This is a genomic window from Catenulispora subtropica, assembly GCF_039531675.1.
Classification (GTDB): domain Bacteria; phylum Actinomycetota; class Actinomycetes; order Streptomycetales; family Catenulisporaceae; genus Catenulispora; species Catenulispora subtropica.
This window is the reverse complement of sequence record NZ_BAAAQM010000002.1, coordinates 1-111,257: the sequence shown is the minus strand read 5'-3', so window position 1 is coordinate 111,257 and position 111,257 is coordinate 1. Positions and strand designations below refer to the sequence as shown.

The window sequence follows — 111,257 nt, the reverse complement described above, 5'->3', positions numbered from 1 at the left end:
CGCAGGAGGCCGCACATGTCCGAAGCCGTCATCGTCGAGGCGGTCCGCACCCCGATCGGCAAGCGCAACGGCGCGCTGGCCACCCTGCATCCGGCCTACCTGCTCGGCGAGACCTACCGCGAACTGCTCAAGCGCACCGGGGTGCCGGCCGACGCGGTCGAGCAGATCGTCGGGGGCTGCGTCACCCAGGCCGGCGAGCAGGGCTTCAACGTGGCGCGCACCGCGTGGCTGGCGATGGGCCTGCCCTACTCCACGGCCGCGACCACCGTCGACTGCCAGTGCGGCTCGTCGCAGCAGGCGAACAACCTGGTGTCCTCGATGGTCGCCGGCGGCACCGTGGACGTCGGCATCGGCTGCGGCGTCGAGGCGATGTCCCGGGTGCCGCTGGGCGCGAACGCCAAGTCCGGGTTCGGCCGTCCGCAGCCGGACGAGTGGAGCCTGGACATGCCCAACCAGTTCGAGGCCGCGGAGCGGATAGCCCGCAAGCACGGCATCACGCGCGACGACGTCGACACGCTCGGCGTGCTGTCGCAGGCCCGCGCGAAGCGGGCCTGGGACGAGGGCCGCTTCGACCGCGAGGTGTTCGAGGTCCAGGTGCCCACCACCGAGGAGGAGCGCGACGAGCACGGCCTGTGGCGCGTCGTCACCCGGGACCAGGGCCTGCGCGACACCACCCGCGAGGGCCTGGCCGGGTTGAAACCCGTTCTCCCCGACGGCGTCCACACCGCCGGCACCGCCTCCCAGATCTCCGACGGCGCCGCCGCGGTGCTGTGGGCGTCGCGGAACACGGCGCTCGCCCTCGGCCTGCGCCCCCGGGCCCGGATCGTCGCGCAGGTCATGGTCGGCTCCGATCCCTACTACCACCTCGACGGACCGATCCCGGCCACCACCGCGGTGCTGGCCAAGGCCGGTATGACCGTCGACGACATCGACCTGTTCGAGATCAACGAGGCCTTCGCCTCGGTGGTGCTGTCCTGGGCCCGTGCGCACCGCGTCGACATGGAGAAGGTCAACGTCAACGGCGGCGCGCTGGCCATCGGCCACCCGGTCGGCGCCACCGGCGCGCGGCTGTTCACCACCGCCCTGCACGAGCTGGAGCGCTCCGACAAGGAGTTCGCGCTGCTGACCATGTGCCAGGGCGGCGCACTGGGGATCGCGACGATCATCCAGCGGATCTAGGACGCCCCGGGATACGGGGATCCGGGAGAGGCCCCGGATCCCGGGGGCCACGTCGGACCTCAGTGCCCGTAGCCGCAGGAGAACGGCCGGGCGTAGTGCCGCGCGTACTCCGGCGTCCCGACGCCCTCCAACAGGTCCGGGGCCGGCATCGCCTCGCTCGCCGTCACCGCCAGCGGGATGGTGCCGGCCCAGTGCGGCAGGGCAAGGTCCTCCTCGTCGTCGGCGACGTCGCCCGAGCGCGCCTTCAGCGACACCTCTTCCAGGTCCACGGCCAGGATCATGGTGGCGGCGAGCTCCTTGCGGGTGGGCTCGCGCGACCCGGTCGAGCGGCCGGGGGCGATGTGCTCGATCAGGGCCCGCATGGCTTCGAGCCGTTCGGCCTGGTCGGTGACGACGCGCGCCGTACCGTGCACCACGACGCTGCGGAACGCCACCGAGTGGTGCATCCAGCTGCGGGCCATCACCACGCCGTCCAGCAGCGTGACGGTCACGCCGACGCGCTGCCCGTCCAGCGTCGCCATGCGGCCGCCGGTCGAGCCGTGGACGTAGAGGCGCTCGCCGCGACGGGCGTGCACGGTCGGGAGCACCACCGGGGCGTCGTCCAGGACGAAGGCCAGGTGGCAGACGAGCGCCTCGTCCAGGACGGCGTGCACGGCGGCCCGGTCGTAGCTCATGCGGTTCTGGTAGCGGGTGGCGGTGGTGCGGGGGGTCTGCTCGTAGGCGCCCTCGGCCCGGTGGCCGTGCGGGCAGGCCGCGGTCTCGGCGTCGATCTCGGCGGCCGGGGTCTCAGTCGGGGTGTCGGTCAGGGTCGCGGCAGCTTGCGTCATGGTTTCGTCCTAGTGCAAACTAGATGCTGTGGTAGTTCAATCGACTCCGCGGGCAGCGTACAAAATCTCCGGGCGGGGCGCCAGCCAGATCGCCGCCTCCATCGAGGCCGGCATCGCCGACGGGCACCTGGCCCCGGGACAGGCCCTGCCCCCGATCCGGGACCTGGCCGGCGAGCTCGCGGTCAACCCCAACACCGTCTCGGCCGCCTACCGGCTGCTGCGCGACCGCGGCGCCGTCGAGACCGCCGGCCGCCGCGGCACCCGGGTGCGCGAACAGCCCGCCACCACCCCGCGCAACCTCGGCTTCCCGCTCCCGGCCGACGCCAGGGACCTGGTCAACGGCAACCCGGACCCCCGGCTGCTGCCGGAGCTCGTCTTCCCCCGCGGCATCTCCCAGCGGCTGTACAAGGGCGAGGTGATCCTCCCGGAGCTGCTGGCCGCCGCTCGCGCCCGCTTCGCCGCCGACGGCGTCCCGGCCGAGCACGTTGTGCTGGCCTTCGGCGCCGGCGACGCCATCGACCGGGTGCTGTCCGCACACCTGCGGGCCGGCGACTCGGTCGCGGTGGAGGACCCGGGCTGGGGCGCCGTCTACCACCTGCTGCCGGCCATGGGCCTGACCGCCGTGCCGGTACCGATCGACGCCGAGGGGATGACGCCGGACGGACTGGCGGCCGCGCTGAAACGCGGTGTCCGCGGCGTGATCGTCACCAGCCGCGCCCAGAACCCGACCGGCGCCGCGGTGACGGCCGACCGGGCGGCCGCCCTGCGCGCGCTCCTCGCCGAGCACCCCGGCGTCCTGCTGATCGAGGACGACCACGGCGCCGACATCACCCCGCACTTCGCCCTGAACACCCTCACCGGCGCGACCGCGCACTGGGCCCACATCCGCTCCATCTCCAAGGCCTACGGCCCGGACCTGCGCTGCGCGATCACCGCCGCCGACGGCACCACCGCGTCCCGGGTCGCCGGCCGGCTGCGGCTCGGCGCCGGGTGGGTCAGCCAGCTGATCCAGGCCCAGGTGCACCGGCTGTGGACCGACGAGCAGGTGCAGGCCCGGATCCTCGACGCCGCGCGCAGCTACACCGAGCGGCGCGAGCTGCTGATCGCCGCGCTGGCCACACGCGGGATCCACGCCGAGGGCGTCAGCGGTATCAACGTCTGGATTCCGGTCCCGGAGGAGGCCGTGGTGGTCAGCGGCCTGCTGGCGGCCGGCTGGGCGGTGGCCCCGGGCACCTGGTTCCGGGTGGACACGCCACCGGGCGTGCGCATCACGATCTCCAACCTGGACCCGCAGGACGTCGAACCGCTGGCCGACGCCTTCGCCGCTGTCCTGAACACCACGGGATCCGGCGGCGCGGTCTGACCGTCCCCGCCTGTTCGCCCTCGGCGAACGCCAGTTGCGGGTAAGGGGTTCTCATCCCCGAGCCCCCGACATACCGTGGCCGGGTGGGCGAATGGTGGTCGATCGAGGTCGCGGACGGTGAGTACTCCGCCACCTCGTGGAAGGACACGCACGGCAGGGACCTGATCCGCACCGCGCTGGAGTACGGCGCGGAGGACTGGGCCTGGGTCGAACGTCCCTGGGGCGTGGTGCTCGAACTCTGCTTCCCCGAGGACTCCACAGCGGGCGGCTGGGAGACGTTCCGGGACGCACCGCTGGTGAAGGCGGCGCTGGACGCCGTTCCGGACCCGGTCAACGGCCTGCTGCTCTATCCGGGCCGGGGCGGTTCGTCGGGCGCCCGCGTACCGCGCAAGCCGAAACCGGCACCGGCCGCGGCAGCCGCCGCCCTACCGGAACCGGACGTGCGAGACGAAGTCGTCCGCCTCACCGCGTCCACGGAGCCCCCGGCCACGGAGCCGGAGGGCGTGCCGGTCTTCTACGCGGCCTGACAGCGCACCGCGCCGGCGCTCACCGCGCCGCCCGCCGCCGGATCAACGCCGCCGCCGTGAGCGCGAACCCGGCGGCGGCGACCAGTTCATGCGAGACGAACCGGTTCGGCGCCTCGTTCTGGATCCGGCCGTGCAGGCGATTCACCGCGTCCGGCCACAGCTTGTGCCCCAGAAGCAGGTGAGAGGGCTTGTCCAGATCGGGCATGGCCGCACCCGCCATCCCGGCCAGCACCGCCGCGGTCAACCGCCGGCCGGGCGAACCCGGCTCACCGGCCTTCACCACCGCCCGCGTCACCACAGCCATGGCCGCCAGCCCGGCCAGCCCATCGGCCACCGCCACGCGGAAGAACTCCTTCTCGTCATCCCACTTGCCCCAGTGCGGCAACGTATCGAGCGCGAAGTGCGACGCGATGCCCACCAGAAACGCGGGCAGGGGCCGTTTTGCGGCGGCGCCGATGACCGCCCCTGACAACACATGGTTGGTCACCAGCATGCGACCACCGTAACCGAGCGCCTGCGTCTGGGCCGTCAAGGCGGTACGGAGAACCCCGGATGTTCTGAGCGGGGGACGGGTGGGCGCAGACAGGTTCGAACTGCCGACCGCTCGGGTGTAAACCGAGTGCTCTTCCACTGAGCTATGCGCCCCAGAAGGACGGCCTCCCGTCCTTCAAGAGGGCAAGAGTACCCGACCCGGCCCCGGCGCGCGGCCGGCGATTCCAGTGCGGGCTCCGGGCCCGCTCCGGTGGCCGTGCGCGGCCGCGCTGCCTGCGGTTCTACCCCAGGCCCTTCGGCTGGCCGTCCTGCCAGCGCATGCCCCAGCCGTACATGCGGTCCAGCTCGGACTGGAAGCCGGTCGTGTACTGGACTTCACGCTGGAGGACCAGGTCCGGTCCGTGACGGAGCAGCAGGGCCACCGCGCAGGCCTTCGCCTGGGGGATCGGGTTCTCGAGTTTGATCTCCAGGGGGTTGCCGGTCGCGGGGTGGAAGGTGACCTTCGCGTTCGCGCCGTCGAAGGCGCCCTGGTAGGCGAAGACGAAGACCAGGACGCGGTTCAGCTCGTCGGAGTGGTCCAGGTTGATGAAGAGGTTCTCGCCGATGGCGCTGCCGCTGCGGTCGTCCTGGTCCAGGCGGATGTACGGGGGCCGTTCGAAGTCGCCGCGGCGGTGGCCGAGGGCCTGGACGACGCCGCGCTGGCCGGCGGCGAACTCGTACAGACAGCCCAGGTCGAGGTCGACCAGGCGGCCGTGGCTGATCGGCGGCGGTTCCAGGCGGCGGGAGGAGAGCTTCAGGCCGGCCGTGGGGCGGGGGGTGGGGATCATGGGGAGCTGGTCCCAGATGAGGTTGACGCGGAGCGTCCCGGCGGCCGCGCCCCGGCTGGTCAGTGACTGGACCGGACGGGCGGCCGTCATCTTCTCGACGCGGCTGCCCCCCTCGCCGTCGTCGGACGCCCTGATGATCATGCGGTTCAGGCGCATCGCGGAACCCCCTGCGTGATGAAGTTGTCTGATTTCCCTGTGTGCCGACTCCAGTGTGCTACCCAGAGGGCGCGACGGGGAACGTTCAGTCGTCTCTGTGGCGGAAATGACGCTCGAGGGCGGCGTGCACGTCGTCGGACAGCGAGGTCGCGCCCGCCCGGCTCTCCCGCCCCGCGCCCTCGCCCGCACCTGCGGCAGCGGGCTGCTCGGCGGTCACGCTGTCCTCCGCCCCGCAGTCCTTGCACTGCGTGCTGCCCAGCGTCCGCACCAGCCGCGCCGAACCGCACTCCGAGCAGTGCGCGAGGTCCGCGGTCCAGTCCCGGCCGCGCTGGCAGTCCGGGCAGACCAGCACCTGCTCCCCCGCACGCACACCCCGCCGCCACGGCGAAGCCCCCTTGACCGGGTCGGTCTGGCGGGCGCCGCAGCGGTGGCAGGGCATGACGTGGGTCCTAAATCGGGTTCTGGAAGTCTCGGATGGTCGGGCCGGGGTGCCTTCAGACGCCGGCCGCGGCGAGCGCGGCGCGGTAGTCGTCCAGCGAGCGCGCGTCCGCCAGACCGTTCACCACGGTCCACCGCACGACACCCTCACGGTCGATGAGGAACGTCCCTCGGACGGCGCAACCGCGCCGCTCGTCGAACACCCCGTACGCCCGCGCGGCGGCGCCGTGCGGCCAGTGGTCGGCGAGCAGCGGGAAGCCGAAGCCGGCGTCGTCGGCGTACGCGCGCAGCGAGTACAGCGCGTCGCACGACACCGCCAGCACCTGCACCCGCTCGTTCTGGAAGTCGGCGACGCTCTCATGGATCGCCCCCAGCTCCGAACCGCACACCCGGGAGAAGGCGAAGGGATAGAAGACCAGCAACACCGCCCGCTCCCCGCGGAAGTCCGCGAGGGCGACGGTCTGCCCGTGCTGGTCGGTGAGGGTGAAGTCCGGGGCCCGGTCGCCGACGGCGGGCACCGGCGGCTGTTCGGCCTCGACCTGGGACGCGGGCCGGTCCGGCGGCGCGTGCGCCGTGGACGGCACCGCGGACGCCCCCGCGGACGCGCCGTCCGCGGAAGTGGGGCCGGACGAGGGATGGGGAAGAGGGCCGCCGGCCGGCGGCCCGGAATCGGAGGACATCGGCTACCGCGACGCGCCGTCGGCCTTGACCCGCCCCGCCGACTTCGCCGCCTTGGCGCCGGCCTTCGGCCCGACCAGGCGGGTGCCGTTCCAGTCGGCGCCGGCGCTGATGCTCGAGGCCGCCGACAGGCCCGCGGTCGGGGCCGCCTCGCCGATCTCGCTGGGCTCGACGTGGCCGTCGCGCCCGGCCTTGGGCGTGAACAGCCAGATCCGCCCGCCGTCGGCCAGCGAGGTCAGGGCGTCGACCAGGTTGTCCACCAGGTCGCCGTCGTCCTCGCGGTGCCACAGCACGACGGCGTCCACCACGTCCTCGAAGTCCTCGTCGACCAGGTCCGCGCCGATCGCGTCCATGACGGCCTGACGCAGTTCCTCGTCGCAGTCCTCGTCCCAGCCGAGTTCCTGCACCACTTCGCCCGCCTGGAAGCCCAGACGCGCCGCCAGCGGGTTGGCGACGGCCGGAACCGGGTCCGCGACCGCGCCCACGGAACTGTCCTCCTTCATGTCGTTCTGCATTCCCCTAGTCCATACGCCGGAAGCCCAAGACGCAACTACCCGTTGGGCGGCGAGTCCGGCGCGGTGTCGCGATCGGCCGGGGGTTCGACCACCGCGTCCGGCCCCGGGAACACCAGTCCCCGGTGTCCGTCGTCGAACCGGACCAGGTACGGCGGGGTGCCGCCGGGTCCCTTGACCTCGATGATCTCGCCCCTCCGGTCGGCGTCCCCGACGTGCGTGCCGTGGACGTGCAGCCGGTCTCCCACTGAAGCTCGCATGTCCCCAGTCCACACCCGGACCCGGGGGATCGCCACCCTCCTGCACGCATTTATCCTGGTTACCACCCAGTAGATGTGACGTCCACGGCATGCACGTCGGAAGATGGTGGACGATAAGAACCGAGAAGATCTACAAGATCGATGTCTAGGTTGAAGGACGAACGTGGCACCCGGACAAGAGCGTTTCCCGATCATCAGTGACGGCCTTCCCACTCAGCTGCCCGATGTGGACCCGAACGAGACGGCAGAGTGGATCGAGTCTCTGGACTCCGTCGTCAACGAGCAGGGCCGCCAGCGCGCGCGGTACCTGATGCTGCGCCTGCTCCAGGAAGCCCGCGCGAAACAGGTCGGCGTGCCGAGCCTGCGCTCCACGGACTACATCAACACGATCCCGCCGGAGGCCGAGCCCTGGTTCCCCGGCGACGAGGACATCGAGCGGCGGATCCGCGCGTTCATCCGCTGGAACGCGGCCATCATGGTCTCCCGGGCCAACCGGCCGGGGCTGGGCGTCGGCGGCCACATCGCCACCTACGCCTCGGCGGCGTCGCTGTACGAGGTGGGCTTCAACCACTTCTTCCGCGGCAAGGACCACGGCGAGTCCGGCGACCAGGTCTACATCCAGGGCCACGCCTCGCCGGGCGTCTACGCCCGCGCCTTCCTCGAGGGCCGGCTCACCGAGCAGCACCTGGACGGCTTCCGCCAGGAGGTCTCGCAAGCGCCGTTCGGGCTGCCCTCCTACCCGCACCCGCGGCTGATGCCGGACTTCTGGGAGTTCCCGACCGTGTCGATGGGCCTGGGCCCGATCGGCGCGATCTACCAGGCCCGGTTCAACAAGTACCTGTACTCCCGGGGCATCGCGGACACCTCGCGCAGCCACGTGTGGGCCTTCCTCGGCGACGGCGAGACCGACGAGCCGGAGTCGCTCGGCGCGATCGGCCTGGCCGCCCGCGAGGAGCTGGACAACCTGACCTTCGTGATCAACTGCAACCTGCAGCGCCTGGACGGCCCGGTGCGCGGCAACGGCAAGATCATCCAGGAGCTGGAGTCCACGTTCCGCGGCGCCGGCTGGAACGTCATCAAGGTGATCTGGGGCCGCGACTGGGACCCGCTGCTGGCCCAGGACACCGACGGCGCGCTGGTGAACAAGATGAACACCACGCCGGACGGCCAGTTCCAGACCTACTCGGTGGAGACCGGCTCGTACATCCGCGAGCACTTCTTCGGCGACGACGCCCGGCTGCGCAAGATGGTCGCCGGGATGTCCGACGACGACCTGCGCCTGCTCTCCCGCGGCGGCCACGACTACCGCAAGGTGTACGCGGCGTTCAAGGCGGCGCGCGAGCACACCGGGCAGCCGACGGTGATCCTGGCCCACACCATCAAGGGCTGGACCCTGGGCGAGCACTTCGAGGCGCGCAACGCCACGCACCAGATGAAGAAGCTCACCAAGGCCGAGCTGAAGGCCTTCCGCGACCGGCTGCACCTGCCGATCACGGACGCCCAGCTGGAGGCGGACCTGCCGCCGTACTTCCACCCGGGCGAGAACTCGCCGGAGATCCAGTACATGCAGGAGCGCCGGGCCGCGCTCGGCGGGTACCTGCCGCGCCGGCAGATCCGCTCCAAGCCGCTGATCCTGCCCGGCGACGACGTCTACGGGCAGCTGAAGAAGGGCTCGGGCAAGCAGGAGCTGGCCACCACCATGGCCTTCGTCCGGCTGCTGAAGGACCTGATGCGGGACAAGAACATCGGCGCGCGGTTCGTGCCGATCATTCCGGACGAGGCCCGGACCTTCGGCATGGACTCGCTGTTCCCGACCGCGAAGATCTACTCGCCGCACGGGCAGACCTACGAGGCCGTGGACCGCGACCTGCTGCTGTCGTACAAGGAGTCGACGCAGGGCCAGATCCTGCACGAGGGCATCAGCGAGGCCGGCTCGACCGCGTCCCTGGTGGCCGCCGGCACCTCGTACGCCACGCACGGCGAGGCCACGATCCCGGTCTACATCTTCTACTCGATGTTCGGGTTCCAGCGCACCGGCGACCAGTTCTGGCAGATGGCCGACCAGCTCGGCCGCGGCTTCGTGCTGGGCGCCACGGCCGGCCGGACCACGCTGACCGGCGAGGGCCTGCAGCACGCCGACGGCCACTCGCACCTGATCGCCTCGACGAACCCGGCCGTGGTCGCCTACGACCCGGCGTTCGCCTTCGAGATCAGCCACATCGTGCAGGACGGTCTGCGCCGCATGTACGGGTCCTCGGAGGAGCACCCGCACGGCGAGGACGTGTTCTACTACATGACCGTCTACAACGAGCCGTACCAGCAGCCCGCCGAGCCGGCCGGTGTGGACACCGAGGGCATCCTGAAGGGCCTGTACCGCTACGCGGCGGCCCCCGCGGGCCCGGCGGACCGCCCCAAGGCGCAGATCCTGGCCTCGGGCGTGGGCGTCACCTGGGCGCTGAAGGCGCAGCAGCTGCTGGCCGAGGAGTGGGGTGTGGCCGCCGACGTGTGGTCCGCGACCTCCTGGACCGAGCTGCGCCGCGACGCGCTGGCCGCCGACGAGCGCGCGCTGCTCTACCCCGAGGAGGAGCCGCGGGTCCCGTACGTCACGCGGACGCTGGGCGCCACCGAGGGCCCGGTCGTCGCGGTGTCGGACTGGATGCGCGCGGTGCCGGACCAGATCGCGCAGTGGGTGCCGGGCGACGCGACCGCGCCGCAGCGCTACACCTCGCTGGGCGCCGACGGCTTCGGCTTCGCGGACACCCGCGGCGCCGCGCGCCGGTTCTTCCACATCGACGCCGAGTCGGTGGTGACCGCGGTACTTCAGCAGTTGGCCAAGCGCGGCGAGGTGAAGCGCGAGGCCCCGGCCGAGGCGATCCGCAAGTACCAGCTGCACGACGTCCGGGCCGCGGGCGCCGGGCCCACCGGCGGCGAGGCGTAGCCGAACCGATAGCAGAACGCTGACGCGAACCTCTCGCGCCGGAAGCTACCAGTCAGTACCCTGACCGTCTGTCGACGGTCAGGGTACTTTCTGCGTTTTCTCCAGGCGGGAGTGAAACCGATGGCACGGAAGGCTCGCGGCGCGGCGGTTCTGGCGGTGGTCGTGGTGGCCGTGACGGCCACCGGCTGCGACGGTTCCGGCGGCACGAAGAAGAACGTCCCCCAGCCGGTGGCCGAGTCCACCCTCAACGGCTGGACGCACACGAAGCTCGACGCCGCCCTGATCGACACCGGCGACGTCCCCGGTTACAAGACCCGCTCCGCGCCCCCGGCACGCACGCCGACGACCTCCCGCCAGGTCTCCGACCAGTGCCGCGACTTCACCGACGCGAGCCTGCAGATCGCCTCCGCCCTGGGCTCCACCCCGGTGGCCGACGAGGCGGTGACCGGCACCGGCGCCGAGAAGGAGTACGGGGCCACGATCTTCCTCCGCGCGTACGCCACGCCCTCCGACGCCGCCCGGGCGCTGTCCGCGTACCACGACGGCATGACGAAGTGCGGCCGGGGCGTGGTGGCGCTGCCCGACCCGGCCCTGGGCGACGCGTCCGCGGGCTACGTCGCGGGCAGCATGGAGCCCGGCGGCTTCGGCGGGATGGCGGTGCAGGTCGGCACGCTGACGGTGGGCGTGCAGCTGACCCGCCAGGGCACTTCGAAGGCGGACGCCGACGCGCTGAAGGAGCAGCTGAAGGCGATCACGCAGAAGCAGGTGGAGAAGGTGCAGTCCGCACAGCGTTAACGCGCCTTGCGGAACCCCCCACGAGTTCCGCAAGACGCGACACGACCGAGCGTCACAACCACCCGTTGGACGGAAGCAGTGGAGGCCCGGACTCCGCCCCACGCAGCCGGGTCCCCACCGCCCGTCCGTTGCGACCTTCTCGGTTCGCACCTCCGAGGTTAGGCGTCCGGCGGACGCGGAAGCGAGAATCCCGTACAACTCCGTACACTCGATCCGCAGGCCCCAGACCTGCGAATCTACAGTGATCGGCGTCACGCGGAGGAGTACGGTGGCCGACTCGGCGATCGCGGTCGCGCCGGACCCGTCCGCGGCCGCGGACCTGGCGGAGTTCATCGAACAGCTGCGCCTCCTGCGGGCGTATGCGGGGAACCCGTCGTTCCGCGTCCTCGCCAAGCGGGTCGGCCCCCTGCTGCGTCCGCCGCAGGAGCTCACCCACTCCACGGTCAGCGACGCCTTCGACCCCACCCGCCGCCGCCTGAACCAGGAACTGGTCGCCGCGATCGTCCAGGCGCTCGGCGTGCCCGAGGACCGGGTGGCGGTGTGGCGGGCGGCCTGTGTGCGGGCGCACGCCGCCGGGCGCCCGGCGGGCACGGCGGGCGTGTTCCGGCAGCTGCCGGCCGAGCTGGCGACGTTCACTGGCCGCCAGGAGCAGCTGGCAGCCCTGCTGGCGCTGGCCGACCAGGTCGACGGGGCCGACCAGGCCGACCGGGCCGACCAGGCCGATCAGATCGACGGGGCCGCGGCGGGCGCCGGCCACCCCGCCGGCCCCCGCACCGTCGTCGTCGCCGCGATCGAGGGCATGGCCGGCGTCGGCAAGACCCAGCTCGCCATCCGCACCGCCCACGAACTGGTCCGCGCCGGCCGCTTCGCCGACGTCCAGCTCTACGTGAACCTCCGCGGCTTCGACGCCGACGCCGCCCCCGCCGACCCGGCCGAGGTCCTGGACTCCTTCCTGCGCCAGCTGGAGGTCCCGGCCCGCCAGATCCCGGCCGGCCGCGCCGAGCGGGCCGCGATGTTCCGCGACCGGATCGCCGGCCGGGCCGCCCTGATCGTCCTCGACAACGCCGCCGACGAGGCCCAGATCGCCGACCTCATCCCGGCCGGCCCCCGCTGCCTGGTCCTGGCCACCAGCCGCCGCAGCCTGGCCGGCCTGGACGGCGCCCACCTCTTCCGCCTCGACGTCTTCCCGCCGCACGAAGCGCTGGACCTGCTCGGCCGCGTGGTCGGCGCGCAACGGGTGGCGGCCGAGCCCGAAGCCGCCGAAGAGGTGGTGCGCCGTTGCGGCCTGCTCCCCCTGGCCGTCGCCCTCGCCGCCGCGCGCCTGCGTTCCCGCCCCGCCTGGGGCCTGGCCCGCCTGGCCGCCTACCTCCGCGACAGCGGCCTGGACGCCGTCCGGGCCGGCGGCCGTGAACTCCGCCCGGTGTTCGAGCTCTCCTACCGCGACCTCCCCCCGCGCACCGCCCGCGCCTTCCGCCTGCTGAGCCTGCACCCGGGACGCGGCTTCACCCCCGGCGCGGTGGCGGCCCTGGCCGGCACGTCGGAGGCGGACGCCCGCACCGTCCTGGAGGTGCTGCTCGACGAGAATCTGGTCGAACAGCGCACGGCCGACCGCTACGAGCTCCACGACCTGCTCCACGCCTTCGCCCTGGAGCGCGTCGCCACGGACGAGGACGAGCCGGCCCGCGCCGAAGCCGTGGCCCGCCTCCTGTCCTGGTACCTGCACACGGCCGAGAACGTCTCCCGCGCGGTGGAGACCCGCCGCCTCCTGGAAACCGTCGACCCCCGCCCCGACGAACCCGAGCCGCCCCACTTCGCCACCGCCCTGGACGCCATGGCCTGGTACGACGCCGAACGGGAGAACCTCAGCGGAGTCGTCGCACACGCCGCCGCCACCGGCCACCACGCCATCGCACTACGGCTCCCAGTCGTGCTCCTCGGCTGCTACCAGCTCCGCAAGGACTGGCCGCGCTGGCGCGCCGGCTACGAGGCCGGCCTGGCCAGCGCCCGCGAGGTCGGCGACCGCGCCGCCGAGAGCCGCCTGCTCAACGGCCTCGGACTGGTCCTGTTCGACGTCCGCGCCTACGAGCAGGCGATCGACGTCTACACCGAGGCCCTGGCCCTGGCCGAGGAGCTGGACAACCGCCCCCAGGTGGCCTCCATCCTGGGCAACATCGGCGACTGCCACTGCTGGCTCGGCGACCTCACCACCGCCGAGACGGTGATCAAACAAAGCCTGGAGATCTTCTACGAGCTGGGCAACCCTCAAAACCTCGCCTCGTCCCTGTGCAACTACGGCGTCCTCCTCCACGAGGCCGAGCGCGACGACGAAGCCCACGCCACATACACCGAGGCCCTGGCCGCCTCCCGCGCCGCCGGCAACCGCCGCTACGAAGCGATCATCGCCTTCAACCGCGCCGAGGTCTGCGTGGCCCTGGACCGGCCGGCGGACGCCGAAGAGGACTACCGGCTGGCCCTGAAGGCCGCCCAGGAGGCCGGAGACCGCCCCACAGAGGCCGAGACGCTGCGTTCCCTGGCGAGGCTTCTGGCGGCCCACGACCGGCCCGCAGAGGCGCTGACGGCCCTCACAGAGGCGCTGACGTTGCTCGAGGCACTCGGCTCCCCCGAGGCCGCCGCCGTGCGCGAGGAGCTTGCGGCGCTCACGCCGTCACAGGGCTGAGCGCTCGGGCTCCCGGTCCGGCTCCAACGCCGGACTCCCGATCGGCAGGCACGTCGTGCACTGCGGCTCTTCCACGGCACGTTCCGCCGTCGGCCGCGTCACCGAATCCCGGATCCCGAACCAGGCGATGACCCCTGACACCGCGAACAGCGCCGCCGCCAGCGCCATGGCCTTGCCGAACGCCGGCTCCAACTCCGCCGGAACGGCATACCCCTCGCCCTTGAGGCCGATCACCAGCGGGAACGCCGCCACGGCCAACGCCCCGGCAGCCCGCGCCACCGCGTTGTTCACCCCGCTGGCGATCCCCGCCCGGTCCACCGTCGTGGAGTTCAGGACGGTGACCGTCACCGGCACCGCGATCATCACCAGGCCCAGTGAGAAGACCAGCAGGGCCGGGAAGATGTGGGCCCAGTAGTTCGGATGGCGCCCGGAAGTGGCCAGGATGAGCGTCCCGACCGCGGTCAGCGCCCCACCGGCCGTCATCAGCCGCCGCGGCCCGATCTTCGTCGTCAACGCCCCGACCCGCGAGGACAGCAGCATCATGACGATCGTGGTCGGCAACGAGGCCAGCCCCGCCGCCAACGGCTTGTAACCGCCCACGACCTGCAGATACGTGGCGAAGAAGAAGAACACCGCACCAAGAGCCGCATACGCCGTCAGGGTCAGGGCGTTGGCCGCGCTGAACTCCCGCGACCGGAACAACGACAGCGGCATCATCGGCGCCGGCGACCGCCGCTCCACCAGCACGAACGCCACCAGCGCCACCACACCGCCCAGGCCGGTCAGCACCACACTGGTCGCCCCGAGCCCCTTCGCCCCCGCCTCGACCAGCGCGTAGGTGACACCGGCCAACCCCAGCGCCCCCAGCACGGCCCCCGGCACATCGAAGTGCCCACTCGTCGTCTCCCGCGACTCCGGCACGAACCGCAAAGCGATGGCGACCACCGCCGCCGCCAACGGCAGGTTGATCAGAAAGATCCACCGCCACGACGCGTACTCGATGAGCCACCCGCCCACCAGCGGCCCGGCGGCGCCGGCGATACTCGCCAACCCGGACCAGGCCCCCACAGCCTTCGCCCGATCATCGGGATGGAACACCGACTGGATCAGCGCCAACGCCCCCGGCGTCAGCAACGCGCTCCCGACCCCCTGCACCGCGCGAAACGCGATCAGGAACCCGATACTCGGCGCCAACCCACACGCCAACGAGGCCAGCGCGAACCACACCACCCCGATCAGGAAGACCCGCCGCCGCCCGAACCGGTCCCCCAAAGACCCGCCGACCAGCACAAAAGCGGCCAACGTGAGCGTGTACCCGGTCACCGTCCACTGCAACCCGGCCAGCGTCGTCCCGAACTGCCTGCCGATGGCCGGCAACGCGATGTTGACCACGGTCCCGTCAAGGAACGCCATGGCCGACCCCAGAATCGTGGTGGCCAGGACCCCGCGCCCCACCGGCGTCCCCAACCGCACCGCACCCGCCACGGAGGAGGCCGTCCCAGCCCTCACGGCTCACTCACCATGACAGCCATCGTGACACGCACCACCGACGGCCGCACGCGAGTGCCGGCACGAGCGTGCCAGAAGGCGACGAAGCGAGCCGGCGGCCGGACGGGCGACACGAGCGACATCGGGGGCGGCGGCCGAAGGCCATGTAAGGCCTTTAAGATCACGGACCAACCGATCCCCGCCCGGCAACGCAGCCCAGGCGGCCGGATTCGAACCGGCGTCCTCCACGGTTCCGAAGACCGGGCGCGACTACCTCTGCGCTACACCTGGCATCGATCCCGGGCGGCCGGATTCGAACCGACGTCCTCCGCCTTGAGAGGGCGGCGTGACTGCCACTGCACTACACCCGGGCCGGGGTCCCACCGCTCCACCTCTACCGGGCGGGCGGCTCGAACGACCGGATTCGAACCGGCGTCCTCTCCGGTTTCGGAGACCGGGCGCGACTACCATCTGCGCTACGTCCGAGCCGGGTCGAGCTTGGCCGATCAGCCCTGCGCGGCGCAAGCAGCCACCAGCGCCGGCAACGGCTCATCGGCTCCCGCCATCAGAGCCTTGACAACTGTGCGCCACCGATCGGGCCGCGCATCCAGCGTGCTCCGCACCGCGTCCTCCAACGGCCAGGCCAGCGGATCGTCGAGGACGCTCTCGCACCGGCGCCCAGGCACCGGCCTCGGCCCCTCCGGCAGAATCCCCGGACCCACCGGACCCACCGGACCCACCGCAGCCGCCGCGCCCGCCATACCCCCCGCACCCATCGCATCCGCCGCGCCCAGCAGTGGCCCCACATCCCCCACCACCATCGATGCCCGCACCGCCGGATGCATCCGCTCGATCGCCCCGACCCGATCCAGCTCCAGCGCCCACACCGGCTCCAGCCCCGCCAACTCGGCGAGCCGCACGTAGCACGCCATCAGCCCCGGGCCCTCGATCCGTACCGCCGCCTGCCGCACCGCCTCGTGGACCCACTCCGGGTCCGTCGCGTTCCTCAGCGGTGCGAGCTGCGCAGCCGTCGGGCGCGCCGAAAGCATCGACGCGTACCACTCCGTGTCGAACTCCGGGTACGGCGCCATCCGGAAGATCGCCGTGCACAGCGCCTCGTCCGCGTCCTCGCGCCGGAAGACCCGGCGGCACAGATCCCCCGGGACCGACTCCGGCGCCAACAGCCTCCGCAGGACGCTCTCCGGCGTGTCCGGATTGCTCGCCAGCGCCTCCCGCTGCCGGTCCCGGATGTGCCGATGCGACTCGGCCTTCGGCTCGTCCCCGATCACGAACTCCACCACGGCCCGCGACAACGGCGCGTTGTGGGCGACCGCCACCGCGAACACCGCGTCGTCGTCCCGGTTGATGGTCGCCAGCGGCGGGGGCTGCTCGGCCGACGGCCCGTAGGGGAAGTCGTCCGCCTCCCGCATCAGCTGCGCCACCACCGTCGGCGGCGCCATCGCCAGCAGCGTGTTCGTCACCGTCCACCGGTCCCACAGCCCGCGCCGGCTGACCACGTCCACCCCGCGCAGAAAGACCCGCTCATGGACGAGCCGCCCGAACGAGTGCACCGTCTCCTGCACCCCGGTCAACGTCCGGTGCCACGCCCCCACCTGCGCGCCCAACTCCCCACCGACCAGCCGCCGCAGCTCCCACGCCAGGTCCGCACGTGCCCGCCGCGCCCGGTCCACCCGCCCGTCGGCCGGCACCACGCGATCGTGCGCGGCCAGCTCGACGATCGCCGCACCCGGCTGCCCGTCCCGCACCAGGGTCGCGGCATCGATGCTCCCTCGCTCCAGCCCCCGGATCAGCAACGCCCGATAGCTCGGCACCGCCCTCGCCGCGTCCGGCTGCAACCACGGCTGCGGCAGCAGATAGTCGTGAAACGCACTGCGCGCGGTCGCCAGATCCGGCGCCGGGTGCATCAGGATGTTGCGACCCCGCCCGGTCACCACCGCGGCCCGACGGCCACGCGCCTCCACCCCGAACCGATCCCGGAGCAGCCGCGTCACTCCCCCGCACGCGTCCGGCGCCGGCCCCCGCACGTCCCCTACCGCCAGCCGCTCCGCGACCGCCCGCGCAACGCGCTCATCAGGGTGCCCCGCCAAGTGCTCGGCGACGAGCGGACACAGATCCGAACCCGGATCCATCACGCCGCCGGCGAGATCCGCCGCGTCGACCATCGCCAGGACACGCGGAACGTCATCCGCCCGAGCCGACGCCAGCAAAGTCAGCAGCCGCGCCGCACCCGCGCTCATCTCGGCACCGCCGTTCTCAGCCGGACACCGGCCTCTGCCCCGGAACCGGCACGCCGATCCCACCGCCGGCCACCACCGCGACGGGGGCCACGACCACGACCGTAACGACGATCAGGACGGCGACCACAACCGCGACCACAGCAACCATCAGCCCGAGCCGCCATGCCGCTCATCCGCCGCTCCGTCCCTCGGTCGTGCCCGATGGTCGTGCCCAGTGGTCGCGCCGGTGGTCATTCCGCTGGCCGTCCCAGCGCTAAACCCGTTCCCGCTTAGCCTCTTGCGCTGCCGCGAGCTCCGCCCCTCGCTCGGCCCCCAGCTCCGCTTCCGTTCCCCACCATCCCCGCAACGTCCCCACCGCCCGCACCCGATCCGGACTCCCCTCGACATGCCGGCGAATCAGCTCCGTATACGGCCAAGGCTCGATCACCGGCGCCCCGAGCTCCATCGCCGTCCCAGCCGCCCCGATCGTCAGCGGCACAGCCTCGGCGAAGGCCAGAATCGGCGTCACGTCCCCGGTCGCCATCGACGCCCGCACCGGCTCCGCCATCTTCTCCAACCGCCCGACCCGCTCCTGTTCCAGCGCCCACACCGGCTCCGGACCAGCCGCTCGCGCAAGAGTGGCATACCCAGCCCAGCGCAAGGCAGGCGTCGACAACCGACCGTTGAGCCGCTTCAAAAGCCGGTGCACCAACTGCGGATCGCCGGAAGCCAGCAACGGTTCCATCAGCCCCGAGTCGTGCTCCTCGCGCACCAACCGCGCCGCGAACGCCGGCTGAAACCCCCCGGCGGCCTCAGCCCGCCGCACACACCCGACCCGCAGCGCCCGATCCGCCGACCTGTTCAGATACACGTCCTGGAGCACCTCGACGTTCGCCGGGTCCCGCAGCACCCGCTCACGCAACGCCGCCCCGTCGATGACCGGGTTCCGCAGATACGCGTCGACCATCGCCCGCGTCGCCAGCCCTCCCAACGCGTAGTCCACGAACGACGGCAGCACCGGCCCGCGATCCAGCATCCGCGTCAGGATCCCCCGCGACGGCTCGCTCCCCTGACAACCGTCGAGGAACAGCTCCACCACCCCCGGCGGAGCCATCGACAACAGCACCGCCGAAGCGTCGACACCGCGCGGCCACCGCGGCGCCCGGCCACGCGGCTTCCCGCCGTCCGGCAGCCGGCCTCGATCCTCGAGACCGGCCGCCGACGCGACCAGCTCGGTCACGGTCCCCCGCCAGGCCCCGGCCCGAGCCACAGCCCTCGACCACAGCTCGGGGTCCTCCCCCCACCACCGGTCGAACATCGCCGCGACGACCGCTACCAATTCCCGCCGGCAACCTTCGAAGTCGGACGCGGTCACCCCCAACCCGGCCGGGTCCCGCCCACCGAGGTACCGCTCGGTGAGCCCGTCGATCGGCACCAGCAGGCCGAGCAGCTCCACCGCCGGCCGCGTGGACGACACCGCGTCGGCGGCGTCCAGCGCCCCGCTCATCAGGCCTCTGATCAGCAGCGCCCGCCGCGCGAAATGCGACCGCGCGTCCACGCCGATCGCCCCGATCGCCCCGCGCACCGCAGTCACATCGCGGGCCTCAGGCCGCGTCTTCCTCAGAGCGTGATCCCCGCCGGAGCCGTCCTCACCCATGCCCCCATCATCACCGAACGCGGCAGGGCCCGGCCCGGAGATTCCTCCGGACCGGGCCCCGACGACGGACCTGCGACAACGGACCTGTGTCGACGGCCCCCAGCAGGCTCAGCCCTCGATGTTGCTCATCACATGCTTGACCCGGGTGTAGTCCTCGAACCCGTACATCGAAAGGTCCTTGCCGTACCCCGAGTGCTTGAACCCGCCGTGCGGCATCTCGGCCACCAGCGGAATGTGCGTGTTGATCCACACGCAGCCGAAGTCCAAGACCTTCGCCGCCCGCATGGCCTTCCCGTGGTCCTTCGTCCACACCGACGAGGCCAGCGCGTACTCCACGCCGTTCGCCCACGACAGCGCCTGGTCCTCGCCGGAGAACCGCTGCACCGTGATCACCGGGCCGAACACCTCGTTCTGGATGATCTCGTCGTCCTGCCTCAGTCCCGACACCACCGTCGGCGCGAAGAAGTACCCGGTGTCGCCGACCCGCGCGCCGCCCGCCTCGACCTTGGCGTGCGCCGGCAGCCGGTCGATGAAGCCGGTCACGTGGCGCAGCTGGTTCGCGTTGTTGAGCGGCCCGTACAGCACGTCCTCGTCGTCCGGCTTCCCGGTCCTGGTGTTCTTCGCCGCCTCGGCCAGCTTCGCCACGAACGCGTCGTGCACCGCGTCCTCGACCAGCACGCGCGTGGCCGCCGTGCAGTCCTGGCCGGCGTTGAAGAAGCCCGCCACCGAGATCCCCTCGACCGCGGCGTCCAGGTCCGCGTCCGCGTAGACGATGACCGGCGCCTTGCCGCCGAGCTCCAGGTGCACCCGCTTGACGTCGGCGGCGGCGCTCTTCGCGACCTCCATGCCGGCCCGGACCGAGCCGGTGATCGACGCCATCGCCGGGGTCTTGTGCTCGACCATCGCGCGGCCGGTGTCGCGGTCGCCGCACACCACGTTGAACACGCCGGCCGGCAGGATCTCGCCGATGATCTCCGCCATCAGCAGGGTCGACATCGGCGTGGTGTCCGAGGGCTTGAGCACCACGGTGTTGCCGGCGGCGATCGCCGGGGCGAACTTCCAGACCGCCATCATCGCCGGGTAGTTCCACGGCGCGACCTGGGCGCAGACGCCGACCGGCTCGCGGCGGATCCAGGACGTGTGGCCGGTCATGTACTCGCCGGAGGCGGCGCCCTCCAGCATGCGGGCGGCACCGGCGAAGAAGCGGATCTGGTCGACCATCGGCGGCAGCTCCTCGGAGGCCGTGAGGCCCAGCGGCTTGCCGGTGTTCAGGGACTCGACCGCGACGATCTCCTCGGCCCGGGCCTCGATGGCGTCGGCCACCTTCAGCAGCAGCTTCTGCCGCTCCGAGGGGGTGGTGTCGCGCCAGGCCGGGAAGGCGTCGGCCGCGGCGCGCATCGCGGCGTCGACGTCGGCGGCTTCGGACACCGGGGCGTGCGCGATCACCTGCTCGGTGACCGGGTCGATGATCGGGCTGGTCCGGCCGGAGACGGTGTCGACCGGCTTGCCGCCCACGTAGTTGCGCAGCTGACGGGGTTCCACGGAGTTGCTCCTTCGCGCCGCCGCGACCTCCTCGTCGCAGCATCTGACAGTGTTAGTGCGGTCGTTCCCGAAATCTCGGTCCCGAACTTTCCTTCCCAAAAGGTGTGAACCTTCGGCCCGGCCCAGGTCGAGGCCTTTCGCCGGAGGCGCGCAGCCGCGGCGCCTCGCTGCTTCGACCCTACACGGCAACCTCCCCGGTGACGATGGATTCAGTGCCGAAAATCGCCTTCGCGTACGGATTCCATCGCTGAAGCCTTGCCAAGATACCGTTCCAGTTGCCACAATCCCCTCTGTGACCGACAGGACTGACCGGCCCGACCGGGCCGACCGGACCAGCTCCGGTGCCGCCTTCCATCTGGACCCCCTGTCGAAGGCGATCATCGAGCAGCTGCAGCAGGACGGCCGGCGCGCGTACGCCACGATCGGCCGCGCCGTCGGCCTGAGCGAGGCCGCGGTGCGCCAGCGGGTGCAGAAGCTGATCGACGCCGGCGTGATGCAGATCGTCGCCGTGACCGACCCGCTGACCGTGGGCTTCCACCGCCAGGCGATGATCGGCATCCGCGCCGAGGGCGACCTGGAGCCGGTGGCCGACGCCCTGGCCTCGATGCCCGAGGTGGACTACGTGGTGATGACCGCCGGGTCCTTCGACCTGCTGGTCGAGGTGGTCTGCGCGGACGACGACCACCTCCTGGAGATCATCAACAAGCGGATCCGGAGCCTGCCGCAGGTGCGCTCCACCGAATCTTTCGTCTACCTGAAGCTTCGCAAACAAACTTACACCTGGGGCGCTCTCTAGCGGTAAGAACGGCGCCTCCCCCGGCCCGTCCCCGAACGATCCCTCCAATTGCCGAGGAAACAGCAATGAGCACTGACAGCCTGGACCAGGCGGCCTACGACCACCTCTGGATGCACTTCACCCGCATGTCGGGATACCGGGAGAACCCGGTGCCGACCATCGTCCGCGGCGAGGGCGCGCGCATCTACGACCGCAACGGCAAGAGCTACCTGGACGGCCTGGCCGGCCTGTTCGTGGTACAGGCCGGGCACGGCCGGGTGGAGCTCGCCGAGGCCGCCTACAAGCAGGCGCAGGAGCTGGCCTTCTTCCCGCTCTGGAGCTACGCCCACCCGCAGGCCATCGAGCTGGCCGACCGGCTGGCCGACTACGCCCCGGGCGACCTGAACAAGGTCTTCTTCACCACCGGCGGCGGCGAGGCCGTGGAGACCGCGTGGAAGCTCGCCAAGCAGTACTTCAAGCTGGTCGGCAAGCCGATGAAGCACAAGGTCATCTCGCGGGCCATCGCCTACCACGGCACGCCGCAGGGCGCGCTGTCCATCACCGGCATCCCGGACGCCAAGAAGTACTTCGAGCCGCTGGTGCCGGGCGCGTTCAAGGTCCCGAACACCAACTTCTACCGGGCCGCGGAGATCTCCGGCGTGCCGGCGCTCGGCGAGGACCTGGAGGCCTTCGGCCGCTGGTGCGCCGACCAGGTGGAGGCGATGATCCTGGCCGAGGGCGCGGACACGGTGGCCGCGGTGTTCGTCGAGCCGGTGCAGAACTCCGGCGGCTGCTTCCCGCCGCCGCCCGGCTACTTCCAGCGGCTGCGCGAGATCTGCGACACCCACGACGTGCTGCTCGTCTCGGACGAGGTGATCTGCGCGTTCGGGCGCCTGGGCACCATGTTCGCGTGCGAGAAGTTCGACTACGTGCCGGACATCATCACCTGCGCCAAGGGCCTGACCTCGGGCTACTCGCCGATCGGCGCGGCCATCGTGTCGGACCGGATCGCGGCGCCGTTCTACGAGGGCACCAACTACTTCCCGCACGGCTACACCTTCGGCGGGCACCCGGTGTCCGCGGCGGTGGCGATGGCCAACCTCGACCTGTTCGAGCGCGAGGGCCTGAACCAGCACGTGCTGGACCACGAGGGCGCCTTCCGGGCGACGCTGGAGAAGCTGAAGGACCTGCCGATCGTCGGCGACGTCCGCGGCGACGGGTACTTCTACGGCATCGAGCTCGTCAAGGACAAGGACACCAAGGCGACGTTCGACGACGACGAGTCCGAGCGCCTGCTGCGCGGCTTCCTGTCCAAGGCGCTGTACGACGCGGGCCTGTACTGCCGCGCCGACGACCGCGGCGACCCGGTCGTGCAGCTCGCGCCGCCGCTGATCATCGGCCAGTCCGAGTTCGACGAGATCGAGCAGACGCTGCGGGCCGTCCTCACGGAGGCCTGGACCCGGCTGTAGGGGGAGGACCCCCCGGCGCCTTCGGACTCGGTCCGGAGGCGCCTTTTTCAAAACCTTGATCCGAAGGTCCTGATAACCATGAACCAGCCCGCCGTCGAGCCGCTGGGCTCCACTGAACTCCTGGGGTCGACCCCCCGCACCCGTCTGCGCCGGATCCCGGAGAACGCCGTCACCGACCGCGCCGCTCTGCACGCGGTGCTGGACGCCGGCCTGGTCGCGCACGTCGCGGTCACCGACAACTCCGGCCCGAACGGCTCGGCCCAGCCCTACATCCTGCCGGTGGCGTACGCCCGCGACGGCGAGCGCGTGCTGTTCCACGGCTCCACCGGCTCGCGGCTGTTCCGCGGCCTGGCCGAGGGCGCGCCGACCTGCCTGACCGTGACGCTGCTGGACGGCCTCGTGGTGGCCCGCTCGGCGTTCGAGTCCTCGATGAACTACCGCGGCGCGATGGTGCTGGGGTCGTGCCGGATGGTGCCGGAAGGCGAGAAGGAGGCCGCGCTGGAGATCATCACCGAGCACCTGATGCCCGGCCGCTGGAAAGAGGTGCGCGCGCCCAAGCGCAAGGAGCTGGCCGCGACCGTCGTGCTCTCCCTGCCGCTGACCGAGGCCTCGGTGAAGATCGCCGAAGGCGACCCGACCGACGATCCGGACGATCTGGACGCGCCGGTGTGGGCGGGCGTGGTGCCGCTGCACGAGGCCTACTGCGACCCGATGCCGTCCGCGAATCTGGCGCCGGGGATCGACGTGCCGGACTACATCCGGGACTGGCGCCGATGAGCGCCGTGGACGGAAGCCTCTCGCTGTGGCTGGAGCAGGTCGCGGGCTCCGGTTCGGAGTCCGGTGGCCAGACCGCGGACCGGCGCCCCGCACTGGACCGCGACATCGACGCCGACATCGCGATCATCGGGGCCGGGTACACCGGCCTGTGGACGGCGTACTACCTCGCGAAGGCCGACCCGTCGTTGCGGATCGTCGTGCTGGAGAAGGAGTTCGCGGGGTTCGGCGCGTCGGGGCGCAACGGCGGCTGGTGTTCGGCGCTGTTCCCCTCGTCGCTCGCGAAGGTGGCGAAGGTCGGCGGCGGCCGCGACCGCGCGATCGCCTTGCAGCGCGCGATGAACGCCACGGTCGACGAGGTCGGGCGGGTCGTGGCCGAGGAGGGCGTCGACTGCCACTGGGCCAAGGGCGGCACGGTCGTGCTGGCGCGGACCCCGGTGCAGTATGAGCGCGCCAAGGCCTCGGTCGAGGAGGAGCGGTCGTACGGCTTCGGCGAGGAGGACGTCCGGCTGCTGAGCGCGGCGGAGGCGTCCGAGATGGCCGGCGCGACGAGCGTCCTCGGCGGGACGTACACGCCGCACTGCGCGGCGATCCAGCCGGCGATGCTGGCCCGCGGCCTGGCCGGGGTCGTGGAGAAGCTGGGCGTGACGCTCTACGAGGGCACCGCCGTGGAGGCGATCCGCGACGGCGTGGTGACGACCGCCCGCGGCACCCGTGTCCGGGCCGCCAAGGTGGTGCGCGCGACCGAGGGCTACACGTCGTCGATCGCCGGCTTCAGCCGCGACGTGGCGCCGGTGTACTCGCTGATGGTCGCCACCGAACCGCTGTCCGACGAGATCTGGGAGCAGATCGGGCTGGCGCGGCGGCAGACGTTCTCCGACTTCCGCCACCTGATCGTCTACGGCCAGCGCACGGCCGACGGCCGCCTGGCGTTCGGCGGCCGCGGCGCGCCGTACCACTTCGGCTCGCGCATCGAGCCCGGGTTCGACCGGGACGCCCGCGTGCACGCCGAGATCCGCCGCACGCTGGTCGACCTGTTCCCGGTCCTGAAGGACACCATGTTCACCCACGCCTGGGGCGGCGCGCTCGGCGTTCCGCGCGACTGGTTCGCCTCGGTGGGCTACGACCCGGCGCGGCGCCTGGGCTGGGCCGGCGGCTACGTCGGCGACGGCGTCGGCGCCACGAACCTGGCCGGGCGCACCCTGGCGGACCTGCTGACCGGCCGCGACACCGAGATCACCCGCCTGCCGTGGGTGAACCACCGGTCCCGGCGCTGGGAACCGGAGCCGCTGCGCTGGATCGGCGCCAACATCGGGCTGCGGACGATGGACGCCGCCGACGCCGAGGAGGCCCGGACCGGCAAGCCGTCGGTGCGGGCCAGGGTGTTCGGGCGGTTCCTCGGACACTGAGGGAGCGTCAGGCCCGGCATGCCGGCCGGGCCTGACGCTCCTACCGAGCGCTACTTGGTGCAGTTCACGGTGAGGCTGAAAGCGGTACCGCCGGAGCTCAGCGTGACTTTGAGCTTGTGCTCGGAGACGGTGCCCTTGACGTGGCCGCTCTCCGCCTTGGCGCTGCCGGAACGGGGGGTCACGGTGATGTCGAACGAACCGGTTCCGGACGGCACACCGGTCCCGACGAGGTCGTTGCCGTGCCCCCCCGAATTGGCCAGCGTCACCTTGTCGCCGTCTTGCTTCCAGGTGCCATGCGCGCTGCTGGCGGTCCAGGTGCCGTCGCCGACGGTGAAGGTGAGAGGCCCGTCGCTCTTGGCGCCGTCCGGAGGCTGGCAGGTCCACGTGCCCTTCATCGCGGCCGCCAGCGCGCCACTGCCGTCCCCCGACAACCCGACGCCCAGCCCGATGCCGCCGCCGACCACGACCACAGCGGCGGCGACCAGGACCAGCATCCCGTTGGTGGTCTTGAAGAACGGCGGGCCGGCGGCACCGGTGCCCTGCGCCCCCTGAGCACTCCGCGCACCCTCCGCGGCCTGGCGCAGCTGCTGCTCGAGCCCGGGATTCGCGGCGAGCGCCTGCGCGATCGCCTGCACCAGTCCGGCGCGCGCCGCGGCGTCCCCGCCATTCATGTAAGCGTCGAGCGCCGAACTGTCTCCGAGGCCGGCGGCCACCGCCTGATACAGCGCCTCCCCGCCCGGCAGTCGTCCGGCCCGAAGCTGGTCGAGCCCTGACACGACCCACTCGGCGAATTCCATGTCCCGCCCCTCGTTTCCCCGTCTCAGCGATCGATCACTTGGTGCAGGTGATGCTCGGGCTCACTCCGCCCTCGGACAGCTGCACGGTCAGCGACAGCTTGTGGGCCGACACGCTGCCCTTGATGTGCACGGAGTCCGCCGGGTCCGGGTGCGCGGCCGAGCCGACGGTGACGTCGATCGGACCGGCGCCGGACGGCAGGCCGGTGGCGGCGATGTCGTCGCCGGGATGGGCGCTGTTGGAGACGGTGGCCTTGCTGCCGTCCTGCTTCCAGGTGCCCTTGTCGCTGCCGACGCTCCACGTGTTGTCGCCGATGGTGATCGAGCCGGCGGCGCCTTCGACGCCCTGGCACTTCCAGGTGCCCTTCAGAACGTCGGCCAGACCGCTGCTGCCGTCGCCGGAGAGTCCGACGCCGAGCCCTATGCCGCCGCCGACCACGACCACGGCGGCCGCGACGATCGCCAGCATGCCGTTGGTGGTCTTGAAGAAGGGCGTGCCGGCGGCGCCGGCGCCGGCGGTCTGCCCGCCCTGCTCGTTCTGGAGGATCTGCGCGTTCTGGGCGGCCTCGGTGTTCTGGGCGTTCTGGGCGTTCTGGGCGGCCTCCGCGGCCTGGCGCAGCTGCTGTTCGAGCCCGGGATTCGCGGTGAGCGCCTGGGCGATCGCCTGCACGAGTCCGGCGCGCGCCGCGGCGTCCCCGCCGTTCATGTAGGCGTCGAGCGCGGGACTGCCGTCGAGTCCCGCGGACACCGCTTGGTAGAGCGCGTTCCCGCCTGGCAGCTGTCCGGACCGGAGTTGATCGAGTCCTGATACGACCCATTCCGCGAAATCCATGTGCCCGCCCCTCGTTCACCCTCGGTATCGCCGATGCCCGGGAATGTATATCAAAGCGCGAAAGCTTTTCCAGCCTCGGCGAAGGCGGCGTCGAGGACCACGGCCGGGTCTTCCCGGCCCTCACCTGCGGCCCAGTGCGTGAGAGCGCCGGCGAAAGCCATCAGGCCGAGACCGGCGGCGAACTGCTGCCGCGGCGTGGGCTCGGCGTCGCCGGCCCGGTGCGCCAGGGCCGCGGCGACGTCGTCGCGCAGCAGGTCCTGGGTCTCGGCGAAGCGGGCGCGCAGAGCGGGGACCCCCTGGGTGTGGCGGATCAGCGCCACCGACTTCTCGCGGTTCTCGAGGAAGTGCTCGACGGTGATCGCCTTGACCGCCTCGCGGATCGCGATCGCCGGGGGCTCGTCGGCGGGCCGGGCCTCGACCTCGGCCACGATCTGCTCGCCGACCAGGCTGAGGAAGGAGATGACGACGTCCTCTTTGGAGGCGAAGTAGCGGAAGAAGGTCCGGCGGCTGACGCCCGCGGCGGCCGCGAGCTGGTCGACGGTGGTCTCCTCGAAGCCCTGCTTGGCCAGCAGCCGCAGGGCGGCGTCGCCGAGCTCGTCGCGGACCAGCTGGCGCTTGCGCTCAGCCAAGGTCAGGCCTGGGGATTCCGTTCTGCGCAGCACGGTGCCAGCGTATCAGCGCCTGTGGGCCATTGTTGACACTCAGTGCCAGCTACGGCATCGTGTGCAGTATCCACGGCGGCGGGGAACCGGAGCCGCCGGCCTTTTCGCAGGAGGACGTCATGAGCAAGTGGACCGCCGAGGCGATACCGGATCTGACCGGGCGCACGTTCGTCATCACCGGCGCGAACAGCGGGTTGGGGCTGGAGAGCACGCGCATGCTCGCCGCGCACGGCGCCCACGTCGTGATGACGGCGCGCGACCGGCTCAAGGGCGAGGCCGCGGCCGCGCGGGTCGGGCAGGACGTGCCGGGGGCCTCGCTGGAGTTGAGGATCCTGGACCTGGCCGACCTGGAGTCGGTGCGGGAGTTCGCCGAAGGACTGCGCAACGACGCGGTGCCGGTCGACGTGCTGATCAACAACGCCGGCGTGATGATGACGCCGCAGCGCGACACCAAGCAGGGCTTCGAGATGCAGTTCGGCACCAACCACCTGGGGCACTTCGCGCTCACCGGGCTGCTGCTGGACCGGCTCGCGGCCGGGAACGATCCACGCGTGGTCACCGTGTCCTCGACCCTCCACAAGAAGGGGGAGATCGACTTCGACGACCTGATGCACCGCGGGCGTTACTCCCCCACCGCCGCGTACGCGCGGTCGAAGGTCGCGAACCTGTTGTTCGGGCTCGAACTCCAGCGGCGGCTGACGGCGGCCGGGTCCCCGGTGCGCTCGCTGATGGCGCACCCCGGCTACTCGAACACGAACCTGCAGTTCGCGGGACCCACCGGCTGGCGCAAGGCGATGATGCGCATCGGCAATCCGCTCTTCGCGCAGAAGCCCGCGATCGGGGCCCTGGCGCAGGTGCGCGCCGCGGTGGCGCCAGACGTGGCGGGCGGCCAGTACTACGGCTCCGCGGCGCTTTTCGAGTCGCGCGGGTTCCCCGAGCTCGTGCGGCCCAGCCGCCTGGCCCAGGACCCGCAGGTCGCGGCGCGGTTGTGGGAGGAGTCGGAGAAGCTGACCGGAGTGGTCTACGGGTTGTAGCCGTTCGCACGTCCGGCGCAACCTTGGTTAGTCCGTTGCGCCCTTCAGGGCACACGGGTGCTCGTGAGCATCCCGTCCGACAACCCGATCCTGCTGGCCCGCGACTTCGGGCCCGACGAGGTCTGCCTCGCCGTCGGCGAAGGCGAGATCGTGGCCCTCAGCGCCGCCTGCGACGAAGTGTTCCTGCGCGCGCTGTCCGGTGCCGACCCGGCCTGGCCCGGCGGGCTGTGGCTCAAGGGCGAGCCGCTGCACACCCTGCGCCCGGCCGCCCGCCTGCGGTTCGCCCACGCGCAGTGCGCCGTCGCCCCGCGCGTCGGAAAGCTGCTGCCGGAGCTGACGGTCGCGGAGAACACCGCCCTGCCGCTCCTGCTGACCGGCCTCGGCCGCCAGGAGGCCCGCCGCCGCGCGCTGCGCTGGCTGGAGCGCCTGGACGTGATCGCCTGCGCCGACCTCCGCATCGCCGACCTGACCCTGGCCGAGATGCGGCGCGTGGCCCTGGCCCGGGCCCTGGTGCTGGACCCGGCGATCCTGCTGGCCGAGGACCCGACCGAGGGCCTCAACGCCGCCGAACGCTTCCACCTGCTGCGGATCCTGCGCGCGGCGTGCGGGACGCACGGGCTGACGATCGTGGTGGCGTCGGACGACACGGACGTGGTCGGGTGGGCCGACCGGCGGATCGCGGTGAAGGTGAAGGGGGCGGTCGCGGACGCGGAGGTGGGGGCGCCGGTCGCGGAACCGGCTGCGGATCCGGTCGTTGACCCGATCGTCGAACCTGTCGCGGATCCGATCGTCGAACCGGTCGTGGAACCCGTTCCCCTGTTCGGCCACACCGCGCGCGGCCTCCCGCACCGGATCGGCCGCCACGCGCGGGGCGAGCACCGGTTCACGCCGGTCGGCTCGGGTTCGGAGCGGGGACGATGAGCACCCCCTCGGCGACCCCGATCGCCCGTTTCGACTCCCGCGTCCGCATCGCCGCCGCGCTGCTGCGGTCCGCACCGCGCGGCGAGCACCTGGCCGTCGCCGGCATCGCCCTGACATCGGCGGCGGCCGCGTGGCCGTTCGGCGGCGCGCTGTATCCGCTGATCGCCCTTCCGGCACTGCTGGCGTCGGCCGCGCTGGTCCGGCACCATCTCGACGGCCTCGGCGCCCGCCGTGACGCGTTGGCGGCCGCCGGGGCGAATGCGGCCGACACGCTCGTCATCCAGATCACCGGTCCGCTCGGTGCCGTCGCCGTCGGGGCCCTGGCCGGTATCGCCGCCGCGGTCGCGACCGGCCGCCCCGCGACGCCCGCCCTCGTGCCGCTGGCCGTGGGCACCGCCGCGGCGCTCGTGATCCGCCGGGCCTGGCTCGGCGCACCGGCCCTGGCCGCCGGTTCGCTCGCCGCTCTCACAACGGCCGTCGCGATCCGCGTCATCACCCATCCCGCCGCTGCGGTCCAGCCGCGCTCGCGCTCGTCCGCCACCGGCCACGCCGCCGCCGTCGCCCAGACCGAGACGGCCGCTCACGCAGCGGCCTGGGGCACCGCCTGGCCCTCGGCGCTCGCCGCCCTCCTCGTGCTGGCCGCGACACAGGCCGCCATCGTCCATCGGGACGCGCTCAGACGACTCGCCCGCCGCCTGACCGCGCTGAGCGGTCAGCTCGCCCGCCGCCTCGCCGCGAGGAGCGGCGCATGATCCGGGCCGTCGGACTCACCAAGCGGTTCGGCGACCGGATCGCCGTCGACCACGCCGAGTTCACGGTGGAGGCCGGGACCGTCACCGGGTTCCTCGGGCCCAACGGCGCCGGCAAGTCCACCACCATGCGCATGATCCTCGGGCTGGACCACCCGACCGAGGGCGCGGTGACCGTGGACGGCCGGCAGTACCGGCAGCTGCCGGTGCCGCTGCGCGAGGTGGGGGCGCTGCTGGACGCCAAGGCCGTGCACGGCGGCCGCAGCGCCTACAACCACCTGGCGTGCCTGGCCAAGTCGAACGGCATCCCGCTCAAGCGGGTCGACGACGTCATCGCGCTGGTCGGCCTGGAGGCGGTGGCGAAGAAGCGCTCGAAGAGCTTCTCGCTGGGCATGGGGCAGCGCCTGGGCATCGCCGCGGCGCTGCTCGGCGATCCCGGGACGCTGCTGTTCGACGAGCCGGTCAACGGCCTGGACCCGGAGGGCATCCTGTGGGTCCGGAACCTGATGAAGTCGCTGGCCGCACAGGGGCGCACGGTGTTCGTCTCCAGCCACCTCATGAGCGAGATGGCGCTGACCGCGGACCGGGTGATCGTCATCGGCCGCGGCCAGATCAAGGCCGACACCACGATGCGCGAGTTCATCGCGCAGAACGCCAGCACCCACGTCCGGGTCCGTTCCCCGCACGTCGGCAAGCTGCACGAGCTCATGGTCGGCAACGGCTGGCGGGTCGAGACCGCCCCGGACGACGAGGGCGCGCTGCTCGTCTACGACATCTCCTCGGATGCGGTCGGCGACCTGGCCGGCCAGAACGGGCTGTGGCTGCACGAACTGGCGGTGGTCCAGCCGTCCCTGGAGGAGGCGTTCATGAGCATGACGGCGGACAGCGTCGAGTACCACGCCGGGCTGAACGGCCTGGTGGGTCAGCCGGGGCAGCCCGGCCCCTTCGGCCGGCCCGGACAAGCCGGCCAGCTCGGCCAGCCCGGCACTCCCGGCACTCCCGGCAGTCCCAGCACTCCCGGCGGTCCCAGCACTCCCGGCAGTCCCGGTACTCCCGGCAGTCCCGGCGGGGAGGTCCGCCGATGACCGCCGCCACCACCACCGCCGGCCCCACCGGCCCCACCCCCGAGGCCGGCCGCGCGGGCTTCGACAGCGTCGTCGCCAGCGAGTGGATGAAGCTGCGCACCGTCCGCTCCACGTTCTGGACCCTCATCACCCTGTTCGCCGGCTCAGCCGGGATCAGCTTCCTGATCTGCTTGGCCGCAGCCGACCAGTACGCCAAGGACCTGGCCGCCGGCAAGACGGACGCCAGCCCCGACATCGTCATGCTGGGCCTGGCCTTCGTCGGCCAGATCGCCGCCTACGTGCTCGGCGTCATGAGCATCAGCTCGGAGTACACCACCGGTGGCATCCGCACCACCCTGACCGCGATGCCGCGCCGGACCGAGATCCTGGTGGCCAAGGCGATCCTGCTCGTGGCGCTGGTGTTCGTCGTGGGCCTGGCCGCCGCCTTCGCCTGCTTCTACCTCGGCAACATCCCGCTGCAGGCCAAACACGTCGGCGTGAGCCTGTCCGACCCCGGCGTCGTCCGCGGCATCTTCGGCGGCGGACTGTACGTGGCCGGACTCTCGGTGTTCGGCCTGGCCATGGGCTTCCTGCTGCGGCACACCGCCGGCGCCATCACCATCGGCCTGGCCCTGATCTTCATCATCGGCGGCCTGGTGCAGCTGATCCCGGGCGCGATCGGCCGCTGGCTGTACAAGGTGATGCCGGGCAACGCCGGCAGCCAGATCACGCAGTTCGGCGAACGGAGCCACAACGCGAACAAGTCCTTCGCGCCGTGGACCGGCTTCACGGTGTTCATCTTGGAAGTACTGGTGTTGTTGATCATCGGCGCGATCCTCTTCGAGCGCCGGGACGCCTGAAAACCGATCGCCGCCCTCCGCCCGCCGTGCTGGAATACCCGGCATGCCCGCCGAAGTCCTGCTGCCCGTCCATGTCCGGGAGCTGACTCACGCCGATCTCCCGCACTGCTCGTGGGCCGGATCCGTCACGCACCTGCGCACCGTGGGGAAGGAACTGAACCGAGCCGCGGCGGGCGTCGCGGAATACCTCGCGATCTGCACCGCACGAACCGATCTGCGGCTTGGGCAGGGTGCTGATCCACGCCGCCGAGGATCGCATCCGGCGCCGCGGGCTCTTCCGCGCCGAACTCGGTGTCGAGCTCGACAATCCGCGCACCTTGGCGCTGTATGAGCGGCTCGGCTACGTCGCTTACGACGAACAGCCCGACGCCTGGGACGAGGAGGCCCCGGACGGGACGATCCGCCGGCACGAGACGATCTGCACCTGCCTGGCCAAGGACCCGCGGGTCTAAGGAGCCACGATCTCCACTTCGAACCCCGCGGCGTCGACCATGTAGGCGGCGTAGTGCGCCGGTCCCCCGGCGTGCGGATACGCCGAGGCGAACAGCCGCCGCCAGCCGTGCTCCGGCCCTTCATGGTGCATCCGGTCCACGGTCGCGCGATCCGGGGCGTGCACGGCCAGGTGGTTCAGGCCCGGGCGCATGCGGTCGTACGGAAGTCCGGGCCGCACCGCCGAAGACTGCTCCACCACCAGATACGCGTCGCCGATCCGCCAACTGCGGCCCTCGGGCCAGTCCTGGTACAGCTCCCAGCCGAGCTCGCCGAACAGCCACTTCCAGGACGGCTCGACCAGAGGCAGGTCCGCCACCCAGATCTCGACATGATGGAATCCCGACGGCGGCATGGGGCCTCCCCGTTTAAAGCGGCTTACAGCCTCCTACTTCACCGCCGCGGCGAGCTGACCGCAAGCCCCGTCGATGTCGCGCCCGCGAGTATCGCGCACCGTGACCGGCACGCCCCAGTCTTCCAGCCGCCGCACGAACTCGGCCTCGTCCTGCGGACGCGACGCCGTCCACTTCGAACCGGGGGTCGGGTTCAACGGGATGAGGTTCACGTGCGCCAGCTTGTTGCGCAGCATCCGGCCCAGCCGGTCGGCGCGCCAGGCCTGGTCGTTGATGTCCTTGATGAGCGCGTACTCGATCGAGACGCGGCGCTTGGTCGTGGCGGCGTACCGCCAGGCGGCGTCCAGCACCTCGGCGACCTTCCACCGGGTGTTGACCGGCACCAGCGTGTCGCGCAGCTCGTCGTCCGGAGCGTGCAGGGACACCGCGAGCGTGACCGGAATGCCCTCGGCGGTGAGCTTCTCGATGGCCGGAACCAGCCCGACCGTGGAGACCGTGATGTGCCGCGCGGACAGCCCCAGGCCGTCCGGCACCGGCTCGGTCAGCCGCCGCACCGCGCCGATCACGGCCTTGTAGTTGGCCAGCGGCTCGCCCATCCCCATGAACACCACGTTGGAGACACGGCCCGGGCCACCGGCCACCTGACCGCGAGCCATCGCCCGCGCACCGGCGACGACCTGCTCCACGATCTCGCCGGTGGACATGTTGCGGGTCAGACCGGCCTGGCCGGTGGCGCAGAACGGGCAGTTCATACCGCAGCCGGCCTGCGAGGACACGCACATCGTGGTCCGGTCGCGGTAGCGCATCAGCACCGACTCGACGGTCGCGCCGTCGAACAGCCGCCACAGGGTCTTGACCGTGGTGCCGGCATCGGCGGTCTGCTCCCGGATCGAGGTCAGCAGCTTCGGCGTGAGGATGCCCGCGAGCTCCTCCCGCTTGGCCGCCGGGACGTCGGTCCACGCGGCCGGATCATCCGCGAGATGCCCGAAGTAGTGCTTGGAGATCTGGGCGGCCCGGAACCCCTGGTGGCCCAGCTCGGTCAACGCCGCCTTGCGCTCAGCCGAGGTGAGGTCGGCGAGATGGCGCGGCGGCTTGGCCCGGCGCGGGACGCTGAACGTCAGCTCACCGGGGCGCGGCGGCTTCGGCGCGATCTCGACGTCGACCAACGGGGTTTCAGGGGCTTCCGCAGACATAGTCTTACTAGTTTCGCACGGTTTCGCGCCCGGCCTGCGCCTCCAGCTCCGCGATGGTCGCCTTCAGCCACGCCAGTTCGGCCCGACTGGTCGCCCGCGCCACCTGCAGCACCCCCCGCCGGAACGGATCATCGACATCCTCGGCACGCAGCGGCTTGTCCCCGTCGTAGAAGAAGCTCGCGGGAGTCTCCAGGAACACCAGCCGCCGCCGCAGCACAGCCGCCTGCGCGGCCGGATCCTCGAGGTGACGCAGGAACGCCAGCAGGCAGTACCAGTGGTTCTCATCGGTGATGAAGACCTCGGCGGGCTCGCGCAGCATGTGCAGCAACTTGGCCTCACCCGCGGGACTGATCTCCAGCATGTGCCGCGGCGCGGCGATCGACCCCGCCTCGATGTTCTTCAGCACCAGATCGGCGTCGGCCAGGCGCTTGATCGTCGGATAGAGCGTCCCGTCGGCGATCGGGCGCACGTGGCCGGTGAGCGCCGCGATGCGGGTGCGGAGCTCCCAGCCGTGGAGCCGGGAGTCGAAGAGGAAGCCGAGGATCGCGAACTCCAACATGGGTTGAGGGTACCTCGGGACCGAGGTACCACGGGGGCGAAGTCGGGGGCGGTTGGGGCTTCGGTCGCGAGCCCCAGCTTCGACTCCGATATACCTCCGCTCCGAGGTACCTCGGAACCAGAAGCCCGAGGCTGGCGACGCGTCGGCTCCGAGACACCACGAGCCCTCGCCGCCCCGAAGTGTCGCGAGCTCCACCGTCGCCAATACCTCGCCTCCGAGGTACCTCCAGCTCCAACGCCGACTGCCGAGACCTCGGCCCCGCGCCGCGACGGACTCCGGCGATACCGAAGCGCGACGCACTCCGGCGCCGACTGCCGGAGCGTCGAACCCGAGCGGCAGCACCAGCTGCCCCACCACCTCGGCCCGAGCCGCCGCGCACGCCAACGCGATTGCCTATACCTCGGCTCCGAGGTATCTTCCTCACGCCGATACCTCGGAGGCGAGGTATCTCGACGGGAGGGTATATCGATGTCGTTGCATGCCGCCGCAGTCAGTCCCGGCTCGTCGATCCGCTGGCTCGAACTGCCGGGCGCCGAACCGGCCCGCGTCTACCTCCACGGCCTCGGATCGAGTTCAGCCCACTACTTCGCCGAGGTCGCCGGAAGCGACGGGCTGCGGGGGCGGCGCTCGCTGCTGCTCGACCTGCTCGGCCACGGAATCAGCGACCGGCCCACCTCCGCCGGCTACACCATGTCGGAGCACGCGGACTGGGTCGCCCGGGCCCTGCGGAGCGCCGGAGTTTCCGGCGCGCAGGTCATCGCCCACAGCATGGGCGGGGCCGTCGCCACCCTGCTCGCGGTGCGGCACCCCGACCTCGTGGCGAGCCTCGTGCTCGTCGACTCGAACCTCGATCCGGCGCCGGAGATCCCGGCTCAGGGCTCGTCGCAGATCGCCCGCTACGGCGAGACGGTGTTCCTCCGGGGCGGCGGCTATGAGGAGACCCTGGAGCGGGTCGGGCCGGAGTGGGCCGCGACCATGCGACTGGCCGGTCCGGAGGCGCTCTACCGCAGCGCGGCGAGCCTGGCAAAGTTCACGGGCCGCGAGATCCTGAAAAGCCTCGCGATCCCCCGGACCTACCTGTACCCGGCCGCCGACGGTCCGCTGGAGGGTGCGGACGCGCTGATCACCGCCGGCGTGCGGATCATCGCCATGCCGGACTGCGGGCACAACATCATGCTGGACGATCCGGCCGGGTTCGTGGCGGAGGTGCTGGCCGCCGAAGCGTCGGCGGCTCCGGCCCCGGCTCCGGCCCCGGCTGCGGCCCCGGCTGCGGCCCTGACCTCCACGGCTCCGACCCCGGCCCCGGCTTCGCCTCCGGCCTCAGAGCCCCGTATCACCGCCTGAACCTGGCTACTTCCACCCCAGGAAAGCACTCAGCAGCAGCCACGCCACCGGCGCCGTCGCCAGCATCGAGTCCAACCGGTCCATGATCCCGCCGTGCCCGGGGATCAGGTTGCTCATGTCCTTGATCCCGAGATCCCGCTTGATCACCGACTCGACCAGGTCCCCCAGCGTCGCCGAGGCCACCGCCGCGGCGCCCAGCGCCACTCCCTGCCAGGCCTTGCCGTCCAGCATCGTGGTGATCCCGACCGCTGCGACCACGGCGGTCACGATCAGTGAGCCGACCAGGCCCTCCCAGGTCTTCCCGGGCGAGATCTTCGGCGCCAGCTTGTGCTTGCCGAAGAACACTCCGGTGGCGTAGCCGCCGGTGTCGTTGGCGATCGGGAGCGTCAGGAACAGGATGACCCGCTTGTAACCGGCGTCCTGGGCCAGCATCAGGACCGCGAAGGAGGCCAGCATCGGCAGGTAGACCAGGGTGAACAGGCCCGCGGTGGCGTCCCGTACGAAGCCGTCCGCGCCCTCGGCCATCCGCCAGACCAGGGTGGCCAGTGTGGTCATCGCCAGCACCGCCACCATCGCGGTCGGGCCGCCGAACCAGGAGGCGGCGATCATGCCCAGGCCGCCGACCGCGATCGGGGGCCACGGTACGCGTACGTCCCTGTGGGCCATCGCCTGGGCCAGTTCGCGGACGCCCAGCACCACGGCGACGGCCACCACGACCGCGAAGGCGCCGCGCACGAAGAGGGTGCCGAGCAGGACCGCGCCCAGGACGACGCCGACGCCGATGGCGGCCGGGAGGTTCCGTCCCGCGCGGCCCTTGGGCTTGCCGTTCGTGCCCGGTCCGCTCGGTCCGTTCGGCCCGCCGCCGGGACCGCCGCGGCCACCGGGGCCGCCGGGGCCGCCGGGGCCGTCTCCGGGCCCGTCGGGCGTCCGCGGCGCCTCGCCGCGCCTGGTCTGCGTGGATGCCATGGCCCGCACCGTTCCCCTAGTCGACCCCTCGTGGATAGCCGTCCACCACGCATGAGGCATGAAAAAACGCGACGGACCGGCAGCGATCATAGCCGCCGCCGGCCCGTGAAAGCCGTCTCGCCGTCGCCCGGCGCAGCCGCTCAGACCTCGAGCAGCTCCGACTCCTTGTGCTTGAGCAGCTCGTCGATCTTCGCGGTGTGCTTCTGCGTCAGCTCGTCGAGGTGCTTCTCCGCGCGGCGCACGTCGTCCTCGCCGGCCTCGCCGTCCTTGGCCAGCTTGTCCAGGGTCTCCTTGGCGTGCCGGCGGATGTTGCGGATGGAGATCTTGGCGTCCTCGCCCTTGCCGCGCGCCACCTTGATGTACTCCTTGCGGCGCTCCTCGGTCAGCTGCGGGAACACCACGCGGATCACGACGCCGTCCGAGCTCGGGTTCACGCCCAGGTCGGAGTCGCGGATCGAGCGCTCGATGGCGCCCAGGGCCGACTTGTCATACGGGGAGATGACCACCATCCGCGCGTCCTGGACCTGGAAGGAGGCCATCTGGCTCAGCGGCGTCGCGGTGCCGTAGTACTCCGCGGTCAGCTTGTTGAACATCGCCGGGTTGGCGCGGCCGGTGCGGACCCCCGACAGATCCTCCTTGGCGACCTCGACGGCCTTGTCCATCTTCTCCTCGGCTTCGAGGAGGGTCTCATCGATCACTTGGGGGCTCCCTAGAAGTCTTCGCGCTCTGCCGTGTTCAGTACAAAGCTCAAGCGCAGCTTAGTGCGTTTCGGCGGCCACGGCCCCTACGCATACCCCGGGTCGCCGACTCCGCAGGAGGTGGAACCGGGTGACGGGTGGGGGGTGGGGACCCGTTCGATGCCGTCGGATCTAATGCGTCGGGCCGATGACCGTGCCCAGCTTCTCGCCGCGGATGGCCCGTGCGATGTTGCCCGGCTGCAGGCCGAACACCACGATCGGCATCCCGTTGTCCCGGCACAGCGACACCGATGTGGCGTCCGCGATCTTCAGGTTGCGCGCCAGGAACTCATCGTAGGAAAGCGTGTCGTACTTGACCGCGTCGGGGTTCTTGTTCGGGTCGGAGTCGTACACGCCGTCCGTGCCTTGCTTCGCCATGAGGATGCTCTCGGCGTGGATCTCCAGCGCGCGCTGGGCGGCGGTGGTGTCCGTGGAGAAGTACGGCATGCCGGCCCCGGCGCCGAAGATGACGACGCGGCCCTTCTCCAGGTGCCGGATCGCGCGGCGCGGGATGTAGGGCTCGGCGACCTGGCTCATCGTGATCGCGCTCTGCACCCGGGTCGGGATGCCGACCTTCTCCAGGAAGTCCTGCAGGGCCAGGCAGTTCATGACGGTGCCGAGCATGCCCATGTAGTCGGCGCGGGAGCGCTCCATCCCGTGCTGCGAGAGCTCGGCGCCGCGGAAGAAGTTGCCGCCGCCGACCACCACCGCGACCTCGACGCCGCCTTCGGCGACGACGTCCGCGATCTCCTTGGCGATGCTCTTCACGACCTCCGGGTCGACGCCGATCTGGCCGCCGCCGAACACCTCGCCGGAGAGCTTGAGGAGGACTCTGCGGTTCTTTTCGTCACGCGAAGGAACCGCCGCCGTGTCGGTTTCCTTATTGGTTTCCTTCACAGCAGCGGCTCCTTCGTGCGTAGCTATTTGGTGCTCTTTAGTTTTTCAGGTCCGGGTCAGCCACCGACGCGGAACCGCGCGAAACGCTTCAGGGAAACGCCCGCCTCGTCCAGGACCTTCGCGACCGTCTTCTTCGGGTCCTTGGCGAACGCCTGCTCCAGGACGACGTTCTCCTTGAAGAAGCCGTTGACGCGGCCCTCGATGATCTTCGGCAGCGCGGCCTCCGGCTTGCCCTCCTCGCGGGAGGTCTCCTCGGCCAGGCGCTTCTCGGTCTCGACGATCTCCGCCGGGACCTCGTCGCGGGTCAGGTAGGACGGCGAGAACGCGGCGATGTGCTGCGCGACGTCCTTGGCGACCTCGGCGTTCTCCTTGTCCAGCTCGACCAGGACGCCGATCTGGGCCGGGATGTCCGGGGAGGTCTTGTGCAGGTAGGAGGCGACGAAGCCCTCGTGGTACTGCGCGAAGCGGCGCAGCTCGATCTTCTCGCCCAGGGTGGCGTTGGCCTCGTCCAGGAAGCTCTGGACGGTCTTGCCGGGCTCGAGCTCCGAGGCCAGCAGCGCGTTCACGTCGGCCGGCTTGGAGTTCACGACGTGCGCGAGCACGGTGGCCGCGACGGTCTGGAACGCCTCGCCCTTGGCGACGAAGTCGGTCTCGCAGTTCAGCTCGATCAGGGTGCCGGACACGCCGTCGACCGCGGCGGTGACCAGGCCGTTGGAGGCCGAGCGGCCCTCACGCTTGGTGACGCCCTTGAGGCCCTTGACGCGCAGGAACTCGACGGCCTTCTCGATGTCGCCGTCGGTCTCCTCGAGCGCCTTCTTGCAGTCCATCATGCCGGCGGCGGTGAGCTCGCGGAGCTTCTTGACGTCGGCGGCGGTGTAGTTCGCCATTGTTAGTCCTTAAGGAGTGGATCGGCGGGGATGCCGGGCGGGGTGGCCGCCCGGCGTCCCACGGCGGAGTTCAACCTCGGTTGCCCTCGGGAGAGCGGGACTAGGCCTGCTCGCCCTCGGCCGGAGCCTCGGCGGCCGGCTCGGCCGGAGCCTCGGCGGCCGGAGCCTCGGCAGCAGCCGGAGCTTCGGTCGCGGCCGGAGCCTCGGCCGGGGCCTCGGCAGAGGTCGCCTCGGCGGCCTTGGCGTCGTCCACGGCCAGCAGGTCGCGCTCCCAGTCCGCCAGCGGCTCGTCAGCGGCCACGGTGCCGGCCTCGACCGGGGCGTCCTTGCTGCCGGCGCGGGCCATCAGGCCCTCGGCGACGGCGTCGGCGACCACGCGGGTCAGCAGGGCGACGGAGCGGATCGCGTCGTCGTTGCCCGGGATCTTGTAGTCGACCTCGTCCGGGTCGCAGTTGGTGTCGAGGATCGCCACGACCGGGATGCGCAGCTTGCGCGCCTCGCCGACGGCGATGTGCTCCTTCTTGGTGTCCACGATCCACACCGCCGACGGGACGCGGGACATGTCCCGGATGCCGCCGAGGGTGCGCTCCAGCTTCTCCTTCTCGCGGCGCATGACCAGCAGTTCCTTCTTGGTCATCCCGGAGGCCGCGACGTCGTCGAAGTCGATCTCCTCCAGCTCCCGCAGGCGCTGGATCCGCTTGTAGACGGTGCTGAAGTTGGTCAGCATGCCGCCCAGCCAGCGGTGGTTCACGTAGGGCATGCCCACCCGGGTCGCCTGCTCGGCGATGGCCTCCTGGGCCTGCTTCTTGGTGCCGATGAACATCACCGTGCCGCCGTGCGCGACGGTCTGCTTGATGAACTCGTAGGCGCGGTCGATGTACGACAGCGACTGCTGCAGGTCGATGATGTAGATGCTGTTGCGCTCGGTGAGGATGAAACGCTTCATCTTCGGGTTCCAGCGCCGGGTCTGGTGCCCGAAGTGCACGCCGCTCTCCAGGAGCTGACGCATCGTGACGACGGCCATGCCGTGTCCTCCTTGGTCGGTTCTCGGTTCGTCCTGGTGACCGGCTCCCCGACCGCGGGAGGACCCGCCGACGGGAAGGCCCGGGGCGCTGTACCGCTCTGCCGGGCTTGCGCTGGGAGGGCGGACCGAGGCGCCTCGGGGTCGTTCGGCCTTGCGGCTGGACGACTGCCGGACACGCGAAGTCAGCCGAAGAGGTCTCCGGCTGCTGAGGAAAGTCTACCTGGCCGCGGGGATGAGTTTCCCCACGCGGCCAGGAACCGAGTGGACACGGCGAGTGAGCGGGCCCTGGCGGCCTACGCCGGCTCGGCGATGGTGATCGCCGGACTGTAGACGGTCAGCGGGTCGTCGTTGGAGATGCTGATGGCGTAATCGGAGCCGGCGGGCACCTCCGGCACTTGTATGGTGACCTTCTTCTTGGCCGGGTCGACCCCCGAGGCCAGCATGAAGAAGGCCAGCTGTCCGAAGTTCGCACCCGACTGGTCCCCGGTCTGCCGCACCAGCGAGACCTCCAGCCGCCCACTGACGTCGCCGAGCAGGTCCCAGGTGACGTCGATCTCCTCGGCGGGCGTCCACACCGCGTCGTCACCGGGGTAGGTGATCTCCAGCCGGTCCGCGTTCGGGTACGCGGGAGAGGTCGGATGCATGAGCACCTCGTCGACCTTCGCGTCCAACTGCTCCAGCTTCTTGCCCAGGCCCATCGACAGCCTCGTTTCTCGCGCTCAGCGCTTCGGGGGATCCGGACCGGTTCTCCGGCCCTGCCACCGACGCTAAGTGGGGCGATTGCTCACCGCGCGTCCGAATTAAGCCTTGTGTGTCTGCGGCTACCTCATGCCCCACACCGGCAACAACCGCACCGGCCCACGCTCCAGCAGTGCGGACGGGTCGAGGTAGCGCTCGGCGTGACCGAAGCCCCGGACGAGACCCCAGTGCAGGCAGGTGCGGGGCGCACAGTGACTGGCTGCGGAGTCGACAAGATGACCGATGAGCTCCCCGACATGGACCTTGTCGCCGACTTTGACGCTCGGGTCGACGGGCTCGTAAGTGGTGCGGAGCGTGTCCCGGCCGGGCGCCGTGTGGTCGACGGCGACGACGGGACGGCCGAAGAGCACGCCGGCATAGCTGACGGTGCCGGCACCGGCGGCGAGCACCTCCTGCCCGGAAGCACCGAGCAGGTCCACCCCGCGATGCCCGGACTGCCAGCGCTTGGCGGGCGGCTCGAAGCGCCGGACGACAGTCGGCTTGGCCGCCCCGGGCGGCGGAACAAGGGGCCAGGTCCACGTCTGGTGGCGACCTGGCTTCCCGGCGGCGGCGACGGGAACCGCCGCGGGGAGACGCGGGCCGGAGTGCGCCAGCGCCGGAATGGCGAGGGACAGCCCGGCGGTGACGGCGGCGAGCGCCAGGATCTTGATAAGGCGCATCGGGCCAGGATGGCGGCGGGGCGGGGGCGGTGTCACCGGTTCGGGGGAGGATGCCACGCTATCGGCGGATATGCAGGATTATCTGAGGTCTTGCATGCGTTGGGCAGCGCACCGCGCCCTTATGAGACCGGGACCGGCTTCGCCGCGCTTTTACGAGACCGGCTTCGCCCGCTGGCGCGTCGTCCCGCCGGGCTGCGGACGCAGCTGGCCGGCCTGGGCGTTCATGGCCTGGGTGTGGCGCCGGGCAGAACCGAGGCCGCCGAACAGGACCATGGAGACCGCGGTCTCCGTCACCTCGACGGGGTCGGCGCCGAGGGATATCCGCTTGGCGGCGGCGTCGACCGTGCCCTGGACCAGGGAGGCTGCCAGGCGAGGTTCGGGGTGGCCGAGGGCGCGCAGGACACCGATGCCGAGGTCGAGGAGCCAGCCGTGGGCGGCACGGATGCGGTCGCGGGCGTCGCCGTCGAGTTCCTGGCCGGACAGGGCCAGCAGGGCCCGGTGGCCGGGCTCGGAGACCAGGCCCAGCTGGCGGCGGACGTACGCGGCGAGCTGGCGCTCGGCGGTGGTCTCGGCGGCCATCGCGGCCCGCACCTCCCCGATCCACGCCGGGAACTCGTGCGCCACCAACGCCTCGATCACGTCGGCCCGCGACTTGAAGTACTCGTACACGCTCGACCGGGCCAATCCCGTCGCCTTGGCCAGCGCCGGGAACGTCAACGCGGCCACACCCCCGCCCGCCACCAGATCCCGCGCCGCCTCCAGCAGAGCGCGGCGCTGCATCTCCCGGTGCTCGACGACGGTGGCGGCACGGATCCTCGGCATGCGCACTAAGGTGCCGCCTCGGAGCCCCGCTCCACAAGCCGGGCCTGAGGAACCGTCCGGTGAAGGTCCTACTCCTTCGCGGACAACTTCCCGCGCAACGTCAGCACCGCCTTGGTGTGGATCTGGCACACCCGGCTCTCACTGACCCCCAGCACCTCACCGATCTGCGCCAGCGTCATGCCCTCGAAGTAGTAGAGCGTCACGACCGTCTTGTCCCGCTCCGGCAGCGAATTCACCGCCCGCGCCAACAACGCCCGCGTCTCCTTCCCCTCGAACAACGCCACCGGATCGGGCGCGTCCCCGTCCTCCAACGTCTCCATCAGCGGAATCCGGTCCCCCGACTGCGTCGGCAACGCGAGCAGCTCATCCAGCGCGGCGACGTTCACCAACGAGAGCTTGCTGAAAATGCCCCGCAACTCGCCGAGCCCGATCCCCAGCTCCTTGGCGATCTCCGCCTCACTGGGCGTCCGCCCGAACTCCTGCTCCAACCGCACCGAAGCCTGCTCGATCTCCCGCGCCTTCTGCCGCAACGACCGCGGAATCCAGTCCAGCGCCCGCAACTCGTCGATGATCGCCCCGCGAATACGCGCGATCGCGTAGGTCTCGAACTTGACGTGCCGATGCGGCTCGAACCGCTCGATCGCGTCGATGAGCCCGAAGATCCCGGACGAGACGAAGTCCGCCGAGTCCAACGCCCCGGGCAGACCCACGCGCACCCGCCCGGCGACGTACTTGACGAGCGGGGAGTAGTGAAGGATCAGGCGCTCGCGGAGGGCGGGGTCGGCGGTGCGTTTGAAGTCGTCCCAGAGGGTGTCGAGGGCGGTGTCGAGGGGGGTGGTTGTCGGGCGGGGGTCGGGCGCCGGGCGGGAGTCGGTCGCCGGGCGGGAGTCGGTCGCTGCTCCCGCATCGGTCGCCGACGCGGGAGCCGACGCGGCAGCAGCGGGCGCCGGGTCGGGTTGCGCGGCGGGGGCGGCGGTCGGTTCGGCGGATTGCGCGTCGGCGGCGGGTGAGGCAGTGGCCGATGCGGAAGCGCTCAGGTTGGCGGTCGGTGATGCGGCAGGTGCTGATGCGGAGCCGCGCAGGTCGGTGGTCGGCGCGGTGGGGTGCGGCGAGGCGTCGGCGGCCAGCGGAACGGCGTGCGGCGATCCGGCGGCGCTTGCGTCGGCGGCCAGCGGGACAGCGTGCGGCGATCCGGCGGCGGTGGCGTCGGCGGCCAGCGGAACAGCGTGCGGCGAGCCGGCGGCGGTGGCGTCGGCGACCGAAGGGGCAGCACTCGCGTCGGCGACCGAAGGGGTGGCGGGGATTTCGGCGGGCGGCGTGCTGGGGGCTGAGCGCGTGCGGTCCTTCGGGATGCCGGCTGCGGGCCCGGGGCCGGTGCTCTCCCCCGGGGCCGCGGAGCGGGGCCTCGGGGCAGCCGCGACCGGTGGCGCCGCTTCGGCGACGCCGGGGGCCGCTGCGGGTGCCTGGTCGAGGACGCTGTCCTCACGCCCGCGGGTGGGACTGGGCATACCGTGCCTTGATCCGCTCTGCCGTCACATGGGTGTAGATCTGGGTTGTTGCGAGCGTAGCGTGACCGAGGAGCTCTTGAACGTCACGAAGATCCGCGCCCCCCTCGATCAGGTGAGTCGCGGCGGTGTGGCGGAAGCCGTGGGGGCCGGTGTCCGGCGCGTTGGGGGTGGCGCGCAGGCGGCGGTGGACGAGGCGGCGGACCACCGCGGGGTCGATGCGGGAGCCGCGGGCGCCGAGGAAGAGGGCGGCGGGGGTGGGCGCGCCGGGGTGGGCGCCGCTTGTGGCGGCGTTTGTGACAGTCTTCTGGTTTCCCCCTCCCCCACCCACCCGCCCGGCAAGCACAACTCCGCGCGCGTTCTCACCCAGCCACGCCCGCAACGCCCGCTCGGCGGGCACCCCGAACGGCACCACCCGCTCGCGTCCGCCCTTGCCGGCCAAGCGCACGGTGCGGCGTTCGAAGTCCACGTCCCCCACGTCCAGGGCGCAGAGCTCCGAGACGCGGGCCGCTGTCGCGTAGAGGAACTCCAGGATGGCCAGGTCTCGTAGTGCCAGGGGGTCGGCGGTGGCCGCGTCGGCGGCTGCTGATGTCAGGGTGTCCGACATCTGACGTTGGGACAGGACCGCCGGCAGGGGTGAGCGTGGCTTCGGCGTCGCCAGGCGGGCCAACCCGGGGACTGACGCCTGGCGGCCCCAGGCCCGGACGGCCGCGGTGCGGCGGGCGAGCGTGGCGCGCGCCGTGCCCGCACCCGCCGACTCGGCGAGCCAGGACCTTGCGACGTCCAGTCCGACGCCCTCCGGACCGTGGACCTCCGCGCGCTCGGCGAAGGCGAACAGATCCGCGACGTCGGCCAAGTAGCCACGCACCGTGTGTGGGGACAACCTGCGCGCGCGCAGCTCGTCCTCGAAACGGTGCAGGGCCGCCTGGTACGCGTCGTCCACGTCACCAGCCTACGTCGGATGACGCTCGCTAAGCAGGTCGGCGAGCCGGGGAAACCCCGCCGGGGCCCGGGCCGCGCCAGGTCACGGAAACGACGTACGGAATCCGTACCGGGCGCGGCGCGGTCAGCGCCTGGCTGGAGCGGAAGGGTCGGAGCCGGGGACCGGTGAGCATCGCCTCCTTGATCGGTCGTCGAGGACGGTTGGTCGAATGCTGAGTCGTTCAGGGACGTCTGCGGGCCGACCACCCCCTCTCGTCGCGGATGACCCAGCCGGCCGCGGCGAGGCGGCTGAGCGCGGCATGGACGACGCGGGGTTCGAGCCCTGCGGCCAGCGCCGCTTCGACGGTGTCGAGGGCGTCGCGTCCCTCCGCGGGCAAGGCGTCCAGGACCCGGGCGGCGACCGGATCCAATGCGTCCCGGGGGCGTCGCGAGGCGGGACGGTTCCAGGCGGGCTCGGCCAGGTCGGCGCCGAGGTCGCCGAGGTGTTCGACCACTTCGGCGGCGCTGGTGACGAGCAGGGCGCCGTCGCGGATCAGCTGGTGCGTGCCCTCGGAGGCCTCGGACGTCACCGGGCCGGGCACCGCCAGCACCGGACGTCCCAGTTCGTCGGCGAGGCGAGCGGTGACCAGCGACCCGCTGCGCGCCGCCGCCTCGACGACGACAGTGCCGCAGCCGAGGGCCGCGATGACGCGGTTGCGGTCGAGGAAGCGGAACCGGCTGACGGTGGTGCTGGGCGGCAGCTCGGAGACCACCAGACCGTCGGCCGCGATCGCCCCGATCAGGGCCTCGTGGCCGCGGGGGTAGACCAGGTCGATGCCGCAGGCCAGAACGGCGACGGTGACACCGCGGGCCGCGAGGGTTCCGCGATGCGCGGCACCGTCGATCCCCCGGGCCGCGCCGGAGATGACGGCCCAGCCGCGCTCGGCGAGTCCGGCGGCCATCTCGCCGGCGACGTGCATGCCGTAACCGGTGGCGATCCGCGCGCCGACGATGGACACGCCGCGAACCGAGGCGGCCGTGAGGTCGGCGTCGCCGAGGAGCCAGAGGCCGAGAGGCTTGGCGTCGCCGAGGTCGTCGAGCGCCGGAGGCCAGTCGGGGTCGGCGGGGATGAGGTAGCGAGCGCCGCTTTTCCCCGCGACGGCGAGGTCGGATTCGGGGTCGGCGCGGTAGCAGCGGGTCTGGAGGGTGTGGGCGCGGTCGACCAGGCTCTCGCGGTCCGCGGCGGAGGTCTCGTCGTCGGCGGGAAGAAGGTCCGCGGCGTTGCCGGCGAGGATCGCCGACGCGACAGTGGGGGCCCCGAAGCGCTCGACGAGGCGGCAGAGCAGGGCGTCTCCGGGTTCGGCGGCGTGGTGGAGGATCAGGCGTGCGTTGCGGTCCGCCGCGGTGGGATCGCGCGGGGCGTCTGTGGCCAGCACTGGTTCCGGTACGCGGCTCACAGCGGCGGGCTTGAGGTGGTGAGCCGATGCGGGATCGAGGAGTTGGCCGGACTCCGGGTCGGTGGGGGCGACCTGGTCTTGCGGCGAAGGCGGTGGAGCAGAGTCGGTCTCCAGGTCGGTGCGGGCGACCTGGTCTTGCGGCGAAGGCGGTGGAGCAGAGTCGGTCTCCAGGTCGGGGGCGGAGGCAGAGGCGGAGGCGGAGGCGTTATCAAGGTCAGTGCGGGGGTCGGCGTCGTCGGCGGCCGCTGCGTGACGTGCGACGTGCTGCGCGGCTGGAGCAGGCTCTGCTGGAGAACCGCATAACGGCAGCGCTGCGAACGCCGTGGAGGCGGCGCGCGTCGCATACGGCCTGGTGATCGACGACGTGCCGAGGTCCTGCAGGGCATCAGGGGTCGGCTCGGCGGCAGGTGTCTCCTCGGGTGGGTCGCTGTGGCTCGGGGGCAGGGTGGCGAGGGCGTTCATGGTGGGCTCCAGGGTCGGGGTCAGGCCGCCAGTTGGCCGGGCAGGCCTTGGCGGAAGGCGAGGGCGATTCCCACCTCCTCGGGACCGGGACGAGGGCGTGCGGTGAGATCCGCCAAGGTCCAGGCGACGCGTAGCAGGCGGTCGTAGCCCCGGGCGGTGAGCGTGCCGTTCTGATAGCGGTGCTCGATGTCGGTGATGCTGTCGGCGGCGGGCGCGAAATCGGAGCGGAGGGCGCTGCCGGGAATCTGCGCGTTGGTGCTCCACGGCTGGTCGGCGAAGCGATGGGCGGCCCGGTCCCGGGCCTCCAGGACCCGGTCGCGGACCGAGGCGCTCGACTCGCCGGGCTCGGCGCCGAACAACTCGGCGCGGCCGACGGGGTGGATGGCCAGGCGCAGGTCCATACGGTCGAGGAAGGGGCCGGAGAGCTTCTGGGTGTAGCGGCGTCGGGCGTCGGGGGTGCAGGTGCACTGGCCGCCCGCCGTGCCGGCGCGGCCGCACGGGCACGGGTTCATGGCCGCGACCAGCAGGAATCGGGCCGGGAAGACGACGGTCCCGCTGGCGCGGGCGATGACGATCTCACCCGCTTCCAAGGGTTCCCGCAGTGCTTCGAGGACGGCACGCTGCATCTCGGCGATCTCGTCGGCGAACAGCACGCCGCGGTGGGCACGGCTGATGGCGCCGGGCACGACGCGCGTGCTGCCGCCGCCCACCATGCCGGCGACCGTGCAGGTGTGATGCACGCTCTGGTAGGGCGGATCGGTGATCAGAGGGCGGTCACGGGGCAGGGTGCCCGCGATGGAATGGAGTGCCGACACCTCCAGCGCAGCTTGCTCGTCGAGCGGCGGGAGGATCGAGGGGAGGCGTTCAGCCAGCAGGGTCTTGCCTGCGCCGGGAGCTCCTGCGAGCAGCAGGTGGTGGCCGTTCCCCCGGGAATTGCATCGAATGCATGATTAACCGAGGCCTGACCTGCTGGCCTGCGGCGACAGCTCCGGCGTCAGCGATCGACCGTAAGCCCCTGACGAGCCGCTTTGCCAACCGCCTCGCATCTGATGCACGATTCTAGCGTCTAGCGAAGGCGGGTGGGGATGGTTCGGGTCGACGACAGCGAAGCCTCAGCACGCATGGTGCTGCACTCCGGCGTGACCTTCCTGCATCCCGAGGACGCCGTGTTCGAGGCGATGCTGACCGGCTGGGAACGGCAGCAGCGCGGCGGTCGGCGGCTCCAGAAGAAGACGATCGACAATCGAACTTCGGTGATCCGCCGGTTCATGGACTACACGAACGAGTACCCGTGGCGCTGGTCGGCACAGGACATGGACGAGTGGATGTCCGAGCTGGTCGCGATCAGCGGCCGCGCCGAGTCCACGATCCGCAACTTCCAGGGGGCGATCAGGCAGTTCTGCGACTTCATCACGTCGCCCTACTACGGCTGGGCCGCCGAGTGCGAGACGCGGTTCGGTACGCACCCGGTGCAGATCGCGCATGAGTGGAACACCGTCGCCCACCTCGTGGATTACGAGGGCAGCCCGAACCGCCGGCCGTTGACCAAGAAGGAGTGTCAACGCCTGTTCGACTACGCCGACGAGCAGGTCACCAAGGCAATCCGGCTGAAGCGCAAGGGAGCGCTGGCCCGCTACCGCGACGCGACCCTCCTCAAGCTCATCTACGCATGGGGGCTGCGCTGCAACGAGGCGTCGCACCTGGAGGTCACCGACTTCTTCCGCAACCCCAAGTCTCCTGAGCTGGGAGGCTTCGGGACGTTGCAGGTCCGCTGGGGCAAGCGGACCAAGGGCTCGCCGCCGCGGCGCCGACCCGTTCTGACGGTGTTCCCCTGGGCGGCGGTCGCCGTCGAGGACTACCTGGAGAACGTCAGACCCCTCTACAAGACAGCGGAGGACAAGCCGCACCTGTGGTTGACCGAGCGCGGCGGCCGCCTCCAGAACGACAGCATCCAGACCCGGTTCGCCGAATACCGCGACGCGCTGAAGATGGACAAGTCCCTGACCCCCCACTGTCTGCGACACGCTTATGTCACGCATCTGATTGAGGACGGCACCGATCCGAAGTTCGTACAGGAGCAGGTCGGGCACCTCTACGCCTCCACGACGGCGATCTACACCGGCGTGAGCGGCGACTTCATGAACACGATGATGCGCAACGTCCTGGACCGTGAGCTGGCCAAGAGCTTGGAGACGAGATGACCGCGAAGCTGGACTACCGATGGCGTCTGCGCGAGGTGATGGCGCAACGCGGGATGTTCTCGACCACCGACCTGCGTCCGCTACTGGCCGACCGCGGCATCGAGCTGTCGGCCAGCCAGACCTACCGCCTGGTCGCCGAGAAGCCCGAGCGGTTGAGCCTGAAGACCCTGATGGCGCTGCTGGACATCCTCGGCTGCTCGATGGAGGAGCTGATCGAGCCGGTCGCGGAGGCACGTCGCAGCCGGCGCACCGCTTCCGGGGAGACCGCCGAGACGCCCACAGGCCTGGGCTCCCTGCGTCCGAAGCGGGCGCAGATCTTCTTAGAAGATCAGTAGCTGCATGCCGGACCAGCACCAGGATGCACCGTGGTTCGCCACCCACCCGGTCGAAGCGATCGCCGACGCGGTGCTCGGCGTCGACGGCTCGCTCACCGCGAAGCACGTCGAGACGCTCATCGTCGAGACGGTACAGCTGAAGGCCGATCAGCGCAGAGTCGCCAAGGCGCTGGCCGAGGACCCGAGCCTGTTGACCTCCGGCCGGCCCGCGGGCCCGCGGTCCCTCCAGCGCCTGATCAACGCCCTGCGGGCTGCCGGAGCCGAAGCGGTCGCCCCGCAGCGCTGCGCGCGATGCGACAAGGTCAAACCGCTGCTCAACGGCCTGGACGAGAACGGCCTGAGGATCTGCCCCTACTGCGAGATGCTGCGCGCCGCCGCCGCCGAGCCATGCGTGATCTGCGGCTCGACCAGGCAGATCGCCAGCCGCGACCGGCACGGCGGGGCTCGCTGCTCCAAGTGCCCCGACGACCTCGGCGGGCAGGACCCGGTGGTGCTGATCTGCGACCTGCTGGAGCGGATCGACCTCGGCCTAGACCGCGACGACGTCGCGGCCGCGGCCCGCAAGGTCGCCAGCAGGCCCGCCTACCAGCGCGAACTGTATTGGGCGCTGGACGCGGACCTGTCGTTGCTGACCGGGAATGCGGACAAGGCACCCCCGAAGGTCATCGCCTTGATCGAAGAGCTTCGAGCCCGCGGCACCGAAGCCGTCTGGGTCCCGCCCTGCCCGACCTGCGGCCGGCACAACAAGCTGTCCCACCGCCACACGAGCGGCCTGCGGATATGCCGGGTCTGCTACAACCACAACCTGCTCGCGGAATGCTCGCGCTGCGGACAGCTCAAGCAGGTCTGCGCCCGCACCCTCGATGAGGAACCTCTCTGCCACGGATGCCACCGCGCCGACCCGCTCAGCCACGAGCAGTGCAGCGGTTGCGGCAAGACCGCCTTGATCGTCCGGCGGGAGGGCGATCGTCGCTACTGCGGCACGTGTTTCCGCGCTCCTGAGGACACGTGCACGATCTGCGGACGCGTCCGACAGTGCTACTTCGCTGGCACCGACCAGGCCCGATGTGAGAGTTGCAGCGGCCAGTTGAATCCCGAGGAGTGCTCCGGCTGCGGCCGAATGCGGCGCGTCAGCCGCCGCCTACCGGACGGGGGCGGACTCTGCGGACGTTGCGCTCTTCCTGAGGGGGTCTGCGAGGTCTGCAACCGGACCGCGAAGCTCAAGGGCTACTCGCCGGAGGGCAGGCGCTGGTGCTCCAGTTGCAGCTCCAAGGAGCGTCGCGGACGCGAGGGCGACTGCGCCGAGTGCGGACGCCACGGCCGGATCCACCGATTCAGCCTCTGTCACTCGTGTTCTTATGCCGCCGGACTGCGCGAACTGCTCAGCGGCTCTGACGGCACGCTGCGCCCTGACCTGGAGCCGATCCTGCGCGCACTGCACCGCGGCGACCCCGTCTCCGGCCTGAACTGGCTGACGAACCGCGCCCCCAAGACGCTGCTCCCCCAGCTCGCAGCCGCCACCGGCCCCGTCACGCATGAACTGCTTGACAGCCTCGGCCTGAGCCGAGCCGTCGCCCACATCCGAGCGGTCCTGGTTACCTCTGGTGTCCTGCCGCAGCGGGATGAGCACCTGGCCCGCCTGGAGCGGTGGCTCGGCGAAGCTCTGCGCCAGGTCGCCGACCCCGCTGAACGGCGCGTCGTCAAGAGCTTCGCGACCTGGCACCACTTTCGACGTCTGAGACGAGTCGCTGAAGCCGGGCCCGTGACCTACTCGCAGGTCAGCGTTGCTCGCCGGGATATCCAGGCCGGCATCGCGCTCCTGCGCTTCCTCCGCGCCCGCGGCACCAGCCTCGCCGCAGCCACCCAGACCGAGATCGACATCTGGCTCGACGGAACCAGCTGGATACGCCACCTGGCACGGAACTTCGTGGTCTGGGCAGTCCGGAACCGTCACGCCTCCGGAATCGACATCCCGCCCACGCTAAGCGACCTGACGACGGTCGTCATCGAGAACGACCGGCGCTGGAAGCTCGTCCGCCGCCTGTTGGATGACGATCAGATCGACCTGGGCACCCGCGTCGCCGGCCTGCTGCTGCTGTTGTTCGCACAGCCGCTCTCGCGGATCTCCCAGCTCCGCATCGAGCAGGTCGGCCACCACGACAACGGCGTCACCCTGGCCATCGGCGAGGTTCCCTTGCGACTCCCGCCGCCGCTCGACCAGCTCGTCGAGGAACTGGTTCTACACCGACGCGGCTACACGACCAAGGGCGGCGACTACTCGAACCCGTGGCTGTTCCCCGGCGCACTCCCCGGCCAGCCGCTGACCGCCAAGCGGCTCATGCACAGGCTCCAACCCCTTGGGATCCACGCGCGGCCCGCCCGCAACACGACCCTGTTCGAGCTGTCCGCCGAGCTCCCGGCCGTCGTCGTCAGCCGGCTGCTCGGGCTGAACATCGACACGGCCGCCAAGTGGAACCGCCGCGCCGGCGCTACGGGGGCCGCCTACGCCGCCGAACTCGTCAGACGGACCAGCCAGGGAGACATCCCGATGGGCCGCCGCAGCCCGGACCAGCAGTGACGGGTCCAAGACCGCCAACAGCGAGCCTCAGAGACCCTTCGGGCATGGCGGGTTCAGATCGACATGGCAGAACCTTCAGCAGTTTTCACGAACACCCGACGATGTCACCAGAACTCGATATCCTGTGAGTCACCCGACTCTCAGGAGATTTGCTCATGGCAGGAACGCCTCGCGTCCTAACGATCACATTCAAGATCCACGTCAATCGGGACCTGAAGGCGAACATCCGGTTCGCCCGGATCGAGTCGGCCGCCGAGTCATTGGTCAACGGGATGATCACCCTGCTGCCAAGAGTCTTTCCGTGGGCAGATCGGGTCGCGGTTGATCGCAGCTGGTCCTACGACTGGTGGTCACCGGACACCGAGACCATCCAGCTGCCGCCCACGGAAGACAACACCCCAGACGAACTGACTGACCCGGCGGCGGATGCGACCGCCCCGCCCGAGGACCTGTGACGGACCCACTATGGCGAACCACATCCCGACCTCTATTGCGTTCCTGTCCGCGGCGAGACCTGCCCGGGTCAGCAGGGCCTCCGTCGACCGCTCACGCTCCCGCTGGCCTGACGAGGAGGCCGGCTCGCGCCTGGTCCGCATGAACCCGCCTGCCCAGTATCCGATCGAGTTGGCGCAGCTGGCCGACGGCCGCGCCCTGGTCCGCGCGGGCACCTCGATTGATGTCGGCTACGAGGTCTACCTACCGAATCCAGCCGAACCCGGATTCCTCAGGGACCCGCGCACCGTCGCCGCGATCGACCGCAGCACGCGATCCGGCGCTCAGGAGTGGCTGCTCACCTGGGCCGGCGAACAGCCGGTGGAACCGGCAGATGCTGAGATATCGGTGGACCTGGATCCGGCTTGGTTCGCCGAGCCGCTGGTGCGCTGGATCCACGAGACTTCCGGCGGCAATGCGGTCGATCTTGCCGGGTTCGCACCCGGCGATGTGACCCTGGAGTCGGTGACCACGCTCGCTGAGCACCTGTCTGAGCAGGGATTACTCACCATCGCGGCCACCGCCACCGGGGTCACCGCCACCCTGACCGAGAATGGTCGGGCGGAGGCCGAGCAGGCCGCCATCGCCCGGGCTGACCGACACCAGCGGGAAGAGGCCCTGCGCCAAGGCATGATCACCTTTTTGGCGGAGTACGAGCGCTCCTCACGGACCCCGGACGACTGGAAGCCGTTTCTGCTCGACCCGCGTTCGATGTTTCACGGCGACTTCTTCACCGTCGACGAGCTGGCCAGGGAGGCGCAATACCTGGCCGAGATGGGACTGATCCGCAGCTTCTCCCAGACGAACGGGATGGATCGGGGCTGGACCATGCCGCAGCTCACCGCTCGGGGACGCAACTGCAACGACTACCACGGAGGAAACGTGGCCGACTCCCTCAAGCCGGAACCCCAACCGGGCCCGACGATCAACGTCACCGGCAGCCCGGGCGCCCAGGTCAACACGGGCAACAACAGCCAGCAGAACAGCACGGCCCCCGCCGCGCACGCGCCCGAGTCGCTCAGTCGAAGGCGCAAAGTCTGGGAGTTCTTCAGCAGCCTGGTCGGCGTCATCACCGGCATCGGCATCCTCGTCCTGACCGCCGTGTTGGTCTACATGACCGAGGTGCTCATCAAGCAGAAGTGATGGGGACGTACTCCCTGGGCATCTCCGACCGACAAGCACCTCACCGCCGGTGACCAACCTGTCGAAGACCACGTTCCCCAGGAGGCAACCGACTTCGGCACGCCGCAGCCGCCGAAGCACCTCTGCATCGCACACCGCCGCGAGCTGGTCAGCATCGGCACCGCTAGGGCGGTCCTGAACCGGGCTGCGGCCACCGCAGCCCGGCAGGCCGACGGAGCACAACCGCCACACACTGGCTCCATGAACGACACCGATCTCTTCGGCCGAGTAGTCGCCTTGGCGACTGCCGCCTACCACGACCTGAAGGACCGCGGCACATTCCACGGCTCGGACTTCAGAGCCAACCTCGAAGCTCTTTCTCACGAGCTCGGCAGGTATCAGATCGACGTCGACATCACGGAACCCCTCAACAACGACAACGTCGGCGAAGCCGTCAGATCCGCTGCTGACTCCGCCGCCCGTCAGGTTGGCACCGAACTCCTTCAGGTCATCGGGGCACTGGCGGCTCTCTTCGCCAACTTCGCGGTCGCGGCTGAATCGTCCCCCGAGCCGATCAACGTCACCGCCTACCTCCAGGCGACCGGCCTCAAGAACCTCATCGTCGGCGACGACAGCTGACCCCATTCGGGGAGTTCCAATAGCCGGACCTACCAATACCCGCCGCAGCGACCTCCAGCGCCTGGCGCGCCTCGTGTTGGCCGAGGACGTCCGAGAGGTCGGGCAGAGGGCGTACCGGTCGGGCGAGGCCGGTGCGGGGTCCGGTGTCGGCCGGCAGCGGCTCGGCGTCGGGGATCTCGGTGCCTTGGAGGAAGGCCACGACCTGGGCCAGGGAGCGCATGCCGTGGACTTCGAGCCCGGGTATCTGGGCCGCTTCGAGCGAGTTGGGCTCGGCGACGACCGCGCGCGTCAGGCCGAGGTTCTTCGCCGCCAGCGCTGCGGGCAGGACGCCGCGCACCGGTCGCAGTCGCCCGTCGAGGCAGAGCTCCGCGAAGAACAAGGTGTCCTGCAGGGCGATCTGGCTGATGCTGCCCTCGGCGGTGAGGGCGGCGACGGCGACAGCGAGGTCGAACGCCGAGCCTTCCTTGCGCACCCACGCCGGAGACAATCCGACGATGACATTGCCGTCGGGCCACCGGTGGTGGGAGTTGTAGGTCGCGGCGCGGGCACGGTCGCGGCACTCGGACAGGACGGTGTCGCGCAGGCCGAGGATCTGGGTACGCGACGCGCCGCGCGTCACGTTGACCTCGACCTCGACGACGACGCCCTGCGTGCCGTTGAGGGCCACGGAATGGGTGCGGGCGACGCTCATCGCCGCTCCCCGGGGGTCTTCGTCGCGGCGGCGCCGAGGCGGAGGGCGGCTGCGACGAACGCTTGCGCGACCCGGTTGCAGTCGGGCTCGATGGCGGCGGTGCTGAACGTGCAACCGTCGCCGGGGCCGTCCGCCCGGAACGCAAGTGCTCGTCGGCGGGAGGCGGGACGGGGTCGGCTGACGGGCCAGGAAGTTGGCGTTCGGCGCTTGGAGGCAGACTCAGGTCGAGCAATGCCGGAAATAGCAGAGCACGAAGCTGGCGCTCGCCGCTCGGAGAAAGAGCCAGGTCGAGCGATGCCGGAAATGGCAGAGCAGGAAGCTGGCGCTCGGCGCTCGGAGAAAGAGCCGGATCGAGCGATGTCCGAACCAGAGCAGGAAACAAGCGTTCGCCAGCTGGGGGTCGAGCCGGATCGGCTGAAGCCGCAGGTCGGTGCGCAGGTCCAGGCGGTCGGTGCCGCCGCGTCGGGCGCTGGCCGGGAGCGCTGCTGCGTCGTGCGCATCTCACACCGCCTGCAAGTGGTCGATGGCGGGCTCGGTGCGGCCGTCGGCGGGGAAGAGGAGGCCGATGACGTCGAGGCGGATGCCGCGGACGCCGCGGGGGAGGTGGTGGCGGAGGGCGGGGTCGAGGCGGTGTTCGGCGAGCCAGCGGTTGGCGAGTTTCCAGAGGCGGGTGCGTTTGGCGTCGGTGACGGCGTCGAGGGGGCGGGCGCCGGTGCCGGCGCGGCGGGTTTTGACTTCGACGGTGACCAGGAGGTCGGAGGCTACGGCGACGATGTCGAGTTCGCCGCGGACGTCGGGGCCTCGCCAGCGCCAGTTGCGGTCGACGATGCGGTAGCCGCAGGTGGTGAGGTAGGAGGCGGCGATTTGTTCACCCTCGCGGCCGAGGCGGCCTGGGGACAGGGTGCTGTGGTCGACCGGTGACGGGAACTCCGTCAGGTAGTGCTCGACTTCCAGGGGTGGGGATGTCCCGGCCACTGCTTACTCCTCCCGGTCTGCGGTCGGCCTTGGGTGGGCCGCTTGGGATCGAGAGTCGCGGAGGGCGGTGGAGGGGGGCCAGGAGGAGTCGGAGGGTTGTGGATAAGTCGGGGGGAATGAGAACGCCCGTCACTCGTTCGGCTCAGGGGCCGCGCGGGACGGGCGTTGTTGTTGGGTTTTCAATTACTCGGTCGGGACTTCGAGGTCGCTCTTGGCGAGCTCCTCGACGTTCACGTCCTTGAAGGTGACGACCTTGACGTTCTTCACGAACCGCGCCGGCCGGTACATGTCCCAGACCCACGCGTCGGCCATCGTCACCTCGAAGTACACCTCGCCGTCGGCCGAGCGCACCGCGAGGTCCACCTGGTTGGTCAGGTAAAAGCGCCGCTCGGTCTCGACCACGTACTTGAACAGGCCGACCACGTCGCGGTACTCGCGATAGAGCTGGAGCTCCATCTCGGTCTCGTACTTCTCGAGGTCCTCAGCGCTCATGCCCACGCTCCCCTTGGTCGGTCTTCAATCACAGTCATTGTCACCCACAACGCGGGGAAACGTTCGCCACGTTGGCATATGTGAACCGGTGCTCCGGACATGGCCCGTACTCCTCGAGCGCCGCCTGGTGCGCCGGCGTGGAGTAGCCCTTGTGGACCTCGAAGCCGTAGGCCGGATGGTCCCGGGCCAGGTCGGTCATCATGGCGTCCCGGACAGTCTTGGCCAGGACCGAGGCCGCCGCCACGCAGGCGGCCACCTGGTCGCCTTTCCACATGGCCAGGCTGGGGCAGGGCAGGCCGTCCACCCGGAACCCGTCCGAGAGCACGTAGGAGGGGGTGACGTCGAGCCGGGCGACGGCGCGGCGCAGCGCCTCGATGTTCGCCTGGTGCAGGCCCAGCCGGTCGACCTCGGCCGGTGGTATGGCGACCCACGCGTAGGACAGCGCGCGGCGCTCGACCTCTATGCGGACCCGGTCCCGGGCCTTCTCGGTGAGCAGCTTGGAGTCGCCCAGCTCCGGGATCCGGCCCGAGACGCCGGGACGCAGGATCACGGCGGCGGCCACCAGCGGGCCGGCGCAGGCGCCGCGGCCGGCCTCGTCGGCCCCGGCGACCGGCGACAGCCCGGCGCGGGCCAGGGCGCGCTCGTAGCCGTAAAGACCCGCGTCGGAGCGGATGGCTACGCCGCGCGGCAGCGTGGATGTCGGCGTGGTGGTCATCGCTTCTAACGTACAACTGCCTGGGGACGACTATGGCGGCCGCCGCAGGAAGTCCCTGCCGCGACCGCCACAGCCTGCGGTTATGTCGATACTACGAATGTAGTGCCACTACAGGCCTAGTGCGTCGAGCGCCTCCGCCGTACGCAGTTTCCGGCGCCGCCGCACCACCGTGATCGGCACCGCGAGCGCGAACGCCGCGACCGGCACCGCGCCCGGAGCGGCCAGGGCCTGGAAGCTCTGCTTGAAGGTCGAGGGCACCGGCAGCGTCCCGAAGTGGTCCGGGGGCCATACCTTCAGGACCGCGATCCCGACCACGTTGCCGACCGGCACGAAACCGCCGGTGACGCTCTTGATGTGGGCGCGGGAGTCCACCGAGACCTCGCGGTGGTCGCCCATGACCCACAGGTGGTCCTTGGGCACGTCGACCGAGAAGGGCTCCATCGACGGCGTGTTGCTCGGGTAGAGGTAGCCGTCCTCCTTCAGCGGCACGCCGTTGACGGTCACCGGCGCGCCGTTGCCCTTGGACTCGACGTGGTCGCCGCCGACGCCGATCACCCGCTTGATCAGGTCTCCGTTGTCCTCCGGCAGCAGCCCGATCGCGGTGAGGGTCTTGCTGAACACGTTCTTCGGCTTCACCGGCTCGGCGTCCAGCCAGTTGCCCGGGTCCTGGAACACCACGATGTCGCCGCGGTTGGGCTCGTGGCCCAGCCAGTTCGAGAACCGGTTGACCAGGACGCGGTCGTTGATCTCCAGCGTCTGCTGCATCGAGCCGGAGGGGATGACGAACGCCTGCACCAGGAAGGTCTTGATGATGAAGGCCAGCACCAGCGCGATCGCCAGCAGGAAGGGCAGCTCCACGATGAACGGGCGCGGCTTCTTCGGGAAGGCGAAGCGCCACACCGCCACGAACGGCGCGTAGAGCCACTGCCACCACTTGCGGGGCGCGGGCGGCGCCGCGGGCTCGGAAGGCTCCGGCGACTCCCCCGGGGCGGCCCCGTCCGGCGCGTCCGGAGAGCCCGGCGCGTCCCCGCTCTGCGGGGACTGGTCGTGCGCCGCCTGGTCGGGGCGCGGGACCATGGCCTCCCCCCGGCCGGCCGGCTTGCCAGCCGTGTTTCCGGCCGCCTCGACGGTCTCGGAGCTCTCGTCCACTGTCACAGTCTGCCCTTCCGCTGACCCGCCAGGCCCGCTCCGCTTCGCTGCCTGGTCCATGTCGCTGTTCCCTTCGCAGTCCCTCGCACGTTCGGCTCAGCCAAGCGGCCGCTCCGTACCCAACCGCCTCCGTAGCCGATTGGTTACGCCCGCCGGGGCCGGAAGGAGCCCGCCCAGGCGGCGACGGCGGCGCAGCACGCCCGCCCGCAGCGGCACCGCGAGCGTGAACCCCCACAGCAGCGGCGGTGCCTCCGCGGCAGTACGCAGCGCCTGGGCAGGGCTCTTAAGAGAGAACGTGGACGGCGTCCCCAGTCCACCGATGCGCGTCAGCGGCCAGATCCGCACGAAAGCGTGACCCTGTACGTTCCCGTAGGGGACCAGCCCCTGAGTCTTCTCCTGCAGGTGCACCCGGGAGTCGCCGGAGTCGCTGCGGTGGTCGCCGAGCACGAAGATCGTGTGCGGCTGCACCGTGATCGGCCCGAACGCGGCCTGCGAGGGGTCGTCGATCCGGCCGCCGTCGTCCTTGTACAGGTAGGTGTGCTCATCCAGCGCCACGCCGTTGACGGTCACCGGGCTCCCCACGCCCTTGCACTCCACGACGTCCCCCGGCACGCCCACGACCCGCTTGATCAGGTCCTGCTCGTTGCCGGCCGGCAGCAGCCCGACCCAGGTGAAAGTCTGCTTGATCGCGCCGACGACCATGTTGTCCTTCTTCACCAGCGACGGGTCCAGCCACCCGCCGGGGTCCCGGAACACCACGATCTGCCCGCGCTGCGGGGTCCAGCCGAACCACGGCGTCAGCTTGTTCACCAGCACCCGGTCCCCCGGCTCGATGGTGTGCTGCATCGACTGGGAAGGGATGTAGTAGGCCTGTACCGCGAACGTCTTGATCACCAGTGCCAACAGCAGTGCGACCCCGAACAGGAGCGGCAGCTCCTTCCACAGCTTCACCGGTTTGAGCCGGCGCCTGCGCCCCTTGGCCACCGGCCGCACCCTTGCCTGTTCGTCGTCGAGGGGGCCTTGCGACCCGGATGGCTACAGCAGGACGGGAACAGCAGTTCCCCAGCGAAACAACGTACTGGACGAGCCTGAGGATTGCGTAAACGGCACCAGGCCGCACCCTGAGAAAGGGTACGGCCTGGTGCGGAGGATACGGCGGCGGGAGCCTGACTCAGTGGCCGGCGACCGACTCGCGCTTCTCCTTGATCTTCGCCTTCTTGCCGCGCAGGTCGCGCAGGTAGTACAGCTTCGCCCGGCGGACGTCACCGCGGGTCACGACCTCGATCTTCTCGATGATCGGGGTGTGCAGCGGGAAGGTGCGCTCCACGCCGACGCTGAAGCTGACCTTGCGGACGGTGAAGGTCTCGCGCACGCCCGAACCCTGGCGGCGGATGACGACGCCCTTGAACTGCTGGATGCGGGAGCGGTTGCCCTCGACGACCTTGACGTGCACGTTGACGGTGTCGCCGGGACGGAAGTCCGGGACGTCGATGCGCATCGACAGCTCGTCGATGGTGGACAGCTTGTCCATGATCTCTCCTCGTGGACGCCACAGGTCGGCCACGGCTTCGGTGGTGGAACTTACGATCAGCTTGAAACGCCGTGGGCGGCTCCCCCTGTGGCAGGGGCGCGTCCGGCGGGCAGGCGGCAGCCACCTGCGCAAGCAGTACCGGCCTAGTCTGACACAGCGTCGGGGTCGAAACGAAATCCGGCCGCCGTCTGCGACCAGCCCAAAGCCGCCAGCTGCGCGCGGTCCTTCTTGTCCAGCGCGGCCGGGTCGAGTGCCTCGATCAGGTCCGGCCGGGTCTGCGCGGTCCGCCGCAGCGCCTCGTCCCGGCGCCACCGGGCGATCACCGCGTGGTTGCCGGACAGCAGCACCGGCGGCACCTCGCGGCCGTCCCAGTTCGCGGGCTTGGTGTAGACGGGGCCCTCCAGCAGGCCCGCCATGCCGCCCTGCGAGGAGTGCCCGAAGGAGTCGTCCTTGGCGGACTCGGCGTTGCCCAGCACGCCGGGCAGCAGCCGGCCCACGGCCTCGACCATGACCAGCACCGCGACCTCGCCGCCGGCCAGCACGTAGTCGCCGATCGACAGCTCCTCCACCGGCATCCGCTCGGCGGCGGCCTCGATGAACCGGCGGTCGATGCCCTCGTAGCGGGCCGGGGCGAACACCAGGTGCGAGGCGGTGGCCAGGTCCTCGGCCACGCGCTGGGTGAAGGGCCGGCCGGACGGCGTCGGCACGATCAGCCGCGCGCCGTCCTCGGAGCCCGGCGGCACCAGCGCGGTCAGCGCCTCCCACCACGGCTCCGGCTTCATCACCATGCCCGGCCCGCCCCCGCACGGCGAGTCGTCCACGGTGTTGTGCCGGTCGTGGGTCCAGGTCCGCAGCTCGTGGACGTGGATGTCGAGGATCCCGGCGGTCGCGGCCTTGCCGATCAGCGAGACGTCCAGCGGCGCCAGGTACTCGGGAAAGATGGTGACGACGTCGATGCGCATGGGAGGGCGGCGGCTACTCGACGGAGTCCAGGTCCAGCAGCCCGGCCGGCGGGTCGACCACGACGCGGCCGGCGGCGACGTCCACGGTCGGGACGAACTGCTTGACGAAGGGGATCAGCACCTCGGGGCCGTCCGGCCGCTTCACGGCCAGCACGTCCTGCCCCGGCAGGTGCAGCAGGTCGGCGATCTCGCCGAGCGCGGTGCCGTCGGCCAGCTCCACGGCCAGGCCGAGCAGCTGGTGGTCGTAGAACTCGTCCGGGTCGTCCGGCGTCTCGTCCGGATCGGCCTCGACCACCAGGATCGTGTTGCGCAGGGCCTCGACCGCGTTCCGGTCGGTCACGCCCTCGAACGACAGCAGCAGGATGCCGTTGTGGTAGCGGGAGTCGGCGACGACCAGCGGGCCGCGCTCGGCCGGCTCGGTCAGCAGCCGCGCCCCGGGCGCGAAGCGCAGGTCGGGGTCGTCGGTGCGGACCTCGATCGTGGCCTGCCCGCGGATGCCGTGCGCACGGCCGATCCGGCCGACCACGAGGCGCAGGGCCTCGGGCCGGCCGGAGGGATTCCCGCCTTCGGGGCTCGCCGTGCTCACCGGTAGCCGGCCGCCTCGACCAGGTCGACGCGCAGCGACCGGCCGCCGAGCGCGGCCATCACGGTGCGCAGCGCGCGCGCCGTGCGCCCGCCGCGGCCGATGACCTTGCCCAGGTCGTCCGGGTGCACCCGGACTTCCAGGACCTTGCCGCGGCGCTGGTCGCGCTCGCGGACCCGGACCTCATCGGGGTGCTCGACGATGCCCTTGACCAGGTGTTCCAGGGCCTCTTCCAGCATGCTCAGCCCTCGGAGGTGATCTCAGCCTCGACGGCCGGGGCCGGGGTCTCCACCGGAGCCTCGGTCGCCGGGGTCTCGTCGGCCTTCTTCTCGGCCTTCTTCTTCGGAGTGGTGGCGCCGCCCTTGGGCTCGTCGGCGGCCTCCTTGGCGGCGGCCTCGAAGACGGCCTTGCGGTCCGCCTTGGGCGCGGCCACCTTCATCGGCGCCGGGGCCGGCTGGCCCTTGAACTTCTGCCAGTCGCCGGTGATCTTCAGGATCGCCTCGACGGCCTCGGTCGGCTGCGCGCCGACACCCAGCCAGTACTGCGCACGGTCCGAGGACACCTCGATGAAGGAGGGCTCCTCCTTCGGGTGGTACTTGCCGATCTCCTCGATCGCGCGACCGTCCCGCTTGGTGCGGGCGTCGGCGACGATGATCCGGTACTGCGGGTTCCGGATCTTGCCCATGCGCTTGAGCTTGATCTTGACTGCCACGGTGTGGTGTCTCCTGCTTGGTTGACTGCGGGTGGTGCCACCGCGCCGCCACGTGGGGACATGGCATCGGCAGCAGCCGGATGGACTCGGCTTAGCGCAGGAGAGAGGGCCATGCGCGACCGGTACAAGCTTCCATTGTGCCAGACCGTTCGGGCTGGTTGGGACGCCAGGGCCGGACTCCCCTGACCGACGGTGCCGGGGCGGCTCCCGCGGCGGCTACTTCGGGGGCAGCAGGTTCTTGAACTCCTCCGGCAGCTCGAACTGGCCGTTGCCGTCGTCGCCGCCGAACAGCGAGCCGTTGCCGTCCCGCCGGGCCTGCCGCGCCGCCTCCTCGGCCTTGGCCTTGGCCGGGTTGCCCGAGCGCGAGCGGCCCTTGGACTTGGAGGCCTTGTCGGCGGCCTTGGCCTTGGCCGACTTGCGCTTGGTGCCGCCCAGGGCGCCGGCCCCGGGCAGGCCCGGCATGCCGGGCATCCCGCCGCGGGCCATCTGCTGCATCATCTTCTTGGCCTCGAGGAAGCGCTCGATGAGGTTGTTGACCTCCTGCACCGTGGTGCCCGAGCCCTTGGCGATGCGCTGCCGGCGGGAGCCGTTGATGATCTTGACGTCGTCGCGCTCGCCCGGGGTCATCGACTTGATGATGGCCGCGATCCGGTCGACGTCCTTGTCGTCGATCTCGTTGAGCTGCTGCTTCACGTCGGCCATGCCGGGCAGCATGCCCATCAGCTTCTTCATGGAGCCGAGCTTCTTCAGCTGCTCCATCTGCTTGAGGAAGTCGTCGAGCGTGAACTCGTTGCGGACCAGCTTGCCGGCCATCTTCTCGGCCTCGGCGGCGTCGAACGCCTTCTCGGCCTGCTCGATCAGGCTGAGCATGTCGCCCATGTCGAGGATGCGGCCGGCCATCCGCTCGGGGTGGAAGACGTCGAAGTCCTCCAGCTTCTCCCCGGAGGAGGCGAACATCACCGGCTTGCCGGTGACCGCGCGCACCGACAGCGCCGCACCACCGCGGGCGTCGCCGTCGAGCTTGGTCAGCACCACGCCGTCGAAGCCGACGCCGTCCTGGAACGCCAGCGCGGTCTCGACCGCGTTCTGGCCGATCATCGCGTCCAGGACGAACAGGATCTCGTCCGGCTTGACCGCGTCCCGGATGTCGGCCGCCTGCTTCATCAGCTCGGCGTCGATGCCCAGGCGGCCGGCGGTGTCGACGATCACCACGTCGTGCATCTTCGCCTTGGCGAAGTCGATCGAGTCCTGGGCGACCTTGACCGGGTTCCCGACGCCGTTGCCCGGCTCGGGCGCGAACACCGGCACGCCGGCCCGGTCGCCGACCACCTGGAGCTGGGTGACCGCGTTCGGCCGCTGGAGGTCGGCCGCGACCAGGATCGGGGTGTGGCCCTCGGTCTTCAGCCAGCGCGCCAGCTTGCCGGCCAGCGTCGTCTTACCGGCACCCTGCAGACCGGCCAGCATGATCACCGTCGGCGGGTTCTTGGCGAACCGCAGCCGCCGGGTCTCGCCGCCCAGGATGGCGACGAGCTCCTCGTTGACGATCTTGACGATCTGTTGCGCCGGGTTCAGCGCCTTGGAGACCTCCGTGCCCTCGGCCCGCTCCCGGACCGCGGCCACGAAGGGGCGCACGGCCTGCAGCGAGACGTCGGCCTCCAGCAGCGCACGCCGGATCTCGCGCAGCGTGTCGTCGATGTCCTGCTGCGAGAGCCGACCCTTGCCGCGCAGGTTCTTGAAGGTTGCGGACAACCGATCGGAGAGCGTGTCGAACACGTCGTATTCATCCTTCGCGCGGAAATCAACAGATCGAGCGGATTAGAAAACCGTCGTAGTCCACCAGGGTAGCCGCTGACATGGCCGGGGCCCGAGTCCGGCGAAGTTGTCAGTGCGGTGCGCCACCATTAAGGCAACACGAGGTGAGGGAGAACAGCACAGTGACTCTGGTCAACAAGTACGCGGGCACCTGCGCCGCGTGCAAGGGCCATGTGCCGGCGGAGACCGGCACGCGCGCCAATGTGGACGGTGCGTGGCAGACCTATCACCATGAGTGCGCTCCGGCCTGGGAGCCGCAACCGCGGGCCGCGGACAGCGGCGAGGCCGCGCCGGCCCCGGTGCCGCCGCAGCGGGGCTCCCACGACGGCTGGCACCGCCGCCGGCTGGCCGGCTTCGACACCGAGACCACCGGCCGCGACCCGAAGACCGTGCGCATCGTCTCGGCGGCGCTGGTGATCTCGGACGGCTCCGAGAAGACCTTCCTCATCGACCCCGGCGTGGAGATCCCGGCCGAGGCCACCGCGATCCACGGCATCACCACCGAGTACGCCCGTGAGCACGGCACCGCCCCGCGCGAGACGCTCGACGAGATCGCCGACACGCTGGCCGCCGAGCTGCGGGCCGGGACGCCGCTGGTGGTGTTCAACGCCCCGTACGACCTGACCCTGCTGGAGGCCGAGCTGGCCCGGCACCGGCTGACGCCGCTGGCGGCCCGGGCGCCGGTCGCCCCGGTGATCGACCCCCTGGTCATCGACCGGCAGATGGACAAGTACCGCCGGGGCGCCCGCACCCTGGAGGCGCAGTGCCAGTTCTACGGCGTCACCATCACCCGCGCGCACGACGCCGCGGCCGACGCGCAGGCCGCGCTGAACCTGGCACAGGTGATCGGGGCGAGCTACGCCGCCGTGGGGACACTGGACGCGGTGCGGCTGCACGAGGCGCAGGCGCGCTGGAAGGCCGAGCAGGAGGCGGACCGGGCGGCGTACCGGGAGCGGCGCGGAGAGCGGTCGTACGCGGAGCCGGAGTGGCCGACGCGGCCGCTGGCGACGTCCGCTTGAGAGCCGGCGGAAGCACGCCTGGAGAGACTGCGGAGAACTGAAAGGGCGGTGGGTCAACCCCTGAGGGGGTCGGTCCACCGTCCTCACGCTTATAGGCGGCTTCGAAGGCACCTCGGAATCAGTGCCAGAACACGGCGATGATGATGTTCGCCAGCGTCAGCCCGCCGATCGCGAAGTAGACGCCCTTGTGGATCTCCTCCTTGGTGCGCTGGGTCCAGACCAGCGCGGAGATCACCACCAGGACACCGAGCTTCACCGCCATCTTCGCCGCGGGCGGCTCGTGGTGCAGTCCGTTCTTGTCCACCACGTACAACGCCACGCCCGTGACCAGCATCGTCACCGCGCCGTGCAGCATCGCCGGCACGATTCGCTTGGCCTGCGCGGACATCTGGGTCAGGAACCCGCCGAGCAGTGCGGCGAGGCCGACGAAATGCAGGACCAACAGGCACTCTTGCAGTACTTTCACGCCTGCATCCTACGATCATGGCGGAGTTTGCCGACACAGCGTCGACAACTTCTGTCCACACGGCCCGGTACGAATCGGGACAGTGAGCACTGAATCAGGACCACTAAACTCTCCCCAAGGTAAAATCCTGGTATAGCGACCTGGAGCGGTCCGTTTTGTCGTTCGAGATCTCGCTATGGTTACGGCCGGACCTCCGTACACACACCAACCACCCGGACGGTGGCGGGGGTTCACGCCGAGTCCGGCGACGCGCGAACCGCTGTTGGAGGCTCCCACAAGCCAAGGCGGAGATCGCGGACCCGGAGCCGGGGACCCACAAGTCCCACCGGCCCGCATCCACTGGGGCCAAGGGGTGAATCGGTCCGCCGCGTACCCCCCTTCGCGGCGCCGTAGGGCACGCTTCTCAGCCCGAACCCGACAGCTAACCCGGTAGGCGGCCCGAGAAGAAGAGGAGTGCCGCCCTCGTGGCGTCCCACAAAACCGTGACCACCCACCGCGCGTCCAAGAAGACGATCACCGCCACGCGTACCGCGGTGACGCTGGCGACCGCGACGGTCGGTTCCATAGCTTTGGTGCCGGGTCTGGCCCACGCCGACCCGACGGCGAACCTCAACGACGTCCAGAACAAGGTCAAGGACCTCCACGAGCAGGCCGAGCAGGCGTCCGAGGCGTATGACAAGGCGGCCGGCGACCTCGCCACGCTGCAGCACAAGGTCGACCAGATCCAGGCCCGCATCACCGCCGAGCAGGCGCAGCTGGGCAACGCGCAGTCCGCCCTCGGGAGCCTGGCGGCCGCGCAGTACCGGTCCGGCGGGGTGGACAACTCGCTGCAGCTGATGCTCGCCGCGTCCCCCGACTCCTTCCTGCAGCAGGCCACCGCGATGAACGAGGTGGCCGACAAGTCCGCGAGCTCCATGAAGTCGGCGCAGGAGATCAAGCGCCAGCTGGACCAGGACAAGGCCGAAGCCTCCTCGGACCTCGCGCAGTTGCAGAAGACGCGCGACCTGATGGCGCAGAACATGGCGGACGTCAACGCCAAGGAGAAGGCCGCGCAGGACCTGCTGAACACGCTGTCCAAGGCGCAGCGCGCGCAGTACGACACGCAGCAGAAGCAGCAGACCCAGCAGAACACGAGCACGAAGCAGGTGGCGCCGACCGGCCTGCCGCCGGCGCCGAACGCCCGCGCGCAGATAGCGGTCAACTTCGCCAAGGCCCAGATAGGGAAGCCGTATGTGTACGGCGCCGCCGGCCCGCGCAGCTTCGACTGCTCCGGCCTGACGATGGCCGCCTGGGCCGCCGCCGGCGTGTCGATGTCGCACGGCTCCTCGGACCAGGCCTACGAGTTCCCGGCGGTCAGCGAGAGCGACATCCAGCCCGGCGACCTGGTGATCTACTACGGCAGCATGCACCACGTGGGGATCTACGTCGGGGCCGGGCAAATCATCCACGCGCCGTACAGTGGCACCGTGGTGCAGTACGCTCCGCTCCACTCGATGCCTGTGGTACGGATCGTCCGGCCGTAATCGACCGGACCGCGAGCCAGCCGCGGGGCGCCGACTTCCATGTCGGCGCCCTTCGACGTTGTTTGGGGGATGTATGTCAGAGTACGGAGTCGGCCACGAGGCCGGGGAGGCTGAGGGGTACGGGGACGCGGCCGGGGCCGTCGCGGCGGCGGTGGCCGGGGCGAAGACCGGGGCTGAGTCCGGGGCCGGGTCGGGGGTCGGGGCCGGGGCCGGGTCCGGCGAGGGCGAGTCGTGGTTCGAGCGGGCTGAGCCGGCCGAGCAGGCCGAGCAGGCGGGGCTGGCTGCCGAACGGGACGTGGAGGCCGGGTCCGGGCTGGAGGGTGAGCCGGAAGGTGAACCGGAGGCCGGGCTGGAGGCCGGGCTGGAGGCAGAGCCGGAGGCCGGGCTGGAGTCGATGGCGGTCGAGGAGCCTGACGAGGCCGACGGTGCCGGTGAGCCCGACGACGTGGACGACCAGGAGCTCGTCGAGGAGTACCCGGACGCCGACCCCCAGCAGTGGATCAGTGGGCTGATCGCCGACCTGGAGCGGGCCGAACAGGGCATAGGGTCCGGCCCGCGGGATGTGCTGATGGCGCGGATCAAGCTGGCGCAGGCCTACTCCGAGCTCGGTGACACCGTGCAGGCCGCGCCGCTGGCGGTGGCGAACGTGGCGCAGGCCGAGCGGCTCTTCCCGTCCAGCGAGGGGATGCTGCGGCAGCTGCGGGAGTTCCGGGACGCGGCGTGCGAGGCCGCCGGGTGGACCGCGGCGATGATGCGGGACGAGGCGGACGAGGCCGGAGAGGCGGCGGACGAGGAGGGGCCGAGCGAGTTGGTGGCGCGGCCGTGGCCGGAGACCGAGGACCCAGCCGCCGAGGAAGAGCCGAGCGAGCCTGTGGCGCGGCCATGGCCGAAGGCCGAGGCGGTCGCGGAGGCATGGCCGGCGGTCGGGGTCGGCGAGGACGAGGAGGCGCTCCTCGGGGGCACGGCAGTGGTGGCCGAGCCCGTCGCGGCCTCTGAGCCGGAGCCGGCCGGCGCGGTGATCCACGAGTTCGTGCGCCGCACACCGGAGACGGAAGCCGCCGCGCAGCCCGCCGCGCAGGCCGCCACGCCGCCCGCCGAGCTCGCGATTCCGGCGCCGCCGGAGCCGGAGTACGCCGAGGAGGTCGAGCCGACCGTGCCGGCCGCCGAGCTCGCGGCGTTCGAGGAGATCATCCGGCTGCGCTACGAGCTGCGCGAGGCACACCGGACCATCGACCGGCTCAAGCACGTCAACCGGAAGCTGCGCGAGGCGCTCGAGTTCGAGGCCGAGTGACGGCGCGATGACGAAGGGCCGGGTCTGCCGACCCGGCCCTCAGACCCCGGCGCGCCGCCGGCGCCGGACGCCTACTCCCACTCGATCGTCCCCGGCGGCTTGCTGGTCACGTCCAGCACCACCCGGTTGACGTCGGCGACCTCGTTGGTGATCCGCGTGGAGATGCGGGCCAGGACCTCGTAGGGGAGGCGGGACCAGTCGGCGGTCATGGCGTCCTCGCTGGAGACCGGGCGGAGGACGATGGGGTGGCCGTAGGTGCGGCCGTCGCCCTGGACGCCGACCGAGCGGACGTCGGCCAGCAGGACCACCGGGCACTGCCAGATCTCGGTGTCCAGGCCGGCCGCGGTCAGTTCCTCGCGGGCGATGGCGTCGGCCTCGCGGAGCAGGTCCAGGCGCTCCTTGGTGACCTCGCCGACGATGCGGATGCCCAGGCCCGGGCCGGGGAACGGCTGGCGGCCGACGATGGCCTCGGGCAGGCCCAGCTCGCGGCCGACCTGGCGGACCTCGTCCTTGAAGAGCTTGCGGAGCGGTTCGATCAGTTCGAACTGCAGGTCCTCGGGCAGGCCGCCGACGTTGTGGTGGCTCTTGATGTTGGCCGTGCCGCTGCCGCCGCCGGACTCCACGACGTCCGGATAGAGGGTGCCCTGCACCAGGAACCTCACCGGCTCGCCGGCGTCCGCGGACTCGGCGACGATCTCGCGCTCGGCCTGCTCGAAGATGCGGATGAACTCGCGGCCGATGATCTTGCGCTTCTCCTCGGGGTCGCTGACCCCGGCCAGCGCGGACAGGAAGCGCTCCTCGGCGTCGACCACCTTCAGCTGCACGCCGGTGGCGGCGACGAAGTCCTTCTCGACCTGCTCGGCCTCACCCTTGCGCAGCAGCCCGTGGTCGACGAACACGCAGGTCAGCTGCGGGCCGATGGCCTTCTGCACGATCGCGGCGGCCACCGCGGAGTCGACGCCGCCGGACAGCGCGCAGATCGCGCGCTTGGTGCCGACCTGTTCGCGGATCGCCGCGACCTGCTCGTCGACGATGTTGCCGGTGGTCCAGGCGGGCTCGATGCCGGCGCCCCGGTAGAGGAAGTTCTCCAGCAGCAGCTGGCCGAACTGCGAGTGCAGCACCTCGGGGTGGTGCTGGACGCCGTAGAGCCGGCGCTCGTCATCCTCGAACGCGGCGACCGGGGTCTTGCCGGTGGTGCCGGTGACCCTGAAGCCCTCCGGGGCGGCCACGACCGCGTCGCCGTGCGACATCCACACCGGCTGCTCGGCGGCCGAGCCGCTGAACAGCGTCGAGTCGGTGTCCAGGACGTCCAGGTGGGTGCGGCCGTACTCCCGGCCGCCGGTCTTGTCGACCACGCCGCCCAGGGCCCGGGCCATCGCCTGGAAGCCGTAGCAGATGCCGAGGGTCGGCACGCCGGCCCGGAACAGCTCCGCGCCGACGTTGGGGGCCCCGTCGGCGTAGACCGAGGACGGCCCGCCGGAGAGGATCACCGCCTTGGGCTTCTTGGCGAGGATCTCGGCCACCGTCGCGGTGTGCGGCACGATCTCGCTGTAGACGTGGGCTTCGCGGACCCGGCGCGCGATGAGCTGCGCGTACTGGGCGCCGAAGTCGATGACAAGGACGGTGTCGGCAGGCTGCTCCATGATGCGGCCAATTCTATCCGGCTCCCGTGACCGCTCAGGTCACCACCGTGATCGCGTGGATCACGTCACCGGCCCCTCACGCGGCGGTGGTCGGCGCCGTCCGCGGCCACGGCCGCACAGCCTCGATGTACGCCGCCAGTCCCAGCAGCAACGCCTCCCGGCCGGGGCGGGCGGCGAACTGCACGCCGATCGGCGTCCCGCAGCTGTGCACACCCGCCGGAACGCTCATCGCGGGCCAGCCGGCCAGGTTCCAGGGCGGGCACAACCCGGCGTAGGAGGTGTTGGCCACGAAGTTGCGGACGAGCCCGCGGCGGCCCCAGCGCAGCGCCGGGGGCGGCGGCCGCATCAGCGTCGGGGTGAGCACCACGTCCGCGTCGCCGATGAACCGCTCGGCCCCGGTGTCCCGCCAGTGCCGACGCGTCCCGGCCCCGGTCAGTCCGATCCGCGCCGCCGCCCGCCCGGCGGCGGCCAGGGAGCGGGTCCTGCGCTCCAGGGCACGGCGGTCGTACTCCCCCGCCTCCAGGGCGGCGGCCGCGAGCCAGGTCAGGGCGGAGCCGGGGCCGACGTTGAGCGGATAGCGAGGAGCCTCGACGATCTCGTGCCCGGCCGCCTCCAGGGCCCCCGCGACGTCCTCCACCGCGGTGCGGTGCTCGCGGTCGACCTTGTAGCCCGGCGAGGGCGGCGCGGTCGACACGGCGATGCGGAGCCGTTCCGGCCGGATGTCGGCCGCGGCGGCCAGGGCCGGGTCGTCGGCCATCACGGCGAGCGTGAGGGCCGCGTCCCCGACGGTGGCCGCCAGGACGCCGTTCTCGGCCAGGCCCCACCACGAGGTCGAGCCGAGCAGCGAGGGGACCGTGCCGTATCCCGGCTTGAAGCCGAACACGCCGCAGCAGGCCGCCGGGCCGCGGATCGAGCCCAGCCCGTCGTTGCCGTGGGCCACCGGGACCAGTCCGGCCGCGACCGCCGCGGCCGCGCCGCCGGAGGAGCCGCCGGCCGTGCGCGTCAGGTCCCACGGGTTGCGGACCAGGCCGAGCACGCTGTCGGTCATGCCGACCAGCGACAGCTCGGGGGTGTGGGTGAGGCCCATGACGATCGCCCCGGCGGCCCGGAGCCGGGTCACGACGGGGTGGTCCTCGGTCTCCGGCGGGCGGTCGGCGGTGGCGGCGGAGCCGTGACGGCACTGCTCGCCGGAGACCGCGACGTTGTCCTTCACCGCGATCGGGACGCCGGCGAGGGGGAGGTCGGCCAGATCCGGCCGGAGCGCCAGCTCGTCGGCCTCGGCCAGGGCCGCGTCGTGGCGGACCTTGCGGAACGCCCCGATCCGGGGGTCCGCGGCGGCGGCGCGGTCCAGGGCCTCCTGGACGGGCCCGCGCACCGTGCTCTCACCGTGCCGGACGGCCGCCGAGATCTCGGCGGCCGTCCTCATCTCTGAACCGCTTCCGGGCTGTCCGGCCATTCCTGCATCATCGCGCCGCGGAGGGCGCCGGCCAAGAGGCCCGGCGATCGGAGCGGCCGGCGGGCGGGCCGGAAGCGGGTACCACTATGCGGAGCCGGCGGCTCCAACCGGTTCAGCGGGACAGGTCGTCGAACTCGCCGTCCTTGACGCCGCTGATCAGGGCCTCGATCTCCGCGCGGGTGTAGACCAGGGCCGGGCCCTGGGGGTCGCGGGAGTTGCGCACCGCGACCGAGCCGTCGGCCAGCGCCGCGAACTCGACGCAGTTGCCCTGCGAGTTGGAGTAGCTGCTCTTGCGCCACGCGGCTTCGACCCGGGTGGCGGGCATGCCGTTGTAGGGCTCGAACTCGCTCATTTCGCGTTTCCCCTTACATGTACGGTGGGAAGGGTTTGATCCAATGCACGTGCATCCGCGATTGAATCAGCACTCGCGTTTGCATGGCAGTAAACGGATGCTAGCGGTCGGGCAGGCGCACGCGCAGAGGTTTCGAGTGTGAAACGTTCAAAGAGCGGGTAAAGGTTCTCCCCGCAGGTTCAAGGCATGCGTTCGCCACGACTTCGATACCGGATCGATATACATTCGAGCTCTGCGACCGGCAACGGAATCGGCGCTGTGCGGGGCGTGACCGGGCCCGGACCGGGGGTAGGGGCCCGCGTGGTAATCGGTTACAGCGAGCTACCGGGACAGCCGTCCGGCACGGACGGAAAGAAGTGAGCGGGAAAAGAGTTCAGCAAGCCAGCTCGAAGAGCGCCCACACCACTTTGCCCGAAGGCTCCGCCGCCCCCGGAGCACGGAAACGGCGCCAGCCCCAGTCGTCGGCCAGCGCCTCCACCAGGTACATGCCCCGGCCGGATTCGTCGAGGCCCCATAAGCCGTCGGCCGCCCGCGCCGGAGTGGGTGCCACCGGCGAGGCGGCCGAGGGGTCCGCGACGGCGAACAGGACGCGTTCCACGCCCGATTCGCCGGCGGTGGTGTCGCAGGGCTCGTGGACCAGACAAAGAGAGATCAGATCGGCGTCCGCCTCAAGGCGTTCCGGACGCACGGCTTCATAAGCGTGGACCAAAGCATTCGTCACGAGTTCCGAGACCACGATGCCCAGATTCTCCAGAAGAGTGGAGAAGCGCCCGGGTTCGCCGCGCCAGTCCTCGGCCACGTCCTGCACGAAGCGGCGGGCCGCCGAGACCGACTCCGCACGGGCCGGGAGGACGCAGTGGCGCGTCGACGCGCTGCGGCCCACGGCCTGGTATCCGATGCAGACCGGCAGGTCGGCATGGAGCAGGGAGTAGGAGTAGCTGGACGCGACCATCGGGTCTTCCCCCTCGGGTGCCGCGCATCGGCGGCGGCACGTGCAATCGCAGAGTTTTCCTATGCAAGTGACGGATGCACGTGCATGCTACAGCGTGGAAGGCGCGCGCAGGGTCTCGGATGGGCAAAGACTTTGACGAACCGATTCAGAGCCCTGTCGCGTGCGGGGGGAGCCTCGGCGAGCGGGGCGACCGGGGGCTGCGGTGTTCACAAGCGGACGCCCAAGTGGCACAATCGGCAGCTGATCCACCGCCTGGCCGCGCATCACGGCGCCGGGGCCGGAGAAGGAGCGAGGAAAGCGATGAGTGGGCCCCACACCACCGATTCGGAGCCGGAGCCGACCCGCGCGGGCGGTGCCACGGTTCGCCGGATCATGCTCGGCTCGCAACTGCGGCGGCTCCGCGAGGCGGCGAGCATCACGCGGGAGACCGCGGGCTGGGAGATCCGGTCCTCCGAGTCCAAGATCAGCCGGCTGGAGCTGGGCCGCGTCGGGTTCAAGATGCGGGACGTGGAGGATCTGCTGTCGCTGTACGGCGTCACCGATCCGGCCGCCCGGGAGCCCTTCCTGTCCATGGCGAAGGCCGCGAACGCCACCACCTGGTGGCACGGCTACCACGACGTCCTGCCGAGCTGGTTCGCCGGCTACATCGGCCTGGAGGAGTCGGCCTCGCTGATCCGCACCTACGAGGTGCAGTACATACCGGGCCTGCTGCAGACCGCGGACTACATGCGGGCGGTGATGGCCGGGCGCGGGGTGTTCGACAGCGACTCCGAGCGCCGGGTGCAGGTCCGGATGGAGCGGCAGAACGTGCTGCTGCGCGAGCAGGAGGCGCCGCGGCTGTGGGCCGTGGTCGACGAGGCGGCGCTGCGGCGGCCGGTGGGCAGCCCCGAGATCATGCGGCAGCAGCTGTCCCACCTGCTGGAGATGATGGAGCGGCCCAACGTCACCGTGCAGGTGCTGCCGTTCCAGTCCGGCGCGCACGCCGCCGAGGCCGGGGCGTTCACCATCCTCCGGTTCGCCGAGCCGGACCTGCCGGACGTGGTCTACCTGGAGCACCTGGCCGGGGCGCTGTACCTGGACAAGCGCGACGACGTCGACGTGTACCTGCAGGTGATCGAGCGGATCAGCGTCACCGCGCTGACGCCGGCGCTCACCGCCGAGGCGCTGGCCAAGCTCATCAAGGACTTCTGACCGCGGTTCCCGGACCGCCGGTCCGCCTAAACCGTCTCAAGGTTCACAGTCGGGTATCTGTACGCGAACATCCATAACGGATACGTTCGTTGGCATGCCTGACAGGGGAGACGAACGGGGGCGGGGCGGCACACGGACACTCGTGACCGGCATCCTGGCCGGCACCGAGTGGCACCCGGCCGACAACCCGCAGGAGGCGACGCAGACCGCGCGCGAGGCCAGGGACCTGGCGGTGCGGCTGCGCCCGGTGCTGTCCAAGCTGGCGCAGGCCCCGCGCGGCGGCCGCCGGCGCGACCTGGACTGGCTGCCGGCGGTGGAGCAGCTGGCGGTGGACGCCCAGTACTTCGCGTCGTGGTGGCTGCCGCGGCTGGAGGGCAAGTCGGCCCAGTCCTGGCCCTCGTGGTCGGCGGACGGGTACGCGGACTGGGTGAAGCGCCTGGACGCCCAGCGCGTGCGCACGCTGGAGATGGTCCAGGGCACGACGCCGGTGACGCGGATCGCCTCCGTGACGCAGCTGCGCCGGGGCAAAGGGAATGGCGCTCCTGAGCCGGCTGAGGTGGTGGAACCGGCCGAACCGGCCGTGACGGCCGCGCCTCCGGAGGACGGCCTGGCGACGGAAACCGTTTCCAGCACCGAGCCCGTTTTCGCGTCCGGATCCACCCCGGACAGCGGCCCCGAGGACCACCACGGCGCACGGCACGCCCGGAACCAGGGCGACCGGACCGCGCGCATCATGCCGATCCGCGGATCGGGGGCGCCGGTGGCCGAGGCCGCGGCCACCGGGGTGGCGGCGGGGCTGGTCGGCGAGGAGTTCGGATCCGGCGACCGGGACGAGCCGGGCGCCGGCTCGGGGATCTTCGACGACTACGACGCCGAGCCGGTCTACGGCGATCCGAACGAGACCCACGTCCCCCGCACTCCCCCGAACACCGGCCCGACCGTCTTCGAGGATTCGGCGCCGAGTCCCGGCACCTTCGACGACTACGACGCCGAACCGGTCTACGGCGATCCGAACGAGACCCACGTCCCCCGCACTCCCCCGAACACCGGCCCGACAGTCTTCGACGACTACGACGGCTACGACGGCTACGAGCCCGCGGCCACGCACACCGAGGTGCCGCACAGCCCGCCGTTCACCGGGCCGGACACCTTCGACGAGCCGCCCCGCGTTCCCCGGACGCCGCCGTTCACCGGTCCCGGCACCTTCGAGGATCTCGAGAGCGCTGAGAGCGGCGAGAGCGTCGGCCCGGCCGAGCCCGAGGGCGGCAGCGCCGACCTCTTCTTCATCCCGCGCACGCCGCCGAACACCGGACCCGACGAGGACCGGCTGACCGACGACGCGAACGCCACGCACATCTCTCCCCGGATCGTCGAGGTCGACGAAGACCCGGAGGCGGGCAGCGCCCCGCGACCACTTTTCCGCGACGAACCGCACGCGGCGCAGGCCGCACCGGTCGGCGTGGCGGCCGGAGCGGCCGGAGCGATGAGCCTGTCCGGCGCGACGGCGACCAGAAGCCCGGCCGGTGCCTCCAGAACGAGCCCCGGAACGAGCCCCGGAGCCGGCCCCGGCCCGAGCTCCGGACCCGCCTCCCGGGCCACCGCCACGTCCAGCACCGAACCGGACGAGTTCGAATACTTCCAGCCCGGAACCGACTTCCCGCCGCCGGTGTTCCCGCAGACTCCGCCCACCGAGCCGGTGGACCGCGGCCGGATCGTGCGCTATGCCGCCGCGGCCGTCGTCGTGGCGGCGGCCGGCGTCCTGGTCGTGTACGCCGCCAACCAGAAGCATTCCGGCCCGTCGGCCACGCCGCAGCCGTCCAGGACCGCGACATCGACCTCGATCGGGAGCGGCGTCGCCCCCGGCATCACGGCCGTTCCCTCGGCGAGCCAGAGCTCGGTCGGCGCCGGGGCGGTCACGGCCCCGACCGCGACCGATTCCCCCGCCGTTTCCTCAAACTCCTCAACGTCCAGCAAGCCCGCGCCGCCGCCCCCGCCGGCCACTTCGGCTCCGGCGAGCAGCACCAGCCACACCACGAGCGCCCCGCCACCGTCCTCGGCCGCCCCGCCGGCCTCGCACTCCCCGGCCGGAGGCGGCGGCGGCAGTGGCGTCAGCTCGCTGAGTGTCGGCTCGCTGGCGCCCGACCAAGCCGGGTCGTACACCTACACGGCACACGTGCACGTCGTCACGAGAGGCACCGGGCCGGTCACCGTGACCGTCACCTTCGCGGGCTCGCAGTCCGGGGAGTCGCCCGGGTCCATCGGCGCGCAAAGCGATCCGTTCACGCTCTCCGGCAAGACCTCCTACGACCTGACGCCGAGCTTCGACGTGCACGGAATGTGCCCGTCTCCCTACATCGACGTAGTCGTAACCGCTTCCGGCGCGTCATCGGCCGTAAGCTTTGCGAGTTCGCCTTGTTGAAAGTGGGAGAACCACTATCGCGCCCTGATCCGCCACCCTATAGTTCAGTCCATGGGCCAGGATGGGGGAATTGGCCTGCCGACCCCTGTGTCGGAACTGGTCGATCGGGAATCCGAGATCGACGAGGTGCGAAGTCTGCTGCGCACGTCGCGACTCATCACACTCACCGGACCGGGCGGGATCGGCAAGACCCGCCTGGCGATCGCCGCTGCCGCCGCGGCGCTGGGAGCCGACGGCGCGCCGCACCATGAGCCGGACCCGGCGCTGGCCGACGGCGCCGTGTTCGTCCCGCTGGCCGAACTCGCGGCCGGTGTCGACGTGGCGCGCGCGGTGGCCGCCGCGCTGGACCTGTCCGGACTGGAAGGGGTCGGCGACGGCACCGCCGACGCCGAGAAGCACCTCGTGGAGGTGCTGCGCCGGCGCGCGCTGATCCTGGTGCTCGACAACTGCGAACACCGGCTGGAGGCGGTCGCCGGCCTGGCGCTGCGGCTGCTCACCGACTGCCGCCGGCTGACCGTGCTGGCCACCAGCCGCGAGCCGCTGGGCGTGCCCGGCGAGACGGTGTGGACGGTGCCGCCGCTGAGCCACCCGCCCACCATCGGCCGGGCCCGCGACGACCGGGCCGACCGTTCCGGCCGGGCCGACGACCGCGGCGGCGCGCCCGCCCAGGACGGCCTCGGCGAACTCGGCGACAGCCTCATCGGCATCAACCCCCTGGCCGTCAGCCCCCTGGACAGCCTCAGCGGCCTGGGCCCCGTCAACGGCCCGGACGCCGCCGAGTCCGCCCCCGTCGTGGACGCCGAGTGGGCTTCGCAGTTCGGCGCCGTCCGGCTGTTCGCCCTGCGCGCCAAGCAGGCCGCCGGAGGCTTCCGCCTGACCGACGCCAACGCCCGCACCGTGGCCTCGATCTGCCGCCGCCTGGACGGCATCCCGCTGGCGCTGGAGCTGGCCGCGGCGCGGGTCCGGGCGCTGAGCGTGGAGGAGATCGAGGCCCGGCTCTCCGACCGGTTCGCGCTGCTGTCCGGCCCGTTCCGGTTCGCCGAGACCCGGCACCGCACCCTGCGCACCTCGGTGGAGTGGAGCCACCAGCTGCTCACCGCCGAGGAGCAGGAGCTGTTCGCCGGCCTGTCGGTGTTCTCCGGCGGCTGGACCCTGCACGCCGCCAAGGGCGCGATCGGCCCGCACGCCGTGGACGCCCTGACCCGGCTGGTCGACAAGTCGCTGGTGACCGTCGAGCCGACACCCGACGGCCAGCGCTACTCGATGCTGGAGACGCTGCGCGCCTACGCCGCCGACGAGCTGGAGCGGGCCGGCCGCACCGCGGAGATGCGGGAGCGGCACGCCGCCTACTTCCTGAAGCTCGCCGAGCGCCTGAACCCCCGCTTCTACGGCCCCGGGCAGGCCCAGGCCTTCCATCTGCTGGACGTCGAGATCAACAACATCCGCACGGCCGGCCGCTGGTTCCTGGCCGACCCCGGCCTGGCCGCCGAGGGCCTGCGCCTGGCCGCCGCGCTGTGGGACTTCTACTGCTGCCGCTGCCACCTCGGCGAGGGCGTGCGCTTCGCCCGCGGCGCGCTGGCCCACGCCGACCGGGCCGGGCTCACCGAGCCCTCGGTCACCCGGGCCCGCGTGGTGCTCGGCCTCGGCGCGCTGCTGGAGCTGCAGGGCAAGGGCTTCGAGGCGATGCACGCGCTGCGCGAGGCGGTGCGGCTGGCCCAGCTCTGCGACGACCCGGTCACCGAGTCCTACGCGCTGCGCATCCTGGCCGTCAATACCCTGATGATCGGGGACCCGGAGGGCGACACCGCGGAGCTCGCCGACCGCGCGCAGGAGTCGGCGCGGCGCAGCGGCAGCCTGTGGCAGCAGGCGTTCGCCAGCCACATGCCGGTGCTGCTGCACGACGGCGAGCCGGACCCGGAGCGGGTCGCGCGCTCCTGGCGCCTGACCTCCGGCACCGGGGACCGGCGGCTGCTGGCCTACCTGCGGGTCATGATGTCCTTCAGCGAGCTCGGCGGCGACCGGGCCCAGGAGACCATCAGCACGCTGAACGCGGCCTACCAGGACTTCCAGGACGTCGGCGACCGCTACGGCCGGCTGCTGGCGCTGTCCACCCGCCTGCTGGCGCACCTGCGCTGGGACGAGGACGCCCGGGTGGCCGCGATGTTGATCGGCAAGTGCGAGGCCGCGTACGCCGGGATCGGCAGCGGGCCCCTGGCGGTGTTCGCCGAGCAGATCGCTCAGGCCGCCGCGCAGGTACGGGCCCGCCTCGGCGACGAGGCCTACAACGCCGCGGTGCAGACCGGCGCCAAGCTCACCTGGGACCGGATGGCGCGGGCGCTGTCCGACGAGGTGCGGCTCGGAGCCGAGTGCTGGGAACCGGACTGCCCGTTCGGGACCGACGGCGCGCACGCCACCTACAGCACGTACAACGCCGCCGACTCCCCTGCGGCCGGGGCGAGGGCCGCCCCGGGCTCACCCGGGGCCCCACCGGCCGAGCCGGAAGCCGTCGAGGCACCCGTCGCAGCCCCACGCGCCGGGCACCATCACGACGACCGCCCCGGGCCCGGACACCTGGACCGGACGCCCCATCCGGACCATGTCTCCGGCACCACTCACAGCCACAGCACCAGCGGCGCGGCGCACGGTTCCACCGCGCCGCCCGCCATCCTGGGCACGCTGACGCCGCGCGAGCAGGAGATCGCCGGCCATGTCGCCCTGGGCCGGACCAACCGCCGGATCGCCGAGGACCTGGTGATCTCCGAGCGGACGGTCGACACGCACGTCCAGCGCATCCTGGCCAAGCTCGGTGTGGCCAACCGGGTGCAGCTGGCGACACTGCTCGCTGGCCGGAAGGAGTGAACCTCCGAATACGCCTGTCGAGTACGTGGTTCTACCGACGCGAAACCACCGTCTTGCTTCTACGGTGGTTCCATCGCAAACGAACACCTGGGGGGAACAGGGAATGAGCACCATGACCGTCGGACAGCAGCGAGGCTCGCTGGACCGACTCACCGCACGCGAGATGGAGATCGCCCGGCTGGTGCGCGATGGCCGGACCAACCGGCAGATCGCGCGGGCGCTCGGCCTGTCTACCAAGACGGTCGAAGCCCATCTGTCTCGCATCTTCGCCAAGCTGTCCATCCCGTCTCGGACGGTGCTGGCGGTTCTGGTCACCACCGGTGACCGGATGGCGGCCTAGAAGCGGGCATGGCCGGCTACCCGATCGATCCCGCGACCGGGTAGCGGCAGCTCAGCGTTCGAAGCAGTAAGCGCTCTGGTCGGGTTTCCGTGTGCGGGTCCAATACCGCCACGTGAAACCCGGCCAGATCGTCGTGTTGCGGCCGTTCTCGTCGAGGTACCAGCTCCGGCAGCCCCCGGCGCTCCAGACCTGGGTGGCCAGAGCACGCTGGATGCCGTCGTTGAACCGGCGCTGCGCCTCCTCGGTGGGTGCGACGGTGGCGGCCCCGCGGGCGTCCACGGCCTCCAGCAACCGCATCAGGTATTGGGCCTGCGCCTCGATCATGAAGACGATCGAGTTGTGGCCGAGGCCGGAGTTCGGCCCGACGAGGATGAACATGTTGGGGAAGCCGGCCACCGACATGCCGTAGTACGCCGACAGCCCGCCGGACCAGTCCTGCTTCAGGCTGCGGCCGCCCGGGCCGACCATGTCGATCGCGTCGAAGGCGTCGGTGACGTGGAACCCGGTTCCGTAGATGATGGCGTCGACCTCGTGCTCGGTGCCGTCCGCGGCGACCACCGAGTGCGCGCGGATCTCCTTGACGCCCTGGTCGACGAGCGTCACGTGGTCCCGGCCGAGCGCCGGGTAGAAGTCGTTGGAGATCAGCACCCGCTTGCAGCCCATGGTGTAGTCCGGCTTGAGCTTGCGGGCCAGCTCCGGGTCGCGGACCTGGCGTCGCCGGTGGGCGTTGGCGACGCCTTCGGCGACCTTCATGAACTTCGGGTTCACGAAGCCCATGGCCCGGGACTCCGCGGTCCAGTAGATCAAGGTGCGATGAGCCCGCTGGAAGCCGGGGACGTTGCGGTACAACGCCTTGGTGAGCCCTGAGATGTGCCGGTCCCGCTTGGGCATGATCCACGCCGGGGTGCGCTGGAAGAGCACCAGCCGCGCGGCCTGCCGCGCCACCCGGGGCACGAACTGGATCGCCGAGGCGCCGGTGCCGATCACCGCCACCCGCTTGCCGGTCAGGTCGACGTCGTGGCGCCATTCGGCGGAATGCCAGGACGGGCCCTGGAAATCCCCGATGCCGGGGACGTCCGGCAGCAGGGGCCGGTGCAGCGGCCCCAGACCCAGCACGACGAAATCCGCCTGGATCTCCCGGCCGCCGCCGAGCTTCACCCGCCACGTCCGCTCGGCGTCGTCCCACGCGCCGCCCTCGAACTCCACCCCGAGATACAAGTGGTCTTCGAGCTCGTATTCGCGGACGCAGTGCCGGAGGTAGTCCAGGATCTCCGGCTGCCGCGCGAACATCCGGCTCCACTTGGGGTTCAGCTCGAACGAGAACGAGTACAGGTGCGACTGGATGTCGCAGGCCGCACCCGGATAGGTGTTCTCGCGCCAGGTGCCGCCGACGTCGTCGCCCTTCTCCAGGATCACGAAGTCGTCGCGCCCGGCCTGCTTCAGCTTGATCGCCATGCAGAGACCGGCGAACCCGGAGCCGACGATCACGAACTTCGCGCTCGCCGGCAGCTCCCGCGCCGGACGGCCCCCGGTGATCGGCGCCTCCGAGAGGTCCATCGGGTCCAGGTCTTCGGCGACCCGGGTCATGCGGCGCCCTCGTCCGCGGTGCCGCCGGTGTCCGCAGTGCCGCCGGTGCCTGCGGTGCCCCCGGCGGCCGCGGCGACCAGCCGGGTGAGCCGCTCGGTGACCGCCTCGGGCCGCTCCATCGGCAGCATGTGGCCGGTCCCGGCGACGACCGTGAGCCGGGCGCCGGGGATGCCGTCGGCGAGCCGGCGGGAGTGGCCCACCGGCGTGAGCTTGTCCCGGGCCGCCGCGACGACCTCGACCTCGGCACCGCCCAGCGCCTTCAGGGCCGCGCGCTTCTCGTGTGTCATCAGGGCCGGGAAGAAGCCGGCGAGGGTCGCGCTCGGGCAGGCCTTGATGATCTCGTTGCACTCCACGATCACGGCCCGGGGCGCGCGGCGTCCGAACAGCAGCCAGCGGGTCTGCGCGACCGCCAGTCTCGTCCCCGTGGCCTGCCTGGCGCGGACCGCGTCGGCCCTGCCGGGCTTCGCCGCGATGCGACGCAGGGTCTTGATGATGGAGCCGCGGACCGGCCTGGCGACGAACTCCGGGAAGCCGAGGGTCAGCCGGTCCAAGCCGCCGCCGGAGGTGTTGGCCAGCAGCACGCCGGTCACCTTGCCGCCGAACAGGTCGGGACGCTGGTCGGCCAGTGCCATGACGGTCATGCCGCCCATGGAGTGCCCGGCCAGCACCACCGGGCCGGCCGGCACCAGCTGGTCCAGGACCGCGGCCAGGTCGCGGCCGAGCTGGTCGATCGAGGGCCCTGGGCCGTAGCGGTCGGCGGCGGGGGCCGCGATCCCCTCGCGCCACGCGGCGCCCTGGGTGGAGAACCCGTGGCCGCGCTGGTCGTAACGCAGGACCCGGACCCCTCCGGTGGCCGCCAGCGCCGCGGCCTGGGCCCGCCAGGCCCGCATCGACAGCGTCCAGCCGTGCGCCAGCACGACGGTCACCGGTGCGCCGGGGTCACCGTCCTCCTCGACGTGGAGTTCGGCGCCGTCGAAGGCGATGACGGTGTGGAATCGCGGATCGGCCATGCTCCCCTGCCCTTGCTGGTCCGGCGGTGCGCAACAAGCTACCGGCGGGTAGCCTACTGAGAGTAGGGAAGGAAGTCGATAGAGTCCCAGGCCATGATTGATGCCGGCGGAGCCCCGCGCCGCAAACGCGTCCCGCGTGCCGAACGCGAGCAGCAGATCCTCGCCGCGGCCGAGGAGGTCTTCGCCGAGCGCGGGTTCCAGGCCACGTCCATGGACGAGGTCTCGCTGCGGGTCGGCGTCTCCAAGCCGATGCTGTACGAGTACTTCACCTCCAAGGAGGGGCTGCTGCTGGCCTGCGTCGCGCGGATCCGCGCGGACCTGCACTCCGCGACGCTCGACGCGATGGCCCGGGCCGAGCGGGACGGACCGCGCGCCGTGCTCGAGGCCGGCCTGGAGGCGTACTTCGACTTCGCCGACCGCCACGGCCGCGCCTGGGCGGTGCTGCTGAACGAGTCGGTGATCGTCGCGGGTCCGGCCGAGGAGGCGATCGAGGCGATCCGCGGCCAGCAGACCCTCCTGATCCAGGAGGCGCTCGGCCGGTGGCTGCCGTCGGCCTCGCCGGAACGCGTCGCGGTGTTCGCGCACGGCCTGATCGGCGCCAGCGAGCGCGTCGCGCGCTGGCGGCTGCGCGAAGGCGCCGGCATCAAGCCCCGGGAGACCGCGGCGCTGCTGGCCGACGCCTTCTGGCCGGGGTTCGCCGTCGAGGCCGGGCTCCCCCCGGGTCAAGACTCGGCAAAAGGGCGCATAAGGTAGCACCCGACTGGGCACCCTTGTGGCGAGAGACAGGTAAGGCTAACCTCAGCCATCGTCCCCGGGCCCCGTCCGACCAGAATCCAGGTGCTGCCATGTCCTCGACCCAGATCGCGATCCTCGGCGCGATCGCAGGTTTCACGATCTACCTCGGTCTGCCCCTGGGCCGGCTGCGCAGCCCGCTCCCGCGGCTGCGCGCGCTGCTGAACGCGGTCGCCATCGGCATCCTGCTGTTCCTGCTGTTCGACGTCCTCAGCCACGCCTGGGAGCCGGTCGACAGCGCGCTCAGCGACAAGCCGCACCACGTCGGCTCGGCGATCGGCTACGGCCTGCTGATGGCGGCCGGCCTGGGCGTGGCGCTGTGCGGGCTCACGCGCTTCGACCGGTGGGTCGCCAAGCGCGCCTCGCGCGGGCCGGGCGCGGCCGCCGCGGCCGAGCTGGAGGTCGGCGCGCGCCGCCCGCTGGTGGCCCGGCTGGCGAGCCTGCCGATGCTGATCGCCATCGGGATCGGGCTGCACAACTTCGCCGAGGGGCTGGCGATCGGCAACTCGGCGGCGGCGGGCGAGATCTCGCTGGCCGTGCTGCTGATCATCGGCTTCGGCCTGCACAACGCCACCGAGGGGTTCGGCATCGTGGCGCCGATGGCGGCGGTCGGCGAGCGGCCGTCCTGGGGTTATCTGGGCGTCCTCGGCCTGATCGGCGGCGGGCCGACGTTCGTCGGGACGCTGGTCGGCGAGCAGTTCACCTCCACGGCCGTGTCGATCGCGTTCCTGTCGCTGGCCGCCGGGTCGATCCTGTACGTGGTGATCGAGCTGCTGGCGGTGGCGCGCAAGACCGGCCTGAAGGAGCTCACCGCGTACGGCATCATGCTCGGGCTGGTGGCCGGGTTCCTCACCGACGCGATCGTGACGCTCGGCGGCGCCTGAGAGGCCGGAAAGACGCACGTACGGTGATCGGCCGCGCACCCTACGGGTTGGTTTCGGCCGAAAGGTGAACCGCGGGCGTCTTGGATAGGTACTCTCATGCACTCATCGCATATCGTGAACACCATGGCGGACAGTCCTGCCCCCAGCGGCGGTACAGAACCGGCCGGCGATCCCGAAGACCGCCGGCGGGTGACGGCCGACATCCCGCCGTGCCACTGCGTCATCTGCGACAGCGAGACGGCTGCGCCCCACACCCTCACCGCCGCCGAGAACGAGGCGTTCGCGGACGAGGACGGCCCGGGCGACGACGACGAGGACGCGGTCCGCGCCCTGGTCCCGGGCTGGTTCGGCGAGGCCGCCGCGCACGTCCGGCGCACCGGCTGGACCTCGATCGGCATCATGCCCGGCACCCGGACGCCGGGCTGGGCCTTCTCGGTGGGGCTGTGGCACAGCTACCGCGCCCCCGAGGTCTCCCTGTTCGGGCTGCTGCTGCCGGACATGCAGCAGCGGGTGAACCGCGCCGGGCGGCTGATCCGGGACAACAAGCCGTTCGGGCTCGACATCGAGGTCGACGGGATCCTGGACGCGCAGCCGGTGGTGGCCAAGCGGGTGCACCCGGGCTGGTACCCGACGCTGTTCGGGTTCGCGGTCGGGTTCTACCGCGGAGCGGTGCCGCCGTTCGTGCAGCTGGTCTGGCCGGACAGCCACGGGCTGTTCCCGTGGCAGCCCGGATGCGGGCTGCGGTGCCGGACGGTGCAGCCGCAGCTGTGGCTGCCGCCGGAGCTGCACCCCGACGGCCCATGGCAGAACCCGCACTGAGCCTCTCCCGGCCACGCCCTGACCGGGCCGACCGCGCAGACGGAGCCGACTGCGCAGACCGGGCCGACCACGCAGACCGGGCCGACCCCGCAGACGGAGCCGACTGCGCAGACCGGGCCGACTGAGCGGACCACGCAGACCACTGACCGGGTCAGGCCCCGGCCGCGGTCTTCTCCTTGTCCGCGAGCAGCTTGCCCACGCCGCCGCCCCCGGTCGCCAGCTCCTGTGCCCGGCCCAGCAGCTTGAGCAGGCGCTCGGCCTGGGCCTCGGTCAGTCCGCGGTAGGCCCGGGAGGCCAGCTCGTCGGTGATCTCCTCGGCCTCGTCGCGGAACAGGCGCATCGCGTCGTCCGGCTCCGGGTAGGGCTCCGGCCACCGGAAGAACTTCGCACCGTCGACGCCGAGCGGGCCGGTGACGATCGCCTCCAGCGGGTTCAGGCCGGCCATCTGCACCGCCGCGATGTGCAGACCGCCGCGCTGCTCGCGCATCACGTGCGACCAGTGCACCACCCGGTGTCGCGGCGAGACCGGCTCGGGCATCGCGCCCCAGGCCGCGGCCAGCGGGGACAGACCGGTCTCGGAGCTGGTCGCGATGCCGCGGAGCAGGTCGGCCAGGTCGTCGGCGTCGGGCTCGGGCAAGGCGGCCAGGAACTCGTCGGCCCACTTGCGCTGCAGGTCGCGGTAGCGGTCCACGATCCGGTCCAGCGGCGGGCTCTGCTTCGGGTCGCGAGCGGTGGTCCAGCTCGCGACCACGTGCTCGGCCGGGAAGAAGCCGACGATCGCGTGCACCACCTCCGGCGGCACCGGGCCGAGCACCCCGACGCGCCCGCCGAAATAGAACGGCCAGCCCTTCATCCCCAGGTCCTTGGCCGCGACGCGGGCCGCCTGGGAGGACATGTAGTCGCCGCCGAGCGCTGAGAGGGCGCCCTTCGCCTCGACCGCCGCGCTCAGGGCACGCTCGCGGATCGCCGCCGGGTCGTCAATCGGATCAGCCGTCATGCACGGGATTCTCCCGTCCCGTGCTCCGCGCCCACAACCCGCCCCCGACGACCGCGCTGACCAGCGGAGATCCGGAACTCCGCGACTGATCGCACAGGCCGACTTTTCATCCGCGCGGGCGAGTGCGGCGTGACGCGGCGGAGCCAGGGCCGTTGTCGCCGGTGGCGGGCCTTGTCGCGTCACGCGTCCAGCGCCCGCCGCCCTTACTGGAAGAAGAATGAGGTCTGGCATGCACGACGTGGCCAAGCGCGGTCTCGCGCTCGCGGTCGCGACCGGCGGCCTGCTGATCACTGGAGCCGCGCCGGCGGTCTCGGCGGTACACCACTCCGAGCACCCGGACAGCGGCGAGTCGAAGAGCCAGGAACACCACGGCTCCTCTCCGGCTGCGCAGCACGCGCCCCTCACGGTCAGCGGCCCGAAGGTCAAGCAGTACGAGGGACGGCACAGGGCCTCCCAGGGCCGGCATGCCGCCGCGCCGCACCAGGGCTCGCCAGGTCACCCCGGCCGCACCGACCGCACCGACCGCACCGGCCGCACCGACCGCACGGTCGGCACCAGCCGCACGATCCGCACCGACGGGGACCCCCGAGCCGGCGCCGCGGCCGCCGCCCAGGCGCCGACGCCACGCACGGCACCGGCGTCGGCGGTGTCCGGCGCTTCCGGCGCGCCCGGCGGCGGCCTGCTGACCGGCAACACGCTCCAGGTGCCGGTCCACGCCCCGCTGAACGTGTGCGGCCTGGTCGCCAGCGTCATCGGCGGCGGGGACACCGCGGCCGGCGACACCTGCGTCAACGGCGCGGGCGCCGGCGGCGGGACGACCAGCTCGGCCACCGCCGCCACCGGCGGCGACCCCGGCCTGCTGAACGACAACGTCGTGCAGGTGCCGGTCTCGATCCCGGGCAACGTCTGCGGCGACACCGCCACCGTGATCGGGGGCGGCAACAGCGCGCAGGACATCCTGTGCGTGAACGAGGGCCCGGCGAGCTCCTCGACCGCGCGCGCCCGGACGGCGGACGCGCCCGGGTTCGCGAACGCCAACGTCGTCCAGGTGCCGGTGGACGTGCCGGTCAACGTCTGCGGTGTGACGGCGGACGTGGTCGGGTTCCACGACGCCGCCGTGGACAACCGCTGCCGCAACGGCAGCCCGCCGCCGGAGACCTCCGCCCCCACCGCGGGCGCACTGACCGAAGCCGCCACCAGCGGCTCCACCGGCCTGGCCGACGGCAACATCGTGCAGGTGCCGATCGAGGCGCCGCTCAACGTCTGCGGCGACACGCTGAACGTGGTCGGTGTGGACAACCCGGCGCTGGGCAACCTGTGCGTGAACCACACCATGGGCGGCTCCGTGGCCCGCGGCGTCGCGCACGGCAACGGCGGCGCGGTGTCCGGCAACGTCGTGCAGCTGCCGGTCAACCTCCCGGCCGAGGCCTGCGGGCTGGTGGTCGGCGCGGTCGGGGTGCACGACCGGGCCGCGGGGAACCGGTGCGCCAACGAGACCGGCGGCGCGCCCACCGCCGCGTCGAGCGCCAGCACGGCCGGCGAGAGCGGCTTGCTGACCGGGACGGTGGTCCAGGGCAGCCTGGACATGCCGTTGCAGGTCTGCGGCCTGCCGGTCGGCGTCGGCATGGTCTTCAGCTCCAGCTCCGGGAACACGTGCGCCACGGGCCGGTCCGCCGTGCCTCCTCCGCCGCCGTCCCAGCCGCGCACCCAGCCTGTGATGCCGCCGCCGACCCCTCCGGCCCCGCCGCAGGACGCCGCACAGCGGCTGCCGCACACCGGCGCCGACGTGCTCGGCCTGGCCGGTATCGGCGCGGGCGCGCTGCTGGTCGGCACGGGCGCCATGGTGGCCGCCCGGCGCAAGTCGCGTTCGCAGGCATAGCAGATCCGCGGTGCACGGAGCGGGGCCCCTGGAATCACTCCAGGGGCCCCGTTCCGTCTTCCGTCTTCTTCCGTCTTCTTCCGTCTACTCCCGCCTACACCTTCCCGGTGAGCACCGCCGCCAGGTAGGCGTCCACGTCCCCGCTCGCCCGGGCCCGCAGCATCGTCCGCGTCCACGCGCGCCGCTCGTGGTCGATGACCGCCAGCTCCCACACGCAACCGGCCTGCCGCGCCGGGCAGCGCGCGATGTCCGCCGGTTCCGAGAACGGCGCCGAGTACGCGGCTGTGGAGAGCAGACAGCCGTAGGACCACCAGCCGACCACGTACGAGTAATTGCTCAAGGTGCGGTGGACGATCACGAACCCGACTCCGTAGCGGCCGCCGCCGACGCCGGGCCGCGGCAGCGCCTCGGCCGCCGCGCGGGACGCGCCGTCGTGGGCCGCCGGATCCGGGTCGTCCGATTCGGAGTCGGGGACGGCGGACAGCGCGTGCAGCTTCACCCGCCAGTCGTCGATCCGGAGCAGGCCGAGCGGCCGCACCCTCCGCGGGTGGTAGCGGACCGCCCCGAGTGCCTCTGTCATGAGGCAGGATGCTGGCACAGGCCGGTACCCGTCTCAATACTCTTCAGAAGCATTCACCCGGTGCGGGAGGACGGGCTCAGCCCATCAGCGCCTCGACCAACCACTCCACCAGCGCGCCGAGCCAGTGGTACATCACCACTATCTCGTAGCGCTCGTCGTCCGGCTGGATCCGCTCGAACGGGTTGTCGTCGTCGTCCTCGATCTCCAGCCAGACCGCGAGCACCAGCCGGATGTCGTTCACCGCGCCGAGCCAGACCTGTGCCTGCTCGGCGTCCAGCCACACCTTGTCGCCGGGTGTGTAGCCCTCCAGGTCGGCCAGCACCTGCCGGGCCGCGGCGCGCTTGCCCTCGCGCAGGTCCGGCTCGGTGAGCCGGCGGAACTCGCTGGCCTCGTCGGCGTCCTCGTACGCGTTCGGGAACAGCCGGGCCAGCGCCGGGTTGTCCGGCTTCTTCACCGGGCCGTCGGCGATCCCCAGGGCCGCGGCCAGCGGGTCCGGATCGGTGCCGAGCGGGTCCTCCTCGTCGAGCAGCGCCAGCTGCCCGTTCAGCAGGAAGCGGAGCACCCCGGCCTGGCCGTCGGTGAACGCGCCGACGATCCGCCCGGAGCGGTGGGCCTCGAAAGGCTGGAGCACTTGTTCCCCGATCTGTTCTCAGCCGTCCTGGCGCTGCACGGTCGCCCACAAACCGTAGCCGTGCATCGCGGCCACGTCCTTCTCCATCTGCTCGCGTCCGCCGCTGGACACTATCGCCTTGCCGAGGTCGTGGACCTCCCGCATCAGGCGCTCGGCCTTGCCCTTGGAGTAGCCGAAATAGGTCATGAACACGTAGGTCACGTAGCTCATCAGGTTGACGGGATCGTTCCACACCACCGTGACCCACACGGGGTCCGTCAACGGTGCGGACCGGGTTTCCTCCCCAGCCTCCGGATCGACCTCCACCGGCGCGACACTCATCCCACCAGACTACGCTGATAGATCGTGAACAGCACCGCGCTCCTCACCGACCACTACGAACTCACCATGCTGCAGGGCGCCCTGGCCAGCGGGGCCGCCCACCGCCGCTCGGTGTTCGAGGTCTTCGCCCGGCGCCTGCCCGACGGGCGCCGCTACGGGGTGGCCGCCGGCGTCGGCCGCCTTCTGGACGCGTTGGAGGACTTCCGCTTCGACGCCGCGATCTGCGACTTCCTGCACGAGAACGGCGTGGTCGACGAGACCACCCGGGACTGGCTGGCCGGCTACCGGTTCAGCGGCGACGTGCACGGCTACGCGGAGGGCGAGTGCTACTTCCCCGGCTCCCCGCTGCTGATCGTCGAGTCCACCTTCGCCGAGGCGGTGCTGCTGGAGACGCTGGTGCTGTCGGTGCTGAACCACGACAGCGCCATCGCCTCCGCGGCCTCCCGGATGACCTCGGCGGCGATGGGCCGGCCGTGCCTGGAGATGGGCTCGCGGCGCACGCACGAGGAGGCCGCGGTCGCGGCCGCCCGCGCGGCGTACCTGGCCGGCTTCTCCGCGTCCTCCAACCTGGAGGCCCGGCGCCGCTTCGGCGTGCCGACCGCCGGCACCTCGGCGCACGCGTTCGTCCTGCTGCACGACAGCGAACGCCAGGCCTTCAGCGTCCAGGTGGACAGCCTCGGCAAGGGCACCACACTGCTGGTCGACACCTACGACGTGGCCGAGGCGGTCCGGGTCGCGGTCGAGGTGGCCGGACCGGATCTGGGCGCGGTGCGCCTGGACTCCGGCGACCTGCTGTGGATGGCGCACCGGGTGCGCCGCCAGCTGGACGACCTCGGGGCCAAGCAGACCAAGATCGTCGTGACCTCGGACCTGGACGAGTACCAGCTGGCGGCGCTGGCCGCCGCCCCGGTGGACTCCTACGGCGTCGGCACCGCGCTGGTCACGGGCTCCGGCGCCCCCACCGTGGGCCTGGTCTACAAGCTGGTGGCGCGCGCGGCCGACACCGAACCCGGCACGCCGATGGTCCCGGTGGCGAAGAAGTCCTCTGAGAAGGCCACCCGCGGCGGACGCAAGTACGCCTTCCGGCGGATCGGCTCCGACGGCGTGGCGCAGGAGGAGGTCATCGGCACCGGCACAGCGCCGGAATCGGTCCGCGCCGAAGGCCGCGACCTGCTGATGCAGTACGTCGCCAAGGGCGAGGTGATCGCCCGACCGACTCTGGCCGAGATCCGCGCCCGGCACGAGGCCTCGCGCGCCGAGCTTCCCCCGTGGTCGACGCAGCTGTCGCGCGGCGAGCCGGCGATCCCTACCGTGTATCAGAGCTAGCGGACGGCGGAGTCGGTGGACGGCGAAGGAGGACGAGCATGACGCGCGCGCTGATCGTGATCGACGTGCAGAACGACTTCTGCGAGGGCGGCTCACTACCGGTGTCGGGCGGCGCGGCGGTGGCCGCGGGCGTGACCGAGCTGCTGTCCGGCCCGGACCGCGGCGGCTTCGACCAGGTGGTCGCCACCCGTGACTGGCACACCGACCCGGGCCCGCACTTCGCGGCCGAACCGGACTACGTCACCAGCTGGCCGGCGCACTGCGTGGCCGGCACGAAGGGCGCCGAGTTCCATCCGGACTTCGACCGCTCACACGTCGACGAGATCTTCTCCAAGGGCGCGTCGTCCGCCGCCTACAGCGGATTCGAGGCCGTGGACGGCGCCGACACGCTGCTCGGCGACTGGCTGCGGGAGCGCGGCGTGGACGAGGTGGACCTGGTCGGGCTCGCCACCGACCACTGCGTGCGGGCCACGGCGTTGGACGCGGTGCGCCAGGGATTCCGGACGCGGGTGCTGGCGGACCTGGCCGCCGGGGTGGCCGAGGCGACGACCGCGGCCGCGGTCGCGGAGATGCGCGAGGCGGGCGTGGAGTTCGTTTCCGCGGAGCGCGACTGAGAGCTGATCGTCCGAGGGCTGCCGGTCCGAGGGCTGTCCGTCTCGCGGGCGGACCGAATCCGGCTGGCCGCGAGGACCTGTCTCCGGGCACCATGGCGGGCATGGCGGGCATGGCGGGGAAGCCGGGGACACTGGAGCTCAGGACCCGGATAAGCCGTGTCGCCCTGGAGGGCCGCGAGTACCGGGTGATCCGGCCGGACCGGCCCGAGGCCCGCATGGTCCTGCTCGACCAGGACGTGTGGCTCGGCGGGTACGCCGACCGTCCGGCGATCAAGCAGCTGGTGACCCTGTGGGCGCTGGCCGCCGGGTCACCTCGGTCGCTGGTCTATGTGCCGATGCGGCAGAACACGACGCCCTGCGAGGGCCGCAAGCTGGACCTGGTGCTGGCGCACCACTCGGTCCAGTTCCGGCCGTCGCGCTGGACGGCGCTGCGGGCCCGGCTCGGCACCGGTGCACCGCACACCGTCCGGATCCCCGACCCCGGGACTCCCGACCTCGACTACTCCCGGTACTGGCACCGGGAGAACCGCGACTTCCCGTTCTACGACAACGCCGCCGACACCTTGTTCATCGCCGGGAGCCGCGAGGCCTTCCGCCGCGACGCCGTCGATCTGCGGAAGCTGCTGGCCGCGACCGCCGACTGCGCGCCGTCCGAGCACGCGTGCGCCGAACTCGAGGCCGGGCGGTGGCCGGATTTCGCAACCCGGCACGGGACGCCGAGCCGGCTCCACTTGCAGTACGAGCCCACGGGCTGGTGAGCGTGCCGCCTGAGCCCGCCAGCCTTCAGCGGGTGCGCCGCCGCTTCAGCCGCGACCAGTACAGAACCGCCACCACCAGCAGCACCACGACCATCCCCCCGAGGTAAGCCCCGGAGGTGCCGTCGAGCACGTTCATCTTGGTCGGCACGGTGATGGTCGCCGCGAGCTTGTCCTCGCGGTCGTGCACCGACTGCAGCAGCAGATAGGCGAGCGGCACGATGCCGATCGCCGAGATCGCCAGCACGGCCGCGGCGTGGCCGATCCGCTCCAGAGGACCGGTCTTCACCACGACCTTCGGCGCCTGCTTCTTCGGCCCGCGCTGAACACCGTCGAGGCCCGTGCGCCCGGCGCCCGAGGTGCCGCCGGCGTCGTCGGCGCCCTTCGGCCCGGTGGTGATCTCGGGCCCGTCGAACGGCTTGCCGTCCGGGCGCAGCAGGCGGATGCGCAGCGACTGGCTCGTGGCGGCGACCTGGGCCGGGGTCATGCTCGGGGCCGTGTGCGGGACGCCGGGTCCGCTGAGGGAGATGCCCATACCGCCCAGGCCCGAGGCGTTGGCGACCGGCGGGGCCGGGAAGCCCGGGGGCGGAGCGGGCATCGGCGTCGGGACGTCGAAGCTCGTCTCGGACATCGACGGCGGCGTCGGGAACGCGGGGGGTTGCGGCTGCTCCGGCGCCGGGAAACCGGGCTGGGACGGCGACGGCCCGTCGTCGAAGGCCGTCTCGGACACACCCCGGGGCACGGAGAAGGCAAGGCTCTGTGATTCCGACTCGAACTCCGGCTCCGGCGGCAGCAGGTCGTCGAAGTTCACGTCGGCCAGCACCGGAGGCGGAGAGAACGCGGGCGCCTGGGACCGCACCGGCTCGGTAGCCTCGGTCGCGTCGGTTGTCTCGGTCGCTTCGGTCGGCTCGGTCGGCGTCGCCCCATCATCCGCGCTCTGCTCCCCGACCCCGTCCGGCATCGGCTTGCTGGACCCCGGCACCCACCGCGAGCCGTCCCAATACCGGATGTATCCGGGCACTGAGGGATCAGGGTAATAACCGGGTCGCGGTGCACTCTCCACGATCGCCGAGCCTAGAACACCGGCACCGAAGGTTGCACCGGTGCCGGGATTCCTTACGCAACCTTGGGGAACCCCGCCACCGGCGCCATGACCAACTTGTACGACCCGCTCCTACGACAACTGCTGGATGCCCTCGCGGGACTACAGGTTGCCGCGACGCTCCTGCTCGCGCTCGATGGCCTCGAACAGCGCCTTGAAGTTGCCCTTGCCGAAGCCCTGGCTGCCGTGGCGCTCGATGAGCTCGAAGAACACCGTCGGGCGGTCCTGGACCGGCTTGGTGAAGATCTGCAGCAGGTAGCCCTCCTCGTCGCGGTCGACGAGGATCTTGCGCTTCTGCAGCTCCTCGACCGGCACGCGGACGGTCCCGATGCGGGACCGCAGCTCCGGGTCCTCGTAATAGGAGTCCGGGGTGTCCAGGAACTCCACGCCGGCCGCGCGCATGGCGTCCACGGTGGCCAGGATGTCGCCGGTGTTCAGGGCGATGTGCTGCACGCCGGGGCCGCCGTAGAACTCGAGGTACTCGTCGATCTGCGACTTCTTCTTCGCGATCGCCGGCTCGTTCAGCGGGAACTTCACCTTGCGGGTGCCGTCGGCGACCACCTTCGACATCAGCGCCGAGTAGTCGGTGGCGATGTCGTCGCCGACGAACTCGGCCATGTTCGTGAAGCCCATGACCTGGTGGTAGAACTCCACCCATTCGTCCATCTTGCCCAGCTCGACGTTGCCGACGCAGTGGTCGATGGCCTGGAAGACACGGGCGTTCGGCTCGACGAGCGGCGCGCGCTCGACGTAGCCGGGGGCGTAGACGCCCTTGTAGTTCGAGCGGTCGACCAGCGTGTGGCGGGTCTCGCCGTAGGTGGCGATGGCGGCGCGGACCAGGACGCCGTGCTCGTCCTCCAGCTCGTGCGGCTTCTCCAGGCCGGTGGCACCGTGCTCGACGGCGTACTCGTAGGCGGCGTAGACGTCCGGGACCGCGATGGCCAGGTCGATCACGCCGTCGCCGTGCTCGGCGACGTGGCGGGCGATGTCGGTGCCCGGGCGGACCGAGCCCTGGAGCACGAAGCGGGCGCTGCCGGACTCCAGGACGTAGGCCACGCGGTCGGGGCGGCCGGTCTCGGGCCCGGAGTAGGCGACGACCTTCATGCCGAAGGCGGTGGAGTAGTAGTGGGCGGCCTGCTTGGCGTTGCCCACGGCGAAGACGACGGCGTCCATTCCCTTGACCGGGAACGGGTCCGTGGCGGTCGGGGTGGCGGTGCCGGCAGCGGCGGCGGCGTTATCGGTCATGCTCTCAGCTTCAGTCCGTCGATCAAAGTGCGCAATGGCGGACCTGAGAGCTATACAATCTGTCCAGCCAGATCGGCTACCAGCGGGTATCTCTGTACAGTGTGACCACCGCCACAGGGCCTGCGGACCGACTTCGAGGGGAATCCACCGTTATGACCGCCTCCGAGACCTCCATCGACGCCCTCGACGCCCGATTGCTGGCGCTGCTCACCGAGGAGCCGCGGATCGGGATCCTGGAGGCGTCGCGGCGCCTGGGAGTGGCGCGCGGGACCGTGCAGGCGCGGATGGACCGGTTGCAGGCGCGCGGCGTGGTGCGCGGTTTCGGGCCGGAGATCGACCCGGCGGCGCTGGGCTACGGGGTGACGGCGTTCGCGACGCTGGAGATCGCGCAGGGCCGGGGCCCAGAGGTCCGCGAGCACCTGGCGGCGATCCCGGAGCTGCTGGAGATGCACACCATCACCGGCGTCGGGGACATGCTGTGCCGGATCGTCGCGCGGTCCAACGCCGACCTCCAGCGGGTGATCGACGCCCTGGTGTCGTTCCAGGGCATCACGCGGACCTCGACCGTGGTGGCGATGGCGAACCCGGTGCCGTACCGGGTCCTCCCTCTGACGGCGGCTTGCGCGGCCGAGCGCTGAGCGGTAACGGGGCTTTCTCAGGAGTCTCATGAGAGTACCGCCGTCACGGCTTGCCAAAACTTCGCTACCAGGGCCTCCGCCGATCCGCTACGTTGGCTGCGTGGCCGCGCCGACCGAGGAAGAAGTCCCACCCCCGACCCCTCTCCACCGGCCCCGGCCGTGGTGGTCCCGGCTGGTCCTGGCGGTGTCGACGCTCGCCATCGCGGCCACCGCGCTGTACCACCTGACGATCACGTTCCTGACGAACTCGCCCTCGAACACGGTCAGCACCAAGTTCGCCGAGCCGATCGGCAAGTGGGTCTACCCCTGGTTCGAGCAGAACTGGCGGTTGTTCGCCCCGAACCCGATGTCACAGAACTTCACCATCGAGACGCGGGTGGCGAGCGACTGCTACAAGAACGTCACCCCTTGGTACAACTTGTCGCAGATGGACTACGCCACCATCCTGCACAACCCGTTCCCGGGCCACACCGAGCAGAACGAGCTGCGCCGCGCCTGGACCGACGGCTACTCCGCCACCCATGACCAATCCGACGTCGGCACCACGGGCCGCGCCGAGATGATGCGGGAGTACCTCGTGGGCATCGCCCTGGAGCGGGTCCGGCCGCTGAGCGGCAAGGACGGCGTCCCCTCCGGCGCCATCACGAGCATCGAGTTCCGGGTGACCACCACCGACATCCCGCCGGCCGACGACCCGCACCAGGCGCAGCAGCCCTCGGTGCACGTCATCCCGTGGCGCCAGATCTCCCCGGACACCGTCTCCTACGGCTGCCCGAACGGGAGCGTGGCGCCGTGACGACAGAGACCGCCGACACCGGCGGCGCCGACGGCACCGCGGTGCCGTCCACCCCGTCCGAGCTGTCCACCCCGTCCGAGCCGTCCGAGCCGTCCGCCGCGATCGCGCCGGCCCGGCCCGCGTTCCGGCAGAACCCGCTGACGTGGAGCGCCGACCGGGCCCGGACCGCCTTCACCCGCCTGACCACCTACGCGGTGGCGCTGTACGGCACCGCGGTCCTGCGCATCGGCTACGGCTCGCTGTACCTGATCTTCCTGCTGCACGAATACCCTCGGCACGACGCCCTGTGGGGTCCGGACGCCCCCTGGACGCCGGCCCTGAACCAGCGCTTCGCGAACGACCCCGGCCTGGACTGGTTCGCCCTCGACCGCTGGTGGTACACGTTCCTCGGGCACGGCGGCCGCACCTGGTTCGAGGTCTGGTACCACGTCGCCATCGTCGTCTGCCTGGCGGTCGCCCTGGGCTGGCGCACCCGCTTCACCTCGATCTGCTTCGCGCTCACCATCATGGCGTTCACCGGTCGCAACGTCTTCCTCACCGACGGCGGCGACAACATCATGGGGCTGATGGCCATCTACCTGGCCTTCACCCGGTCCGGTGCCCGCTGGTCCCTGGACGCGCGGCGCAAGCGGCGGCAGGCCGAGGCCCGGGCCGCGCAGGGAGTGCCGGAGTTCGCGTGGCCGGACACCCCGAGCGGCCGTGCCTGGGCCGAGATCGACCGCCTGCGCGACGAGATCGTCACCTTCCTGCACAACGCCGCCGTCCTGGTGATCGCGGCCCAGATCTGCGTGGTGTACGCCGCTGCCGGGCTCTACAAGTCGCAGGGCTCCTACTGGCAGAACGGCACGGCTCTTTACTACACGCTGCACCTGGACTGGTTCCGGCCCTGGCCCGGCCTGTCCGACTTCATGGCCGGCCAGAGCGTGATGATCGCGATCGTGGCCTACCTGACCGTGTTCGTGCAGATCGCCTTCCCGTTCGCGGTGTTCAGCCGCTGGCTGAAGTATCCGTGCTTGGTGGCCCTGCTCGGCATGCACTTCTCGATCGCGGTCGTGATGGGCCTGCCGCTGTTCTCGGCCGCGATGATGGTCGGCGACGCGGTGTTCCTTCCGGAGCCGATCTGGCGGTGGATCGGCCACCGGGTCCGCCGCGTGCTGACAAGTCTGCGGGACCGGCTCCCTACGCCGCCCCGCCCCGCTCCAGCCACTCCGCGAAGTCCGGAACTGTCCGCACTCCCCCATCAAGCACAGCCTCATAAATCACCGTCCCGTTGACGGAACGGCCGTACTCCGGACGCGGCGTCCACTCCTCCTTGATCCGCAGAATGGCCGCCCGCGTCTCGTCCGTGAGGCGTGGCAGCAGCGTCCGCAGATGGACCAGATCCGGCTGCCGCTGCGGCTGGTCCACGAACCACAGGTCCAGGCTCCAGTCCCGCGGCCGCGCCGAGCGATAGCGCACTTGCAGGAACAACCCGTCCGGATACACGTCGGGCTCCTTGTTCCAGCTGCCGGTGTCGTCCCGGAACGTCACCTGCCACACCCGCTCGTGCCGGGCCAGTTTCGTCGCCAGTTGCGTCACGGCGTCGAAGGTCGCCACGTCCAGCGCGGAGCACGCGGTGGTGACGTCGATGTCCGGCTTCACCATCACCCCCAACGCCGAACTCCCGGTCCGGATCGGGTCCCCCACCGCCTCCAGCCCCGCGACGAGCCCCAGATCGTCCACCACGGCCTCGGCCTCCCCCTGCAGAAGCCGCTCACGCCGGAACAGATCAGCATCAATGGTCACTCCCCGAGTATGGCCCCCGGACCCCCTCACCCTCATCGCGCGAAACGCCGTCGGGCGCCCCTTAAGCTGCGCCTATGACCCGCACCGGCCCCACGCCCGAACCGGAAACCTCCCAAACCCTGGACCGCGGCATCCGGGTCCTCACCGCCCTGGCCGACTCGACCACCGGCCTCACCGTCGCCCAACTGGCCGAACGCGTGGGCGCGCCGCGGACGGCGGGCTACCGCCTCGTCGCGACCCTTGAGGCGCACGGGCTCGCACGGCGGGACAGCGAGGGACGGGTCCACCTCGGCATGGGGGTGCTGCGCCTGGCCGCACGCGTGCACCCGCTGCTCCGGCAGGCGGCGGCGCCGGCGCTGCGGCGCCTGGCGGAGGCGGTGGGGGCCACGGCGCACCTGACGGTCGCGGAAGGCACGGACGCGCTGGCGATCGCGGTGGTGGAGCCGACGTGGACGGACTATCACATGGCCTACCGCGTCGGATCACGTCACCGGCTGGGCCAGGGGGCCGCGGGGAAGGCGATCCTGCTGGGGCGGGCGGCGGCCCAGGATCCGGCGGCGGCGGCGTTCACGGTCAGCGAGGGCGAACTGCAGCCTGGCGCCCATGGGATCGCGGCGCCGATCCACGACGTGCCGGGGCTGGAGGCGAGCATCGGCGTGGTGTCGTTCGCGCCGTTGGACGCGGCGAAGGTGGCGCCGCGGGTGATTCAGGCGGCCTCGGAGGTCTCGGCGGCGCTGAGGTAGGAACGCCTCCTACTCCCGCTCGACCAGCTCGAAGACCCGCAGCTCGCGCCCGCTTCGTTCCGTGTAGATGTCGTAGGCGGGCCAGGTCGTCGTCAGGACCGGCCAGATGGCCTCCCGCTCCTCGCCTTCCAGCAGCCGTGCCGTCACCAGAATCCGCCTGCCCTTGATGGTCAGCATCGCGTCCGGGTTGGCTATCAGGTTCCCCGACCACGCGGGATGGTGCTCCTGCCCCCAGTTCGACCCCGTCAGGTAGTACTTCTCCTGATACCCCACGTACAGCAGCGCGACAGAGCGTTCCTTCCCCGTCTTCCTCCCGATCGTGGTCAGCAGCAACCCGGTGAAACCTGACGCGCTCATGCTGCCGACCCTGCCGCGAGTCGCCTTGTAGAGCACCTTGTCGATGTGCGGGATGGTCCGCTTACCGATGGCGGGGAACCAGCTCTGGCGTGCGATGAGCTGGACCGTCTTCTTCATCGCCTTGGGGGTCATGGCGCGGAGTATGGCATCTGACGCTGCATCAGAAAAGCCCGCCTTCCTTCTGTACCTACTAGTATGTACGATCAGCCGTGTGGACACAGCGGATCGCCTCATAGAGAGCACCAGGGAACTCCTCTGGGAACGCGGCTACGTCGGCACCAGCCCGAAAGCCATCCAGCAACGGGCCGGCGCGGGCCAGGGCAGCATGTACCACCACTTCGCCGGCAAGCCCGCGCTGGCCCTCGCGGCCATCGAGCGCACCGCCGCGGAGATGACCGCCAGAGCCGAGGCGCAGTTCGGCGGCCCCGGAACCGCGAAGCAGCGCCTCCTGGCGTACCTCCACCGCGAGCGCGACGTGCTCCGAGGGTGCCCGATCGGCGGACTCACTCAGGACCCTGACATCATGGCCGACCCGCGGCTGCGGGCGCCGGTCACCGGGACCCTCGCCTGGCTGCGCGGCCGCATCGCCGACCTCGTCGCCGAGGGAGTCGCGTCCGGGGAGTTCGCCCCGGCCCTCGACCCGATCCGCACCGCGACCACCATCGTCGCCGTCATGCAGGGCGGCTACGTCCTCGCCCGGGCGGCGGACGACCCCTCCCTGTTCGACGACGCGATCGCCGGCCTCCTCCCCCTGCTTGGAGAACTCTGATGTACGCGATGCAGTACGAGATTTCCGTGCCCGCCGACTACGACATGGCGATCCTCCGCGACCGGGTGGCGAAGGCCGCCCCGATGCTCGACGACCGCGCGGGCCTCGGACTCAAGGCCTACGTGATCCGCGAACTCGCCGACGGTTCCCCGGTGAACCAGTACGCCCCCTTCTATCTCTGGAACGACACCGCGGCCATGAGCCGCTTCCTCTTCGCGGGCGCGGGTTTCGAGCGCATCATCCGCAGCTTCGGCCGGGTCACGGTCCGGCAGTGGACCGGCCTGGCCCGCTTCGCCGGACCGGCGATGGCCGGGAACGCCGCCGCGGCGGCGTCCCGGCGCACCCGCCCCGTACCGGTCTTCGACGACACGCTCAGCACGTGGATCGAGGAGATCGCGGCCGAGGCCGAGGACCTGGCCGGGCGCGACGACGCCCACACCGTCGCGCTCGCCATCGACCCGACCCGCTGGGAGCTGGTCGAGTTCGCCCTCTGGGCCGACGCCGTCCCCGCGGACGTCGCGGCCACGGCCACCGAGCGGTACCAGGTCCTTCACATCTCCAGGCCCGAGCTCGCCGCGCTCCCCAAGGGACTGCTCCGGTAGCGACCCGGCGTAGTCCCCAGCGCCTTGCGGAACGTCTCGATGAACGCGCTCGGCGTCGGGAACCCGCAGGCGGCGGCGACGGCGGTGACCGACTCGCCGCCGGCCAGCAACGCCAGCGAATGCTGCAGGCGCAGCTGCGCCCGCCACTGGGGGAAGGTCATCCCGGTCTCCGCGCGGAACAGGCGGCTCAACGTCCGCTCCCCGGCGCCGGCCGCACGACCGAGATCGGCCAGCGGGCGCGGGTCCGCGGGATCGTCGGCGAGAATCCGCGCGACCGTGCGCAGGCGATCGTCGCGCGGCCACGGCAGGCACAGCGGCAGCTCGGAGACCCGTCGCAGCCGGTCCAGCGCCACCCGCTCCAGATGGCGGCGCTGCGGCGGGTCCGGGTCCTCGGCGGTGAGCGCCGCGATCACCTCGCGCAGCAACGGATCCACGGCCAGCACGGTCGGGCGGTCCAACTGGAGCGGGTTGGTCGCGGCCGGGAAGATCAGGGTCCGCATTTCCGTCGGTCCGTGCGCCCGGTGCGCGTGCGGCACCGCCGCCGGGATCCACGCCGCGCGATGCGGCGGCACGATCCACACCCCGAGCGGTGTCGCCACCTCCAGAATCCCGTGCAGCGGATAGCACAGCTGGTTCACATCGTGGTCATGCCAGTCCACCGACTCGCCCGGCAGCAACGGCCGCCGCGTGGGGCCGGTCAGGATCAGGCGGTTTTCCGACATCATTCGGCAGCATAACGAAAGCCCGACAGCGGGACGCCGCGAGATCGTCGCAGCATGAGCAGGAATCAGGACACGCTCCGGGCCGTACCTCAAGACCGACCACGGACACCGACGCCGGCCGAGAGCCCCCCTCGACCTCTGAAGCGCATGTCCCTCTGGGGCACCGCCCACGCCATAGACGACCTCTACCAGGGCCTCGTCCCCGCCACGGTCCCGTATTTCGTGCTGGAGCGGCATTACAGCTACCTCGCAGCGTCGGGTCTCACCCTCGCCGCCACCCTCGGCAGCGCGCTCCCCCAGCCCGCCGTCGGTCTCGCCGTCGACCGCTGGCGTCTCCCTCACCTCGCGGCGATCGGCGTCGCGATAGCCGGCACCGGGCTGGGGCTCTCCGGCGTCGCCGGCCCCTATGCCCTCGTCTGGCTGTGCATCCTGCTGTCGGGGCTCGGCGTCGCCATGTTCCACCCGGCCGCCGGTCGCAGTGCCCGGGAGGCGGCGGGCGACAGCGCGGCGGCCATGAGCATCTTCGCGGCCGGCGGCAGCGTCGGCTTCTTCCTGGCGCCGGTCCTGGCGACTCCGGCCCTCAACGCCTGGGGTGTCGGCGCCACCGCCCTGTTCATCCCGCCCGCGTGGCTGATCGCGTTCGTCCTCCTCAGGCACCACGCCGCGGGCAAGGCCAAGCAGCCGCACCACCGAGCGGCCGTGCAGGGCCCCGACCGCTGGCGTCCCTTCGCCGCGCTCACCGGGATCGAGGTCGTCCGCTCGGCCGCCTTCTTCGGCATCAACACGTTCATCGAGCTCTACTGGCTCAAGTACCTGCACGCCTCGCGTACCCTCGCGGGCACGGCCCTGGCCTGCTTCCTCATCGGCGGCGTCGCGGGCACCCTGCTCGGCGGCCGGGTCGCGGACCGTATCGGCATGGTGCGAACGGTCCAGCTCGGCGGAGCCCTCACCGTGCCGATGCTCGTCGCGCTCCGCGTGTGTCCCGGCGCGATCGCCCCGCTGGCTTTTGCCACACTCACCGGCCTCGCCCTCAACATCCCGTTCGCCGTGCTGGTGAAACTCGGCCAGGACTACCTTCCGGGACGCCCTGGAACCGCAGCCGGCGTCACGCTCGGCCTCGGGGTCAGCGCCGGCGGCCTCATGGCGCCCGTCTTCGGTCTGATCGCCGAACGCCACGGTCCTCAGGGGGTGCTGACCGCGTTGTGCCTGGTCCCCGTCGCCGGACTCATACTCGGTGTACTCCTCCGGGAGCCGGTGCGATCATCGGGCCCATGACTTCGGCGACGATCATCCGCCCGGCCCGGCCCGACGAGGCCGGAGTCCTCACCGATCTCGTGCTGCGCTCCAAGGCTTACTGGGGCTACAGCGAGGAGTTCATGGAGAGCTGCCGAGCAGAGCTGACCGTCCGTCCGGAGGACGTCGTCGCGAAGCGCACCACCGTCGCCACCACCGACGACGGCCGCATCGTCGGTGTCGCCATGTTCACCGGGGAGCCCCCGCACGGCGAGCTCGACGGGCTGTTCGTCGCCCCCGAAGCCATCGGCAAGGGGTACGGCAGCAGGCTCTTCCACCACGTGGCCGACACCGCGCGCGCCGCCGGCCACCCCTGCCTGGAACTGACCGCCGACCCCAACGCGGAGCCCTTTTACGAAGCTCTGGGCGCGGTGCGCATCGGCACCGAACCATCCGGGTCCATTCCCGGACGCGTCCTGAACCGCTACTCCTACCGGCTCTGAGAACGGCGAGCCGGGCCTGTCAGGAGTAGCCGCCCTCGGCGGCCCAGCGCCGCACCATGTCGATCCTCTTCTGCAGCTGCGTCGCCGTAGCCTGCGCCACCGCCGGCCCGCCGCACGTGCGTCGCAGCTCGCCGTGGATCGTGCCGTGCGGCTTGCCCGTCTTGTGGTGCCACGCCCCGACCAGCCCCTGCAGCTCCTTGCGCAGCTCCAGCAACTGCTTGCGCGTCATCACCGGCCGTTCTTCGGCCCCGACGATCGCCTCGGCCTGCGACCGCAGCAGCGCCTTCTTGCGGGCGCTCGTCAGGTGCATCTGCTGCCGCTTGGCCAGCAGCATCTTGATGTGCTCCGGTTCCAGCAGGCCCGGCAGCCCGAGGTATTCGGCCTCTTCCCGCGATCCCGGGTCGGCCGGCAGCCCGAACTCCGCACCGTCGTAGAGGACACGGTCGAACTCGGCCTCTGAGTTCAGGGCCTGGAAGGTGAACAGGTCCTCGTCGTACCCCTGCTCCTTCTGCGTGCGGTTCGCCTCGGCGAGCAGCGCCTCTTCCTCGCCCCACACGTCCTCGGTCGTCGTGGCCTGCGTGGGCTTGTCCAGCGAGTGGTCGCGCTCCTTCTCCAGCTCGTTCGCGAACTGCAGCAGGTTCGGGATCGACGGCAGGAACACCGACGCCGTCTCGCCGTGCCGGCGCGCGCGCACGAAGCGCCCGACCGCCTGCGCGAAGAACAGCGGCGTGGAGATGCCGGTGGCGTAGACGCCGACCGCCAGGCGCGGCACGTCGACGCCTTCGGACACCATGCGCACCGCGACCATCCACCGGTCGTCGTTGCCGGAGAACTCGGTGATCCGCGCCGACGCCGTCGGGTCGTCCGACACGACGACGGTGGGACGCTGGCCGGTGATGTCCTTGAGGATGTCCGCGTAGGCACGCGCCGCGCCCTGGTCGGTGGCGATCACCAGCCCGCCCGCGTCCGGGATGGCGCGCCGCACCTCGCGCAGCCGCCGGTCGGCGGCCCGCAACACCTGCGGCATCCAGTCCCCGGCCGGGTCCAGGGCGGTGCGCCAGGCCTGCTTCACCGCGTCCTGCGTCATCGGCTCGTTGAGCTGCATGGCGATCTCGTCGCCGGCCTTGGTGCGCCAGCGCATCCGGCCGGCGTAGGAGAGGAACACCACCGGCCGCACGACGCCGTCGGACAGTGCCGAGCCGTAGCCGTACGTGTAGTCGGCGACGCTGCGGCGGACGCCCTCGCGGTCCGGCGCGTAGCTGACGAAGGGGATCGGGTTGGTGTCCGACCGGAACGGGGTCCCGGTCAGCGCCAGCCGGCGCGCGGCCGGCTCGAACGCCTCGTAGGCCGCCTCGCCCCAGGACTTGGAGTCGCCGGCGTGGTGGATCTCGTCCAGGATCACCAGGGTCCTGCGGCCCTCGACGCGGCGCCGGTGCAGCATCGGGTGCGCCGCGACGCCGGCGTAGGTGACGGCGATCCCCTGGTAGTCGCGCGACGTGCCGCCGCTCGCCCCGCTGTAGTTCGGGTCGATCCTTATCCCGACGCGGTGCGCCGCTTCGGCCCACTGCGTCTTCAGGTGCTCGGTCGGCGCGACGATCGTGATGGTGTTCACCACGTGCCGGTCCAGCAGTTCGGTGGCGATCCGGAGCGCGAAGGTGGTCTTGCCGGCGCCGGGCGTCGCCACCGCGAGGAAGTCGCGCGGCTCGCGCGTCATGTACTCGTCCAGTGCCGCCTGCTGCCAGGCTCGCAGCCGCGAGGCGGTACCGCGGACGGCCCGCTCCGGATAGGCCGGGGATAGATGGGAGGCCGCCGAAATGCTCACGGAGCCTCCTCTTGTTGTCCACCCGCTGCCGTACGTCTTGCGGTCTCACCACTTCGAAACACCCCGTGAGGACCGACCCCCGAGACTACCTCAACCCAGCACCCACCATGCTCGATCAGGCCGCAACGGCAGGCGAAGCGGTGAACCGGCGCCGGGATCGCCGACGGCGTCGCGGATCGCGGCCAGCACCGCGGCCGGGGTCGCCATCACCGCCAGGTCGCCGACCGGCTTCATGCCGCCCAGCGGCGGCGCGGCCACCGGCAGGCCGTCCGGCCCGATCTCGTCCTTGGCGTCGGCCGCGGTCTCCAGCAGCGCGGCCACCACCACCTCCGGGGAGTCCATCGGCGACGGCTCGCCCCAGCCGAACGGCAGATCGGCGCCCTCGGACAGGACCAGGCCGCTGCCGGCGACGGCGCCGGAGGCGACGCGGGACTCGGCGCGCTCGCGCACCACGACGCGGCCGGCGTCCTGGGCCACCGCGAGCTGCACCACGTTCGCCAGACCGAGTTCGGTGTCCACGTCGACCACCGCGCGGACCGCTCCGACGGCCACGCTGGCGGCGTCCGAGGTGCCGGTCAGGGTGGGCATCGTCAGCATCCTGAACTCGCCGTCGCCGCGCACCACGCGCCCGGGCGGCAGGCACTGGCGGTAGGCGTCGGCCAGCGGCAGGCGGAAGACGTCGTCGTGGGAGAGCAGGTGGCCGTCGGCGACCTTCAGCAGGCCGCCGTCCACGCCGATGTGCTCGGCCAGCGGCCGGAACAGCTTGGCGCGGGCCTGTCTGGCCGCGGCCTCGACGGCGCTGCCGTGCACCCACGCCGGGTGGGTCACGGCCGCCGACGACGGCAGCGAGCCGGGGTCCTCCGGCGCGCGCACCGCGACCCGCTCCGCCGGGATGCCGAGGGTGCGCTCGACGGTGACGCGGATCAGGTCGTGCAGGCCCGAGCCGGTCTCCACGGCCGAGCAGGCGACGGTGGCGGCCGGTCCGGCCGGGGTCTGCGACACCAGCACGACGGCGGTCGCGTACTCGCCCTGCTGCGCCGGGTTCGACAGGTCGGCCATGCCCAGCGCCACCCCCACGCCGCGCCGGATGCGCGTCAGCTCGCCGGTGCGGCCGACGGTGCCGGGGTACTCGCGGATGTCCGGGCCGGGCGGGAAGTTCGGCATCGGGGTGTCCAGCACCTCGTGCAGGCAGTCCGGGATCGGGACCGGCGCGGCGGCCGGCTTGCCGAGCGGGTCGGCGGCGTCCGGGACCAGGTCGCCGGGGCGCAGCAGGTTGCGGAGCCGGACCTCCAGGCCGCCCAGGCCCACCGCCGAGCCCGCGGCGTCCATCTGGGCCTCGTACGCGGCGCAGGTGAGCGCCCCGCCGCCGCCCCGGACCCGGCCGGACGGCGGGTTGTTGGTGCGGACCACGCGGCCGGTGATGTGGACGTTCGGCACCCGGTAGGGGCCGATCGCCAGGCGACAGGCCTCGTCGAGGACGTCGACGGTGGTCGAGGCGTAGGCGCCGCCGTCCAGCAGGATGTCGGCCTCGACGGCGACCAGGCTGCCGTCGTCGGCGACCACGTGCTTGTAGCGCAGCCGCGCGGCCGGGCGGCCGGGGTGCGCCGGCGCGTCGCGCGGCACCACGGCCTTGACCGGGCGGCCGGTGGCCAGCGCCAGCAGCGCCGCCTGCACCTGGAGGCCGACGTCCTCGCGGTGGGTGTCGGCGCCGCCGACCCGGGTGGGGATGACGTGCACCTTCTCCACCGGCAGGCCCAGGCACTGGGCCACCACCTCGCGGTCGCCGCGCGGGGAGACGGTGGCCACGTAGATCTCGATGCCGCGCTCGCCGTTGGGGACCGCGATCACCGCGGCCGGGGCGCCGGGGCGGGCGTCGACGGCGTCGAAGGCGTATTCGCCCTCGACCACCTTCAGCCCGGCCACCTCGGCGGTCTCCGGGTCCAGCAGCGCGCCGGGCTCGGTGCCGAAGACCAGTGAGGTGGCGTGCAGGACGTTGCCGTCGGGGTGGATCGGCGGGGCGGTCGAGGCCTGGTCCGGATCGTGCAGCGGGCGCAGCGGGTCCCAGATCACGCGGACGCGTTCGGCCGCGGCGCGGGCCAGCGCCGGGTGCTCGGCGGCCACCACGGCGACCGGCTCGCCGACGTAGCGGGCCACGTCGGCGGCCAGCACCGGCTGGTCGATGGAGCGGGTGCCGTGGAAGTTGTAGCCGGGCATGTCGGCCGCGGACAGCACGGCGTGCACGCCGGGGATGGCGCGCGCGCCGCGCAGGTCGAGGCCGCGGATCGCGGCGCTGGCGTGCGGAGAGCGGGTGACGCCCATCCAGAGCATGCCGTCGGCGCGCAGGTCGGCGGGGAACTTGGGCTCGGTCACGGGGCGGCGGCCTCCGGTCGGCGGGCCGGGTCGACGAGGTCCGCGTCGTCGGGGTCCGGCGAGGCGCCGGAGCCGGCGGCCGCGCCGCCCTCCGCCTCCTTCGCCAGCGCGACCGCCTCGATCCAGTGCCCGGACTCGGAGCACCGGCAGATCACGCCGGACAGCGCCTCGCGCACCGCGGCCGGCCCGGGGTCCGGGTTGCGTCGCAGCAGGCTGGTGATCGCGACCGCCAGGCCCGGCGCGCAGAACCCGCAGGGGCCGGCGCCGGCCGCGGCGACGGCGGCGCGGGCGGCGTCGAAGCCCGGGTCGCGCGGCGTGCGCACGTCCCGCTCCACGGCCGCCACGGCGGGCACCAGGCAGGCCGCCGCGGGGGTGTCGTCGACGGTGACCAGACAGGCCCCGCACTCGCCGGCGCCGCAGCCGTCGCGCGGCTCGTCGAAGTCCAGGCGCTCGCGGAGCACGGCGAGCAGCGAGTCGCCGATCCACACCTGCGGCACGGGGTATTCGTGCCCGTCGACGCGCAGCGTCAGACCCACGGTCGGCCATTCCGCCGCCGGTTCGCTCACCGCTGGTTCACTGCTTTCGTCCCCCTCGCCCGACGGCTCTCACTGGTCCTGGCCCTTCGCCTGCTCCGCCCGCTCCACCCGCTGTTTGGCCCGCTGGAAGTCGGCCCGGCGCTGGAGCTCCCGCACCTGGTCCAGCCAGCCCAGCGGGGGCAGGGCGCGCAGCAGCAGGCGGCGGGCGCAGATCTCGGCGGCCTTCCGACGATACGGGTCGCCGCCCCCGCCGAGCGTCCCGGCCCCGTCGCCGTACACCAGCGACTCGGCGACCAGGCGTCCGAAGGTCTCGTACACCGCCGGGTCCGGTATCGCGCCGGCGTCCCAGTCGACCTGGTCGGCCAGCCACCGGTCGGCGTGGTCGGCGCGCAGCAGCGTGGGCAGCCCGGCCCGGCCGGTGCCGCTCGGCAGCGCGGCCTGCGCCATGGCGCCGACGACGCACGTGGCGCTGCGGCGCGCCGGGTCGACGGCCAGCGTCGTGGACAGGATCGCGCGGGAGGTGCCGCCGCGGACGCCGATCTTCATGAAGCCCTGCATCCCGCGCACCACCGGCACCCGCGCCCCGACGACCAGCTCACCGGGGGTCAGCTGCGGCACGCCGTCGCGGTCGTAGAAGTCGAACACGGACACCGTCCGCACCCCGCCGACCGACGCCACCAGCACCTCGGCCCCGAGCGCGGCCAGCACCACCGGCAGGTCCGCCGACGCCGGGCCGACCATCAGGTTCCCGCCGAGCGTGGCCGCGGCGCGGATGTGCGGCGCCCCGACGGTCCGCGCCGCCTGCGCCACGGCCGGCACCTGGGCCCGCAGCTCCTGGCGCTGCATCTCGGTGAGGGTGAGCCCGGCGTGCAGCAGCACCTCGCCCGGACCCGGCGACCACCCGCGCAGCTCGGCGCAGCGGTGGAGGGTGACGATGGCGCCCGGGTGCCGCCGGCCGGCGGTGATGTCGGGCATGACGACGGTGCCGCCGGCGACGATCACGGCGTCCGGCCGCGCGGCCAGCACCTGCACCGCCTCGACCACGCTCGTCGGGCCGAACAGCGCCGGGACGGCCGCGACGGCGGAGCCGCCGAGGCCGGTGGCGAAGGCTTCGCCGGTCGGCGTCGCGGACGCGGACTCGGCGGCCGTCGCCGAGGCGAAGGCGGGGGCGAAACCGCCGGTGGCGGCCGGATCGGACGCGGCGGAGAAAGCGCCGCTCGCGGCTTGGCCGGGCACCGGTCCGTCGGCCGGACCGGCGGCGAACTGACCGCCGACCGCGGCCGTGACCGTCGGCGTGCCCGCGGTTTGGCCGAACACCGATACCGGCGTGCCGACCGCACCGGTGGCGAACCAGCTCCCGGCAACAGGCGTCGGCTCGCTCACGGCCTGACTCACGGCCTGGCCGGGCATCGGCGCGTCGGCCGGACCGGCAGCGAACCGGCTCCCGGCTTCCTGCGTCGGCACCCTCGCAGCCTGACCGAAACCCGACTCGCGCTCAGAACCGTGAGGACCGCTGGAACCGGCACCGAAAACCGGCACGCCTCCCGAACCGTGAGGACCGCTGGAACCGGCACCGAACTCACCCCCGACAGCACCGGTCGGCGCACCGCCCGAGCCGTGGCCGCCGGTCCGGTACGGATCGGTGATCCCACCGGCCGGAGCGCTGTACCCACCCCGCGTGACCGCCGCGAACTGGCCGCTCGAGGCGAGGTCGAACGCGTCGCCGTCGCCGGGCTGCGGGGCCCAGACGACCCCGTCGGCGTCGTCGGTCAGCTCGAACGTGCCCAGCTCGAAGCCGGGGCGCTCGGCCCCGCCGCCGAACTCGGCGCGGGTCGGCACCGCGTGGCCGTCCGGCGGCAAGGCGCCGCCGATCCCGGCTCCGCCGCCGGCGGCGAACCCCCCGCCGGGCGGCCCGAAGGCGTCCGGCCCCATGTCCCCGGTCAGTTGGTCCCGCCGTCGCCGTCGTCGCCGCCGCCGGGCTCCAGACCCTCGAAGATCTCCTTGCATTCCGGGCACACGGGGAAGCGGCTCGGATCGCGGGAGGGCACCCACACCTTGCCGCACAGGGCGGTCAGGGGTGTCCCGAACACCGACGCCTCCATGATCTTGTCCCGCTCGGCGTAGTGCGCGAAGCGCTCCTCGTCACCCGGGTCGTAGCGGTAGTCGGACTCGACGCGTTCCTCGACGATCGTCGAGCCGCCCGTGTCCGGTTCGAAAGTCGGCGTGCTCATGCTCTCGAGTCTATGCCGCGCCGCACCCCTCCCAGCAGGGAATGAGTGCGGCGCAGCTCAGAGGCCCGGTTTCGGCGTGGCTGGACGGCTCAGCCGTGCAGGTACACGATCCCGAGCTGGTTCAGCTTCCACAGCTGGTTCGCCGCACCGGTGTACGGCCGCAGCTCGACCACCGGGTTGCCGGCCCCGTCGGTGCCGCTGCCGATGGTGGCCACCAGGCTCTGGTTCTGGGACGCCGCGATCGCGTAGTAGCCGCCGCCCTCGGGCTGGAAGAACCAGCGCTGGTTGCCGCCGCCGTTGCAGCCCCACTGCTCCAGCTTCACGCCGGCCGCCGCGGTCCCGCCGGTGGCGTCCAGGCACATGTTCCGGTTGCCGCTGAAGTCCACCTCGTACGAGCCGCCGGACTTGATCTCCATGACGAACGACTGGTTCAGCCCGCCGGTGACCGGATAGGTGATCAGCGGCCGGCCGTTCGTGGAGTCGCCGTCGGTGCCCCCGCCGGAGAAGTCCAGCACGTTGCCGTTCGCCTTGCTGGTCAGCTGGAACCAGCCGCCGTCGTCGACCTGGTCCATCCACGGCTGCCCCGGGGCCAGCGGCCGGATCGAGGTGCCGTCCTGCTGGTTCAGGGTGCAGTAGGCCTCGGCGCCGGTGGATGTGTAGAACTGCGCCAGGCAGGCGCCCTCACCCTGATAACCCGCCACCCGCAGGTGATACGACTGCCGGATCTCGTTCTCGCAGATCAGGCCACCGAACAGCACCTGCCGGTCGCACCCGTTGCGGGTCAGCTCGGAGACGTCGATGAAGTCGCCGTTGGTGTACTCGTACGGCGACGACGTGAACTCGGCGCACACCTCGTGCCCGTAGCTGACACGCCGCTGGTCCAGGTACCGCACCCCGGGCACCTGCTCCGCGGCCGCGCGCAGCGTGTCGTCGAACAGCGGCACGATGAAGTTGTGGCCCCACGCGCCGTCCTCGGTGTACCCGGGGCAGCCGTTGGCGACCTTCGCGAGGTAGTTGTCGACCCCGCTGCGCAGGTCCGGTGTGATCGGCGTGAAGTAGGACTGGAACACCAGCTGGTAGTCGCCGTCGGCGTACCCGGCGTCGCGCATGGTGTCGCGCACGTCCTCGATCGCGGCCACCACCTTCGGCTGCACCGCGGCCGCCCGCCGGTAGATCTCGGCGTTGCCGATGCTGGTGCGGCACGGGGTGCCGTTGGTCGGGAAGTAGGCCTGGATGCAGGCCTCCATGATCCCGGTGAAGTCGAAGTCGTCGTTGGCGCCGATGGTCAGGACGACCATCTTGACGTCGTTCGCCTTCGCGATGCCCGCCAGCTGCGCGTCCTGCTTGGGCTCGCCGAAGTCGCCGCTGCCGCCCCCGGTGATCGCCGCGTACTGCGGAAGGGAGGCGATGTCCCCGGTCTGGGCGCCGGAGCAGGCGATGTCGAAGGCCGTGACGCCGCTGAGCCCGGTGTCGAAGATCTCGGACTTCGGGCTGCGGTGGCAGTAGTCCGACGGCCCGTCCGTCGGCGGGATGAAGTCGTCGCTCGTGTCGGTCCCGGCGCCCTCGCCGGAGATCGCGCTGTCGCCCATCGCGACGATCGCGGCGGGACCCGAATGAGTGACGGCCTGGGCGGTGCCGCTCCAGGTGGTCACCAGCGCCCCGCTGAGCGCGGCGGCGGTGGCGAGGGCGGTCAGGGATCTGCGTCTGGTTCTGTTCACCGAGTGCTCCTTGCAGGTGGGAGGTGCCAGGAGGAGTGGAACATGACGATCGCTCATATATTACTGACCCGTCGGTAACGAACAAGGGGCCTGACGGAAAAGCACCGGCGGGCGGAGCGCCACGGCGAGATCACGGCGCAGATCCGGTCACAATGGTCGGAACCGCAATGAATGGACTGATGTCGTGACCGAGACCCCGAACACTCCGCCGGACCCGAACGCCGGACAGCCGCCGGGCCCGGCGGGCGGACAGCCCGCTTCGCCGCCGCCCCCGCCACCGCCGGGCGGGGCGACCCCGCCGCCGGCGTCGCAGACTCCGCAGACTCCGCAGAGCCCGCCGCCGGGTCAGCCGGGTCAGCCGGCCGAGCCGGGCCGGCCGACGCAGCCCACGCCGGTGCCGCCGGCCGCCGGCGCCGCGGA

The 111,257-nt window shown here is 71.5% G+C and carries 107 protein-coding genes, 4 tRNA genes, 3 pseudogenes and 1 riboswitch; of the genes and pseudogenes, 46 read left to right on the top strand and 68 right to left on the bottom strand.

The features are described from left to right. Nucleotides 1-15: 15 nt before the first annotated feature. Nucleotides 16-1,179 (top strand): steroid 3-ketoacyl-CoA thiolase, encoded by a 1,164-nt coding sequence (locus tag ABD466_RS02675; protein WP_344655271.1) that lies wholly within the window; start codon nt 16-18, stop codon nt 1,177-1,179. A 59-nt stretch (nt 1,180-1,238) separates the two neighbouring features. Here ABD466_RS02675 and ABD466_RS02670 read toward each other — a convergent pair whose 3' ends face one another. Then, the gene (locus tag ABD466_RS02670; protein ID WP_344655456.1) at nt 1,239-1,853 is read right to left on the bottom strand and encodes a pyridoxamine 5'-phosphate oxidase family protein; all 615 of its coding nucleotides are present in this window, start codon (nt 1,851-1,853) and stop codon (nt 1,239-1,241) included. A 181-nt stretch (nt 1,854-2,034) separates the two neighbouring features. Here ABD466_RS02670 and ABD466_RS02665 point away from each other — a divergent pair, with 181 nt between their 5' ends. Then, nucleotides 2,035-3,369 (top strand): aminotransferase class I/II-fold pyridoxal phosphate-dependent enzyme, encoded by a 1,335-nt coding sequence (locus ABD466_RS02665; RefSeq protein WP_344655270.1) that lies wholly within the window; start codon nt 2,035-2,037, stop codon nt 3,367-3,369. Between the two features lie 83 nt (nt 3,370-3,452). Next, entirely contained in the window at nt 3,453-3,896 is a 444-nt protein-coding gene (locus tag ABD466_RS02660; protein WP_344655269.1) for a hypothetical protein, read from the top strand. A gap of 19 nt (nt 3,897-3,915) precedes the next feature. On the opposite strand, the gene ABD466_RS02655 is transcribed toward ABD466_RS02660, so the two are convergent. The 7 genes from ABD466_RS02655 to ABD466_RS02625 all read right to left on the bottom strand — a co-directional run bounded on the left by ABD466_RS02655 (nt 3,916) and on the right by ABD466_RS02625 (nt 7,259). Beyond that, a complete protein-coding gene (locus ABD466_RS02655) occupies nt 3,916-4,389 on the bottom strand; it encodes a hypothetical protein (RefSeq protein ID WP_344655268.1) in 474 nt (157 codons plus the stop codon). 80 nt (nt 4,390-4,469) lie between these two features. Continuing rightward, nucleotides 4,470-4,541: transfer RNA gene (locus ABD466_RS02650), tRNA-Val, on the bottom strand. A gap of 128 nt (nt 4,542-4,669) precedes the next feature. Next, the gene (locus ABD466_RS02645; protein WP_344655267.1) at nt 4,670-5,371 is read right to left on the bottom strand and encodes a Tellurium resistance; all 702 of its coding nucleotides are present in this window, start codon (nt 5,369-5,371) and stop codon (nt 4,670-4,672) included. An 85-nt stretch (nt 5,372-5,456) separates the two neighbouring features. Next, nucleotides 5,457-5,810, bottom strand: a complete 354-nt coding sequence (locus tag ABD466_RS02640) for a hypothetical protein (RefSeq protein WP_344655266.1) — start codon at nt 5,808-5,810, stop codon at nt 5,457-5,459. Between the two features lie 55 nt (nt 5,811-5,865). Next, complete coding sequence (locus tag ABD466_RS02635) at nt 5,866-6,327, bottom strand: peroxiredoxin (protein WP_344655455.1); 462 nt, start codon at nt 6,325-6,327, stop codon at nt 5,866-5,868. Nucleotides 6,328-6,492: 165 nt separating this feature from the next. Then, on the bottom strand, nt 6,493-7,002 hold the full coding sequence (locus ABD466_RS02630; RefSeq protein ID WP_425558517.1) for a DUF3052 domain-containing protein: 510 nt from the start codon (nt 7,000-7,002) through the stop codon (nt 6,493-6,495). Between the two features lie 35 nt (nt 7,003-7,037). Continuing rightward, nucleotides 7,038-7,259, bottom strand: a complete 222-nt coding sequence (locus tag ABD466_RS02625; RefSeq protein WP_344655265.1) for a DUF1918 domain-containing protein — start codon at nt 7,257-7,259, stop codon at nt 7,038-7,040. A gap of 163 nt (nt 7,260-7,422) precedes the next feature. Here ABD466_RS02625 and aceE point away from each other — a divergent pair, with 163 nt between their 5' ends. The 3 genes from aceE (at nt 7,423) to ABD466_RS02610 (ending at nt 13,669) form a co-directional block, all read left to right on the top strand. Continuing rightward, nucleotides 7,423-10,197 carry a pyruvate dehydrogenase (acetyl-transferring), homodimeric type gene (aceE, locus tag ABD466_RS02620; protein WP_344655264.1) on the top strand — a complete coding sequence of 925 codons (2,775 nt, stop codon included), beginning with the start codon at nt 7,423-7,425 and terminating at the stop codon, nt 10,195-10,197. 120 nt (nt 10,198-10,317) lie between these two features. Then, nucleotides 10,318-10,992: a hypothetical protein gene (locus ABD466_RS02615; RefSeq protein WP_344655263.1), complete on the top strand. Its 675-nt coding sequence runs from the start codon at nt 10,318-10,320 to the stop codon at nt 10,990-10,992. A 268-nt stretch (nt 10,993-11,260) separates the two neighbouring features. After that, on the top strand, nt 11,261-13,669 hold the full coding sequence (locus tag ABD466_RS02610; RefSeq protein WP_344655262.1) for a tetratricopeptide repeat protein: 2,409 nt from the start codon (nt 11,261-11,263) through the stop codon (nt 13,667-13,669). On the opposite strand, the gene ABD466_RS02605 is transcribed toward ABD466_RS02610, so the two are convergent. The 8 genes from ABD466_RS02605 to ABD466_RS02570 form a co-directional block, all read right to left on the bottom strand. Further along, nucleotides 13,658-15,178 (bottom strand): MFS transporter, encoded by a 1,521-nt coding sequence (locus ABD466_RS02605; protein WP_344655261.1) that lies wholly within the window; start codon nt 15,176-15,178, stop codon nt 13,658-13,660. The genes ABD466_RS02610 and ABD466_RS02605 overlap by 12 nt on opposite strands. Before the next feature lie 194 nt (nt 15,179-15,372). Next, nucleotides 15,373-15,448: transfer RNA gene (locus ABD466_RS02600), tRNA-Arg, on the bottom strand. 7 nt (nt 15,449-15,455) lie between these two features. Beyond that, nucleotides 15,456-15,528, bottom strand: a tRNA-Glu gene (locus ABD466_RS02595). 38 nt (nt 15,529-15,566) lie between these two features. Further along, nucleotides 15,567-15,643: transfer RNA gene (locus tag ABD466_RS02590), tRNA-Arg, on the bottom strand. A gap of 20 nt (nt 15,644-15,663) precedes the next feature. After that, nucleotides 15,664-17,415, bottom strand: a complete 1,752-nt coding sequence (locus ABD466_RS02585) for a hypothetical protein (protein WP_344655260.1) — start codon at nt 17,413-17,415, stop codon at nt 15,664-15,666. A gap of 16 nt (nt 17,416-17,431) precedes the next feature. Next, entirely contained in the window at nt 17,432-17,563 is a 132-nt protein-coding gene (locus ABD466_RS02580) for a hypothetical protein (protein WP_344655259.1), read from the bottom strand. Nucleotides 17,564-17,668: 105 nt separating this feature from the next. Next, a complete protein-coding gene (locus ABD466_RS02575) occupies nt 17,669-19,051 on the bottom strand; it encodes a hypothetical protein (RefSeq protein WP_344655258.1) in 1,383 nt (460 codons plus the stop codon). A gap of 108 nt (nt 19,052-19,159) precedes the next feature. Further along, nucleotides 19,160-20,593: a gamma-aminobutyraldehyde dehydrogenase gene (locus tag ABD466_RS02570; RefSeq protein WP_344655257.1), complete on the bottom strand. Its 1,434-nt coding sequence runs from the start codon at nt 20,591-20,593 to the stop codon at nt 19,160-19,162. A gap of 355 nt (nt 20,594-20,948) precedes the next feature. On the opposite strand from ABD466_RS02570, the gene ABD466_RS02565 reads away from it, so the two are divergent. From ABD466_RS02565 to ABD466_RS02550, 4 genes are all read left to right on the top strand, one after another. Further along, on the top strand, nt 20,949-21,389 hold the full coding sequence (locus tag ABD466_RS02565) for an Lrp/AsnC family transcriptional regulator (RefSeq protein WP_344655453.1): 441 nt from the start codon (nt 20,949-20,951) through the stop codon (nt 21,387-21,389). 65 nt (nt 21,390-21,454) lie between these two features. Continuing rightward, nucleotides 21,455-22,837: an aspartate aminotransferase family protein gene (locus ABD466_RS02560; RefSeq protein ID WP_344655256.1), complete on the top strand. Its 1,383-nt coding sequence runs from the start codon at nt 21,455-21,457 to the stop codon at nt 22,835-22,837. A 78-nt stretch (nt 22,838-22,915) separates the two neighbouring features. Then, entirely contained in the window at nt 22,916-23,614 is a 699-nt protein-coding gene (locus ABD466_RS02555) for a pyridoxamine 5'-phosphate oxidase family protein (protein ID WP_344655255.1), read from the top strand. Beyond that, nucleotides 23,611-25,020: an NAD(P)/FAD-dependent oxidoreductase gene (locus tag ABD466_RS02550; protein ID WP_344655254.1), complete on the top strand. Its 1,410-nt coding sequence runs from the start codon at nt 23,611-23,613 to the stop codon at nt 25,018-25,020. Before ABD466_RS02555 ends, ABD466_RS02550 begins: the two co-directional genes overlap by 4 nt. A gap of 50 nt (nt 25,021-25,070) precedes the next feature. Here ABD466_RS02550 and ABD466_RS02545 read toward each other — a convergent pair whose 3' ends face one another. From ABD466_RS02545 to ABD466_RS02535, 3 genes are read right to left on the bottom strand one after another with little or no spacing between them, the layout of a single operon-like run. After that, nucleotides 25,071-25,817 (bottom strand): hypothetical protein, encoded by a 747-nt coding sequence (locus ABD466_RS02545; RefSeq protein ID WP_344655253.1) that lies wholly within the window; start codon nt 25,815-25,817, stop codon nt 25,071-25,073. Nucleotides 25,818-25,851: 34 nt separating this feature from the next. Further along, nucleotides 25,852-26,646 carry a hypothetical protein gene (locus ABD466_RS02540; RefSeq protein ID WP_344655252.1) on the bottom strand — a complete coding sequence of 265 codons (795 nt, stop codon included), beginning with the start codon at nt 26,644-26,646 and terminating at the stop codon, nt 25,852-25,854. Nucleotides 26,647-26,696: 50 nt separating this feature from the next. Then, the gene (locus tag ABD466_RS02535) at nt 26,697-27,308 is read right to left on the bottom strand and encodes a TetR family transcriptional regulator (protein ID WP_344655251.1); all 612 of its coding nucleotides are present in this window, start codon (nt 27,306-27,308) and stop codon (nt 26,697-26,699) included. 119 nt (nt 27,309-27,427) lie between these two features. Here ABD466_RS02535 and ABD466_RS02530 point away from each other — a divergent pair, with 119 nt between their 5' ends. The 6 genes and pseudogenes from ABD466_RS02530 to ABD466_RS02505 all read left to right on the top strand — a co-directional run bounded on the left by ABD466_RS02530 (nt 27,428) and on the right by ABD466_RS02505 (nt 32,388). Then, nucleotides 27,428-28,342, top strand: a complete 915-nt coding sequence (locus tag ABD466_RS02530) for an oxidoreductase (RefSeq protein ID WP_344655250.1) — start codon at nt 27,428-27,430, stop codon at nt 28,340-28,342. Between the two features lie 63 nt (nt 28,343-28,405). Next, nucleotides 28,406-29,263: an ATP-binding cassette domain-containing protein gene (locus tag ABD466_RS02525; RefSeq protein ID WP_344655249.1), complete on the top strand. Its 858-nt coding sequence runs from the start codon at nt 28,406-28,408 to the stop codon at nt 29,261-29,263. Next, on the top strand, nt 29,260-30,015 hold the full coding sequence (locus ABD466_RS02520; RefSeq protein ID WP_344655248.1) for a hypothetical protein: 756 nt from the start codon (nt 29,260-29,262) through the stop codon (nt 30,013-30,015). The genes ABD466_RS02525 and ABD466_RS02520 overlap by 4 nt, the downstream gene beginning before the upstream one ends. Continuing rightward, nucleotides 30,012-31,097, top strand: coding sequence for an ATP-binding cassette domain-containing protein (locus ABD466_RS02515; protein ID WP_344655247.1), 1,086 nt, complete (start codon nt 30,012-30,014; stop codon nt 31,095-31,097). Before ABD466_RS02520 ends, ABD466_RS02515 begins: the two co-directional genes overlap by 4 nt. After that, the gene (locus ABD466_RS02510) at nt 31,094-31,936 is read left to right on the top strand and encodes an ABC transporter permease subunit (RefSeq protein WP_344655246.1); all 843 of its coding nucleotides are present in this window, start codon (nt 31,094-31,096) and stop codon (nt 31,934-31,936) included. Before ABD466_RS02515 ends, ABD466_RS02510 begins: the two co-directional genes overlap by 4 nt. A gap of 43 nt (nt 31,937-31,979) precedes the next feature. Further along, nucleotides 31,980-32,388, top strand: a pseudogene (locus ABD466_RS02505) (GNAT family N-acetyltransferase). On the opposite strand, the gene ABD466_RS02500 reads toward ABD466_RS02505, so the two are convergent. From ABD466_RS02500 to ABD466_RS02490, 3 genes are read right to left on the bottom strand one after another with little or no spacing between them, the layout of a single operon-like run. After that, nucleotides 32,385-32,780 (bottom strand): VOC family protein, encoded by a 396-nt coding sequence (locus ABD466_RS02500; protein WP_344655245.1) that lies wholly within the window; start codon nt 32,778-32,780, stop codon nt 32,385-32,387. The pseudogene ABD466_RS02505 and the gene ABD466_RS02500 overlap by 4 nt on opposite strands. A 33-nt stretch (nt 32,781-32,813) precedes the next feature. Beyond that, on the bottom strand, nt 32,814-33,971 hold the full coding sequence (rlmN, locus tag ABD466_RS02495) for a dual-specificity RNA methyltransferase RlmN (RefSeq protein ID WP_344655244.1): 1,158 nt from the start codon (nt 33,969-33,971) through the stop codon (nt 32,814-32,816). Nucleotides 33,972-33,978: 7 nt separating this feature from the next. After that, nucleotides 33,979-34,530 (bottom strand): PadR family transcriptional regulator, encoded by a 552-nt coding sequence (locus tag ABD466_RS02490; protein ID WP_344655243.1) that lies wholly within the window; start codon nt 34,528-34,530, stop codon nt 33,979-33,981. Between the two features lie 468 nt (nt 34,531-34,998). Between ABD466_RS02490 and ABD466_RS02485 the strand changes: the two genes are divergently transcribed. Then, nucleotides 34,999-35,874, top strand: a complete 876-nt coding sequence (locus ABD466_RS02485) for an alpha/beta fold hydrolase (RefSeq protein WP_344655242.1) — start codon at nt 34,999-35,001, stop codon at nt 35,872-35,874. Between the two features lie 6 nt (nt 35,875-35,880). Here ABD466_RS02485 and ABD466_RS02480 read toward each other — a convergent pair whose 3' ends face one another. The 12 genes and pseudogenes from ABD466_RS02480 to ABD466_RS02425 form a co-directional block, all read right to left on the bottom strand. Next, a complete protein-coding gene (locus ABD466_RS02480) occupies nt 35,881-36,840 on the bottom strand; it encodes a phosphatidate cytidylyltransferase (RefSeq protein ID WP_344655241.1) in 960 nt (319 codons plus the stop codon). Between the two features lie 140 nt (nt 36,841-36,980). Continuing rightward, entirely contained in the window at nt 36,981-37,538 is a 558-nt protein-coding gene (frr, locus tag ABD466_RS02475; RefSeq protein ID WP_344655240.1) for a ribosome recycling factor, read from the bottom strand. A gap of 171 nt (nt 37,539-37,709) precedes the next feature. Continuing rightward, nucleotides 37,710-38,474, bottom strand: a complete 765-nt coding sequence (gene pyrH / locus ABD466_RS02470) for a UMP kinase (RefSeq protein WP_344655239.1) — start codon at nt 38,472-38,474, stop codon at nt 37,710-37,712. A gap of 56 nt (nt 38,475-38,530) precedes the next feature. Further along, nucleotides 38,531-39,361 carry a translation elongation factor Ts gene (gene tsf, locus ABD466_RS02465; protein ID WP_344655238.1) on the bottom strand — a complete coding sequence of 277 codons (831 nt, stop codon included), beginning with the start codon at nt 39,359-39,361 and terminating at the stop codon, nt 38,531-38,533. A gap of 100 nt (nt 39,362-39,461) precedes the next feature. Beyond that, nucleotides 39,462-40,385: a 30S ribosomal protein S2 gene (gene rpsB, locus ABD466_RS02460; protein WP_344655237.1), complete on the bottom strand. Its 924-nt coding sequence runs from the start codon at nt 40,383-40,385 to the stop codon at nt 39,462-39,464. A gap of 293 nt (nt 40,386-40,678) precedes the next feature. Further along, nucleotides 40,679-41,083: a Ser-Thr-rich GPI-anchored membrane family protein gene (locus ABD466_RS02455; RefSeq protein ID WP_344655236.1), complete on the bottom strand. Its 405-nt coding sequence runs from the start codon at nt 41,081-41,083 to the stop codon at nt 40,679-40,681. Nucleotides 41,084-41,206: 123 nt separating this feature from the next. Further along, the gene (locus ABD466_RS02450; RefSeq protein ID WP_344655235.1) at nt 41,207-41,803 is read right to left on the bottom strand and encodes a M23 family metallopeptidase; all 597 of its coding nucleotides are present in this window, start codon (nt 41,801-41,803) and stop codon (nt 41,207-41,209) included. A 249-nt stretch (nt 41,804-42,052) separates the two neighbouring features. After that, nucleotides 42,053-42,625: pseudogene (locus ABD466_RS02445) on the bottom strand (TetR/AcrR family transcriptional regulator); the annotation flags it as partial. Between the two features lie 68 nt (nt 42,626-42,693). After that, nucleotides 42,694-43,662, bottom strand: coding sequence for an RNA polymerase sigma factor WhiG (whiG, locus tag ABD466_RS02440; protein WP_344655452.1), 969 nt, complete (start codon nt 43,660-43,662; stop codon nt 42,694-42,696). 445 nt (nt 43,663-44,107) lie between these two features. After that, a complete protein-coding gene (locus ABD466_RS02435) occupies nt 44,108-45,073 on the bottom strand; it encodes a tyrosine-type recombinase/integrase (RefSeq protein WP_344655234.1) in 966 nt (321 codons plus the stop codon). Between the two features lie 220 nt (nt 45,074-45,293). Beyond that, complete coding sequence (dprA, locus tag ABD466_RS02430) at nt 45,294-46,970, bottom strand: DNA-processing protein DprA (RefSeq protein ID WP_344655233.1); 1,677 nt, start codon at nt 46,968-46,970, stop codon at nt 45,294-45,296. Between the two features lie 20 nt (nt 46,971-46,990). After that, nucleotides 46,991-47,878, bottom strand: coding sequence for a YifB family Mg chelatase-like AAA ATPase (locus ABD466_RS02425; RefSeq protein WP_425558527.1), 888 nt, complete (start codon nt 47,876-47,878; stop codon nt 46,991-46,993). Nucleotides 47,879-48,055: 177 nt separating this feature from the next. Between ABD466_RS02425 and ABD466_RS02420 the strand changes: the two genes are divergently transcribed. The 6 genes from ABD466_RS02420 to ABD466_RS02395 all read left to right on the top strand — a co-directional run bounded on the left by ABD466_RS02420 (nt 48,056) and on the right by ABD466_RS02395 (nt 54,337). Then, nucleotides 48,056-49,171: a tyrosine-type recombinase/integrase gene (locus ABD466_RS02420; RefSeq protein WP_344655232.1), complete on the top strand. Its 1,116-nt coding sequence runs from the start codon at nt 48,056-48,058 to the stop codon at nt 49,169-49,171. Next, nucleotides 49,168-49,506: a helix-turn-helix domain-containing protein gene (locus ABD466_RS02415; RefSeq protein ID WP_344655231.1), complete on the top strand. Its 339-nt coding sequence runs from the start codon at nt 49,168-49,170 to the stop codon at nt 49,504-49,506. Before ABD466_RS02420 ends, ABD466_RS02415 begins: the two co-directional genes overlap by 4 nt. Before the next feature lie 4 nt (nt 49,507-49,510). Then, entirely contained in the window at nt 49,511-52,084 is a 2,574-nt protein-coding gene (locus ABD466_RS02410; RefSeq protein WP_344655230.1) for a hypothetical protein, read from the top strand. Between the two features lie 155 nt (nt 52,085-52,239). Continuing rightward, nucleotides 52,240-52,539 carry a hypothetical protein gene (locus ABD466_RS02405; protein WP_344655229.1) on the top strand — a complete coding sequence of 100 codons (300 nt, stop codon included), beginning with the start codon at nt 52,240-52,242 and terminating at the stop codon, nt 52,537-52,539. A gap of 10 nt (nt 52,540-52,549) precedes the next feature. Next, nucleotides 52,550-53,719 (top strand): hypothetical protein, encoded by a 1,170-nt coding sequence (locus ABD466_RS02400; protein ID WP_344655228.1) that lies wholly within the window; start codon nt 52,550-52,552, stop codon nt 53,717-53,719. A 240-nt stretch (nt 53,720-53,959) separates the two neighbouring features. Next, a complete protein-coding gene (locus ABD466_RS02395; protein ID WP_344655227.1) occupies nt 53,960-54,337 on the top strand; it encodes a hypothetical protein in 378 nt (125 codons plus the stop codon). Here the strand turns inward: ABD466_RS02395 and ABD466_RS02390 are convergent. The 12 genes from ABD466_RS02390 to ffh all read right to left on the bottom strand — a co-directional run bounded on the left by ABD466_RS02390 (nt 54,315) and on the right by ffh (nt 63,920). Next, nucleotides 54,315-55,028, bottom strand: coding sequence for a magnesium chelatase domain-containing protein (locus ABD466_RS02390; RefSeq protein ID WP_344655226.1), 714 nt, complete (start codon nt 55,026-55,028; stop codon nt 54,315-54,317). The genes ABD466_RS02395 and ABD466_RS02390 overlap by 23 nt on opposite strands. A 501-nt stretch (nt 55,029-55,529) precedes the next feature. Then, the gene (locus tag ABD466_RS02385; RefSeq protein WP_344655225.1) at nt 55,530-56,003 is read right to left on the bottom strand and encodes a YraN family protein; all 474 of its coding nucleotides are present in this window, start codon (nt 56,001-56,003) and stop codon (nt 55,530-55,532) included. Between the two features lie 183 nt (nt 56,004-56,186). Continuing rightward, nucleotides 56,187-56,495, bottom strand: coding sequence for a DUF2469 domain-containing protein (locus tag ABD466_RS02380; RefSeq protein WP_344655224.1), 309 nt, complete (start codon nt 56,493-56,495; stop codon nt 56,187-56,189). Nucleotides 56,496-56,535: 40 nt separating this feature from the next. Then, nucleotides 56,536-57,210 carry a ribonuclease HII gene (locus tag ABD466_RS02375; RefSeq protein WP_344655223.1) on the bottom strand — a complete coding sequence of 225 codons (675 nt, stop codon included), beginning with the start codon at nt 57,208-57,210 and terminating at the stop codon, nt 56,536-56,538. 108 nt (nt 57,211-57,318) lie between these two features. Beyond that, nucleotides 57,319-58,359, bottom strand: a complete 1,041-nt coding sequence (gene lepB, locus ABD466_RS02370; RefSeq protein WP_344655222.1) for a signal peptidase I — start codon at nt 58,357-58,359, stop codon at nt 57,319-57,321. A gap of 96 nt (nt 58,360-58,455) precedes the next feature. After that, on the bottom strand, nt 58,456-59,343 hold the full coding sequence (lepB, locus tag ABD466_RS02365) for a signal peptidase I (protein ID WP_344655221.1): 888 nt from the start codon (nt 59,341-59,343) through the stop codon (nt 58,456-58,458). Between the two features lie 187 nt (nt 59,344-59,530). Next, the gene (gene rplS, locus ABD466_RS02360) at nt 59,531-59,890 is read right to left on the bottom strand and encodes a 50S ribosomal protein L19 (protein WP_344655220.1); all 360 of its coding nucleotides are present in this window, start codon (nt 59,888-59,890) and stop codon (nt 59,531-59,533) included. Nucleotides 59,891-60,033: 143 nt separating this feature from the next. Beyond that, nucleotides 60,034-60,852 (bottom strand): tRNA (guanosine(37)-N1)-methyltransferase TrmD, encoded by an 819-nt coding sequence (trmD, locus tag ABD466_RS02355; RefSeq protein ID WP_344655219.1) that lies wholly within the window; start codon nt 60,850-60,852, stop codon nt 60,034-60,036. Between the two features lie 13 nt (nt 60,853-60,865). Further along, nucleotides 60,866-61,438 (bottom strand): ribosome maturation factor RimM, encoded by a 573-nt coding sequence (rimM, locus tag ABD466_RS02350; RefSeq protein ID WP_344655218.1) that lies wholly within the window; start codon nt 61,436-61,438, stop codon nt 60,866-60,868. Continuing rightward, on the bottom strand, nt 61,435-61,674 hold the full coding sequence (locus ABD466_RS02345) for an RNA-binding protein (RefSeq protein ID WP_012785728.1): 240 nt from the start codon (nt 61,672-61,674) through the stop codon (nt 61,435-61,437). The genes rimM and ABD466_RS02345 overlap by 4 nt, the downstream gene beginning before the upstream one ends. A gap of 2 nt (nt 61,675-61,676) precedes the next feature. Further along, nucleotides 61,677-62,147 (bottom strand): 30S ribosomal protein S16, encoded by a 471-nt coding sequence (gene rpsP / locus ABD466_RS02340; protein ID WP_344655217.1) that lies wholly within the window; start codon nt 62,145-62,147, stop codon nt 61,677-61,679. Nucleotides 62,148-62,363: 216 nt separating this feature from the next. Continuing rightward, nucleotides 62,364-63,920, bottom strand: coding sequence for a signal recognition particle protein (gene ffh / locus ABD466_RS02335; RefSeq protein ID WP_344655216.1), 1,557 nt, complete (start codon nt 63,918-63,920; stop codon nt 62,364-62,366). 161 nt (nt 63,921-64,081) lie between these two features. On the opposite strand from ffh, the gene ABD466_RS02330 reads away from it, so the two are divergent. Then, nucleotides 64,082-64,978 carry an exonuclease domain-containing protein gene (locus ABD466_RS02330; RefSeq protein WP_344655215.1) on the top strand — a complete coding sequence of 299 codons (897 nt, stop codon included), beginning with the start codon at nt 64,082-64,084 and terminating at the stop codon, nt 64,976-64,978. Nucleotides 64,979-65,096: 118 nt separating this feature from the next. Here ABD466_RS02330 and ABD466_RS02325 read toward each other — a convergent pair whose 3' ends face one another. Then, nucleotides 65,097-65,444, bottom strand: a complete 348-nt coding sequence (locus ABD466_RS02325; protein WP_344655214.1) for a hypothetical protein — start codon at nt 65,442-65,444, stop codon at nt 65,097-65,099. A 282-nt stretch (nt 65,445-65,726) separates the two neighbouring features. After that, nucleotides 65,727-65,894: riboswitch (cyclic di-AMP (ydaO/yuaA leader) on the top strand. Between the two features lie 14 nt (nt 65,895-65,908). Here ABD466_RS02325 and ABD466_RS02320 point away from each other — a divergent pair. Both ABD466_RS02320 and ABD466_RS02315 read left to right on the top strand, forming a co-directional pair. Further along, the gene (locus tag ABD466_RS02320; RefSeq protein ID WP_344655213.1) at nt 65,909-66,967 is read left to right on the top strand and encodes a C40 family peptidase; all 1,059 of its coding nucleotides are present in this window, start codon (nt 65,909-65,911) and stop codon (nt 66,965-66,967) included. A 73-nt stretch (nt 66,968-67,040) separates the two neighbouring features. Continuing rightward, nucleotides 67,041-68,258, top strand: coding sequence for a hypothetical protein (locus ABD466_RS02315; RefSeq protein ID WP_344655212.1), 1,218 nt, complete (start codon nt 67,041-67,043; stop codon nt 68,256-68,258). Nucleotides 68,259-68,329: 71 nt separating this feature from the next. On the opposite strand, the gene guaA is transcribed toward ABD466_RS02315, so the two are convergent. From guaA to ABD466_RS02295, 4 genes are all read right to left on the bottom strand, one after another. After that, complete coding sequence (gene guaA / locus ABD466_RS02310; protein WP_344655211.1) at nt 68,330-69,901, bottom strand: glutamine-hydrolyzing GMP synthase; 1,572 nt, start codon at nt 69,899-69,901, stop codon at nt 68,330-68,332. A 76-nt stretch (nt 69,902-69,977) separates the two neighbouring features. Beyond that, nucleotides 69,978-71,327, bottom strand: a complete 1,350-nt coding sequence (locus ABD466_RS02305; protein ID WP_344655210.1) for an amidase — start codon at nt 71,325-71,327, stop codon at nt 69,978-69,980. A gap of 142 nt (nt 71,328-71,469) precedes the next feature. Then, on the bottom strand, nt 71,470-71,709 hold the full coding sequence (locus ABD466_RS02300) for a DUF397 domain-containing protein (RefSeq protein ID WP_344655209.1): 240 nt from the start codon (nt 71,707-71,709) through the stop codon (nt 71,470-71,472). Between the two features lie 373 nt (nt 71,710-72,082). After that, nucleotides 72,083-72,661 carry an ATP-binding protein gene (locus ABD466_RS02295; RefSeq protein ID WP_344655208.1) on the bottom strand — a complete coding sequence of 193 codons (579 nt, stop codon included), beginning with the start codon at nt 72,659-72,661 and terminating at the stop codon, nt 72,083-72,085. Between the two features lie 300 nt (nt 72,662-72,961). On the opposite strand from ABD466_RS02295, the gene ABD466_RS02290 reads away from it, so the two are divergent. The 4 genes from ABD466_RS02290 to ABD466_RS02275 all read left to right on the top strand — a co-directional run bounded on the left by ABD466_RS02290 (nt 72,962) and on the right by ABD466_RS02275 (nt 79,470). Next, complete coding sequence (locus ABD466_RS02290; RefSeq protein ID WP_344655207.1) at nt 72,962-73,852, top strand: helix-turn-helix domain-containing protein; 891 nt, start codon at nt 72,962-72,964, stop codon at nt 73,850-73,852. A gap of 94 nt (nt 73,853-73,946) precedes the next feature. Then, a complete protein-coding gene (locus tag ABD466_RS02285) occupies nt 73,947-76,271 on the top strand; it encodes a hypothetical protein (RefSeq protein WP_344655206.1) in 2,325 nt (774 codons plus the stop codon). Between the two features lie 51 nt (nt 76,272-76,322). Then, nucleotides 76,323-79,130 carry a LuxR C-terminal-related transcriptional regulator gene (locus ABD466_RS02280; protein ID WP_344655205.1) on the top strand — a complete coding sequence of 936 codons (2,808 nt, stop codon included), beginning with the start codon at nt 76,323-76,325 and terminating at the stop codon, nt 79,128-79,130. 103 nt (nt 79,131-79,233) lie between these two features. After that, entirely contained in the window at nt 79,234-79,470 is a 237-nt protein-coding gene (locus ABD466_RS02275; RefSeq protein ID WP_344655204.1) for a helix-turn-helix domain-containing protein, read from the top strand. Between the two features lie 51 nt (nt 79,471-79,521). Here ABD466_RS02275 and ABD466_RS02270 read toward each other — a convergent pair whose 3' ends face one another. Beyond that, nucleotides 79,522-81,057, bottom strand: a complete 1,536-nt coding sequence (locus ABD466_RS02270) for a flavin-containing monooxygenase (RefSeq protein WP_344655203.1) — start codon at nt 81,055-81,057, stop codon at nt 79,522-79,524. Continuing rightward, nucleotides 81,054-82,067: an alpha/beta fold hydrolase gene (locus ABD466_RS02265; RefSeq protein WP_344655202.1), complete on the bottom strand. Its 1,014-nt coding sequence runs from the start codon at nt 82,065-82,067 to the stop codon at nt 81,054-81,056. The genes ABD466_RS02270 and ABD466_RS02265 overlap by 4 nt, the downstream gene beginning before the upstream one ends. Nucleotides 82,068-82,160: 93 nt before the next feature. Between ABD466_RS02265 and ABD466_RS02260 the strand changes: the two genes are divergently transcribed. The 3 genes from ABD466_RS02260 to ABD466_RS02250 all read left to right on the top strand — a co-directional run bounded on the left by ABD466_RS02260 (nt 82,161) and on the right by ABD466_RS02250 (nt 84,562). Continuing rightward, nucleotides 82,161-82,820, top strand: coding sequence for a TetR/AcrR family transcriptional regulator (locus ABD466_RS02260; RefSeq protein ID WP_344655201.1), 660 nt, complete (start codon nt 82,161-82,163; stop codon nt 82,818-82,820). A 92-nt stretch (nt 82,821-82,912) separates the two neighbouring features. After that, nucleotides 82,913-83,743 carry a ZIP family metal transporter gene (locus ABD466_RS02255; RefSeq protein WP_344655200.1) on the top strand — a complete coding sequence of 277 codons (831 nt, stop codon included), beginning with the start codon at nt 82,913-82,915 and terminating at the stop codon, nt 83,741-83,743. A 123-nt stretch (nt 83,744-83,866) separates the two neighbouring features. Further along, a complete protein-coding gene (locus tag ABD466_RS02250; RefSeq protein WP_344655199.1) occupies nt 83,867-84,562 on the top strand; it encodes a DUF4262 domain-containing protein in 696 nt (231 codons plus the stop codon). A 151-nt stretch (nt 84,563-84,713) separates the two neighbouring features. On the opposite strand, the gene ABD466_RS02245 is transcribed toward ABD466_RS02250, so the two are convergent. Next, complete coding sequence (locus tag ABD466_RS02245; RefSeq protein WP_344655198.1) at nt 84,714-85,559, bottom strand: SCO6745 family protein; 846 nt, start codon at nt 85,557-85,559, stop codon at nt 84,714-84,716. A gap of 229 nt (nt 85,560-85,788) precedes the next feature. Here ABD466_RS02245 and ABD466_RS02240 point away from each other — a divergent pair, with 229 nt between their 5' ends. Continuing rightward, entirely contained in the window at nt 85,789-87,438 is a 1,650-nt protein-coding gene (locus ABD466_RS02240) for a chaplin family protein (RefSeq protein WP_344655197.1), read from the top strand. A 94-nt stretch (nt 87,439-87,532) separates the two neighbouring features. Here ABD466_RS02240 and ABD466_RS02235 read toward each other — a convergent pair whose 3' ends face one another. The 3 genes from ABD466_RS02235 to clpS all read right to left on the bottom strand — a co-directional run bounded on the left by ABD466_RS02235 (nt 87,533) and on the right by clpS (nt 88,970). After that, nucleotides 87,533-88,018: a hypothetical protein gene (locus ABD466_RS02235; RefSeq protein WP_344655196.1), complete on the bottom strand. Its 486-nt coding sequence runs from the start codon at nt 88,016-88,018 to the stop codon at nt 87,533-87,535. Between the two features lie 76 nt (nt 88,019-88,094). Then, nucleotides 88,095-88,649, bottom strand: coding sequence for a DUF2017 domain-containing protein (locus tag ABD466_RS02230; RefSeq protein ID WP_344655195.1), 555 nt, complete (start codon nt 88,647-88,649; stop codon nt 88,095-88,097). A gap of 18 nt (nt 88,650-88,667) precedes the next feature. After that, nucleotides 88,668-88,970, bottom strand: coding sequence for an ATP-dependent Clp protease adapter ClpS (clpS, locus tag ABD466_RS02225; protein ID WP_344655194.1), 303 nt, complete (start codon nt 88,968-88,970; stop codon nt 88,668-88,670). A 24-nt stretch (nt 88,971-88,994) separates the two neighbouring features. Between clpS and ABD466_RS02220 the strand changes: the two genes are divergently transcribed. The 3 genes from ABD466_RS02220 to ABD466_RS02210 all read left to right on the top strand — a co-directional run bounded on the left by ABD466_RS02220 (nt 88,995) and on the right by ABD466_RS02210 (nt 91,668). After that, nucleotides 88,995-90,296, top strand: coding sequence for a nicotinate phosphoribosyltransferase (locus tag ABD466_RS02220; RefSeq protein WP_344655193.1), 1,302 nt, complete (start codon nt 88,995-88,997; stop codon nt 90,294-90,296). Nucleotides 90,297-90,334: 38 nt separating this feature from the next. Then, nucleotides 90,335-90,910, top strand: a complete 576-nt coding sequence (locus ABD466_RS02215; RefSeq protein ID WP_344655192.1) for an isochorismatase family protein — start codon at nt 90,335-90,337, stop codon at nt 90,908-90,910. A gap of 101 nt (nt 90,911-91,011) precedes the next feature. Then, nucleotides 91,012-91,668, top strand: coding sequence for a hypothetical protein (locus ABD466_RS02210; RefSeq protein WP_344655191.1), 657 nt, complete (start codon nt 91,012-91,014; stop codon nt 91,666-91,668). 25 nt (nt 91,669-91,693) lie between these two features. Here the strand turns inward: ABD466_RS02210 and ABD466_RS02205 are convergent, their stop codons facing one another. Both ABD466_RS02205 and hppD read right to left on the bottom strand, forming a co-directional pair. Then, entirely contained in the window at nt 91,694-92,686 is a 993-nt protein-coding gene (locus ABD466_RS02205) for a hypothetical protein (RefSeq protein WP_425558516.1), read from the bottom strand. Nucleotides 92,687-92,869: 183 nt separating this feature from the next. Next, nucleotides 92,870-94,012 carry a 4-hydroxyphenylpyruvate dioxygenase gene (gene hppD, locus ABD466_RS02200; RefSeq protein WP_344655189.1) on the bottom strand — a complete coding sequence of 381 codons (1,143 nt, stop codon included), beginning with the start codon at nt 94,010-94,012 and terminating at the stop codon, nt 92,870-92,872. 152 nt (nt 94,013-94,164) lie between these two features. Between hppD and ABD466_RS02195 the strand changes: the two genes are divergently transcribed. From ABD466_RS02195 to ABD466_RS02185, 3 genes are all read left to right on the top strand, one after another. After that, on the top strand, nt 94,165-94,650 hold the full coding sequence (locus ABD466_RS02195) for an Lrp/AsnC family transcriptional regulator (protein ID WP_344655188.1): 486 nt from the start codon (nt 94,165-94,167) through the stop codon (nt 94,648-94,650). A gap of 100 nt (nt 94,651-94,750) precedes the next feature. Then, on the top strand, nt 94,751-95,446 hold the full coding sequence (locus tag ABD466_RS02190; protein ID WP_344655187.1) for a DUF5819 family protein: 696 nt from the start codon (nt 94,751-94,753) through the stop codon (nt 95,444-95,446). Beyond that, on the top strand, nt 95,443-96,720 hold the full coding sequence (locus tag ABD466_RS02185; protein ID WP_344655186.1) for an HTTM domain-containing protein: 1,278 nt from the start codon (nt 95,443-95,445) through the stop codon (nt 96,718-96,720). The genes ABD466_RS02190 and ABD466_RS02185 overlap by 4 nt, the downstream gene beginning before the upstream one ends. Here ABD466_RS02185 and ABD466_RS02180 read toward each other — a convergent pair. Continuing rightward, nucleotides 96,626-97,231 carry a hypothetical protein gene (locus ABD466_RS02180; protein WP_344655185.1) on the bottom strand — a complete coding sequence of 202 codons (606 nt, stop codon included), beginning with the start codon at nt 97,229-97,231 and terminating at the stop codon, nt 96,626-96,628. The genes ABD466_RS02185 and ABD466_RS02180 overlap by 95 nt on opposite strands. Before the next feature lie 74 nt (nt 97,232-97,305). On the opposite strand from ABD466_RS02180, the gene ABD466_RS02175 reads away from it, so the two are divergent. After that, nucleotides 97,306-97,974, top strand: coding sequence for an IclR family transcriptional regulator (locus tag ABD466_RS02175; protein ID WP_344655184.1), 669 nt, complete (start codon nt 97,306-97,308; stop codon nt 97,972-97,974). Between the two features lie 9 nt (nt 97,975-97,983). Here ABD466_RS02175 and ABD466_RS02170 read toward each other — a convergent pair whose 3' ends face one another. Then, nucleotides 97,984-98,463: a nitroreductase family deazaflavin-dependent oxidoreductase gene (locus ABD466_RS02170; protein ID WP_344655183.1), complete on the bottom strand. Its 480-nt coding sequence runs from the start codon at nt 98,461-98,463 to the stop codon at nt 97,984-97,986. A gap of 79 nt (nt 98,464-98,542) precedes the next feature. On the opposite strand from ABD466_RS02170, the gene ABD466_RS02165 reads away from it, so the two are divergent. Then, on the top strand, nt 98,543-99,100 hold the full coding sequence (locus ABD466_RS02165; protein ID WP_344655182.1) for a TetR/AcrR family transcriptional regulator: 558 nt from the start codon (nt 98,543-98,545) through the stop codon (nt 99,098-99,100). Then, nucleotides 99,100-99,702, top strand: a complete 603-nt coding sequence (locus ABD466_RS02160; protein ID WP_344655181.1) for a DUF4865 family protein — start codon at nt 99,100-99,102, stop codon at nt 99,700-99,702. Before ABD466_RS02165 ends, ABD466_RS02160 begins: the two co-directional genes overlap by 1 nt. On the opposite strand, the gene ABD466_RS02155 is transcribed toward ABD466_RS02160, so the two are convergent. Next, the gene (locus ABD466_RS02155) at nt 99,651-100,424 is read right to left on the bottom strand and encodes an AraC family transcriptional regulator (RefSeq protein WP_344655180.1); all 774 of its coding nucleotides are present in this window, start codon (nt 100,422-100,424) and stop codon (nt 99,651-99,653) included. The two genes, ABD466_RS02160 and ABD466_RS02155, sit on opposite strands and share 52 nt — an antisense overlap. Before the next feature lie 54 nt (nt 100,425-100,478). On the opposite strand from ABD466_RS02155, the gene ABD466_RS02150 reads away from it, so the two are divergent. Together ABD466_RS02150 and ABD466_RS02145 are read left to right on the top strand one after the other, a co-directional pair. Beyond that, entirely contained in the window at nt 100,479-101,699 is a 1,221-nt protein-coding gene (locus ABD466_RS02150) for an MFS transporter (RefSeq protein ID WP_425558515.1), read from the top strand. Then, the gene (locus ABD466_RS02145; protein ID WP_344655178.1) at nt 101,696-102,160 is read left to right on the top strand and encodes a GNAT family N-acetyltransferase; all 465 of its coding nucleotides are present in this window, start codon (nt 101,696-101,698) and stop codon (nt 102,158-102,160) included. Before ABD466_RS02150 ends, ABD466_RS02145 begins: the two co-directional genes overlap by 4 nt. 19 nt (nt 102,161-102,179) lie before the next feature. Here the strand turns inward: ABD466_RS02145 and ABD466_RS02140 are convergent, their stop codons facing one another. From ABD466_RS02140 to ABD466_RS02115, 6 genes are all read right to left on the bottom strand, one after another. After that, nucleotides 102,180-103,982, bottom strand: coding sequence for a DEAD/DEAH box helicase (locus ABD466_RS02140; RefSeq protein WP_344655177.1), 1,803 nt, complete (start codon nt 103,980-103,982; stop codon nt 102,180-102,182). Nucleotides 103,983-104,072: 90 nt separating this feature from the next. Further along, nucleotides 104,073-106,352, bottom strand: a complete 2,280-nt coding sequence (locus ABD466_RS02135; RefSeq protein ID WP_344655176.1) for a xanthine dehydrogenase family protein molybdopterin-binding subunit — start codon at nt 106,350-106,352, stop codon at nt 104,073-104,075. Further along, a complete protein-coding gene (locus ABD466_RS02130) occupies nt 106,349-106,918 on the bottom strand; it encodes a (2Fe-2S)-binding protein (protein WP_344655175.1) in 570 nt (189 codons plus the stop codon). The genes ABD466_RS02135 and ABD466_RS02130 overlap by 4 nt, the downstream gene beginning before the upstream one ends. A 39-nt stretch (nt 106,919-106,957) precedes the next feature. Beyond that, nucleotides 106,958-108,820 carry an FAD binding domain-containing protein gene (locus tag ABD466_RS02125; RefSeq protein ID WP_344655174.1) on the bottom strand — a complete coding sequence of 621 codons (1,863 nt, stop codon included), beginning with the start codon at nt 108,818-108,820 and terminating at the stop codon, nt 106,958-106,960. An 8-nt stretch (nt 108,821-108,828) separates the two neighbouring features. After that, the gene (locus ABD466_RS02120) at nt 108,829-109,119 is read right to left on the bottom strand and encodes a DUF3039 domain-containing protein (RefSeq protein WP_344655173.1); all 291 of its coding nucleotides are present in this window, start codon (nt 109,117-109,119) and stop codon (nt 108,829-108,831) included. Nucleotides 109,120-109,208: 89 nt separating this feature from the next. Continuing rightward, on the bottom strand, nt 109,209-110,837 hold the full coding sequence (locus tag ABD466_RS02115) for an RICIN domain-containing protein (protein WP_344655172.1): 1,629 nt from the start codon (nt 110,835-110,837) through the stop codon (nt 109,209-109,211). 184 nt (nt 110,838-111,021) lie between these two features. On the opposite strand from ABD466_RS02115, the pseudogene ABD466_RS02110 reads away from it, so the two are divergent. Next, nucleotides 111,022-111,257, top strand: a pseudogene (locus ABD466_RS02110) (hypothetical protein); the annotation flags it as partial.

What these genes read in the sequence shown, in the direction of transcription:
- ABD466_RS02515 (WP_344655247.1), top strand. Translation starts at nt 30,012, where the DNA reads ATGATCCGGGCCGTCGGACTCACCAAGCGGTTCGGCGACCGGATCGCC.
- ABD466_RS02395 (WP_344655227.1), top strand. Translation starts at nt 53,960, where the DNA reads ATGAACGACACCGATCTCTTCGGCCGAGTAGTCGCCTTGGCGACTGCC.
- ABD466_RS02500 (WP_344655245.1), bottom strand. Translation starts at nt 32,780, where the DNA reads ATGCCGCCGTCGGGATTCCATCATGTCGAGATCTGGGTGGCGGACCTG.
- ABD466_RS02420 (WP_344655232.1), top strand. Translation starts at nt 48,056, where the DNA reads ATGGTTCGGGTCGACGACAGCGAAGCCTCAGCACGCATGGTGCTGCAC.
- ABD466_RS02150 (WP_425558515.1), top strand. Translation starts at nt 100,479, where the DNA reads ATGAGCAGGAATCAGGACACGCTCCGGGCCGTACCTCAAGACCGACCA.
- ABD466_RS02275 (WP_344655204.1), top strand. Translation starts at nt 79,234, where the DNA reads ATGAGCACCATGACCGTCGGACAGCAGCGAGGCTCGCTGGACCGACTC.
- ABD466_RS02120 (WP_344655173.1), bottom strand. Translation starts at nt 109,119, where the DNA reads ATGAGCACGCCGACTTTCGAACCGGACACGGGCGGCTCGACGATCGTC.
- ABD466_RS02145 (WP_344655178.1), top strand. Translation starts at nt 101,696, where the DNA reads ATGACTTCGGCGACGATCATCCGCCCGGCCCGGCCCGACGAGGCCGGA.
- clpS (WP_344655194.1), bottom strand. Translation starts at nt 88,970, where the DNA reads ATGAGTGTCGCGCCGGTGGAGGTCGATCCGGAGGCTGGGGAGGAAACC.
- ABD466_RS02490 (WP_344655243.1), bottom strand. Translation starts at nt 34,530, where the DNA reads ATGTTGGAGTTCGCGATCCTCGGCTTCCTCTTCGACTCCCGGCTCCAC.
- ABD466_RS02645 (WP_344655267.1), bottom strand. Translation starts at nt 5,371, where the DNA reads ATGCGCCTGAACCGCATGATCATCAGGGCGTCCGACGACGGCGAGGGG.
- ABD466_RS02125 (WP_344655174.1), bottom strand. Translation starts at nt 108,820, where the DNA reads ATGGGGCCGGACGCCTTCGGGCCGCCCGGCGGGGGGTTCGCCGCCGGC.
- ABD466_RS02345 (WP_012785728.1), bottom strand. Translation starts at nt 61,674, where the DNA reads ATGCTGGAAGAGGCCCTGGAACACCTGGTCAAGGGCATCGTCGAGCAC.
- rlmN (WP_344655244.1), bottom strand. Translation starts at nt 33,971, where the DNA reads ATGTCTGCGGAAGCCCCTGAAACCCCGTTGGTCGACGTCGAGATCGCG.
- ABD466_RS02640 (WP_344655266.1), bottom strand. Translation starts at nt 5,810, where the DNA reads ATGCCCTGCCACCGCTGCGGCGCCCGCCAGACCGACCCGGTCAAGGGG.
- ABD466_RS02405 (WP_344655229.1), top strand. Translation starts at nt 52,240, where the DNA reads ATGGCAGGAACGCCTCGCGTCCTAACGATCACATTCAAGATCCACGTC.
- ABD466_RS02530 (WP_344655250.1), top strand. Translation starts at nt 27,428, where the DNA reads ATGAGCAAGTGGACCGCCGAGGCGATACCGGATCTGACCGGGCGCACG.
- ABD466_RS02285 (WP_344655206.1), top strand. Translation starts at nt 73,947, where the DNA reads ATGCCTGACAGGGGAGACGAACGGGGGCGGGGCGGCACACGGACACTC.
- ABD466_RS02410 (WP_344655230.1), top strand. Translation starts at nt 49,511, where the DNA reads ATGCCGGACCAGCACCAGGATGCACCGTGGTTCGCCACCCACCCGGTC.
- ABD466_RS02655 (WP_344655268.1), bottom strand. Translation starts at nt 4,389, where the DNA reads ATGCTGGTGACCAACCATGTGTTGTCAGGGGCGGTCATCGGCGCCGCC.
- ABD466_RS02675 (WP_344655271.1), top strand. Translation starts at nt 16, where the DNA reads ATGTCCGAAGCCGTCATCGTCGAGGCGGTCCGCACCCCGATCGGCAAG.
- ABD466_RS02260 (WP_344655201.1), top strand. Translation starts at nt 82,161, where the DNA reads ATGATTGATGCCGGCGGAGCCCCGCGCCGCAAACGCGTCCCGCGTGCC.
- guaA (WP_344655211.1), bottom strand. Translation starts at nt 69,901, where the DNA reads ATGGAGCAGCCTGCCGACACCGTCCTTGTCATCGACTTCGGCGCCCAG.
- ABD466_RS02625 (WP_344655265.1), bottom strand. Translation starts at nt 7,259, where the DNA reads ATGCGAGCTTCAGTGGGAGACCGGCTGCACGTCCACGGCACGCACGTC.
- ABD466_RS02380 (WP_344655224.1), bottom strand. Translation starts at nt 56,495, where the DNA reads ATGAGCGCTGAGGACCTCGAGAAGTACGAGACCGAGATGGAGCTCCAG.
- ABD466_RS02175 (WP_344655184.1), top strand. Translation starts at nt 97,306, where the DNA reads ATGACCCGCACCGGCCCCACGCCCGAACCGGAAACCTCCCAAACCCTG.
- tsf (WP_344655238.1), bottom strand. Translation starts at nt 39,361, where the DNA reads ATGGCGAACTACACCGCCGCCGACGTCAAGAAGCTCCGCGAGCTCACC.
- ABD466_RS02415 (WP_344655231.1), top strand. Translation starts at nt 49,168, where the DNA reads ATGACCGCGAAGCTGGACTACCGATGGCGTCTGCGCGAGGTGATGGCG.
- ABD466_RS02510 (WP_344655246.1), top strand. Translation starts at nt 31,094, where the DNA reads ATGACCGCCGCCACCACCACCGCCGGCCCCACCGGCCCCACCCCCGAG.
- ABD466_RS02450 (WP_344655235.1), bottom strand. Translation starts at nt 41,803, where the DNA reads ATGCGCCTTATCAAGATCCTGGCGCTCGCCGCCGTCACCGCCGGGCTG.
- ABD466_RS02270 (WP_344655203.1), bottom strand. Translation starts at nt 81,057, where the DNA reads ATGACCCGGGTCGCCGAAGACCTGGACCCGATGGACCTCTCGGAGGCG.
- ABD466_RS02575 (WP_344655258.1), bottom strand. Translation starts at nt 19,051, where the DNA reads ATGGGTGAGGACGGCTCCGGCGGGGATCACGCTCTGAGGAAGACGCGG.
- ABD466_RS02155 (WP_344655180.1), bottom strand. Translation starts at nt 100,424, where the DNA reads ATGTCGGAAAACCGCCTGATCCTGACCGGCCCCACGCGGCGGCCGTTG.
- rpsB (WP_344655237.1), bottom strand. Translation starts at nt 40,385, where the DNA reads ATGGCCGTCGTCACGATGCGTCAGCTCCTGGAGAGCGGCGTGCACTTC.
- ABD466_RS02255 (WP_344655200.1), top strand. Translation starts at nt 82,913, where the DNA reads ATGTCCTCGACCCAGATCGCGATCCTCGGCGCGATCGCAGGTTTCACG.
- ABD466_RS02245 (WP_344655198.1), bottom strand. Translation starts at nt 85,559, where the DNA reads ATGACGGCTGATCCGATTGACGACCCGGCGGCGATCCGCGAGCGTGCC.
- ABD466_RS02580 (WP_344655259.1), bottom strand. Translation starts at nt 17,563, where the DNA reads ATGGTTGCTGTGGTCGCGGTTGTGGTCGCCGTCCTGATCGTCGTTACG.
- ABD466_RS02290 (WP_344655207.1), top strand. Translation starts at nt 72,962, where the DNA reads ATGAGTGGGCCCCACACCACCGATTCGGAGCCGGAGCCGACCCGCGCG.
- ABD466_RS02670 (WP_344655456.1), bottom strand. Translation starts at nt 1,853, where the DNA reads ATGAGCTACGACCGGGCCGCCGTGCACGCCGTCCTGGACGAGGCGCTC.
- ABD466_RS02545 (WP_344655253.1), bottom strand. Translation starts at nt 25,817, where the DNA reads ATGGAATTCGCCGAGTGGGTCGTGTCAGGGCTCGACCAGCTTCGGGCC.
- ABD466_RS02160 (WP_344655181.1), top strand. Translation starts at nt 99,100, where the DNA reads ATGTACGCGATGCAGTACGAGATTTCCGTGCCCGCCGACTACGACATG.
- ABD466_RS02305 (WP_344655210.1), bottom strand. Translation starts at nt 71,327, where the DNA reads ATGAGGACGGCCGCCGAGATCTCGGCGGCCGTCCGGCACGGTGAGAGC.
- ABD466_RS02615 (WP_344655263.1), top strand. Translation starts at nt 10,318, where the DNA reads ATGGCACGGAAGGCTCGCGGCGCGGCGGTTCTGGCGGTGGTCGTGGTG.
- trmD (WP_344655219.1), bottom strand. Translation starts at nt 60,852, where the DNA reads ATGCGCATCGACGTCGTCACCATCTTTCCCGAGTACCTGGCGCCGCTG.
- ABD466_RS02390 (WP_344655226.1), bottom strand. Translation starts at nt 55,028, where the DNA reads ATGAGCGTCGCCCGCACCCATTCCGTGGCCCTCAACGGCACGCAGGGC.
- ABD466_RS02250 (WP_344655199.1), top strand. Translation starts at nt 83,867, where the DNA reads ATGGCGGACAGTCCTGCCCCCAGCGGCGGTACAGAACCGGCCGGCGAT.
- ABD466_RS02455 (WP_344655236.1), bottom strand. Translation starts at nt 41,083, where the DNA reads ATGGGCCTGGGCAAGAAGCTGGAGCAGTTGGACGCGAAGGTCGACGAG.
- ABD466_RS02295 (WP_344655208.1), bottom strand. Translation starts at nt 72,661, where the DNA reads ATGGTCGCGTCCAGCTACTCCTACTCCCTGCTCCATGCCGACCTGCCG.
- ABD466_RS02280 (WP_344655205.1), top strand. Translation starts at nt 76,323, where the DNA reads ATGGGCCAGGATGGGGGAATTGGCCTGCCGACCCCTGTGTCGGAACTG.
- ABD466_RS02235 (WP_344655196.1), bottom strand. Translation starts at nt 88,018, where the DNA reads ATGACAGAGGCACTCGGGGCGGTCCGCTACCACCCGCGGAGGGTGCGG.
- hppD (WP_344655189.1), bottom strand. Translation starts at nt 94,012, where the DNA reads ATGACCGATAACGCCGCCGCCGCTGCCGGCACCGCCACCCCGACCGCC.
- ABD466_RS02315 (WP_344655212.1), top strand. Translation starts at nt 67,041, where the DNA reads ATGTCAGAGTACGGAGTCGGCCACGAGGCCGGGGAGGCTGAGGGGTAC.
- ABD466_RS02550 (WP_344655254.1), top strand. Translation starts at nt 23,611, where the DNA reads ATGAGCGCCGTGGACGGAAGCCTCTCGCTGTGGCTGGAGCAGGTCGCG.
- ABD466_RS02195 (WP_344655188.1), top strand. Translation starts at nt 94,165, where the DNA reads ATGACCGCCTCCGAGACCTCCATCGACGCCCTCGACGCCCGATTGCTG.
- ABD466_RS02520 (WP_344655248.1), top strand. Translation starts at nt 29,260, where the DNA reads ATGAGCACCCCCTCGGCGACCCCGATCGCCCGTTTCGACTCCCGCGTC.
- ABD466_RS02555 (WP_344655255.1), top strand. Translation starts at nt 22,916, where the DNA reads ATGAACCAGCCCGCCGTCGAGCCGCTGGGCTCCACTGAACTCCTGGGG.
- ABD466_RS02170 (WP_344655183.1), bottom strand. Translation starts at nt 98,463, where the DNA reads ATGACCCCCAAGGCGATGAAGAAGACGGTCCAGCTCATCGCACGCCAG.
- ABD466_RS02630 (WP_425558517.1), bottom strand. Translation starts at nt 7,002, where the DNA reads ATGCAGAACGACATGAAGGAGGACAGTTCCGTGGGCGCGGTCGCGGAC.
- ABD466_RS02540 (WP_344655252.1), bottom strand. Translation starts at nt 26,646, where the DNA reads ATGGATTTCGCGGAATGGGTCGTATCAGGACTCGATCAACTCCGGTCC.
- dprA (WP_344655233.1), bottom strand. Translation starts at nt 46,970, where the DNA reads ATGAACGCCCTCGCCACCCTGCCCCCGAGCCACAGCGACCCACCCGAG.
- ABD466_RS02400 (WP_344655228.1), top strand. Translation starts at nt 52,550, where the DNA reads ATGGCGAACCACATCCCGACCTCTATTGCGTTCCTGTCCGCGGCGAGA.
- rplS (WP_344655220.1), bottom strand. Translation starts at nt 59,890, where the DNA reads ATGGACAAGCTGTCCACCATCGACGAGCTGTCGATGCGCATCGACGTC.
- ABD466_RS02215 (WP_344655192.1), top strand. Translation starts at nt 90,335, where the DNA reads ATGACGCGCGCGCTGATCGTGATCGACGTGCAGAACGACTTCTGCGAG.
- ABD466_RS02585 (WP_344655260.1), bottom strand. Translation starts at nt 17,415, where the DNA reads ATGAGCGCGGGTGCGGCGCGGCTGCTGACTTTGCTGGCGTCGGCTCGG.
- ABD466_RS02300 (WP_344655209.1), bottom strand. Translation starts at nt 71,709, where the DNA reads ATGAGCGAGTTCGAGCCCTACAACGGCATGCCCGCCACCCGGGTCGAA.
- ABD466_RS02240 (WP_344655197.1), top strand. Translation starts at nt 85,789, where the DNA reads ATGCACGACGTGGCCAAGCGCGGTCTCGCGCTCGCGGTCGCGACCGGC.
- ABD466_RS02560 (WP_344655256.1), top strand. Translation starts at nt 21,455, where the DNA reads ATGAGCACTGACAGCCTGGACCAGGCGGCCTACGACCACCTCTGGATG.
- ABD466_RS02485 (WP_344655242.1), top strand. Translation starts at nt 34,999, where the DNA reads ATGTCGTTGCATGCCGCCGCAGTCAGTCCCGGCTCGTCGATCCGCTGG.
- ABD466_RS02265 (WP_344655202.1), bottom strand. Translation starts at nt 82,067, where the DNA reads ATGGCCGATCCGCGATTCCACACCGTCATCGCCTTCGACGGCGCCGAA.
- ABD466_RS02375 (WP_344655223.1), bottom strand. Translation starts at nt 57,210, where the DNA reads ATGACCACCACGCCGACATCCACGCTGCCGCGCGGCGTAGCCATCCGC.
- ABD466_RS02210 (WP_344655191.1), top strand. Translation starts at nt 91,012, where the DNA reads ATGGCGGGCATGGCGGGGAAGCCGGGGACACTGGAGCTCAGGACCCGG.
- ABD466_RS02480 (WP_344655241.1), bottom strand. Translation starts at nt 36,840, where the DNA reads ATGGCATCCACGCAGACCAGGCGCGGCGAGGCGCCGCGGACGCCCGAC.